The sequence below is a fragment of the Variovorax sp. Soil_C_26 genome, assembly GCF_057657075.1.
In genome coordinates this window covers 881,900-992,137 of sequence record NZ_JBDGJC010000001.1, presented here as the reverse complement: position 1 = coordinate 992,137, position 110,238 = coordinate 881,900, and the positions used below count along the sequence as shown (strand labels likewise).

Genomic DNA, 110,238 nt, shown 5'->3' with positions numbered 1-110,238 from the left:
CTCGCTCGAGGCCACCGCCAGATCGCACACCGCCACCAGCTGGCAGCCGGCGGCCGTCGCGATGCCATGCACGCGTGCGATCACGGGCACCGGAAGCCGCTGCAGCGACAGCATCATGGCGCCGCAGCGCGCGAAGAGCCGCTCGTAGTAGCCGAGCGAAGGTTCGGCGCGCATTTCCTTCAGGTCGTGGCCGGCACAGAAGGCCTTGCCGGTGGCCGCGATCACCACGGCGCGCACGGTGTCGTCGGCCGCGGTGGCGGCGATCGCCTGCTCGAGTGCTGCGAGCATATCTTCGGACAGCGCGTTGAACGCCGCCGGCCGGTTGAGCGTCAGCGTGACCACGCCGCGCGCATCGCGCACGCTGAGGACGCAGGGGTCGGAAGCGGTGATGTCGTTCATAGCCTCGTGCCTCGTCTCAATAGGTCAACTCGAGCACGGTCACATGCGCCTGCGCGGCGGGCCAGCTGAGGCCGGTGATGCGCTCGCCATTGAACTCGCCGGTCACGGCGCGCTGGGGCTCGGCCGCGGCGAGCCGCAGTCTCGACGACGACACGCCCGAACCTCGGGGCGGCACGCCCGGTGGCGGGCTCTGGCCGTCGAAGCGCATGGTGTCGCGCTGGGCGTCGAAATAGCCGCGAGGCCGCGTGAAGACCACGACCGCCTTGGCGTTGGAATCGGCCGGCGTGAGGCGCTCCGGGCGCAGGTTCACGACCTGGCTGCTGCGCGGGAACGGACTGCGGTAGATGTGCGTGGTGCCGTAGCCCGGTGCTGCGAGAACGAACTCGTAGGCCGTGTCGCCGCGCGCCCTGAAAGGGCCCCAGCGGCCGTCGGCGCCGATGTTCTTGCTGTGCACGGCCTCGCCGCGCCGTGCGCCCGTGGCCGGATCGACGGCATGCACCGTGACCTGTGCGCCGTTGAGCGGGATGTTCTCCGCCCCGATGGCGCGGCCGTCGAGCACGACCTGCGCCTCAGGCGCCACCGCCGCGCTGCGCGGCGCCTCGCCGGTAAGAAACTGCCAAGTGGCCGCGAAGGCCGCCGGCGAGAACGAGGTTTCGCGGTGATCCACGCGCGGCAGCACCACGTTGGTCGCGCCCTTGAGCGCGGGACCATCGAAGCCGATGTTCGTCGGCTGGCCCGGCGCGCCGATCCAGAGGCCATCGGGCTGCGCGTATTTGTCGTTGTTGTCGGAGCGCAGCGTGAGCCACTGGACGCCCGGCGTGACCTCTTCTCCGTTCGGCCCCTTCGGCGCATTGAGCTGCTGCATGAAGCCCGAGAGTCCCGAGAACTCGTTGTTCTCGCGCAGGCCCTTCACGGCCCAGATTCCGTGCGCGGGATTGCCGCCGAGCACCACGTGGCTCACCACGGCTGCGCCGCCGCCGTTCTGCACGTAATTGCGGATGGTGTTGCCGCCGCGCGAATTGCCGATCAGCACCACCTTGGCCGCGCCGGTGGCTTTCAGGACCCGCTCGACCTGGGCCTTGAGGAAGGTGGCCGAATCGGTGGTCGAACTGCGGCCCGGCTGCGCCACGGCATCGTCGTCGCGCGCGAGGGGGTAGGGCTGGTCGAGCGCAAAGAGGCGCTCGCGCGGCCAGCCGTTCGATTCGAAGCGCCAGAGGGTGGTCTGCCACAGCGCGGCCGAGTCGCCGTTGCCGTGCATGAAGACGATCGGTGGGCGTTCGGCATGCGAAGGCGAGGGCGTAGTGGCGCAGGCGGTCAGCATGGCAGTGGCGACGAGCCCGAGGGCAAGGAGGGTGCGGCGGGATGGCATGTTTTGCGTTCCTGGCAGGTCCAAGTGAAAACGCCCGCCGGCGCAGGGCGGGCGGGCGTCGATGCTATGAGAGAAATACCTTCAGGCGAAGACCCCGGCCGTGTCCTGCATGCGCGCGGAGACTTCGCCCAAGTGGTGCAGCGAGTCGCCGAAGGTCATCTCGAGCTGCGTGAGCTTGCGGAAGTAGTGGCTGCCGATGTATTCGTCGGTCACGCCGATACCGCCATGCAACTGCACCGCATTGGCCGCCACGAAGCGCATCGACACGCCGAGCTGGTACTTCGCGCGCGCCATCGCCTGCCGGCGCTCGTCGGCTGGGGCTTCGAGCTTGAGCGTGGCGTAGTAGCTCATGGAGCGTGCGAGCTCGAGCTGCATCTTCATGTCGGCCAGCCGGTGGCGCAGCGCCTGGAAGCTCGCGATGACGACGCCGAACTGCTTGCGCTGGTTCATGTATTCGACCGTGAGCGCCACGGTCTTGTCCATGATGCCAACCGCTTCCGCGCAGGTGGCGGCGATGCCGACATCGACCGCGTATTCGAGCACCGGAAGGCCATCGGCCGCGATCAGCGTGGCATCGGCCTTGTCGAACACCACTTCGGCGGCGCGGCTGCCGTCCTGCGTGCCGTAGCCGCGCGCTTCGACGCCGCTCGCGCTGCGCTCGACCAGGAACAGGGCGATGCGGCCGTCGGCCTGCGCCGGCACGATGTAGGCGTCGGCTTCGTCGCCCACGGGCACCACGCTCTTGGCGCCGCTCAGCGACCAGCCGTCACCGGCCTTCACGGCCTTGGCCTCGCACACGTCGAGGCGGTAGCGCGCCTTGCGCTCCTGGTAGGCCAGCACCACGATGGCCTGGCCGCCGGCGATGCGCGGCAGCCAGTTGTCCTTGAGCTCCGCTGGGGCGTGGCCGCCGAGCACGGCGCCGGCGATCAGCGTCTGCACGAAGGGCTCCAGCACGATGCCGCGGCCCAGTTCTTCCATCACCACCATGCCGGCCACCGGGCCCATGCCCAGGCCGCCGTCGTCTTCGGGGATGTAGAGGCCGCCGAGGCCCAGCTCGGCGAGTTCGTCCCAGGCCTCGCGCGAGAAGCCGCCCTTGGCCTCGATGCCGCGGCGGCGTTCGAAGTCGTAGCCCTTGTCGACCCACTTGCGAACGGCGTCGCGCAGTTGTTCCTGCTCGTCGGTGAAATTGAAGTCCATATTCTTGTCTCCTCAGCCCAGCACCGTCTGGGCGACGATGTTGCGCTGAACTTCGTTGGAACCGCCGTAGATGGTGGTCTTGCGCATGTTGAAGAAGGTCGATGCGAGCGGCGCCAGGGCCGGGTTGCCGCCGGGGAAGTCGCCCTGCCAGCCGGCCTCCATCGCCTCTCGGATCAGCGGCAGCGAGTAGGCGCCGCCCGCGAGCATCATCAATTCGCTGTAGCGCTGCTGGATCTCGCTGCCGCGGATCTTGAGCAGGCCCGCGACGTCGAGCGAGTTCTTGCCCGACGTGGCGGCCGACAGCACACGCAGCACCATCATCTCGAGCGCGACGATGTCCACTTCGAGCTTGGCGATCTCGTCGCGGAAGCGCATGTCGTCGTAGACGCCTTCGCTCTTGGCGATGCGCTTCAGGCGCTCGAGTTCGCGCTTGGCGCGGTTCACGTCGGCGATGTTGGTGCGCTCGTGCGAGAGCAGGTGCTTGGCATAGGTCCAGCCCTTGTTCTCCTCGCCGATCAGGTTCTCCGCGGGCACCTCGACGTTGTCGAAGAACACCTCGTTCACTTCGTGGCTGCCGTCGAGCAGCTTGATCGGCCGCACCGTCACGCCGGGCGACTTCATGTCGAGCAGCAGGAAGCTGATGCCGGTCTGGGGCTTGCCCTCGTTGCTGGTGCGCACGAGGTTGAACATCCAGTCGCCGTACTGGCCCAGCGTGGTCCAGGTCTTTTGTCCATTGACGATGTACTTGTCGCCCTGGCGCTCGGCCTTGGTCTTGACCGAGGCGAGGTCGGAACCCGAGCCCGGTTCGCTGTAGCCCTGGCTCCACCAGACCTCGCCGCTGGCGATGCCGGGCAGGAAGCGTTTCTGCTGCTCGGCATTGCCGAAAGCCATGATGACGGGCGCCACCATGACGGGGCCGAACGGGATGATGCGCGGCGCGCCGGCCAGCGCGGTTTCTTCCTCGAACAGGTGGCGCTGGATGGCGGTCCAGCCCGGGCCGCCGAATTCCTTCGGCCAGCCGTAGCCGAGCCAGCCCTTCTTGCCGAGGATCTTGGCCCAGCCCTGCAGATCGTCGCGCGTGAGTTCGAGCGCGTTGTGCACCTTGTGCGAAATCTCTTTGGGAAGGTTCTCTTTGACCCATGCGCGAATTTCTTCGCGGAACTTCTGTTCTTCGGGCGTGAAGCTCAAATCCATGCGTGCCTCGCTGTGTTGAACGGTCGGCGCCATCGCGGCGATGGCGGCCTGTCTCCGGAACCCGGAGTTTTAGCACGGTCGTGCTGTGAACTGGTGTCCGCGCGGCGACAAGTTGTGTGCCGCGGGCGGTGAGCGCCGAACACAGATAATCCCGCCCTCCCATGAAGAACATCGTGATCCTGATCTCCGGCGGCGGCTCCAACATGGCGGCCATCGCGCGCGCCGCGGAACGCGACCGCTGGACCGAACGCTTCGGCGCCCGCGTGGCGGCGGTCGTGAGCAACAAGGCCGATGCGGGCGGGCTCGCGCTTGCCCGGGCGCACGGCATCGCCACTGCCGTCGTGCCGCACCAGGCATTCGCCAGCCGCGAGGCTTTCGACGCGGCCCTGGCCAGTGAGGTCGATGCGCATTCGCCGGCGCTGGTGGTGCTCGCGGGCTTCATGCGCATCCTGACGCCGGGCTTCGTCGACCGCTATGCCGGCCGGCTGGTCAACATCCATCCCTCGCTGCTGCCGGCGTTTCCGGGGCTCGACACGCACCAGCGCGCGATCGATGCCGGCTGCAAGGTGGCGGGCGTGACGGTGCACCAGGTCACGAGCGAACTCGACCACGGCCCGATCCTGGCGCAGGCGGCGGTGCCGGTGTTGCCCGGCGACACCGCCGGCGATCTGGCAGACCGCGTTCTGGCCCAGGAGCATCAGTTGTATCCACGCGCCATTGCCGGGTGGCTGGCAGATACATCGAGACGCATTCGTTAAGAATTGTTTATATTCGCGGTTTTCGGGAGCCCCACTTGAAAACTCCATCGCTACTGCTGGCCGCCACGGGCGCCATTCTGCTCACCGCCTGCGCCGCGCCCGGCTCTGCGACGGCGCCTGCGTCCGCAGCACCGCCCGAGCCGGTCTTTCAATGCAACGCCGATGGGGCCCGCTTTGCGGTGGGCCAGCAGCTGTCGCCCCAATTGGAAGCCGCGGCCCGTGTGCGCGCCGGTGCCGGCACCTCGCGGGCGCTGAAGCCGGGTGAGGTGGTGACGATGGAACTCAACGGCGGACGCCTCAACCTCGATGTGGATGCGCGCGGCCGCGTGACCGACGTTCGCTGCGGCTGAAGCAGCGCAGCGCTCCGGGGCCGAGCCACTTAGGCGGGGGCGAAGCGGGGGCGGCGGACACCGTCGATTTCGACGGTCTCGCCGAACATCGCCGCGGGCCGGACCCAGAGCCCGCCGGCACCATAGAGTGCACGGTAGAGCGTCATCGGCTCCAGTGTCTCGCTGTGCCGGACGGTGCCCAGCACCTCGTATTCGCCGCCCTTGTAGTGGCGGTAGCGGCCCGGAGGCGTCTCGATCAGCGGGGGCAGGTTGTCGTCGTCGTGGGTCACTGCGTTGCTTTCTTTCTTCGGATGGTGGGCGATTCTCCATGGCACTCGGCCGGCTTTCGACGGCGCGGCTGAGACAATGGAGGCATGCACCCCAAAGCCCTGTTGGAGGCCGCCGCCGATCTGGTGGGCCTCGTCCTGAAATTCGATCACCCCGCCGACCAGGTCGTCTCGCGCTTCTTCCGCGACCACCGCGAACTCGGGCCGCGCGAACGCGCCACGCTCGCCGAGACCGTTTATACGGTGCTGCGCAAGAAGCTCCTGTTCGACCACCTCTCGCCTTCGGGCAGCGGCTCGAAGGAGCGCCGCATGGCGATCCTGGGTTTCCATGGCCCGCGCGATTTCGTGAAAAGCGCGCTCAACGACGTCGAGAAGCGCTGGCTCGACAACTGCGACGCCGTCAAGCCCGACGACCTGCTCGAGCGCCACCGCCACAACCTGCCCGAATGGCTGGTCGCGCCGCTGAAGGCCCAGGCCGGCGACGGCTTCTGGGCGTTGGCCGAAAGCCTGCAGCAGCCCGCGCCGCTCGACCTGCGGGTCAACGCCCTGACCGACAAGCGCGCGGAGGTGAAGGCGGAACTGGCCAAGGCCGGCGTTCCCTCGCAGGCTACGCCGTTCTCTCCCTGGGGGCTGCGCATCGACGGCAAGCCGGCCCTGACCAAGCTGGAGGCCTTTGCCCGCGGCGCCATCGAGGTGCAGGACGAAGGATCCCAGCTGCTGGCACTGCTGCTCGACGCCAAGCGCGGCGAGATGGTGGTCGACTTCTGCGCCGGCGCGGGCGGCAAGACGCTGGCGATCGGCGCCACGATGCGCAGCACCGGCCGGCTCTATGCTTTCGACACCTCGGCCCACCGGCTCGACGCACTCAAGCCCCGGCTGGCGCGCAGCAAGCTGTCCAACGTGCACCCCGCAGCCATCGCCCACGAGCGCGACGACCGTGTCAAGCGCTTGGCAGGCAAGATCGATCGCGTGCTGGTGGATGCGCCCTGCTCGGGGCTTGGCACGCTGCGCCGCAATCCCGACCTGAAATGGCGCCAGTCGCCAAAATCGGTCGAGGAACTGACGGCCAAGCAGACTGCCATCCTGCAGAGCGCCGCCCGCCTGGTGAAACCGGGCGGGCGGCTGGTCTACGCGACCTGCAGCGTGCTGCCCGAGGAAAACGAGGCCATTGCCGAGGCTTTCGGTGCCGCCAATCCCGATTTCGTGCCCCAGGACGCCGCCACGCTGCTGCAGGGATTGAAGGTCGAAGGGGCCGAGGGCCTCTGCGCCGGCGGGCCCGACGGCCATCGGTACCTTCGACTGTGGCCCCACCGCCACGCCACCGACGGTTTTTTTGCCGCCGTATGGAACCGTAAATAGGTGTTGCACTCCAAATCAGGGTAATTCTGCGCAATTGCAGAAGGACAAAAGGCCTCGTTTTGGCCTTGGCGCCTTAAAATTGCGTCTAACTGAATAGGCGGCACCTTCGTGCGGCCATGGAGCACCAAACTCAATGTGGATTCCTGACTCTGCCGTTGTGAGCGCGGCCATCGACTGGCTCGGACACGGCTTGTGGAACCTGACATGGTGGCAGATCGTGTTGTACACGCTCGTCACCACGCACATCACGATCGCCGCGGTCACGATCTTCCTGCACCGCACGCAGACCCACCGGGCCATGGACCTGGGGCCGATCCCTTCGCATTTCTTCCGCTTCTGGCTGTGGCTCGGCACCGGCATGGTGACCAAGCAGTGGGTGGCCATCCACCGCAAGCACCACGCCAAGTGCGAGACCGTGGACGATCCCCACAGCCCGCAGGTCAAGGGCATCGACGAAGTGCTCTGGCGCGGCGCCGAGCTGTACCGTGCCGAATCGAAGAACAAGGACACGGTCGAGCGCTACGGCCACGGCACGCCCGATGACTGGATCGAGCGCAACCTCTATACGCGCTACAGCTGGCAGGGTGTCGGCCTGATGCTCGTGCTCAACTTGGCGCTGTTCGGCGTGGTGGGTCTGTCCGTCTGGGCCGTCCAGATGCTCTGGATCCCGATCACTGCGGCCGGCATCATCAACGGCATCGGCCACTACTGGGGCTACCGCAACTTCGAGGCGCCCGACGCCAGCCGCAACGTGTTCCCGTGGGGCGTGATCATCGGCGGCGAAGAGCTGCACAACAATCACCACACCTATCCCACCGCGGCCAAGTTCTCGGTCAAGAAGTACGAGTTCGACATCGGCTGGGTCTACATCCAGATGATGCAGGCGATCGGCTGGGCCAAGGTCAAGAAGCTGCCGCCGAAAATGCAGCTCGGCGATATCCGCCCCGTGGCCGACGAGAAGACGCTCGAGGCGGTCATCGCCAACCGCTACGAAGTGATGGCCGGCTATGCGCGTGAAATGCGCCGTGTGACCAAGGCCGAACTCGCGGCGCTCAAGACCAAGGGCGGCGACATCTCGGTGCTCAAGGCGGCCAAGAACTGGCTCCATCGCGACGACGACAAGGTGCCGCCGTCAGCCCGCACCCACCTGGTCCAGGCGCGCGCCGCCCACCCGGTGATCGACAAGATGGTCACGATGCGCGAAGAGCTGCGCCAGCTGTGGCTCAACACCTCGCAGTCGCGCGAGCAACTGGCGGCCGACCTGGCAGCCTGGTGCCACAGGGCCGAAGCCAGCGGGATCGCGGGCCTGCGCGAGTTCTCGACCCGTCTGCGCTCTGCGCACGCCTGATCGCGCGGCACGGTTTTCGATACCGCCGTTGATCAAAGAAGCCGACCTTGGTCGGCTTTTTTTGCGCCCACAGCACACACAGGCAACAAAAAACCCGCTGGGTGAGCAGCGGGTTCTTCGTGAGGGGAGACCGGGCCGAATTACTTCAGCTTGATTTCCTTGTATTCGACGTGCTTGCGTGCCTTCGGGTCGAACTTCATGATCGACATCTTTTCAGGCATCGTCTTCTTGTTCTTGCTGGTCGTGTAGAAGTGGCCGGTACCCGCGGTGGATTCCAGCTTGATCTTTTCGCGTCCGCCTTTGCTCGTTGCCATGATTCAGCTCCTTAAGCTTGGCCGCGTGCACGCAGGTCTGCGAGCACGGCGTCGATGCCGTTCTTGTCGATCAGGCGCAGCGCGGCGCTCGAAACACGCAGGCGAACCCAGCGGTTTTCAGTCTCGACCCAGAAACGGCGGTATTGCAGGTTCGGCAGGAACCGGCGCTTGGTTTTGTTGTTGGCGTGGGAAACGTTGTTTCCGACCATCGGGCCCTTGCCCGTGATATCGCATACGCGTGCCATGAGGACACTCTTTCTTGAACAGCTGGCACCGGCGCAATCAGGGCGATTGCAGACTCAGGTGTTTTGCAGCTTGACCTCGCCAGAAACGGGTGGCGGTACCCCGGCTTGCCGTAAAAATCACTACAGGCCCACAACAGCCCCTTCCGGGAGACTGTGGGCCTGATTCGGCAAAGCCTTGGATTATAGCCCTTTTGGGCTCAGCGCCACCAGAGCGGCGCACGGCACCGCTCTCAGAGCGTGCCGTCCTGCTCCAGGAAGCGCTGGGCGTCGAGTGCGGCCATGCAGCCCGTGCCGGCGCTGGTGATGGCCTGGCGGTAGATGTTGTCCTGCACGTCGCCAGCGGCGAAGACGCCGGGGATGCTGGTCATCGTGGCAAAGCCCTGCAGGCCGGAGCGGGTCAGGATGTAGTTGTCCTTCATTTCCAGCTGGCCCTGGAAGATGTCGGTGTTGGGGTGGTGCCCGATCGCGATGAAGCAGCCCTTGAGGTCGATCTGCTCGGTCGCCCCGGTCTGCGTGTTCTTGATGCGGATGCCCGTCACGCCCGAGTCGTCGCCGAGCACCTGGTCGAGTTCGCTGTGCAGCTTGAGCACGATCTTGCCTTCGGCAACCTTTTCCTTGACCTTGTCGATCAGGATCGGCTCGGCGCGGAACTTGTCGCGGCGATGCACGAGCGTGACCTTGTTTGCGATGTTGGCGAGGTACAGCGCCTCTTCGACGGCCGTATTGCCGCCGCCGATCACGCAGACCTCCTGCTCGCGGTAGAAGAAGCCGTCGCAGGTGGCGCAGGCGGAAACCCCGCGGCCCATGAACTTCTGCTCTGATTCGAGGCCCAGGTACTTCGCCGAGGCGCCCGTGGCGATGATCAGCGAGTCGCAGGTGTAGGTGCCGCTGTCGCCCGTGAGGGTAAAGGGGCGCTTGCTCAGGTCGACCTTGTTGATGTGGTCGAAGACGATCTGCGTCTTGAAGCGTTCGGCATGCTCCAGGAAGCGCTGCATCAGCTCGGGGCCCTGCACGCCGTGCACGTCGGCCGGCCAGTTGTCGACCTCGGTGGTGGTCATCAGCTGGCCGCCCTGGGCGATGCCCGTGATGAGAAGGGGCTGCAGGTTCGCGCGTGCTGCGTAGACCGCGGCGGTGTAGCCGGCAGGGCCGGAGCCCAGGATCAGGACCTTGGCGTGTTGGGTGGCGGACATAGGGTGATGAGTAGAAAACCTAGGATTTGCGCTGCGTCAGCGTGTACATTTTCAGGGTGGTACCGTTAGGTAGGGAGTATCACCGCCCGGTTCAACACCGGGTGCACGGTGTTTTCAATGGGCGCGATTGTAGTAATCCATCAATCTCACAAATAGCGATGGGGCTGCAGGCGCCGTATCAGGGATCGATCGATGTCAATGCTGTCCAATCTTGAGCTGCTCAGACGCGTTCCGCTGTTCGCTTCGCTGACACCTTCACAGTCAGCGAGCATTGCGGACACGATCATCAAGAAGCGCTTCAAGCGCGCGGAGATGATCGTTGAGCAGGGCAAGAAGTCCGATGCGCTCTACATCATCCTGACGGGTCGCGCGCGCGTGACCAGCGCCGACAACCGCGGCCGGGAAGTCATTCTCGCGACGCTGCACACCGGCGACCACATCGGCGAGATGAGCCTGATCGACGACGAGCCGCATTCGGCCACGGTGCGTGCCGAGATCCAGTGCGACGTGCTCATGCTCGACCGGGAGGCCTTCGCACGCTGCCTGCCCGAGAACTCCTCGATGGCCTACAACATCATGCGCGGGCTGGTGCAGCGCCTGCGCCATGCCGACCGCAAGATCGAGTCGCTGGCGCTCATGGACGTCTACGGACGCGTGGCACGGTCGCTGCTCGAGTTCGCCACGGCAGACGGCGCCGGCAATCTCAAGGTGCGCGACAAGATCTCGCGCCAGGATCTCGCGAAAATGGTGGGTGCCTCGCGCGAGATGGTGAGCCGCGTGATGAAGGACCTGGAGGAGCGCGGCTTCGTCCAGACCCAGGACGACGGATCCATGATCGTCAAGGAGCGGCTGCTGTCGCTGGCGTGAGCCGCGGCCCGGCCGGGGCCTTTTGTTGTAGTGTTCAGCCATCCAGCTGCCGCTTGTCGGGCCGGGTGCCGCGTTTTTCATGACCTATTCGCTCAATACGCTTCAATCTTCTTCCGCCGACGAAGGGCAACCCGTGCGCATGCGCGCCCTGCGCTTCGCACACGAGATCACGCTGGTCGCGGGCTTCGCCGCGTTGCTGTTCTGGCTGCTGGCGATGCTGAGCTTCACGCCGTCCGATGCAGCCTGGTCCACATCGGGCACGGGGGGCGAGGTCAAGAACTGGGGCGGCCGCATCGGTGCCTGGCTGGCCGATGGCAGCTACTTCCTCGCGGGGTATTCGGTCTGGTGGTGTCTTGCGGCAGGCCTTCGCGCATGGCTGTCGTCGCTGGCCCATTGGCTGCGGGGCGGTGAACCCGCAGCCGGCGACCAGCCGGTGCGCGGCCGCTTCAACCGCAGCCGCATCGCGTTCTGGTTTGGCCTGCTGCTGCTGCTGTCCGCGAGCGCGGTGCTCGAATGGTCGCGGCTGTACCGGCTCGAATCCCATCTTCCGGGGTCGGGCGGCGGCGTGCTCGGCTACCTCGTCGGGCCCACCAGCGTGCGCTGGATGGGTTTCACCGGCTCGGCGCTGGTGGCCATCGCGGCGGGCGTGATCGGCTCGGCGCTGGTGTTCCGCTTCTCCTGGACCCAGATCGCCGAGCGCATCGGCGCGCGGGCCTATTCGCTTTTCGAGTGGCGCCGCGAGAAGCGCGAGCTCGCTGCCGACATCGCGATGGGCAAGCGGGCCGCGCGCGAACGCGAAGAGGCCGAAGACCTGCCGTTCTCGCGCACGGGCTCCGACGCGGACGAACCCGAGCCACTGGTCGGCGACGAAGAACTGCGCATCGAGCCGCGTCCGAAGCGCCGCGCGGCCTCGCCGCCGGTGCAGATCGAACCCGCGCTCGCCGAGGTGCCCAGGAGCGACCGCGTCGCCAAGGAGCGCCAGAAGCCGCTCTTCAAGGAACTGCCCGACAGCAAGCTGCCGCAGGTCGACCTGCTCGATGCCGCGCAGGTGCGCCAGGAAACGGTGTCCGCCGACACGCTCGAGATGACGTCGCGCATGATCGAGAAGAAGCTCAAGGACTTCGGCGTCGAGGTGCGCGTGGTGCTGGCCTCGCCGGGCCCCGTCATCACGCGCTACGAGATCGAGCCCGCCACGGGCGTCAAGGGCTCGCAGATCCTCGGCCTCGCCAAGGACCTTGCGCGTTCGCTCTCGCTGGTGTCGATCCGCGTGGTCGAAACGATCCCCGGCAAGAACTACATGGCGCTCGAGTTGCCCAACGCCAAGCGCCAGTCGATCAAGCTCAGCGAGATCCTCGGCTCGCAGGTCTACAACGAAGGCAAGTCGATGCTCACGATGGGCCTCGGCAAGGACATCATCGGCAACCCCGTGGTGGCCGACCTCGCGAAGATGCCGCACGTGCTCGTGGCCGGTACCACCGGTTCGGGCAAGTCGGTCGGCATCAACGCGATGATCCTGTCGCTGCTCTACAAGGCCGAGGCGCGCGACGTGCGCCTGCTCATGATCGACCCGAAGATGCTCGAGATGTCGGTCTATGAAGGCATTCCGCACCTGCTCGCGCCCGTGGTCACCGACATGCGCCAGGCCGCCCACGGCCTCAACTGGTGCGTGGCCGAGATGGAGCGCCGCTACAAGCTCATGAGCAAGCTCGGCGTGCGCAACCTGGCCGGCTACAACACCAAGATCGACGAGGCCAAGGCGCGCGAGGAGTTCATCTACAACCCGTTCAGCCTCACGCCCGACGATCCCGAGCCGCTCAAGCGCGAGCCGCACATCGTGGTCGTGATCGACGAGCTGGCCGACCTGATGATGGTCGTCGGCAAGAAGATCGAGGAGCTCATTGCCCGGCTGGCGCAAAAGGCACGCGCGGCGGGCATCCACCTGATCCTTGCCACGCAGCGGCCCAGCGTGGACGTTATCACCGGCCTCATCAAGGCGAACATTCCCACGCGCATCGCGTTTCAGGTGTCGAGCAAGATCGACAGCCGCACCATCCTCGACCAGATGGGGGCCGAGGCGCTGCTCGGCATGGGCGACATGCTCTACATGCCCAGCGGCACCGGCCTGCCGATTCGTGTGCATGGCGCCTTCGTGAGCGACGACGAAGTGCACCGCGTCGTGGCTTACCTGAAGAGCCAGGGCGAGCCCGACTACATCGAGGGTGTGCTCGAAGGCGGCACGGTGGACGGCGACGGCGACATGCTCGGCGACGGCGGCGATGCCGAGAAGGACCCGATGTACGACCAGGCGGTGGAGGTGGTGCTGAAGAACCGCAAGGCCAGCATCTCGCTCGTGCAACGCCACCTGAAGATCGGCTACAACCGCGCCGCGCGGCTCGTCGAGGACATGGAGAAAGCCGGCCTGGTGAGCGCAATGAGCGGCAGCGGGCAGCGCGAGATACTGGTGCCGGCGCGCGCCGAATAGCCAGCAAAGGCCTGCTCGTCCCGCCGTTACGCGCTGACATGCCGGTTGCAAACTCCGCGCTAGCGTTGCAAAACTTCATCGAACCCCGCACATGGCGCCACGCGCCGCGGGGTATGGTCATGCCAACGCGGTTCGCGTGCTGAGGAATCCCAAATGAAAATTCGTCACTGGCTGTTGATCGGCCTTCTCTGTTCCGCCAATGCCTGGGCCGGCGGCCTCGAAAGCCTCGAGACCTTCGTCAAGACGGTGAAATCGGGCCGCGCCGATTTCACCCAGACCGTCACCGCACCGCCGCGCGACGGCCAGCCGGGCCGCGCCAAGACCTCGAACGGCACCTTCGAATTCCAGCGTCCCGGCAAGTTCAAGTTCGACTACCAGAAGCCTTTCGCCCAGACCATCGTGGCCGACGGCAAGACGCTCTGGCTCTACGACGCCGACCTCAATCAGGTCACGCAGCGCGCGCAGTCGCAGGCGCTGGGCTCCACGCCCGCTGCGCTGATCGCCGCGGCGCCCGACCTGCGTGCACTGCAGGCCGACTTCACGCTCGAAGCCGCGCCCGAACGCGACGGCCTCCAGTGGGTCAAGGCCACGCCCAAGAACAAGGACGGCCAGCTGCAGCACGTGCAGGTCGGCTTCCTGGGCGATGCGCTTGCCGCGCTCGAAATTCTCGACAGCTTCGGCCAGCGTTCGGTGCTCAAGTTCAGCAAGGTCGAGGTGAACCCGGCGCTCGCCGCGAACGTGTTCGACTTCAAGGCGCCCGCGGGGGCCGACGTTCTCAAGCAGTAGCAGTCGAAGCGCAACCCACCGATCCAGCAAGCAGGTTTGGCCACCTCGTCGCACCAACCCCTCGCCGAGCGCCTGCGTCCGAAGACGCTCGGCGAAGTGATCGGCCAGCAGCACCTGCTCGGCCCAGGCATGTCGCTGCGCATTGCGTTCGAATCGGGCCAGCCGCACTCGTGCATCCTCTGGGGGCCGCCCGGCACCGGCAAGACGACGATCGCGCGGCTCATGGCCGACGCCTTCGATGCGCAGTTCCTCAGCATCAGTGCCGTGCTCGGCGGCGTCAAGGACATCCGCGAGGCTGTCGATCGCGCCACGGCGGTGCGCGACGGTCTCGAGCAGCGGCGCACCATCGTCTTCGTCGACGAGGTGCACCGCTTCAACAAGAGCCAGCAAGACGCCTTCCTGCCGCATGTGGAGTCGGGCCTTTTCACCTTCATCGGCGCCACCACCGAGAACCCGTCCTTCGAAGTCAACTCGGCACTGCTTTCGCGCGCCGCGGTGTACGTGCTGCAGCCGCTGACGGAGGCCGACCTCAAGCAGATCGTGGGCAAGGCACAGGCGATCGGGGCGGTGCCTGCGATCGAAGACGCCGCAGTCGACCGGCTGATCGCCTACGCCGACGGCGATGCGCGGCGCCTGCTCAACACGCTCGAGACGCTGGCTGTAGCGGCGCGCGCCGAGAAACTGGTCCAGATCAACGACGAATGGCTGTTGCGCGTGCTCGGCGAGCGCATGCGGCGTTACGACAAGGGCGGCGAGCAGTTCTACGACACCATCAGCGCGCTGCACAAGTCGGTGCGCGGCAGCGATCCCGATGCCTCGCTCTACTGGTTCGTGCGCATGCTCGACGGCGGCGCCGATCCGCGCTACATGGCGCGGCGGCTGATCCGCATGGCGAGCGAAGACATAGGCCTGGCCGACCCGCGCGCGCTCCGGCTGGCGCTCGACGCGGCCGAGGTCTACGAGCGGCTCGGCACGCCGGAGGGCGAACTCGCGCTGGCCGAATGCGTGGTCTATCTGGCGATCGCGCCCAAGTCGAACGCGGTCTACAGCGCGTACAACGCGGTGCGCGCGCTGGTCAAGAAAGACAGCACGCGCCCGGTGCCGATGCACCTGCGCAATGCGCCGACCAAGCTCATGAAAGAGCTCGACTATGGCAAGGGCTACCGCTATGCGCATGACGAGGAGGGTGGTTTCGCCGCCGGCGAGCGCTACCTGCCCGACGGCCTCGAGGGCCAGGTCTTCTACCAGCCCGTCGAGCGCGGCCTCGAGATCCGTATCGCAGAAAAGCTGCGCGAACTGCGCCGGCGCAACGCCGGGCGCGAAGGCTGATACGCGTTCGTCAACGGCGCGCCGCGCCATGCATGACTTCACACGCATATAGCATGGCGTGAGCGGGTAAACCCCGTACGGCGTGCACCAGAACGAAGCTGGTGGATGCTTACAATCCCGCCCACAAATCAGCCAGCGGCACATGCTGGCTGGTTTTTTGCTTATCAAGCCAAGGCGCCCAACCGGAGCCAAGGTGGGTGAATAGCGTCCGCAAGCGGATGCAACCAAAAGGGAACGCGTTATGGAAATATTGCTGCAGCAGATCATCAACGGTCTGGTCCTCGGCAGCATGTATGCCTTGATAGCCTTGGGCTACACCATGGTGTACGGCATCATCAACCTGATCAACTTTGCGCACGGCGAGGTGCTGATGGTGGGCGCGCTCACCAGCTGGACCATCATCGGCCTGATGCAGGAATCGATGCCCGGCGCGCCCGGCTGGCTCGTCCTGATCATCGCGCTGGTCATCGCCTGCGTGGTGGCCGCCACGCTGAATTTCGTGATCGAGAAGGTCGCCTACCGACCGCTTCGCAACAGTCCCAAGCTCGCGCCGCTGATCACCGCCATCGGCATGTCGATCCTGCTGCAGACGTTGGCCATGATCATCTGGAAGCCCACCAACAAGGCCTATCCCAACCTGCTGTCGACCGACCCCATCCATGTGGGCGGCGCGGTGATCTCGCCCACGCAGGTCATGATCCTCAGTGTCACGGCCTTCTCGCTCGTGGTGCTGATGTGGCTCGTCAACTACACCAAGCTCGGCCGCGCGATGCGCGCCACGGCCGAGAACCCGCGCGTCGCGGCGCTCATGGGCATCCGGCCCGACATGGTCATCTCGGCCACCTTCATCATCGGCGCGGTGCTCGCGGCCATCGCGGGCGTCATGTATGCGTCCAACTACGGCATTGCACAGCATTCGATGGGCTTCCTGCCCGGCCTCAAGGCCTTCACGGCGGCGGTGTTCGGAGGCATCGGCAACCTGGCCGGCGCGGTCGTCGGCGGCATCCTGCTGGGGCTGATCGAAGCCATCGGCTCGGGCTATATCGGTACGCTGACTGGCGGTGTGCTCGGCAGCCACTACAGCGACATCTTCGCCTTCATCGTGTTGATCGTCATGCTCACGCTGCGACCCTCGGGGCTGCTCGGCGAGCGCGTGGCGGACCGGGCCTGAGGAGCAGCACACCATGAAGAACAGCAAAAACCTCGCGCTCTACATCCTGGGCGTCGTCGCGGTGCTCGCACTGCCGATCCTCCTGCAAACCCAGGGCAATGCCTGGGTGCGCATCGCCGACATCGCGTTGCTCTACGTGCTGCTCGCGCTGGGCCTGAACATCGTGGTGGGCTATGCCGGCCTGCTCGACCTTGGCTACGTCGCCTTTTTTGCGGTCGGCGCGTACCTCTTCGCGCTGATGGGCTCGAGCCACCTGTCCGACACCTTCCCGTGGTTCAAGGCCATGTTCCCGAACGGGCTGCACACCTCGCTGCTCATCGTGATACCCCTGGCGCTGCTCGTGGCCGGCGTGCTCGGGGTGCTGCTCGGTGCGCCCACGCTGAAGCTGCGCGGCGACTACCTTGCCATCGTGACACTGGGTTTCGGCGAGATCATCCGGGTGTTCCTGAACAACCTGGACCACCCGGTCAACATCACCAACGGCCCGAAGGGCATCACCTCGATCGACTCGATCAAGTTCTGGGGGCTCGACCTCGGCAAGTCGTTGAAGTTCGAGGGCTTCACGATCTCGTCGGTCACGCTGTACTACTACTTGTTCCTGGCCCTGGTCGTCGCCACCGTGATCATTTCGCATCGGTTGCAGGTGTCGCGCATCGGGCGCGCCTGGATGGCCATCCGCGAGGACGAGATCGCGGCCAAGGCCATGGGCATCAACACCCGCAACATGAAACTGCTGGCCTTCGGCATGGGCGCGAGCTTCGGTGGCGTGTCGGGCGCGATGTTCGCGTCGTTCCAGAGCTTCGTTTCCCCCGAATCGTTCAGCCTCATGGAGTCGGTGATGATCGTCGCCATGGTGGTGCTGGGCGGCATCGGCCACCTGCCGGGCGTGATCCTCGGCGCGGTGCTGCTGGCGGCACTGCCCGAGGTGCTGCGCTACGTGGCCGGTCCGCTGCAGACGATGACCGACGGGCGGCTCGATGCCTCCATCCTGCGCCAGCTGTTCATCGCGCTCGCGATGATCGGCATCATGCTCGTGCGGCCGCGCGGCTTGTGGCCCTCGCCCGAGCACGGCAAGACGCTGAAGAAGAAGGGCGGCGTGCCGGTCGATCCGGCGCACGCCACAGTGGCCCCCGGCTCGCTGCAGACGCATGCGCCCGGCATCGACACGCCAGCCGACGAACTGCCTGGCGATGCTTCGCGTCCCATGTCGATCAATCCCTGACCAAGGAGAAAAAGACATGACGACAGACACCATCCTCGAAGTCCGCGGCATCTCCAAGCGCTTCGGCGGCCTGCAGGCGCTTTCGGACGTGGGCATCACGATCAAGCGCGGCCAGGTCTACGGCCTGATCGGTCCCAATGGCGCCGGCAAGACGACCTTCTTCAACGTGATCACCGGGCTCTACACGCCCGACAGCGGCAGCTTCGAGCTGGCCGGCAAGCCCTACCAGCCCACGGCGGTGCACGAGGTCGCCAAGGCCGGCATTGCGCGCACCTTCCAGAACATCCGCCTGTTCGCCGAGATGACGGCGATCGAGAACGTGATGGTCGGGCGCCATATCCGCACCCATTCGGGTGTGTTCGGCGCCATGCTGCGCACCCGCTCGTTCAAGGCCGAGGAAAAGGCCATCGCCGAACGCGCGCAGCAGCTGCTTGACTATGTCGGCATCGGCAAGTTCGCCGACTACAAGGCGCGTACGCTGTCGTACGGCGACCAGCGCCGGCTGGAAATTGCACGTGCGCTGGCCACCGATCCGCAGCTCATCGCGCTCGACGAACCGGCCGCCGGCATGAACTCGACCGAGAAGGTGCTGCTGCGCGAGCTGATCGACCGCATCCGCAAGGACGACCGGACCATCCTGATCATCGAACACGACGTGAAGCTCATCATGGGCCTGTGCGACCGCGTCACCGTGCTCGACTACGGAAAGCAGATCGCCGAAGGCACGCCCTACGAAGTGCAGAAGAACGAAAAGGTCATCGAGGCCTACCTCGGGACGGGAGCCCACTGACATGAGCACGACTGCAAGCATGAGCGACGCCACGACCACCACGCCCTCGACCACGAGCGCCGCGGCGCAAGCCAAGGCGGCGGGCAAGACCCTGCTGAAGGTCTCGGGCCTGCGCGTGGGCTACGGCGGCATCCAGGCCGTGAAGGGAGTCGATTTCGAAGTCCGCGAGGGCGAGCTGGTCTCGCTGATCGGCTCGAACGGCGCCGGCAAGACCACGACCATGAAGGCCATCACGGGCACGTTGCCCGCGGGCGCCGGCGACATCGAGTTCCTGGGCCGCAGCATCAAGGGGCGTGGCGCATGGGACCTCGTCGGCGAGGGCCTGGTGATGGTGCCCGAAGGCCGCGGCGTCTTCACGCGCATGACGATCACCGAGAACCTCCAGATCGGCGCCTACATCCGCAACGACAAGGCCGAGATCGCCGCCGACATGGAGCGCGTGTTCGTCACCTTTCCGCGCCTGCGCGAGCGCAAGGACCAGCTCGCGGGCACCATGTCGGGCGGCGAGCAGCAGATGCTCGCCATGGGCCGCGCGCTCATGGCCAGGCCCAAGGTGCTGCTGCTCGACGAGCCCACCATGGGCCTGTCGCCGATCATGTGCGACAAGATCTTCGAGGTGGTGCAGACCGTCTCGGCGCAGGGCGTGACCATCCTGCTGGTCGAGCAGAACGCCAATCGCGCGCTGCAACTGGCCGACCGAGGCTACGTGATGGAGTCGGGGCTCATCACCATGGACGGTGATGCCAAGGCGCTGCTGCGCGACCCGCGCGTGCGCGCCGCGTACCTGGGCGAATAGACCGGTTCCAGCGCCAGGCGGCCGCCTCCGGGCGGCCGTTTTCTTTGGGGCGTCAGTCCACCTTTGCGCCGGTTGCCTTCACGACGCCTTCGTATTTCGAGAGTTCGCTCTTCATGAACGCCCCGAACTGCTCGGGCGTGTTGGCGACCGGTTCGGCCAGCAGCGAGGCGAAGCGGGTTTTCGTCTCGGGCGAATTGAGCGCGGCCACGAATGCCTGGTTGAGCTTGGCGAGCACATCCTGCGGCGTGCCGGCCGGTGCGACCAGGCCCCACCAGGTGTCGATCGAGAAGCCCTTGAGCGTGTCCGACACCGGCGGCACATCGGGCATCGCGCTGCTGCGCTGCAGGCTCGTGACAGCGATGGCCTTGAGCTTGCCCGAGCGGATGTTCGGTGCCGCCGTCGCGAGGTTGTCGAAGTTGAAATCGACCTGTCCCGAGAGCAGCGCCAGCTGCGCCGGATTGCCGCCGTTGTAAGGGATGTGCAGCGCGAAGATGCCGGCCTGCTTCTTGAACAGCTCGCCCGCGAGGTGACCGGCGCTGCCGTTGCCGCCGCTGCCGTAGTTGAGCTTGGCAGGGTTGGCCTTGGCGTAGCGGATCAGGTCGGCCACGGAATTGATGTTCAGGCGCTTGGCGGTGTCGGCATTCATCACCAGCACGTTCGGCACCCGCACCATCTGCGTGACCGGTGCGAAATCGGTCGCCGCATTGAACGGCATCTTGCTGTAGAGCCACGGGTTGACCGCATGCGTGGCCGTGGCGGCGATGCCGATCGTGAGCCCGTCGGGCGCCGCCTTGGCCACCGCGTCGGCGCCGATGTTGCCGCCTGCACCCGGCTTGTTGTCGATGATGACCGTGCCCAGGCTGTCCTTCACGCGCTCGGCGAGCACGCGCGCCGTGATGTCGATCGGGCCGCCCGGTGCATAGGGCACCACGAGGCGGATGGGGCGCTGCTGTTGCGCCGTGGACTGGCCGGCGGCAAGGAGCGTGGCGGTTGCGCACAGCGCAAGGAGGAAGTGTCTCGTCTTCATTTTTTCTCGTTTCGGATGATTCGAATTCCCCGGCAGACCAGGGCAGGGCAAGCCGAAGACGCTCAGGGCAGGGCCTTGTCGGCTTCGGTGGTGAACGCGTCGGCGAAGAACTCGTCCTCGGGGAGGCCGGCCATCCCGACGTAGTCGTGCTTGGCCGATTCGACCACGATCGGTGCGCCGCAGGCATACACCTGGTGGCCCGACAGGTCGGAGAAATCTTCGAGCACCGCGCGGTGGACGAAGCCGGTGCGGCCGGTCCAGTTGTCGTCGGGGGTCGCATTGGACACCACGGGCACGTAGCGCAGGTTCGGCATCTCGGCCATCTGCGCGCGCATCCAGTCGTCCATGTAGAGGTCCTCGGGCCTGCGGCCGCCCCAATACAGCGTGGCGGGCCGCTCGATGCGCTTGAACTTCATGTGCTCGAGCAGCGCCTTGATCGGCGCGAAGCCCGTGCCGGAGGCCAGCAGCACGATCGGCTTGTCGGAGTCCTCGCGCAGGAAGAAGCTGCCGTAGGGGCCTTCGATGCGAAGGATCTCCTTCTCCTTCATCGTATTGAACACGTGGTCGGTGAACTTGCCGCCCGGCAGGTGCCGCAGGTGCAGCTCGATCCCCGTGCCGGGTTCGGCCAGCGTGTGCGGCGCATTCGCCATCGAATAGCTGCGGCGCACGCCGTCGCGCAGGATGAACTCGACGTACTGGCCGGCATGGAACTGCAGCGGCTCGCCAGCCGGCAATTGCAGGCGGAGCTTCATCACGTCGTGCGACAGCCGCGTGAGCGCGAGCACCCGCACCGGCATCTTGCGGATCGGCAGCGCGCCGGCTTCCGTGACCTGGCGCGACTCGAGCACCACGTCGCTCTTCGGATGGGCGCAGCAGGTCAGCACGTAACCCGCAAGCTGCTCCTCGGCGCTCAGCGCCTTGCTCTGGTGCGGACCGAGCTCGACCTCGCCCGAGAGCTTGCGGCACTTGCACGAGCCGCAGGCGCCGTCCTTGCAGCCATACGGCAGGCCGATGCCCTGGCGGATGCCCGCAGCGAGAATGGTTTCGTCGCCATGCACCACGAAGTGACGCCCACTAGGCTCGACGGTGATGGAAAAGCCCGCATCGTGCGGCGCTGCAACAGTCATCGGTATTCTTCGGCTTCTTTCAGCCTGGGTCTGAAAAAGGGAAAGGAACCCGGATTTTGCCTTCAATCAATAGCCCTTCCGGCGCGCTGCCGGCGCGCTTCCGGCGTGAGCGCCTGCTGATCGTCGGTTGCGGCGACGTGGGCCAGCGCGTGGCGGGCCGCCTTGCTGGCCGCCTGCAGCTGGTAGCGCTCACTTCATCGGCCGACCGGGTGCCCGCGCTGCGTGCCGCGGGCATTCGACCGCTGCAGGGCAACCTCGACGACCCGGCGAGCCTGCGCCGCCTGGCCGGCATCGCCACCCGCGTGCTGCACCTAGCCCCGCCCGCGCGCGACGGCGGCGCGGCCTGGTGGCGCGACCTGCGGACCACCGCGCTCGTGCGTGCGCTACGGCTGCGCATGGCGCCGGGGGCCCTCGTTTACGGCTCTACCAGCGGCGTGTATGGCGACTGCGGCGGCGCCCGCGTGAGCGAGACGCGCGCCGTGCAGCCCGACACGCCGCGCGCCCACCGTCGCGTGGACGCCGAACGCGCCGTGCGATGGCTCGGCCGCAGTGCGGGCGTGCGCGCGAGCATCCTGCGCATTCCCGGCATCTATGCGCCCGACCGCGTGGGCGGCACGCCGCGCCAGCGGCTCGAACGCGGCACGCCCGTGTTGCGGCGCGAGGATGACGTCTACACGAGCCACATCCACGCCGACGACCTGGCGCGCGCCTGTGTGGCGGCGCTCTATCGTGGCCGGCCGCAGCGCGTGGTGCACACCGCCGACGACACCGAGCTGCGCATGGGCGACTACATCGACCTCGCGGCCGATCTCTACGGCCTGCCGCGCCCGCCGCGCGTGGCGCGCGACGAGGCCGAGCGACAGCTGCCGGTGCAGCTCTTGAGCTTCATGGGGGAATCGCGCCGGCTCGACAACACGCGGCTCAAGCGCGAGCTGCGGGTGCGGCTTGCGCATCCGACGGTGCATACCGGGCTGATTGCACGGGCGTCCGGGTGTAGTTGACCTCCACGGCAAGCGCTTCGTCTCCCGCGGGCGTGATGTTGAACATGCGGATGTTCAGGTGCGCTGGGTCGGGCTGCGACAGCTCGGTGCGCCAGCCCCAGCGCGGGCCTCCAGGGCGCTCGCCGTAGCTGCCCAGCGCGCCGAACCTTCCGTGGTCGAAACGGCCGGTGCTGAACATGATCGATGTGCCGGTGCCGAAGCTTTCGCCCCAGGCGCACTCGAAGGCGTTGTCGTCGAGATGGTAGGCCCACAGTGCGACGCCCTCGAAAGGCGCGCCACTGCAATGGCCCTCGTATTCGTGCAACAGGAACCTGCCGCGGCCGACCAGCCGGATACGCCCGCGCTGCACCGATTCCTCGGCCAGCTTTTCGGGCTCGTACCACAACCGGAAACGGCCTTCCCACTCGCCGACCATCGCAGCGAGACGGTGGTGCACGCCGCCGGGGGCAGCGGAACGTTCGAACATTTCCTTGCTCACGGAACCTCGCTTGGTTGGTGCCCGGGGCCGGAATCGAACCGGCACACCTTTCGGTGGGGGATTTTGAGTCCCCTGCGTCTACCAATTTCACCACCCGGGCACATCCGGAAGGAAGCCCAAAATTATGGCACAGTGCCTGCCATGAACTATCCGACGATCGAAGACGCCATCGGCAAGACGCCGTTGGTGGCATTGCAGCGCATCGACGCGGCCGAGAACGCCAGGCGCGGCAATGTGATTCTCGCCAAGCTCGAAGGCAACAACCCCGCAGGGTCGGTCAAGGACCGTCCGGCCCTCTCGATGATCAAGCGCGCCGAGGAGCGCGGCGAGATCAAGCCCGGCGACACGCTGATCGAGGCCACGTCGGGCAACACGGGCATCGCGCTGGCCATGGCCGCGGCCATCAAGGGCTATCGCATGGTGCTGATCATGCCGGAAGACCTCTCCGTCGAGCGCGCCCAGACCATGAAGGCGTTCGGCGCCGAGCTGCTGCTCACGCCCAAGAGCGGTGGCATGGAATACGCGCGCGACCTCGCCGAGCAGATGGTCGCGCAGGGCAAGGGCCGGGTGCTCGACCAGTTCGCCAACCCCGACAACCCGCGCATCCACTACGAGACCACAGGCCCCGAGATCTGGGCCGACACCCAGGGCAAGGTCACCCATTTCGTGAGCGCAATGGGCACCACGGGCACCATCACCGGCGTCTCCCGTTTCCTGAAGGAAAAGAACCCCGCGGTGCGCATCGTCGGCGCGCAGCCGGCCGAGGGGTCGCGCATTCCGGGCATCCGCAAGTGGCCGACCGAATACCTGCCCAAGATCTACGACGCGAGCCGGGTCGACGAGGAAATCAGCGTGAGCCAGGACAACGCCGAAGAGTTGTGCCGGCGCCTCGCGCGCGAGGAGGGCATCTTCGGCGGCATCTCCGCGGCAGGCGCGCTATGGGTGGCGCTCGAGGTGGCCAAGACCGTCGAGAACGCCACCATCGTCTTCGTGGTGTGCGACCGCGGCGACCGCTATCTGTCCACCGGCGTGTTCCCGGCCTGAACCCGATGGTCCACCCCAAGTTCTGCCAGGCCTGCGCCACCCCGCTCGAATGGATCGCGCTGATGGAAGACGGCGGCCCGAAGGAGCGGCTGCGCTGCCCGTCGTGCGGCCACACGCACTGGAACAACCCGACGCCGGTGCTCGCGGCCATCGTCGAGTACCGCGGCCAGGTGCTGCTGGCTCGCAACGCCGCCTGGCCCGCGAAGATGTATGCGCTGATCACGGGCTTCATGGAAGCCGGCGAGACGCCTGAAGAAGGCATCTCGCGCGAGGTCAAGGAAGAAACCAACCTCGACGTCAGTGCGACGAAGCTCGTGGGCGCCTATGACTTCCAGCGCATGAACCAGATCATCATTGCCTACCACGTGGTGGCCGACGGCGAGGTGAAGCTCTCGCCCGAACTCGTGGACTACCGCCTCTACGACCTGCCGGCGCTCAAGTGCTGGCCTGCAGGCACCGGCTACGCGCTGGCCGACTGGCTGCGCACGCGCGGGCACGAGCCGGTGTTTTTTACCGCGGCCGAGAACGAAGAGCGGCGGCGCGGCCTCGTCCTGCCGCCCGAGGAGCCCAAGACCCATGCAGATTGATCGCGAACTCGACACGCGGGGCCTGAACTGCCCGCTGCCCATCCTCAAGGCCAAGAAGTCGCTCAACGACATGGCGAGCGGCCAGTTGCTCAAGGTCGTGTCGACCGACCCAGGTTCCCTGCGCGACTTCCAGGCCTTTGCGCGGCAGACCGGCAACGAGCTGGTCGAGCAGCAGACGGTCGGCAGCGACTTCATCCACGTGCTGAAGCGGCGCTGACCGCCAAAGAGAAGGGGCCCCGCGGGGCCCCTTTCCGTTTCAGAGCTCGAGGCTCTTGAGGTATTCGCGGAACTGGCCGCCGACCTCGGGGTGCGCGAGTGCCAGTTCCACCGAGGCCTGCAGGAAGCCTTCCTTGCTGCCGCAGTCGTAGCGCGTGCCCTTGTAGGCATAGGCGTAGACCGCTTCCTTCTTCATCAGCGCGGCGATGCCGTCGGTGAGCTGGATCTCGCCGCCCGCGCCCTTGGGCTGGTTGCGTATTTCGTCGAACACACCGGGCGTGAGGATGTAGCGCCCCGCCACGCCAAGGCGCGACGGCGCGTCCTCGGGCTTGGGCTTCTCGACCATGCGGTCGACCTTCACGAGGTCGTCGCCGATCGATTGGCCGGCCACGATGCCGTAGCGCTTGACGTGTTCCAGCGGCACTTCCTGCACGGCGAGCAGCGAAGCGCCGAGCTTTTCGAAGGCGGCCGTCATCTGCGCCAGCACCGGCTCGCCACCCGACGGGCCGACCATCAGGTCGTCGGCCAGCAGCACGGCGAAGGGCTCGTTGCCCACCAGGTGCTCGGCGCAGAGCACCGCATGGCCGAGGCCCAGCATGCGAGGCTGGCGCACGTAGGAGCAGGTCATGTCGTCGGGCATCACCGAGCGCGCGATGTCGAGCAGCGCGGTCTTGCCGCTGGCTTCTAGCTGGCTCTCCAGTTCGTAGGCCGTGTCGTAGTGGTCTTCGATGGCACGTTTGTTTCGGCCAGTTACGAAAATCATGTCGCGAATGCCCGCTGCGTAGGCTTCCTCAACCGCGTACTGGATGAGTGGCTTGTCGACAACCGGCAGCATTTCCTTTGGCTGCGCCTTGGTGGCGGGCAGGAAGCGGGTGCCGAACCCGGCAACGGGGAATACGGCCTTGCGGATGCGTGTCGAGGGTGTGGGCATGGACAGTTCGGGCGTTTGTTCGTTCGGTTGAAGAAGAAGGTTTACGGTCGAAAAGCGGCATCTAAATGCCGCCTTCTTATGCTAAACCCTGCCCGAATTGACATGTGTCAGCCGAGGCGCACAAGTTGGTCGCGCAAACGCTCCAATGTGGCGCTGAAATCGGCCAGCCGCTTGCGCTCCTGGTCGATCACCGCGGCCGGCGCCTTCGCCACGAAGGCCTCGTTGCCGAGCTTGCCGTTCACTTTCTGGACCTCGCCCTCGACGCGCGCGATCTCCTTGCCGATGCGCAGCTTCTCGGCGGCCTTGTCGATCTCCATGTGCAGGCACAGCCGCGCCGTGCCCACCACCGCCACGGGCGCAGCCTCGGCGGCCGCGGCCCACGAGTCCTCGTCGTCGAAGACCTTCACTTCCTTGAGCTTGGCGAGCGCCTGCAGCACTGGCGCCGCATCGCGCAGGAACGCCGCGCCCTCGGCATCGTCGGCCACCGCGTAGAGCGGCAGGCGCGTGGCGGGCGACACGTTCATCTCGCCGCGCAGCGTGCGGCAGGCGTCCACCAGCGCCTTGAGCCGCGCCACGTGCGCCTCGGCGGCCTCGTCGATCTTCGCGGGCTGGCTCTGCGGATAGGCCGCCACCATGATCGATTCGCCTTCGCGCCCGGCCACCGGCGCCACCTTCTGCCAGAGTTCCTCGGTGATGAACGGAATGATCGGATGCGCGAGCCGCAGCAGCGCCTCGAGCGTGCGGATCAGCGTGCGGCGCGTGGCGCGCTTCTGCGCATCGTCGCCGGTCTGGATCTGCACCTTCGCGATCTCGAGGTACCAGTCGCAGAACTCGTCCCAGGCGAACTGGTAGATCGCGTTGGCGACGTTGTCGAGCCGGTATTCCTCGAAGCCCTTGGCCACTTCGGCCTCGACGCGCTGCAGCTGCGACACGATCCAGAAGTCGGCGCGGCTGAACTTCAGGTAGCCGTGCGCCGGTCCGCCGACGGCGCATTCTTCCTTCGTGTGCTCGCGCAGGCCGCAGTCCTGGCCTTCGCAATTCATCAGCACGAAGCGCGTCGCGTTCCAGAGCTTGTTGCAGAAGTTGCGGTAGCCCTCGCAGCGCTTGCTGTCGAAGTTGATGTTGCGCCCGAGCGAGGCGAGCGAGGCAAAGGTGAAGCGCAGCGCGTCGGCGCCGAAGGCCGGAATGCCGTCGGGAAACTCCTTCTGCGTGTTCTTGCGGACCGCCGGTGCGGTCTCGGGGCGGCGCAGGCCCTGCGTGCGCTTGTCGAGCAGCTCGGGCAGCGCGATGCCGTCGATCAGGTCGACCGGGTCGAGCACGTTGCCCTCGGACTTGCTCATCTTCTTGCCCTGCGCGTCGCGCACCAGGCCATGCATGTACACGTCGCGGAACGGCACCCTGCCCGTGAAGTGCTTCGTCATCATGATCATCCGGGCGACCCAGAAGAAGATGATGTCGTAGCCCGTGACCAGCACGCTCGAAGGCAGGTACAGGTCGAGCTCCGGCGTCTTCTCGGGCCAGCCGAGCGACGAGAAGGGCACCATCGCCGACGAATACCAGGTGTCGAGCACGTCCTCGTCGCGGCGGAGTTGCTTGCCCGGCGCCTTGGCCTGCGCCTCGGCCTCGTCGTGCGCCACGTACACATTGCCGTCCTCGTCGTACCAGGCCGGAATCTGATGGCCCCACCAGAGCTGGCGCGAAATGGTCCAGTCCTGGATGTTCTCCATCCAGTGGTTGTAGGTGTTGACCCAGTTCTCGGGCACGAAGCGCACTTCGCCCGACTTCACCACGTCGATGGCCTTCTGCGCGATCGACTGGCCGTCGGCGCCGGGCCGCATCATCGCCACGTACCACTGGTCGGTGAGCATGGGCTCGACCACCGCACCCGAACGCGTGCAGCGCGGCACCATGAGCCGGTGCTTCTTGATCTCGACCATGAGCCCGAGCGCCTCGAGATCGGCCACCACGGCCTTGCGCGCCACGAAGCGGTCCATGCCGCGGTACTTCTCGGGCGCGTTCTCGTTGATGGTGGCGTCGAGCGTGAGGATGCCGATCACCTCGAGCTCGTGGCGCTGGCCGACGGCGTAGTCGTTGTAGTCGTGCGCGGGCGTGACCTTGACCACGCCGGTGCCGAATTCCTTGTCGACGTAGTCGTCGGCAATGACCGGAATGAGCCGCCCCACCAGCGGCAGCCGCACGCGCTGGCCGATCAGGTGCCGGTAGCGCTCGTCTTCCGGGTGCACCATCACGGCCGTGTCGCCGAGCATGGTCTCGGGCCGGGTGGTCGCCACGGTCAGCGTGCCGCTGCCGTCTTCGAGCGGGTAGGCGATGTGCCAGAGGAAGCCGTCTTCCTCTTCGCTTTCGACTTCGAGGTCGCTGACCGAGGTCTTGAGCACCGGGTCCCAGTTGCCCAGGCGCTTGCCGCGGTAGATCAGGCCTTCTTCATGGAGCGCGACGAAGGTCTGCGTGACCACCTTCGAGAGGTCGTCGTCCATCGTGAAGTACTCGCGGCTCCAGTCGACCGTGTCGCCCATCCGGCGCATCTGGCGGGTGATGGTGTTGCCGCTCTTTTCCTTCCACTCCCAGACCTTGGCGACGAAGTTTTTGCGCGCCTCGGCCGGCGTCGGGCCCATGTCGTGGCGGCTGATCTTCTGTTCCTGCAGCTGGCGCTCCACCACGATCTGCGTCGCGATGCCGGCATGGTCGGTGCCCGGCACCCAGAGCGTGTTGTCGCCCTTCATGCGGTGGTAGCGCGTCAGGCTGTCCATCACGGTCTGGTTGAAGGCATGGCCCATGTGCAGCGTGCCCGTCACGTTGGGCGGCGGCAGCTGGATCGCGAACGACTCGGCACCGTCCTTGGACTGCTGCGTGCCGCGGAAGCCGGCACGGGCGTAGCCGCGCTGCTCCCACTCCGGGCCCCAGTGCGCCTCGATGGCGGCGGGTTCGAAGGATTTGGACAGGCTCTCGAGGCCGGGCTGGGCAATGGGGGAGATGGGTTCGCTCATGGCAAATGCAAAACGGCACCCTCGGGTGCCGCTGGTGACAGGGTGGGATTGCCGGCGATTTTACCGGCGGCCTTCATGTCGCGGTCGCCACTGATAATTCCGGCATGCTGTTCCTGCTCTCCCCTGCGAAGTCGCTCGACTACGACACCCCCGTTCCCGCCGAGATCCCCGCCACCATTCCCCATTTCGAGGCCCCGCGCGGCCCCTCTGCCGAGCTGATCCGGCTGTTGCGCGAGAAGTCGCCGCAGCAGATCTCCGAACTGATGCACCTGTCCGACAAGCTCTCGGCCCTGAACGTGGCGCGCTACCAGGCCTGGGCCGGCAAGAGCACGCCGAAGAACGCGCGCCAGGCGGCCTTCGCCTTCGACGGCGACGTCTATGGCGGCCTCGATGCGCGTTCGTTCACTGCCGCGCAGCTGGCCTGGGCGCAGGCGCACGTCTGCATCCTCAGCGGCCTGTACGGCGTGCTGCGCCCGCTCGACCTGCTGCAGCCCTACCGCCTCGAAATGGGCACGCCGCTTGCCAACCGGCACGGCAAGGACCTGTATGCCTTCTGGGGTACGCGCATCGCGGAGCTTCTGAACGAGCGCCTTGTGGCGGACCGCACCCCGGTGGTGGTCAATGTGGCGTCGCAGGAGTACTTCCGCTCGGTCGACCTGAAGGCGCTCAAGGCGCGCGTGGTCGAATGCGTGTTCGAGGAATGGAAGACCGACCGCTACAAGATCGTGAGCTTCCATGCCAAGCGCGCACGCGGGCTGCTCGCGCGCTGGGCCGTGCTGCACAAGGCCGCTACGCCGCGGGCGCTGGAAAAATTCGACCTCGAGGGTTATGGTTTCGACGCGCAGGCATCCCGTGCCGAGCGGCTCGTTTTCAGGAGGAAGACTTGAGATGTCACAGGCGATCAGTCCCGAGCTGAAGGAATGGCTGGTGTCGCAGCTTGCGGCAGGGCACTCGGTGCCTGCGCTGCGCGCGTCGATGCGCGAGGCCGGGTGGCAGGACGCGGCCACCGACCTCGCACTCGCGCAGCTCGAGACGGGCTTTCCCTCGCTCGAAGCCGTGCAGCCGCCCCGGCGCACCGAAATGCCCGGCCCCGACCTCGAGGGCGCGCCGCTCTACATCGACGCGGGAGACCGCCGCGTGCAGGTGCTGCAGACACTGCAGCATCCGCGCGTCGTGGTCTTCGGCAACCTCGTGTCGCCCGAGGAGTGCGAGACCCTGATCGCCGCGGCGCGGGTGCGACTCGCGCGCTCGCTCACGGTCGAGACGCGCACCGGCGGCGAAGTGCTGAACATCGACCGCACCAGCGAGGGCATGTTCTTCGAGCGCGGCGAGAACGAATGCGTCGCGCGCCTCGAAGCGCGCATTGCCCGGCTGCTGCGCTGGCCGCTCGAATTCGGCGAGGGCCTGCAGATCCTGCGCTATGCGCCCGGCGCCCAGTACCGCCCGCATTTCGACTACTTCGACCCCGACGAGCCCGGCACGCCCACCATCCTCAAGCGCGGCGGCCAGCGCGTCGCCACGCTCGTCATGTACCTGCAGGAGCCCGAGCAGGGCGGCGCCACCACCTTCCCCGACGTGGGCCTCGAAGTGGCGCCCGTGCGCGGCACCGGCGTGTTCTTCAGCTACGACGCGCCCGACCCCGGCACGCGCACGCTGCATGGCGGCGCCCCGGTTCTCGCGGGCGAGAAATGGGTCGCGACCAAGTGGCTGCGCGAGCGCGAATTTCGGTAGGCGCATGAAAGTTCGCGCCAATGGCCTGCAGATCGAGGTCGACGACACCGGCGGCGAGGGCCGCCCCGTGGTGCTGCTCATCATGGGCCTGGGCATGCAGCTCATCGGCTGGCCGAACGAGTTCGTGCAGGGGCTCGTCGATGCGGGCTTTCGCGTGGTGCGCCACGACAACCGCGATGCCGGCCTGAGCGAGGGCTTCGACCATGCCGGCACCGGCAACGTGGTGTGGGAAACCATCCGCCACCGCCTCGGCCTGCAGGTGCGCTCGGCCTACACACTGCAGGACATGGCGCGCGATTCGCTCGGCGTGCTCGATGCACTCGGCATCCCGCAGGCGCATGTCGTCGGCGCCTCGATGGGCGGCATGATCGCCCAGCACCTTGCGGCCGAGTGGCCCGAGCGCGTGACCCGCCTCGTGAGCATCATGAGCTCCAGCGGCGCGCGCGGCCTGCCGGGGCCGCGCAGCGACGTCGCGGCCATGCTTCTCAGGCGTCCGCTCGGCGGCGGCGAGGCCGACCTCGTTGCGCACAGCGTCCGGCTGCTCAAGCTCATCCAGAGCCCGACCTATCCGCAGAGCACCGAGGCGCTTTCCGAGCGCCTCACCTTCAGCATGCGGCGCGCCTACCGGCCGTCCGGCATCTTCCGGCAGATGCTCGCGATCGGTGCCGATACCGGCCGGCCTCAGCTGCTTGCGCGCATCAAGTGCCCCACGCTGGTGCTGCACGGCGAGTCCGATGCGCTGGTGCCGACCGCCTGCGGCGTGGACACCGCCAAGCGCATCCCGGGTTCCCGGTTCATCGGCATTCCCGGCATGGGCCACGACCTGCCGCCCGAGGTGTGCGCCATCCTCGTCAACCATATCGCGCCGTTCCTGAATGCGGCGCTGGAGCACCCCACACCATGAGCCTCGACAACATCCCCCCCAACGCCGGTTCCGGCCCCAACACGCCCGAGCAGTCGCAGCTCGGCCGCGCCTCGGACTACGCCGACAAGTACGACCCCACGCTGCTGTTCCCGATTCCGCGGGCCACCCAGCGCGAAGCCATGGGCATCCAGGCCGGTGCGCTGCCGTTCTTCGGCGCCGACCTCTGGACCGCGTTCGAGGTCAGTTGGCTCAACCTGCGCGGCAAGCCGCAGCTCGCCATCGCGCACTTCACCATTCCCTGCGAGACGCCCAACATCATTGAGAGCAAATCGTTCAAGCTCTACCTGAACAGCTTCAACAGCAGCCCGTTCGCCAACCTCGAGGCGGTGCGCGACCGGCTGCGTGCCGATCTGTCCGAAGCGCTCTGGCGCGGCAGCGGCCAGGCCGCGGGCATCGGCGTGAAGCTGCTCGCGCCCGACATGTTCGACCGCGAGCCGGTGCACGAGCTCGACGGGCTCGACCTCGACCGCCTCGACATCGAGTGCACCCACTACCAGCCCGCGCCCGAGCTGCTGTCGAGCGACACCAGCCAGCCGCCCGTGAACGAGACGCTCACGAGCCGGCTGCTCAAGAGCAACTGTCTCGTCACCGGCCAGCCCGACTGGGGCAGTGTGCAGATCCGCTACAGCGGCCCCGCCATCGACCAGGCCGGGCTGCTCGCGTACATCGTGAGCTTTCGCAACCACAACGAGTTCCACGAGCCCTGCGTCGAGCGCATGTTCACCGACATCTGGAAGCGCTGCGGGCCGAACAAGCTCGCGGTGTACGCGCGCTACACGCGCCGCGGCGGGCTCGACATCAACCCATTCCGCACCAGCTCGCCGCAGGCATTGCCGGCGAACGTGCGCACCGCGCGGCAGTAAACCCCGCGCGCATCCCGAGAGCCCGCTCGCCTTGTCCGCCGACCTCAAGTCGCTGCGCCTCTTCGCCGCCGTGGCCGACCACGGCAGCATCAGCGAAGGTGCCAAGCGCTGCCATATCGCGCTCGCCGCCGCGAGCAAGCGCATTTCCGACCTCGAGGCGCGCGCGAAGCTGCCGCTCCTGGTGCGGCATGCGCGCGGCGTCACGCTCACTTCGGCCGGCCACGGCCTCTTGCTGCATGCGCGCGCCGTGCTGTCGGCGCTCGACCGGCTCGGCGCCGAGCTCGACGACTTCCAGAACGGCGTGGCGGGCGTGGTCAGCATCACCGCCAACGCATCGGCCATTGCGCAGTTCCTGCCGGCGCAGATCGGCTCGTTCCTGCGGCTGCACCCGGTGCTCAAGATTGACCTGCAGGAGCGTGCGAGCACCGAGGTAGTGAAGGCCGTGCAGGCCGGCCTGGCCGACATCGGCGTGATCGAGGGCCAGACGCCCGCCGAAGGCCTGGAGTGCCTGCCCTACCGCAGCGATGAGTTGGCGGTGGTGGTCGCACACGATCACCCGCTCGCGCGGCGCCGGCGCATCGGCGTGGACGAAATGCTGCGCCACGACCATATCGTGGTGCGCGAAGGCACGGCGCTGCACCGGGTGATGGTGGCCGCCGCGCTCGAGGCGCAGGTGCCGCTCAAGGTGCGCATGCAGGTGGGCAGCTTCGACATGGTCTGCCGCATGGTCGAGCAGGGCGTCGGCATCGGCCTGCTGCCCTATGCGGCGATCCTCCCGCAGCTGCAGATCCTCAAGCTGCGCTGCCTCAAGCTCGATGCGCCCTGGGCCGCGCGCCGGCACCTGCTGTGCGTGCGCCGGCTGAACGAGCTGACCGTGGCCGCGCGCTCGGTGCTCGACCACCTCGGCCGGCCCGACTGACGCCGCGCCGACGCCGAGCCTTCGCGCCGCACGAAGGCTCGCGCTCGCCAAAAAAGAATTGTTCTCCCGCGGCCGCCGCGCAAAGATGCGTGCAAACCAAAGGAGACATGCACTTGAAGATCGTTCGCGTCAGCGCCACGCCACTGAACATTCCCGTCACCATCGACGTGGTCGGCCTCAACAAGCAGACATCGCTGTCGCTGTGCCTCACCGAGATCGAGACCGACACCGGCCTCGTCGGCCACGGCATGACCGCCATTACCGAGGAAGAGATCATTGCCGCCGCCGTGCGCGACGTGGCCGGCCCGGCGCTCATCGGCGAAGACCCGATGGCCACCGAGCGGCTCTGGGAGAAGCTCTACTGGCTGCTCTCGCCGCGCGGGCAGACCGGCTATGCGAGCCACACCATCGCCGCGCTCGACATCGCACTGTGGGACCTGAAGGGCAAGGCGCTCGGCCAGCCGCTGTGGCGCCTGTTCGGCGGCGCGCGCGCCAAGGTGCCGGTGTATGCCACCTTCGGCTTCGGCTTCTTCGAGCGCGACCAGCTTGCCGCCGCCGCGAAGCTGTGGGTGTCGCAGGGCTTCCAGCGCCTGAAGATGACCGTCGGCAACCACGCGCTCGCGCGCCGCGACGAGCCGCGCCCGCTCGACGAGGTGATCGCCGAGGACGTGCGCCGCGTCGCCGCCGTGCGCGAGGCCGTCGGCCCCGACGTGAAGCTCTACGTCGACGCCAACTGCGGCCTCGACCTGTTCCATGCGAGCGAACTCGCGCAGCGCATCGAGCCCTACGGCATCAGCTTCTTCGAGGAGCCGCTGACGCAGAACGACGTGCGCCAGATGGCGACGCTGCGCAGCCGCACGCGCATTCCGCTTGCCTGCGGCCAGAACGAGGGCCTGGCCTTCCGCTTCCGCGACCTGCTGGTGAACCAGGCCGCCGACGTGCTGCAGCCCAATGTGACGATCTCGGGTGGCTATTCGCAGTGCCTGAAGATCGCCGGCATGGCCGCGGCCTTCAACGTGCCGATCGACAACGGCGGCGCCTGGCCGTTCCACAACATGCACCTGCATGCGGGCGTGTCGAACGGCGGGCTGGTCGAATACCACTATGTGGCGGTGGAGATGCTCAAGCAGATCTTCGACGGCCTCCCGGTGCCCGAAAACGGCTGGCTGACGCTGCCCGAGGCACCGGGGCTCGGCTTCTCGCCCAATGCCGACCGCGTGCGCGAACTCGCCAAGCTGCCCACCTCCGGCGGCAAGGGCAAGGCATAGGAAGGACGCCCCCCGTTGCGCCTTCGGCGCTTCCCCCCACTGGGGGGCGCACCCGGCGGCCGGGCAAAGCCCGTTCCGCGGGTGCACTTGAATAGAGCCGCGCAGACGGCATTGACAGAAAACCTGGAGACATGATGAAAGCTAGAGAAATCACTCGCCCCGCCCGTCGCCACGCCTTGCGCACGGCCACGGCCCTCGGCCTTGCGACCTTGCTCGCGGCTCCCGCCGCCTGGGCCCAGAAGTACCCCGACAAGCCGATCCGGCTCGTGGTCGGCTATTCGGCCGGCGGCGGGGTCGATGCGGTCGCGCGGCTGCTCGGCACCCGGCTTGCCACCGTGCTCGGGCAGCAGGTGCTGGTCGACAACCGCACCGGCGCCACCGGCATGATCGCGGCCGAATTCGTCGCCAAGTCGGCACCCGACGGCTACACGCTCATGATGGGCGACAGCGCGCTGCTGGCCGCCAAGCTGCTGCAGCCCAGGGCCTCGGTCGATCCGCTCACCAGCTTCAGGCCGGTGGCGGGCGCGTTCGTCTCGCCGCTGATGATCGTCACGGGCAACGACTTTCCGGCCAAGACGCCGGCCGAATTCGTCAAGGAGCTCAAGGCCCGCCCGGGACACTACTCCTATGCCACCTCGGGCGTCGGGACGGTGCATCACCTGGGCTTCGAGATGCTCAAGCAGACCAGTGGCAGCAAGGTGGTGCACGTGCCGTACCGCGGCGCCGCGCAGATCGTGCCCGACGTGGTCGGCGGCCAGGTGCCGATCGGCGTGGTCAGCGCCACGGCCGGCATGGCGCAGGCCAAGGCCGGCAAGCTGCGCGCCATCGGCCTGATGAACACCGCGAAGCTCGAGGGCGCCGAAAGCGTGCCCGCAATGGCCGACGCGCTGCCGGGCTTCGACGTGGCGCCGCGCATCTTCGTGCTCGCGCCGGCCGGCACGCCCGACGAGGTCGTCGAGAAGCTGTCGGCCGCGGTCAAGGCCGTGCTCGACACGCCCGAAGCCGCTGCCGCGGCGACCGCCCAGGGCACGCTGCGCGCCTATGCCACGCCAGCGCAGCTCGGCAAGGACATGGCCGAGGAGACCAAGCGCTGGCAGCGCATCATCGCCGAGCAGGGCATCGTGGCCGAAGGCAAGTGATGATGGCCGTGCCCCACCTCGGCCTCATCGTGCCACCGGCCGCCGGCGCCGTGCCGGTGGACGGCCCGCTGCTCTACGGCGAGCGCATCCGCTTCAGCGCGCTGGGCCTCGGCCTCGGCGAGATCTCCACGCGCGGCTACACCGAGGTGATCGACACCGTGGTCGAGAAGGCCGTTGCGCTCAAGGCCGAGGGCGCGAGCGCGGTTTCGCTCATGGGCACCTCGCTGAGCTTCTTTCGCGGCGCGGCCTTCAACCGCGAACTGCAGGCCGAGATGGCCCGCGCCACCGGGCTGCCCTGCACGACCATGAGCAACGCCATCACCGGCGGGCTGCGCCACCTGGGCGTGCGCCGCGTGGCGGTGGCCACGGCCTACATCGACGAGGTCAACGCGCAGTTGCGGCGCTACCTCGACGACAGCGGCTTCGAGCCGCTCGCGCTCGAAGGGCTGGCGATCTCCGACGTGCAGGCCGTGGGCCAGGTGCCCACGCAGGTGCTCGTCGACCTGTGCCTGCGCGTGTTCGATGCGCAGCCCGGCGCGGACGGCATCCTGATCTCGTGCGGCGGCCTCGTCACGCTCGACGCGGTGCGCGAAGTCGAGGCGCGGTTGTCGGTGCCCGCGGTGTCGAGCTCGCCCGCGGGCTTCTGGGACCTCGTGCGCACGGCGGGGCTCGATGCGCGTTCGCCGGGGCAGGGGCGGCTGTTCGCCTGAAAGTCAGCCCAGCCATCGCGCCATGCGCGGCGTGGTCTCCAGCGCCCACACGCGCCCGCACAGCGCCTTCGCCTCCTCGGCGGTCACGCCTTCGCCGTACTGCGCCAGCCGCTGCATCTTGTCCTCGATCTCGGCGCGGCTCAGGCTGTTGCCCGGGTCGCCCTTGGGCTCGTCCACGCGGCCGTGCAGCGTGCGGCCGTCGGTGGTGCGCACGCTGACCTTGCCGATCCAGCGCCCGGGATAGGCCGCATCGACCTCGGCGTCGAGTGCCATCGCCACCTTGTCGCGGAAGGCAGCCACCTCGTCGGCGAGAAAGTCGCGGTCGAACTCGCCGAGGCCTGCGCGGCCATGCACCGCGATCAGCCCGAGCACCGTGCCCATCGAGAACTTGGCCTGGTGCACCGTGGCAGGCACCGCCACGCGCCCGAGCACGTCGATGGCGCCCTGGTGTACGTGCGCGATCACGTGCGACACGTCGGCCGGGCGGAGCCCGTGCGCGGTCATCACCTGCAGCAGCGCGTCGGCTGCGGGATGCGTGTGGCGGCACGAGGCGTGGTACTTGAAAGAGGTCTCGGCCAGCGCCCAGCGCATGCCGAGCCGGTCGACGAGCCGCGCCGGATTGGCATCGCTCGACATGCCCGCCGCCAGGCCCTGTGCGCCTTCGAGGATCTTCGCGGCGCCCGTGAAGCCGTCCTGCGCCAGGTAGGCCGACATCAGCCCGCTCGCGGCCGCATGCGCGCAGTGCAGTTGCTTGGAGTCCGCCGCGTCGCGCAAGAACTCCCAGAGGCCGGCCGACTGCGTGCCGGCCGAGCCGAAGGCGTGGAGCATCTGCGCGGGCGTGAGCGCGAGCAGGTTACCCACGGCCGCCGCGGCAGCGAGCGTGCCGGCCGTCGCAGTGGTGTGGAAGGTCTTGTAGTGCGAGCGCCCAAGGAACTCGCCCACGCGGATGCCCACCTCGTAGCCCGCGACCACCGCCGTGAGCAATTGCGCGCCGCTCGCGCCGAGGCTCTGCGCCACCGCGAGCGCGGGCGCGATCACCACCGCCGCCGGATGGAACACCGAGCCGTTGTGCACGTCGTCCTGCTCCACGAAGTGCGAGGCCGCGGCATTGACCAGCGCCGCGAACACCGGCGACGTCGTGCGGCGCGAGGTCAGCAGCTCGCTCGGCCCTTCGGCCGGTCCCATGGCCAGCGCGAAGCGCTCGATGCTGCGCACCGGCCGCGCGGCGCGTGCCGCGAGCACCGAGCCGAGCCAGTCGAGCACCAGGTCCTCGGTACGGCGCAGCACGGGCGCGGGAATGTCGGCAAGCCTCAGCTCTACCGCGAAGGTCGCGAGCACCTGGCTGGGATGGTCGATGGTGGCGGAAGTCATGAAGGAGAGTCAAAAAGACCGCGGCAGCCCGAGCATGTGCTCGGCCACGTAGCTCAGGATCAGGTTGGTCGAGATCGGCGCCACCTGGTAGAGCCGGGTTTCGCGGAACTTGCGCTCGATGTCGTATTCGCAGGCGAAGCCGAAGCCGCCGTGGAACTGCAGGCAGGCGTTGGCCGCCTCCCAGCTCGCCTTGGCCGCGAGGTACTTCGCCATGTTGGCCTGGGCTCCGCAGGGCTCGCGCGCATCGAACAGTCGGCATGCTTCGTAGCGCATCAGGTTCGCGGCCTCGATCTCGATGAACGCCTCGGCGATCGGGAACTGAACGCCCTGGTTCTGGCCGATCGGGCGGCCGAACACCACGCGTTCCTTGGTGTAGGCGGTCACGCGGTCGATGAACCAATAGCCGTCGCCGATGCATTCGGCCGCGATCAGCGTGCGCTCGGCGTTGAGCCCGTCGAGGATGTACCTGAAACCCTGGCCTTCCTCGCCGATCAGATTCTCGACCGGGATCTCGAGGTTCTCGAAGAACAGCTCGTTGGTCTCGTGGTTCACCATGTTCGGGATCGGGCGCACCGTCATGCCCTTTCCGATCGCCTCGCGCAGGTCGACGATGAAGATCGACATGCCTTCCGATTTCTTCTTCACCTCGGCGAGCGGCGTGGTGCGCGCCAGCAGGATCATCAGGTCCGAATGCTGGATGCGCGAGATCCAGACCTTCTGGCCGTTGATGACGTAGCGGTCGCCCTTGCGTACGGCGGTGGTCTTGATCTTCGTCGTGTCGGTGCCGGTGGTGGGCTCGGTCACGCCCATCGACTGCAGCCGCAGGTCGCCGCTCGCGATGCGCGGCAGGTAGGCGCGCTTCTGGGTCTCGCTGCCGTGGCGCAGCAGCGTGCCCATGTTGTACATCTGGCCGTGGCAAGCGCCCGAGTTGCCGCCCGAGCGGTTGATCTCTTCCATGATGACCGACGCCTCGGTGAGCCCGAGGCCGGAGCCACCGTATTCCTGCGGGATCAGCGCGGCCATCCAGCCGGCCTTGGTGAGCGCATCGACGAACTCGGCGGGATAGCCGCGCGCCTCGTCGACCCGGCGGAAGTACGCGTCGGGAAATTGCGCGCACAGCCCGCGCACCGCATCGCGGATGTCGGGAAAGTTCTTTTGGTCGTTGGCGTGAGTCATCGGCTTCGGTGTGGGTGGATGCTCCGAATCTATGCCGCTGCGCCCCTTCGTGGTTCAGCGATTGCGGAACCCAGCCTTCGGAAATTGCGAATGCCGGCGGTCGATTCGGACCTGTCCTGCATGCGCCCGCGCCGCCGTCCTCCAGCGCGGCAGCGGCCGTCTGGCGCATCGTTCATCGGCACTAAATACAGCGAACGCTGGCTGAAAAAGGAAACAACACCATGGCAGACGACCTGAGCAAACGCGGCCCGCAGGACCGCAGCCGCATCAACGTGAACGAGCCGCACGAGGTGCGCTACTGGACCCAGACGCTGGGCGTGACCGAGGCGCAGCTGCGCTCGGCCGTGGCGGCGGCGGGGGTCGAAGTGAAGGACGTCCGGGTCTACCTCGGCAAACCATAACCGTAGGCACGCTCCTACACCTGGCGCCGGGAGCGGGCACGATACTGCTTGCCTCTTCTTCGCTTCAGGACGCGCAACGTGAACGTGCCCCTTGCCGCGCCTCGCACCCCGGTGCGGGCCCACCCGAACATCGGCGCGGAGCCTTCTTCGGCTCCCCACGCGCGATGAAGGCCTCGCCCGGGGCCCGTAGCTGGATCGCCGCCGGCGTGCGCCACGAACTGCTGACGCGCGCGCTGCCCGCCTTGCGCCACGACATGGCCGCCCCCGTGTCGGTGATGCGCATGGCCCTCTTGATGCTCAAGCGCCAGGTCGGCGCGCCCACGATCGACGCCGCGGCGTGCGAGGAGCGCGTCGCGCTCATCGACCACCAGATGTCCGAACTCGTCGAAGGCATCCGCTCGCTGCGCGACTGGGAACTCGCCACCGCCGACGACGGCATCACGCGCAGTGCGCTGGTCGCCCAATGCGTTGGCCTGATGCGCGCAGCCTTCGACATGCACGGCATCACGCTCGACGTCGATCCGGCGCTTGCTTCAGGCACCGACGAGACGCGCTGGCCGCAGGGCGCGGCGCTGCGCTATCTGTTCCTGGGCGCGCTCGGCTACCTGCACGACGGCGAAACCGAGACCGGCGCGATCCGCATCGAAGCCCGCGGTGACGATGCGCTGTGCCTGGTCGGCACGCCGCGCGCATCGGGCGCCACCAGCCCGGTGCTCGATGCGCACCGCGCCCCGCGCGCGCTCGCCATCGACGCCATCGCGCTGCAGAGCCTGGCCGACGACCTCGGCTACACCGTCGCGCTGGAACGCGACAGCGTCTGCTTCTCCCTCGCGGCCGGCTGAGTCTTTCTGCGCGCGGCGGCCTTGCCGTTGCTGCGACTCGCGCGAAGCCCCCGCGCCAAGCGCAGCCGGTTCAATCGCAGGAACGCGAGCAACCGCTGCTCCGGCGCATGGAGGCCGCGCGTGCGGCCGGCCGTCGCGGTGCGCGCGGACATCTGGCGCAGCACCTCGGCCGACGGATCGCCCTCGGCGCCCGCGAGCGCGCTGCCGAGTGCGAGCACGGCCGGATGCACGTACGCCTTCTTGCACACAGCCGGCGTGTTGCCGAGCTGCTTCGCGACCGCCGCCAGGATCTCCTTGGCCGTGTAGCGGCTGCCGTCGGCGGCCGCACGGCCGGGCTCGCAGGCGAGCCGCGTCAGCTCCAACGCCTGCACCGTGCCGTGCCAGGTGCGGAAGTCCTTGGCGGTGAAGCGCTCGCCGGGCGAGGCTTCGGCCAGGTAGTCGTTGACGTCGGTCGACGAGACGCTGTGCAGCGTGCCGTCCTCGTCCTGGTACTGGAACAGTGCCTGGCCGGGCAACTGCTGGCACTGGCGCACCACCTTCGCGACGCGCGGATCGTCGAGCTTCGCCTCATGCATCACGCCGCTCTTGCCGCGAAAGCGCAGATTCAGCGCTGCACCCTTCACCGCCACATGCCGGTTGCGCAGCGTGGTGAGCCCGTAGGAGCGGTTGCTTTGCGCGTATTCCTCGTTGCCCACGCGCAGCAACGTGGTGTCGAGCAGCCGCACCAGCGCCGCGAGCACGCGGTGCCGGCCCGGCGCACCACCGCCGCCGCCGTCCTGCAGGTCGCGTGCCACGCGCGCCCGGATGCGCGGCAGCGCGAGCGCGAAGGCTTCGAGCCGCTCGAACTTGGTCTCGTCCTTGTGGAGGCGCCAGTCGGGGTGGTAGCGATACTGCTTGCGCCCGCGCGCATCCATGCCGGTCGCCTGCAGATGGCCGTTCGGCAGCGGGCAGATCCACACGTCGGTGTAGGCCGGCGGAATCGCCAGCCGGCGGATGCGCGAGAGCTCGTCGGCGTCGCGCACCCAGCGACCTTCGGGATCGCGATAGCGGAAGTGGTCGCCATGCTTCAGGCGCTGGATGCCCGGCATGTCGGGGTTCACATAGACGAGGCCGTTGGCGATGGACGCGGCTGTGGGTGCCGGTTTCGAGGGCGGGGCGGTCGAGGAGGTCGGTTTGGAGCGGGCCGGCATGGGGGTTGCGTGGTGGCGTACCCAGCGCTTGTGCCTGCACCGACAATGGGCGCCTGTAGGACGCCGCAATCGCGACCGGTGCGATTGCGGCGCTTTCGTCTTCACTGGAGTTCCCGAAAAATGATGTCTGTTCCTCGACTGGCCGCCGTGTGCGCTGCGGCACTGTTCGCCGCCGGCTGCGCCGCACCCACCGCATCGACCGCGCCCGTGCCGCCCGCGCGCACGGCCGCGGCCGCACCGATCAAGGTGAAGGTTTTCGTGGCCGCCATGTTCGAGATCGGCCAGAACAGCGGCGACCGCGCGGGCGAGTTCCAGCACTGGTACGAGCGCTACTGGAAAGGCGCCGCGCCCATCGCCGTGCGTGGCGCGCTGCAGCCGGCCTACTGCAATGCCGACGGCGTCTGCGGTGCGGTGCTCGGCATGGGCAAGGTCAATTCATCGGCTTCGATGCAGGCCATCCTGCTCGATCCGCGCTTCGACTTCTCCGAGGCCTACTATGTGATCTCGGGCGTGGCCGGCACGCCGCCCGCGCGCGGCACCATCGGCGAAGTGAGCTGGGCCACCTGGCTCGTCGACTACGATCTCGGCCACCGCTGGGCGCCCGAGGAGAACAAGCCCGGCGAACCCACCTTCATGCCGCGCAAGGGCTACGAGGAATACCGCCGCTTCAAGCTCGATCCCGACCTGGTCGGCTGGGCCATGAAGCTCAGCGCGGACACACCGCTCAAGGATTCCGATAGCGCGCGCAAGTACCGCCTGCGCTACCCCGATGCCGCCGCGCGGCGTGCGCCCTTCGTGGGCACCGGCACCCACATGACCGGCGACACCTTCTTCCACGGCCCCGGCATGTCGAAGCAGGCGCAGTACATCGCCAAGCTCTACGGCGCCGACGACTACGTCATCACCGAAATGGAAGCTGCCGCGATCACGCTGGTGATCCAGCGCAGCCACGGCACCGGCCGCGTGATGAGCCTGCGCGGCGCCGTCAACTTCGACCAGGGCAATCCGAACGAGACCACGCTGCAGCACCTCGACCCGGCGCCCGGCGAGACGGCCGGCGGTTTCGCCGAGACGGTCGAGAACATCGCGCTCGTGGGCACGCGCGTGGTCGACCACATCGTCGCGAACTGGCCGCGGTGGCAGCGCGGCGTGCCGAAGCCCTGAGCGCGCTCAAGGCGGCTGCAACGGCTGCAGGTGCCAGGTCACGTTGAAGTCGAACGGCGTCCATCGGCTCACCGTGACGCCCGCCTGGCGCAGCGCGCGGCCGGTCCAGGTGTTGCAGGTCTCGAACAGGTGATAGCCGCCTTCGGCCTCGTAGAACGCGTCGTCGTTGCCGTAGTGCGCACCAGCGATGGGCGTGGCGCGGCCTTCGGCCAGCGTCGCGCGCACGTAGCCGACAAGCCGCGCGTACTGTGCCTGCGAAAGCGGCAGGTGCCAGGCATTGCCTCGTAGCTGGGCACGCGTGAGATAGGTCACGTGGAGCAGCGCGCGGTTGCCGCCGAGCAGGGCGCCGAAGGCGCGCGGCACGGTGAGATCGGCCCAGGTCGGCGTGTGCAGGTAGAACTCGCGGTCGCCCCAGCCGATGGCGACGAACTCGGCCTCGGGCGCCACGGCCTTGAAGTGCGCCGGCGGAAAGAGCTGATCCCAGTCGATGGTGGCCGAGCGGATTGGGAAGACCAGGTCGGTGTGCACGCCGTTGCTCAGCACCCAGGCCTCGACCGCGGGCGGCTGCGTCGGCACGCGCGCAGCCGGGTTGGCGGGCCAGAACATCAGCGCGCAGGCCGCGGCCACGTAGAGCCCTGCAACCATCACCAGGCCCGACAGCAAGAACGCGACGCGCCGGAGCCAGCGTGCCATTGCAGGTCCGCCTCTCAGAACAGCGACGCGGTGGCCGACACGGCGGCACCGGCGGCGGTAACGGCGCGTGGCGTGGCACTGCCCGGCGCCGCCAGCGCCTCGGCGCTCCCGGCCTTGGCCAGCGCGCCCACGCGCACGCCCAGCAGGCGCAGTGGCCGTTCGAGCGGCACGCGCTTCAGGCACAGGCCGCCCGTGTGGCGGATCGTCTTCGCATCGTTCGTGAAGCGGTCGATGGTCTGGTCGCGCGTGGCGATCTTGAAGTCGTCGTAGCGCAGCTTGATGCCGATGGTCTTGCCGACGTAGCCCTTGCGCTGCAGGTCCTCGGCCACCTTCTCGCACAGGTGGGTGAAGATCGCGCCGAGCTCCGCGCGGTCGCGCACCGCGTGCAGGTCGCGCTCGAAGGTGGTCTCGCGGCTCATCGAGACCGGCTCGCTCTCGGTCACCACTGGCCGGTTATCGCGGCCCCACGCGACCTCGTGCATCCAGGCACCGGTCGACTTGCCAAAGTTCTCGATCAGCCAGCCCCGCTCGCAGGCGGCGAGCTGGCCGATGGTCTCGATGCCCAGGCGCTTGAGCTTCTCATCGGCCTTGGGCCCGATGCCGTTCACCTTGCGGCAGGGCAGTGGCCAGATGCGCGTCTGCAAGTCGTCCTCGAACACCACCGAGATCCCGTTGGGCTTGTTGAACTCGCTCGCCATCTTGGCGATGAGCTTGTTGGGCGCCACGCCGATCGAGCAGGTCAGCCCGGTGGCGTCGAAGATGGCTTTCTGGATCAGCCGCGCGAGCGTGCGGCCGCCCTCGCGCTGGCCGCCGGGCACGTCGGTGAAGTCGATGTAGACCTCGTCGACACCGCGGTCCTCCATCAAGGGCGCGATCTCGGCGATGACCTTCTTGAAGGTGCGCGAGTACTTGCGGATCTCGTCGAAATCCACCGGCAGCAGGATCGCCTGCGGGCAGAGCTTGGCGGCCTTCATGAGGCCCATGGCCGAGCCCACGCCGAACTGCCGCGCCGGGTAGGTGGCGGTGGTGATCACGCCGCGGCCCACGTAGTTCTTGAGCCGCGCGAAGGCCCCCACCGGAATGTCGGCCAGCGTGCCGCCGGGCGGCAGGTTGCGCATCGCCTCGTCGACGCTGCGGCGGCCGCCGCCGATCACCACCGGCAGGCCCTTGAGCTGCGGATAGCGCAGCAGCTCGACCGACGCGAAGAAGGCGTCCATGTCGAGGTGGGCGATGCGGCGAAGTGGCGGTGTTGGCGCGGGCGAGGAACTCACGGCCCCGATTGTCTCGCGGCCGGGGTGTCCTTGCAGGCGCTGCCGCCCGGCTGGCCTGCATGCCAGAATGCGGCCGACAACGGTTTTGACCCGACCGTCCGATGGCATGAACACACCCATGGCAACGAAAGGAATCCCCGGCATGGATGACGAAGTCGAAGGTATGACGATCGCCCTGACACCGGTGCAGATGGCGGCGGTGCTGGGCGACCAGGAAGTGCCTGAATCCGCCAGCCTCAGCAACCGGCTCTGGGGCACGGTCGGTCTCGTGGGCGGCGTGGTCGAACTGGTCGGCGCCGGCGTGCTGTGCCTCGCGCCGGAGCCCACCATGGTGAGCAAGGCCGGCTGCGTGGTGCTCGGTGTGCACGGCTTCGACACGCTCGCCACCTCGGGCCGTCAGGTCTGGACCGGCGTGCCGCAGCGCACCGCCACCGCCGTCACCGCGACCTCGGCCGCCGAGGCGCTGGGCGCTTCGCGCGAGACGGCCGAGGGCATCGGCCTGGCGGTGGACGTGGCGATGCCGCTGGCGGTGACTGCCGGCCTCGGCGCCGCGCGCATCGTCTCGGTGATGCGTGGCGGCCGCATCCGGCTGGTCCAGCACGAGGCCGCCGCGGGCACTCGGCTCGGCGGCCACACCATGGCCCGCCATGTGGGCCAGACCGATGCCCAGCTCCTGGCCCGCGTGCGAACCCCTACGCGCCCAGGACCCAGGGCCGTGTCGACATTCAGCGATCTCGCCACGGCGGAGCGCGCCATCTCCGAGACGCTGCGCGCCAACTCGGCCGCCGTGAAGGCTTGGTCGCGCACCGCGGCCGCCGGCAGCAAGTCGCCGGAAATCGAGCATGTGGCGGGTTACGTGGTCGGGCGGGGCGTGCAGTTCGGCAGCACGGCGGTCAACGACCTCAGCGGCGTGCGGATCATCCTCAAGATGGAAAGCTACAACGGCAAGCCGTTCTACATCCTGACCGCTTATCCGATCTGAGGGCGGCCGTGGCTGTGCCGACGCGCTACAACCTGCTGGGCGACCTGACCGGCATCTACTTCGGCCAGGACGCCGATATCCTTTTCGGCGAAACGGCCGAGGAGATCATCGCGAGCCTGCGGGAGACCTGGACCGCTGACGAGGTGCATGCGTTGCGCACGCAAATCGTCGCGTTCATGAACGCGCACCGCGACCCGGTCGAGCTGGAGCAGGTGTTCTCTCGGGATTTCTGCCGCTCGTACCGGCCGCCGGAATTCGGGAACACCGCCGAAGAATTCCTCAGGTCCGTGCTGCTTGCGTTGCCGCTTCGCGGCTGAGCGCGTAACGGCCTGACCGTCGGAGTCGTGCGGCTACAGCAAGCCCGCGGCCTCGCCCGTGGTCCACACGTCGGCCCCGAGTTCCTTGGCGAGGGCCGCAATGAGCTGCTGGGTGCGCGCACGCAGCGGGACGATGCGGTCCCGAAGGCCTGCGCGCGGCAGCGTCACCGCGACACCAAAGTCGTCGGAGTCGGGATCGCTCTCGCGAATGTAGAGCGTGCCATTGCGTGCCCACACTTCAAGTTCCCAGCCTTGGTCCTGGTCGTCGTAGATCAGGCCTTCGTCCGTTCCGGCCAGCGCCTGCAGCACATGGTCCATGGCCGCAAAGGTGTCGTACCAGGGAAAGGACAGGCGCACGCCTGCCTCCTCGTTGTCGAAGCGCAGGTCGAGCCAGAAATACTGCCGCACCTGGTCCAGCTTCATGCCATGCCGGCGCGCGAGGTCGACGATGCGGCGGTAGTAGGCGGCGAGCTCCGCCTCGTGGCCGGGCAGCTCCGCGCTGCGCACCTGCAGCCGTTCCGCGCGCGGAAACGAAGGCAGCACTAGCGGCTCGGGCCGCTGGTAGGCCGCGGCCTGGAATTCTTCCGAAAGGTGAAAGGCGATCTCGGGCTCCAGCGCGGTGATCGGTTTGGCGTCGGCGAACCAGGATTCCACGTGCACGCTCCTGAAATGATCGAGCGGAGGATGTTAGCCGGACGGCGCCGTGGCATGCTGGCGTTCCCACCTCGAAAACTCTTCGACGAGCAGATGCCATGCACCGCTACGAACTCCTCGAGAACCTCACGAGCGTCTACTTCGGCCAGGATGCCGACGTGCTCTTCGGCGAGACCGGCGCCGAGATCATGGCCGAGTACAACCAGGACTCGACCCCCGGCGAGCGCAACGCGCTGCGCGCCGAGATCGCCGATTTCGTGCAGACCCATCCCGCGCTCGAAGCCGATTTCGCGCGGCTGTTCGAGCGCAACTGGTTGCCGCCCGACTTCGGTGCGACCGCACGCGAATTCCTCGACCACGTGCTCGCCGCGCTCGCGCCCTGAGAACGCTTGCCTCGGGCGCGCGCTCGCGCGATCATCCGTGGCATGCAAACCGTCGCATCCATCCTGTGGCGCCGGCTCGACGTACCGGGCCATGACGCCTGCCGTCTCGAGCGCAACGCCTCGGCATGGCAGCTCGACGGCGCCGCCGTGTTCCGCCTCGAGGACGGCCGCAACGGCCAGCTGCACTACCGCGTGCGCTGCGACCTGCACTGGCACACGCAGTGGGGCACCGTGCGCGGCTGGCTCGGTGGCGCGGCGGTCGACCTGGCGATCGCGCGCGATGCGCGCGGCCTCTGGAAGCTCAACGACGAGCCGGTGCCCGACCTGTCGCACTGCATCGACCTCGACCTCGGCTTCACGCCGGCCACCAACCTGCTGCAGCTGCGCCGGCTTCATCTGGCAGTGGGCGAAGGCGCCGACGCGCCGGCCGCCTGGGTCGACCTCGACGGCGGCGGCGTGCTCACCGAACTCATGCAGCGCTACGAGCGCACCGCCGACGATGCCTACGGCTACGAGGCGAAGCGCTTCGACTATGCGGCGACGCTGCAGGTGACCGGCGACGCCTTCGTGCGCGACTACCCCGGCCTCTGGATCGCAGAGGCCTGAGCGGTCGGTCAGTCGAACTGCGACCGGTCCCCAGCCACCAGTTCCCGGTTCCGCCGCCGGTCCGCCGCGATCTCGCGCGCAAAGTCGTCGCTGCTGCCCACGGCAGGGATGTTGTGCGCCTCGCGCAGCCGGCCTGCGAGCGGCGCGCCAACCAGCAGTCGATTGATCTCCGCATTGAGGCGCTGCACCACCGCCGCCGGGGTGCGCGCCGGCGCGAAGATGCCGAAGAGCGAATCGCGGTTCGCCCTCTCGAAGCCCAGTTCCGCTAGCGTGGGCACCTGCGGCAGCGCCTCGATGCGCGCGGGCGCGCCCACCGCGAGCGCGCGCAGCCGGCCGCTGTCGATGTACTGCAGCTGCTGCGCGGCGACGTTGGTCGACAGCACCTCGAAGTGCCCCGCGAGCGCATCGTTGAGCTGCGGTCCGCCGCCCTGGTAGGGGACGTGCGTGATGTCGAGGCGGCCCTGCAGGCGCACCTGCGCCAGCACCATGTGTCCGAGGGTGGCCACGCCCGAGGTGGCCCAGCGCAACGCGCCGGGATGGCTGCGCGCCAACCCGACCAGGTCGTCGAAGCTGCGGCCCGCGAAGGCCGGCGTGCCGACCACCAGCACCGGCGTGCGCATGACGCTGGCCACAGGCGCGAAGCCGCGCAGCGGGTCGTAGGCCACGCGTGCGAGCAGTGGATGCAGGGTGAGCGGGCTGATGGCCGAGAAGGCGAGCGTGCAGCCGTCGGGTGCGGCGCGCGCGAGCGCATCCATGCCGACACTGCCGCCCGCACCGGCGCGGTTTTCGACCCGCACCGGCACGCCGAGGGCGTCCGCGAGCGGCTCGGCCAGCGCACGTGCCATGCCGTCGCTGACACCGCCGGGCGGGTACACCACGATCAGCCGGAGGGGCCGCAGCGGCCACGCCGGCGCAGCGGCCAGCACCAGGCGCGGCGCGGCGCAGGCGGCTGCGAGCAGCGCGCCCGCCTGTCGCACGAAATGCCGGCGCGACGGCGCGGGCGTGTTCATCATGACCGCGGGGCCTCGGCGGCGAGCCGGCGCAGCAGCGCGGCGAAGTGCTGCGCGGGCAGGCTGTCTTCGTCGGCGCGCGACACCAGCGTGAGCGGCGCATCGAGCTGGCCGCCATCGGCGAGGCGCGCATAGGCGATCGCATGCGCGTGCACACCGGCCATCGAGGCCGGCACCACCGAGAGGCCGACGCCAGCGGCCACGAGGTTGAGGTTGGTCATCATGCGGTCGACTTCGGCCACCACGCGTGGACGCAGGCCCTTGGCAAGGCACAGCGCGAGCAGATCGGCATAGAGGCCGGGCGCGCCGGGGCGGCGCACCAGGATGATGCCTTCCTCGCAGAGCCTGGCGAGCGGCAGCGGGCGCGCACCCTTGCCGCGCGCCAGCCGATGGTCGCTCGGCATCGCGACGAGCACCGGCTCGCGCAGCAGCGTCTCGAACATCAGCCCCTCGGGCCGCGCCACCGGCACGCGCAGCAGGCCGCAATGCAGCCGACCGGCGGCCAGCGCCTCGGTGAGCGCGGCGGCGTGGTCCTCGCGCAGTTGCAAATCGATGTCGGGGTGCGCGCGCCGAAACGCGCGCAGCGCGCCGGGCATGAAGCGGTGCGCCGCGGCCGAACTCGTGAAGCCGACCGACAACGTGCCTGCCTGGCCGCTCGCCACGCGCGCCATGCGCTGCTTCATGGCCTCCATGTCCTGCAGCATGCGCAGCGCCTCGGCCTGGAACAGCCGGCCCGCATCGGTGAGCGCCACGCCGCGCGGATGGCGGCGGAACAGCAGCATGCCCAGCTCGCGCTCGAGCGCCTTGATCTGCAGGCTCAGCGGCGGCTGCTGGATGCCGAGCTGCTCGGCGGCGCGCGTCATGTGGCCCGTCTCGGCCACGGCGGTGAAGTACTTCAGCGCGCGGATGTCCATGGGTTGTCTCTCATATATTTTTTATATTGAACAGGCGGCTTTATCTTATTTGACCCGAAGTCATACGTCGACTTATCGTCCGGCCGCCTGATCAAACAACAAGCGGTCCATCGAGACTGCATGCCGGAGACGAACCCATGCGCCCACCGCGCCCGCCCGCGTCGATGCCCAAGACGATGTTTCGCGCCTGCCGCCCGTACGGCGCTGCGCTTGCCGTGTCGCTGGCGCTGGCCGCTTGCGGCGGCGGGGGAGGCGGCAGCAGCAGCGGCTTCTTCCTGCCACCGCCGGCCGCAGGTGGTCACCCATCCGGCGAAGACCCGCCTGACAATCCGCCGCCGCCGCCCGTGGTGCCGGTGCTCTCGTGCGCCGAACTGGCCGGCAGGAGTGTGCCGGCTTCGGCCATCGGGCTGCCGACGGGGGGCGCCACCGTGACCAGCGCCACGCCCGTTGCGGCCGGTGATCCGGGCAACACGCTCGGCGACCATTGCCGTGTGCGCGGCACCATCGAGCCCGTGGACCCTGCAGCGCAGGCGATCCAGTTCGCGCTCAACCTGCCCGAGCAGTGGAACCGCAAGACCATCCACTTCGGCGGCGGCGGGTTCAACGGCGTGCTGATCGACGGCACCGAGGCGATCCGCTTCGGGCCTGCGGCCAAGCCCGCGCCGCTTGCGCTCGGCTACGCCACCTACGGCGGCGACTCCGGCCACCAGTCGAGCAGCATCACCGACGCGCGCTTCGCAGCCAACGACGAGCAGCTCGCCAACTACGGCGGACTTGCACTCAAGAAAACGCGCGACGTGGCCCAGGCGCTGGTGCTCGCACGCTACGGCGTCGAGCCGGAGAAAGCCTATTTCCTCGGAACCTCCACGGGAGGGCGCGACGCGCTCAGCCACATCCAGCGCTGGCCGCTCGACTACGACGGCGTGATCGCCAACGAGCCCGCGCTCAACTACACCGGCACTCGGCTGTCGAACGTGGCCGTGGGCCGTGCGCTCTACGCAAATGGCGGTGCCGGCTGGATGAACGTGGCCAAGACGCTGCTGGTGCAGAAGACAGTGCTCGATGCGTGCGACAGGCTCGACGGCGCGGCCGACGCCATCGTGAGCAACGTCGAGAGCTGCCGCCAGCTCAATGCGCCGATCCTCGCCTCGCTGCGCTGCAGCGGCGGCACCGACAACGGCGACGGCTGCCTGTCGGACGCGCAGCTCGCGACGGTCCGCACCATCGAATCGCCGCTCGAGTTCGCCGGCTACAGCCTGGCCAACGGCGTGCGGCGTGCCGGCGGCTATAACCTGCTCGAAGGCGCCCTCGTGGCCGGCCCGTACACCTCGCGCGACCTCGGCACGCGCAAGGTGCCGGGGAACCCGGCCACATCGGCCGATGCGAACATGTACGTCACGGGCGATCAGTGGGTGAAGTACTTCGTCACCCGCGTAGCCGACTTCGACACGATGGCCTTCGATCCGCTCGACCCCGGCATGTACACCTCGCGCGTGGCCGAGGTGTCGCGGCTGTCCGACGCGACCGACCCGAACCTTGCGCCCTTCTTCGCGCGCGGCGGCAAGCTCATCATGCTGCACGGCCTGGCCGACGAGGTGATCAGCCCCAACTCTACGATCGACTACTACAAGCAGATGGTCGCCATGCTCGGGCAGGCCGCGGTGGACGAGAGCGTGCGCTTCTACACCGTGCCCGGCATGGGCCACGGCACCGGCGTGTTCATTCCCAACTGGGATTCGCTCGCCGCGCTCGAAGGCTGGGCCGAAAAAGGCCTGGCCCCCGAGACCGGCATCGCGGTGGATGCGGTGGCCGGCACCTACGGCCGCACCCGCCCGCTGTGCCGCTATCCGGCCTGGCCCAAGTACCGTGGCAGCGGCAGCCTCGATGCAGCCGTCAACTACAGCTGCGTCACCGAGGTGGGCGACCCGCTCGCCTGCCCGAACCTGCCCGCGGCACCCACCACCTACAAGGGCGGCAACAGCTTCGGTGAGGAACTCAGCGTGGCGATCGATCCTGCCACCATGGCCTACACCGTCACCGTCGATGCGAGCCTGCAGCGCGCGGCGGGCACCGTGCGCAGCGGCGCGCTGGTGTCGCAGGGGCAGTGCAGCTACACGAGCGGCGAAAGCGGCGCGGTGTTCTCGTTCGCGGCCGGCGGCGTGCTGCTGGGCGGCGTGAACGCGCCCGCTGGCGGCGGCTTCGCGCCGCTGCTTGCGTTCCGCGACACCTTCGAGAACGCGGCAACGCCCACGGTGTTCAATCCGGTCGCGAACATCTTCAATGCGGTGGGCGTGCAGCAGGGCGGTGCGGGCCCGGTGGCCTACGAAGGCGCGGTGCGCTTGCGCAATGCGGGCACTTTCCAGTACTGCCGCCATGCCGCCAGTTTCATCGTCTACGACGCTTCCTGCACCGACACAGAGAAGGGCTACATCAGCTACAACGCCGCACGCAACGCCTTCGACCTGCGCACCACCTCGCCCACGAGCGGCGCCACCACCACTGGCGGCACGCTCACGGGCTCGATGGTGATCGGCCTCGTCAACGGCGCCGCGCTGCCGCTGCATCTGGTGCGCGAATCGGCCGCGAATTTCGGCCTGCGCCTGTACGCGGCGCAGCAGAGCCTGGCCGCAGGCGCGGCCGATGGCAGCTACGCCATGGTCAGCGTGGCGGGGCAGGCCGGCGAAGCCACGCTGGCCGGCAGCAGTTTCAACCTGCGCGGGGCCGCAGCGGCGCTGCGCTACGACACGCCGGTGCCGGGCGTGGCCGAGGCCGATGCGGGCCGGCCCGGGCATCTCATCTTCAACAGCGGCGTCGTGGGATTCGTGACCGGTTCTGGCACGGATGCGGCGCTTGAACTCGGAGCAAGGCATTGATGAACACGAAACAGGCTTCCTCTCGGCGACATGCACGGCTGGCCTCGGCCGCCGGTCTCGCACTCGCGCTCATGAGCGGCGTGAGCTCCGCGCATGCCGCCCGCGCCACCGCGCCTGAGCCCGCTACGTGCCCGCAGCCCGTGCCCGAGGGCGCGCGCTGCTACACGGGCGCCGACGGCGCAGGCGCGTTCTACTGGATCGCGATCCCGAAGGACTGGAACCGCGGGGTGCTCGTGATGCATGCGCATGGCGGCCCCGAGACCGGCCCGCCCACCCTCGCGCGCAGCGAGAAGGACCTCCAGCGCTGGGCCGTCACGGTAAAGGCGGGCCACGCATGGGCCGGCTCCAGCTACCGCCGCGGCGGCTACGGCGTAACGATGGCCGCCGAGGACACCGAGCGGCTGCGCCGCATCGTCGTGCAGCACTTCGGTCCGCCGCGCCGCACGCTGCTGCACGGCCAGAGCTACGGCGCGGGCGTGGCCGCCAAGGCGGCCGAGCTCTATGCGCCCGCGGGCGGCGCCGTCAAGAGTCCGTACGACGGGTTGCTGCTGACCAGCGGCGTGCTCGGCGGCGGCAACAGCGCCTACGATTTCCGGCTCGACCTGCGCGTGGTCTACCAATACGTGTGCCGCAACCATCCGCGCCCCGACGAGCCGCAATACCCGCTCTGGCAAGGCCTGCCGATGGACGCGAAGCTCACGCGCAAGGACCTGGCCGAGCGCGTGCGCGAATGCACCGGCGTCGGCCTGCCGGCCGCACAGCGCACGCCCGAGCAGGCCGCGCGGCTCAAGACCATCCTGGCCGCGGTGAAGATTCCCGAGCGCGCGCTCGTCGGCCACCTGAACTGGGCGACCTGGCTGTTCCAGGACCTGGTGCAACTGCGGCTCGGTGGCCGCAACCCCTTCGGCAACGTCGGCGTGCGCTACGCCGCGCCGACCCCCGCCGAGGCCGACGCGCTGAACGCCGGCGTGATGCGTTATGCGGCCGATCCGCAGGCCAAGGGCGCGCTCGCGGCCGACAGCCAGCCGACGGGGCGCACTGGGCTGCCCACGCTGAGCCTGCATGCGATCGACGACCCGACCGCCTTCGTCGAGCTCGAAAGCGCCTACCGCCGCATCCGCGATGCCGCGGGCACCGGCGAGTTGCTGGTACAGAGCTTCAGCGCCGAGCGCGAGCACAGCTACCTGGCCGAGTCGCAGTACCCCGCGCTCTTCGATGCGCTGCTCGACTGGATCGACAAGGGCGAGAAGCCCACGCCCGAGCGGCTTGCCGCGCGCTGCACGGCACTCATGCCGCGTTACGACACCGACGGCAAGAACGGTTGCCGCATCCAGCCGGCATGGCAGCCGCCGCCGCTGGAAAGTCGGGTGCCGTCGCGCGCGCCCTGAATCTGCCGTCGTGCGCTCAATGGTCGTGATGCAGGTAGCTCGCCTGCCGCGGCAGGCGCAGGCTCACGAGAAAGGCCACCACCATCATCACGGTCACGTACCAGAAGAAGGCCGACTCGTGGCCCAGCGCCTTGAGGCCCAGCGCCACGTATTCGGCCGAGCCGCCGAAGATCGCATTGGCCACGGCATACGCCAGGCCGACGCCGAGGGCGCGCACTTCGGGCGGGAACATCTCGGCTTTCACGATGCCGCTGATCGAGGTGTAGAAGCTCACGATCGCGAGCGCGACGACGATCAGTACGAAGGCCACCACGGGGTTGGTGGTGTGCTGCAGCGCCGTGAGGATCGGCACCGTCGCGAGCGCGCCGAGGCCGCCGAACAGCAGCATGTTGTTGCGCCGCCCGATGCGATCGGACAGCGCGCCGAACACCGGCTGCATGCACATGTAGACGAACAGTGCGCCGGTCATTACGTAGCTTGCGGTCTTGATCGGCAGGTGCACCGTGTTCACCAGGTACTTCTGCATGTACGTGGTGAAGGTGTAGAAGATCAGCGAACCGCCGGCGGTGTAGCCCAGCACGGTCAAGAAGGCCGGCATGTGGTGCTTGAAGAGCCCGGCCATGGTGCCGGCCTCCTTGTTGGCCTTGGCCTCGGCGCTCTGCGTTTCGTGCAGCGTGCGGCGCAGCAGCAGAGCCACCACCGCGGCCACGGCGCCGATCACGAACGGAATGCGCCAGCCCCACGCCTTGAGCTCGGCCTCGGTGAGCAGCTGTTCGAGCACCACGATGACGAGCACCGCGAGCAGCTGCCCACCGATGAGCGTGACGTACTGGAACGACGAGAAGAAGCCGCGCTGGCCACGCAGCGCCACCTCGCTCATGTAGGTGGCGGTGGTGCCGTACTCGCCCCCGACCGACAGCCCCTGGAACAGGCGGCACACCAGCAGCAGGAACGGCGCCCAGGCGCCGATCTGCGCGTAGGTCGGCAGGAAGGCGATGACGAGCGAGCCGGCGCACATCATCGTGACCGAGATCAGCATCGATGTCTTGCGCCCGACCTTGTCGGCGATGCGGCCGAACAGCCAGCCGCCGATCGGCCGCATGAGGAAGCCGGCCGCGAACACGCCGGCCGTGTTGAGCAACTGAACGGTGGGATCCGACTGGGGGAAGAAGGCCGACGCGAAGTACAGCGCGGAGAAGGCGTAGACGTAGAAGTCGAACCACTCGACGAGGTTGCCCGACGAGGCCGCCATGATCGAGAAGATGCGGTGGCGCTTCTCTTCGGGCGTGTAGTGGGGTGGAGACAGGGTGGATGCGGCGGACGCCGAAAGGCCTCCGGCGCCGGGCTGAGCTACGGTCATGATGGTTTCTGCCGCCTCGAGGGCGATGTTGTTGGAACCGTCATTCTCGGCACGCCTTTTGGGGCGTGCTTGTCAGCCGTTGCCGCAAGCCTGCAGCCGATGGGGGCTTAGAACGTCCCCGGCAGCAGGATCCCCGAATCCACCGTGTCGATGTCGGTACGGCCGCAGAAGGCCATCGTGAGGTCGAGCTCGCGGTGGATGATCTGCAGCGCGCGCGTCACGCCCGCCTCGCCGTACGCGCCCAGGGCATAGAGAAAGCTGCGGCCGATCAGCGTGCCGCGAGCGCCCAGGGCGCGCGCCTTGAGCACGTCCTGGCCGCTGCGGATGCCGCCGTCCATCCAGACCTCGATTTCGCGGCCCACGGCATCGACGATGGCGGGCAGCGCGGCGATGGAAGACGGCGCGCCGTCGAGCTGGCGTCCGCCGTGGTTCGATACGATGAGCGCATCGGCGCCGCTCGCGGCCGCCAGGCGTGCGTCTTCCACGTCCATGATGCCCTTGAGGATCAGCTTGCCGCCCCAGCGCTTCTTGATCCATTCCACGTCGGCCCAGCTCAGCGCCGGGTCGAACTGCTCGGCGGTCCACGACGACAGCGACGACAGGTCCTTCACGCCCTTGGCATGGCCGGCGATGTTGCCGAAGGTGCGGCGCTTCGTGCCGAGCATGCCCATGCACCACCGCGGCTTGGTCGCAAGGTTGATCAGGTTCTTCAGCGTGGGCTTGGGCGGCGCGGTCAGGCCGTTCTTGATGTCCTTGTGGCGCTGGCCGAGGATCTGCAGGTCGAGCGTGAGCTGCAGCGCCGACACGTTGGCGGCGCGGGCGCGCTCGATCAGGCGCTCGATGAAGTCGCGGTCCTTCATCACGTAGAGCTGGAACCAGAACGGATGGCGCCCGGTGTGTTCGGCAATGTCCTCGAGCGAGCAGATGCTCATGGTCGACAGCGTGAACGGAACGCCGAAGGCCTTGGCCGCGCGCGCGCCGAGGATCTCGCCGTCGGCATGCTGCATGCCCGTGAGGCCGGTCGGCGCAATGGCCACGGGCATGGCGACGTCCTGGCCGACCATGGTGGTGCGCGTGCTGCGGCCTTCCATGTTCACCGCCACGCGCTGGCGCAACTTGATGCTCTGAAAGTCGCTTTCGTTGGCGCGGTAGGTGCCTTCGGTCCACGCGCCGGAGTCGGCGTAGTCGTAGAACATCTTCGGCACGCGTCGCTTGGCGATCACCCGCAGGTCTTCGATGGTGGTGATCTTGGAAAGGTCGGGCAAGGGGTGTCTCCTCGGTATCGCTTGTAGGGGTCGGCCGGTGCGGCGTTGGCGCGCCATTATGGACAGCAGGCAGGCTGCGCCCGCGCCGAGTGTGGCGCGCCGCGGCGCGGCCGATCTGAAAAATACCCGCGGCGGTGCTGAAAAGAATTCAGGGCTGTGCGCCGTCGCGCAGCGCCTGCCGCAGCCATTCGACGAACGTCGCGCACTCCCAGCGCTCCATCGCGCCCGGGCGCCAGCACAGGAAGTACGCATTGGGCGATGGCACGCTGCGCGCCGAAAGCCGCACCAGCCGCCCGCTCTCGAGCCAGGCGCGGCCGAGCCGCAGGTGCATCAGCACAACGCCGAAGTCCTCGGCGGCCGCGTCGAGGGCCAGGCCCAGGTCGTTGAACTGATGGCCCGTGGCCGGCTCGGGCAGTCCGATGTCGCAGGCCTTGAACCAGATGCGCCACGACTCGAGCGGCGTGCGCAGCAGCTGGGCCCGCGCGATCTCGGCCTCGCTCGCAAAGCCCTCTTCGAATGGCCCGTGGCGTGCCAGGTAGGCCGGGCTGCAGGCCGGCGACACATCGTCGGCCAGCAGTTGGCAGAACTCACGGTCATGAAAGGGTCCGCTACCGAAGCGCAGTTCGAGGTCGGCTTCCTCGGCAGTCTGGTTGCGCACCGGCATGGTGACCTGCAGCATCAGTTCGATGTTCGGATAGGCATCGCGAAACTGTGCCAGCCGCGGCAGCAGCATCTGGCGCGAGAAGGTGGGCGTGACGGCCACGCGCAGCCGCCGCAGCTGCGATGCGGGCTCGCGCCCGGGCACCTGCTGCAGCGCGGCGATGGCCTCGCGCACGCGGGCAAGGTAGGCGAGGCCGTCGGTGCTGAGGCCGAAATCGCCGCCGGAAAAGAACTTGAGTCCGAGCTGCAGTTCGAGCTGCCGGATGCGGTGGCTCACCGCGCTCGGCGTGACGCTGAGCTCCTCGGCGGCAAGGTTCACGCTGCGCAGCCGCGCGACGGCCTCGAAAGCGAGCAGACCCTGGGTCGACGGAAGGCGCGTGGTGGAAACCATGGGGCGATGTTAGCCAAGCCCCACGCGGGCCCCGCCGTGCTACGAACCGGTCAGCGCGAACGCCACGCCGTGCGTCAGCGCCGGGTCGATCTGGCCAGGGTTGCCGGCCGCATCGACTTTCAACGTGATGGCGCTCGGCCCTTCGCCGCGCGAGCGGCCGGGCTCGGCGTGCAGCGCGATCTCGAAACCCTGCAGGCGCACACGGCCATCACCGGCCATCGCATCGGGGCCGAGCAGCATGCGGTAGCGCGCCAGGCTTTCCTCGACGTCGTGCACGGCGACCTGCACCGCGGCAATGCCGCGCACACCGTTGGCATGGCGGCGCGCGTCGCCTTCGGGCACGCGCAGCGCCCGCGGCGTGATGTCGGCGCAGAGAAAAGGCAGGTCGTGCCGCACCTGCCGCGCCGAGCTCCAGGCGATGCGCACGCCGTCGGGCCGCTGCCGGGCACCGGGCACGGCGGTCAGTTCGGCCAGCCCGCGTTCGCGCGCGGCGGCCACGGCGGCATCGATGTCCTCTGGCCAGAGCGCGAAGTCGACCAGGCCCTCACCGGCCGCATCGAGCACGCGCCACCAGCGCTCTTCGGGCGAAGGCGCCGAGTAGGCGATCAGCTCGAGGTAGCTGCCGTCGTCGAACACCGCGAGCGCATTCGCGGTGTTGCGCCCCGGATGCCTGCCGCCGGCAATGACGTTGAAGCCGGCGCGCCGGTAGTCGGCCACCGCCTCGTCGAGCGATTCGACCGCGATCACCACATGGTCCAGCGCCATGGGCATCGTCATTCCTCCAGCTTCAGTTTGGTCTCGCGCACGAAGGCGGTCCAGCGCTCGAACTCGGCGCGCGCATGGCGGTCGACGCCTGGCCCATCGGTGGCCATCACTTCGAAGCCCGCCTGCGTGAGCCTGTTCTTCACCTCGGGCGCCTGCAGCGCGGCGCGGAAACCTTCGGTGAGCGGGCCCAGCTTGTCGGCCGGCGTGGCCGCGGGCGCGAAGATGCCGATCCACGAATAGGCCTGGAAGCCCGGAAAGCCCGACTCGGCCACGGTGGGCACGTCCGGCAGGTCGGGCAGGCGCTCGGTGCCCGTGACGGCCAGCGGCTTGATCTTGCCTGCGGCGATCTGGCCCTTGAGCGCGGCGTAGCTCAGCAGCGTGAGCTGCGAGACGTTGCCCACCACCGCCTGAACGGCCGGCCCGCCGCCGCCGTAGGGCACGTGCAGCACATAGACGCCGGCACGGCGCTTGATGTCTTCCATGACCAGGTGATTCATGGAGCCGACGCCGGTCGATGCGTAGCTGAAGCGCGACGGTTCTTTTTTCGCCGCGTCGATGAAGCCGCGCAGGTCCTTGGCGGGCACCGAGGCCGAGGCGCCGATCACCAGCGGGAAGCGCACCGCCAGCGTGACGCCGGTGAAGTCCTTGAAGGTGTCGTAGGGCAGGCGCGACTTGGCGATGGGGTTGATGGCGTGCGTGTCGAAGGCCACCAGCACGGTGTTGCCGTTGGGCGCCGACTTGGCCACGTGGCTGGTCGCCAGCTGGCTCGCGGCGCCGGGCCGGTTCTCGACCACCACCGGGCGGCCCAGGCGCTTTTCGAGCTCGGGCTGCATGATGCGCGCCGCGATGTCGGTGCTGCCGCCAGGCGGAAAGGTGACCACCATGTGCAGCGGCGCGTCGGACGGCTGGGCCGCGGCGGCGCCCGCCAGGCTCAGGGCGGCCGCGGCCAGCAGGGCGCGGCGGCGATGGATCGGGAACTGCATCTTGTTGGCCTTTCGATGTGAGTGACTGCTGTGGACGCTCGATTCTTGCTCAACCCATCCACTGGCTGACCGGCACTGCGGTGTCTTGCAACGGCTGCGAGAGCACGTCGACCAGCGCCGGACCGTCATGCGCCAGCGCCGCCTTGAGCGCGGCCTCCAGCTCGCTCGGGTCTTCCACGCGCCAGGCCTTCACGCCGAAGGCCTCGGCCACGCGCGCATGGTCGGTGCGGTTGAAGTCGACCGAGTAGTAGCGCTCGTCGTAGCCGGTCTTCTGGCTGGCCTTGATCCAGCCGAACACCGCGTTGGAGAACACGATCATCTTCAACGGCACGCCGCGCCGCACGATGGTTTCCATCTCGCCGCAGGTGAAGCCGAAGCTGCCGTCGCCCATCACGGAGACCACCATGGCGTCGGGCCGGCCGAACGCCGCGCCGACGCCTGCGGCCATCGAGAAGCCGAGCGCACCGTGGGCGCGGTTGGTGATGAAGTGGCGCCCGGCCTGCGGTGCGTCGAAGTAGGCGGCGAAATACGGGCACGGCGTGCCGGGGTCGGCCACCACCACGGCATTGGCGGGCAGCAGCCGGTTCAGTGCATCGACCACCCGCTCGGGCTTGATCGGGCGATCGGTCGATCGGGCCAGCCCGGCAAAGAAGGCCTGCTTCTGCGCGCGGCTGCGCGCCACGATCGCGCGGCCGTCGGCGGCATCGGCCGGCCGGTGCGCGATGCGCTCGCCCACCGCCGCGGCCAGCGCGGCCAGGCCCAGGCGTGCGTCGCCGACCAGTGCCACGTCGGTGCGGTAGTTGGTGGCGATGGTGCCGGGGTCGATGTCCAGGTGCAGGATCGCTACCTCGCGTGCCGGCATCTTCCAGTGTTCGGTGGTGGTCGAGCCCGCGCGCGCGCCGACGAACAGCACCAGGTCGGCCTCGGCGATGACATCGCGCGTGGCCTCGACGCCGCCGTTGGTGCCGATCACGCCCGCATTCAGCGGATGGCTGCTCGGCAGGCTGCCGCTGCCGCTGATGGTGATGCAGACGGGCGCGTTCAGCTGCGTGGCCAGCGCCTCCAGCGCGGCATGGCCGCCCGAGATGACCACGCCGCCGCCGCACACGATGACCGGGCAGCGCGCCGCCACCAGCTTGTCGGCCGCGCGTTCGACCTCGGCCGGGTCGGGCGCGAAGCGGTAGGCGGGGTAGCGGTCGTGCCCCGGCTGCGCCCAGACCTCAGCCGGATCGATGGCGTGCTTCTGCACGTCGTAGGGCAGGCAGATGTGCGTGGCGCCGGGCCGGCCGGTGACCATGGCGCGGAAGGCGCTGCGCACCGCGTGCGGGATCTGGTCGACGCGGTCGATCGTGGTGTTCCACTTGGTCAGCGGCTGGTAGAGCGCCTGCTGGTCGAGTTCGGTCAGCGGGAACTTGCCGCGCGCGCCGACCGACACGTCCGAGGTGATGCCCAGCACCGGAATGGCCGATTCGTTGGCTTCCACCAGTCCGGGCAGCAGGTAGGTCGCGCCGCCGCCGCTCGGACCTTCGCAGATGCCGGGCTTGCCGGTGACGCGGGCATAGGCGTCGGCCATGTAGGCGGCGCTGCGCTCGTCGCGCGTGAGCACGTGGTCCATGCCGTGGTCGAGGCGCGCCAGTGCGTCGTAGAAGGGCAGGCTGGTGTCGCCGCACAGTCCGAAGATGTGCTTGACGCCGTTGAGTTGCAGCATGCGCACCAGCGCGTCCGCGCCGTTCATGGATGACATTCGATAAGCTCCAGCGGGGTGGACCCTGTGGGGGTCCAGTTAAGAACGCATTTCAGTATACTTAAAAACATGCACAAGACAAGCGGCAGCCCGGTGGTCGCGCCCGGCCCCGTCACACCCATCTCCAAGCTGCGGCGCGAACGGGGCTCGGGCGTCTTCGAGGCGCTGCGCGACATGGCGATCTCCTACCAGCTCAAGCCGGGCGAGCGCCTCAGCGAGATCGAGCTGGCCGAGCGGCTGGGCGTAAGCCGAACGCCCGTGCGCGAGGCGCTGGCCCGGCTGGTGAACGACGGCTTCCTGCTGCCCGCCACGCGCGGCTTCGTGCGCCGTCCGCTCGATGTGCAGGAGACGCTCGACCTGTACGAGGCGCGGGTGGCCGTCGAAAGCGCCTGCCTGTCGCTGGCGATCCTGCGCGCCACCGACGAGGACATCGCCCAGGCCCGGACCTACCTGGCTGCGAGCCAGAAGGCGCCGCCCGATGCGCCGGTGGAGCAGTTGGTGGAGCTCGACGAGGGCTTCCATCTGCGCATTGCCGACATGGCACGCAACCAGGAGTTGCGCCGCATGCTGGGCGTGCTGAACGAGCGCATCCGCTTCATCCGCTGGATCGACATGGAGAACGTGGGGCGCAACGCCACGCAGAAGGAGCACCAGCAGATCCTGAAGGCGCTGGCCGCGCGCGACGAAACCGCGGCGCAGCGCGTGCTCAAGGAGCACATCGGGCTGCGCAAGGAGCAGATCGTCGACGCCATCGCCAAGGGCCTGACGCGGATCTACCTGCCCGCCGAGCCGCGGGCTTGAACGACGTCAGAGCGGCGTCAGAACGCGGCGTGCTCGGCCGGCCGCGGCCGCCATGCCGGGCGGCGTGGCGCGGCAATGCTGCCGCCTTCGATCGCGCCGGCGATCGAGCGCGCCACCGCCTCGGCGGGCACCGCGATGCGGCGCCGCGTGACCATGCGCTCGAACGCACTGCAGGCCGCGATGTGGTCGGCCAGCGTGATGTTCGCCGCACTCACGTCGGGGCGCACCACCGTCACGCGAATGCGCCCGGCATGCTCCTGCCGCAGGCCTTCGGAAACCGCGTCGATCGCGTACTGCGTGCCGCAGTAGACGGCCGAGTTCGGCGACACGCCCTCGGCCGGCACCGGCGCCACGTTGACGATGTGGCCCGCGCCCTGTTCCTGCATCGTCGGCAGCACCGCCGCCATGCCGAGCAGCACGCCGCGCAGGTTGACGTCGATCATCAGCTCCCACTCGTCGACCTTGCGCGTCCACAGCGGCGCGAGCGGCATCACGCCAGCGGCATTGACCAGCACGTCGATGCGCTCGTGCTGCTCGAGCGCGAATTCGGCAAAAGATTCGACGTCGGGGCGCCACGTCACGTCGAGCCGCTGCCAGCTCGCGGTGCCGCCTTCGGCCGCGATCTGCCCGGCCAGCGCCTCGAGCCGCTCGGTGCGGCGGGCGCCGAGCACCACCTTGGCGCCGCGGCGTGCCAGCAGGCGCGCAGTGGCTTCGCCGATGGCGCCGCTCGCGCCGGTGATGAGGACGACTTTCTCTCGGATTGCGCTCATGTGAAACTCCTCTGCGGTCTGTCTGAAGCATGGCGCAGGGGCTGCGCCGGCCATGCAGGGAAGTTTCGTGCCGACACTGCGGCGGGCGGTAGACGAATCGAACGGCGTTCTTGCCTGATCCTGCAATCCGCGCGGGAATAAGGGACCGGTTCAGCCCTTGCCGAGTGCGGGCCGCCCGAACAGGCTCGACGCATTGCTGACCGGCCCGAGCTCGGCGGTGGCCGCCAGCAGCGCGGGCGCGAGTTCGTGCATGCGGTCGCTGCCCAGGCGGGTGCGCGGCCCCGCGATGCTGATGACGCCGATCACTTCCTTGCGGCGGAACACCGGCGCGGCCATGGCCGACATGCCGGGCGCGAAGACCTCGTCGATCATTGCGTAGCCGCGCACCCGCGCCGCGTGCAGGTAGCCGAGCAGCGCACGGATCGTCGTGGGCGCCTTCGGACCGTATTCGGCCGGCGTGCCGAAGCCCTGGCGCGAGACCAGTTCGAGCGCGCGCTCGTCGCTCAGCGTCATCAGCCAGGCATGGCCCGACGAGGTGCACGACAGGCGCGCGTCCATGCCCATGTCGGGGTCGTAGCGCAGCCCCGCCTGGCGCAGGCCCTGCGACTTGGCGACCCAGGTGAGGCGATCCTCGTCGACGATCGACAGGCGGACCAGCTCGCCCGAAGCCTGCCCGAGCCGCTCCAGCAGCGGCTCGGCCACGTTCACGATGCCCGCGCCGCTCAGGAAACCGAGCCCGAGCGAGACCACCTTGGTGGTCAGCACATAGTCGCCCTGCTTGCGCGCCTGCCGAACGTAGCCGCGTCGCTGCAGCTCCGCGAGCAAGCGGTGGCAGGCGCTCGGCGGAATGTCGAGCTCGGACGCGAGCAGCGTCAGCGGCAGCCCCTGCGGATGGTGCGAGAGATGCTCCAGCACGGAGAGGCCACGGTCGAGGGAGATGCTCATGCGCCGCATTATGAAATAGGTTTCCAGTCTGGAAAGCCTTTGGCGGCCGGGCCGAAGAATCGGCCGCATGCGTCCCATCGTCTACATCCTCAACGGCCCCAACCTCAACCTGCTCGGCGTGCGCGAGCCGCACCTGTACGGCAGCACGACGCTGGCGCAGGTGGAGCAGCTCTGCCGCCGCGTGGCGGACGAACTGGGCCTCGGCTGCGAATTTCGCCAGAGCAACCACGAAGGCGTGCTCGTCGACTGGGTACAGGAAGCGCGCGAGCGTGCCGCGGCGGTCGTCATCAATCCGGCGGGGCTGTCGTTCCGCTCGATCCCGCTGCTCGATGCGCTCAAGACGCTGGACCAGCCGATCGCCGAAGTCCACGTGACCAACATCCATCGGCGCGACGCGCTCTATCAGAATTCGCTGGTCTCGCTGGCGGCCACCGGCGTGATCTGCGGCTTCGGGCCCTTCGGCTACGAGCTCGCGCTCCGGGCGCTGGCCCAGCGGCTGGCGCCGGAGCCCGCGGCGGCCACCGCGGCCTGAGCCCGCCTTCGCCTTCGTTCATCATTCCAATCGCCAAGAGAAAACAGGAGACAAAACCATGAACCGTTCCATCGACCGCCGCACGCTGCTGGGCGCGGGTGCCGCACTGGCCGCCGGTGCCGCCGTGCCGGCCTGGGCCCAGGGCCAGCCCACGCTGCGCTTCGCCGCCGTGTTCTCCGACAAGGACATCCGCGCCGACATGATGAAGCAGTTCGCCAAGGACATCGAGGCCGACTTCAAGGTCGAGATGTTCCTCAACTCGACGCTGTTCCGCCAGGGCACCGAACTCGTGGCGCTGCAGCGCGACAACCTCGAGATGGGCAACATCGCGCCGCAGGACATCTCCAAGCAGGTGCCCGCATGGTCGCTGCTCACCTCGGCCTACCTGTTCCGCGATGCCAACCACCTGAACAGCTTCTTCGCGAGCGACCTCGGCACGCAGATGAAGAAGATGGTCGAAGACCAGCTCAAGGTGAAGATCCTCGGGCCGACCTTCTTCGGCACGCGCCACGTCGGCATCAAGCCCAAGAAGCGCATCAACGCGCCCGCCGACCTGGCCGGCATCAAGCTGCGCATGCCGCCCGGCGACACCTGGCAGATGCTGGGCCGCTCGCTCGGTGCCAACCCCACGCCCATGGCCTACGCCGAGACCTACACCGGCCTGCAGACCGGCGCAATCGACGGCCAGGACAACCCGCTGCCGAACGTGCAGAACATGAAGTTCTACGAGGTCATGTCGCAGATCGTGCTGACCTCGCACCTCGTGGCTTTCGACGTGCTGGCCGTCAACATGAAGACCTGGCAGGGCATGGCGCCCGCGAAGCAGCAGGCCTTCCAGGCCGCCGCCGACAAGGCCATCGCCTGGAGCACCGCCGAGCACCAGAAGCGCGAGGCTGAACTGGCCGAGAGCTTCCGCAAGCAGGGGCTCGAGGTGTATGCGCCCGACATCGCCGCCTTCCGTGCACATGCGCAGAAGGCGTACCTCGCCTCGGCCGACGCCAAGAGCTGGCCGGCCGGCATGCTCGACAAGATCAACGCCATGAAGTGAAGGCGGCTGCTGCAATGCTCGGCCGCATCCTCCATCTGCTGCACCGCTTCGCCGAGGCGGTTGCGGCCACGCTTCTGGCGGTGATCTTCGTCGCCTTCATCGTGCAGATCGCTGCGCGCTACATCTTCGACTGGCCCGTGGGCTGGACCACCGAGCTCTCGCTCGCGGCCTGGCTCTGGCTGGTGCTGTGGGGCGCGGCCTTCGTGCTGAAGGACGAGGAAGAGATCCGCATCGACATCGTCGCCGGCATCGCCAGCCGGCGCGTGCGGCGCGTCGCCGGCGCCGTGGCCTCGCTCGGCGTGATCGTGCTGTTCGGCATGTCGCTGCCCGCGTCGTACGACTACGTGAGCTTCATGAAGGTCGAGAAGAGCTCGTACCTCGGCATTCGCATGGACTGGCTCTATGCGATCTACCTCGTCTTCGTCGTGGCCGTCATCGCCCGCAACCTTCGCCTGCTCGTGCGCGGACCCGCGCGCACCGCGCCTGCCGATCCATCCGCTTCTCCCTCCGCATTGTGAATTTCACCAGTCCCCTCTCGCTGGCGCTCTACGCGATCGTGGCGCTCAGCCTGCTCGGCGTGCCCGTCGGCCACGCGATGATCGCCGGCTCGGTGCTGTACCTGTACCTCAAGGGCATGGACATGGGCGCCGCGGCCGAGCAGCTGCTCAACGGCACCTACTCGAGCTTTCTGCTGCTCGCGATTCCCCTCTTCATCCTCGCGGCCACCATCATGAGCTCGGGCAGCATCCTCGACCGGCTGCTGCGCTTCTGCAATGCGCTCGTGGGCCGCTTTCCGGGCGGACTCGCGCAGGTCAACGTGCTGCAGAGCATTGTGTTCGCGAGCATGTCGGGCTCGGCGCTGGCCGATGCCGCGGGCTCCGGCAAGCTGATGCAGGCCATGATGACCCGCGACGGCAAGTACACGCCGGGCTTCGCCGCCGCGCTGAGCGCGGTTTCGGCGGTGATCGGCCCCATCCTGCCGCCCTCGATCCCGCTGGTGCTCTATGCGCTGGTGTCGGGCACCTCGATCGGCTATCTCTTCATCGGCGGCGTGCTGCCCGGCCTGCTGCTCGGCGCGGTGCAGATGGCACTGATCTACGTGCTCGCGCGGCGCCGCGGCTTTCCGGTGGAGCCGAGGGTGCCGCTGCGCGAGATGCCGCGCATCACGCGCGAAGCGCTGCCGGCGCTGATGCTGCCGGTGATCCTGCTCGGCTGCCTCTACAGCGGCGTGACCACGCCCACCGAGGCCGCCGGCATCGCCGCCGCCTATGCGCTGCTGATCTCCGTCGGGCTCTACCGCAGCATGCGCTGGGCCGACCTGTACCAGTCGCTGCTGTCGAGCGCGCGCATGAGCGTCTCGATCGGCATGCTGATCGCGGGTGCGCTGGTGTTCAACTACGTGATCACGTCGGAGAACATTCCCGCCACGCTGAGCACCGCGATGAAGGGCTTGAGCCTTTCGCCGATGGCCTTTCTGCTGCTCGTCAACCTGATCCTGCTGGTGCTCGGCGCCTTCCTCGAAGGCTCGACCATCATCCTGATCATCCTGCCCGTGCTGCTGCCGACCGCGGTGTCGCTGGGCATCGACCCGGTGCACTTCGGCGTGATGGCGGTGCTGAACATCATGATCGGCCTCGTCACGCCGCCTTACGGGCTGCTGCTGTTCATGATGAGCAAGATCGCCAATGTCTCGATGGCGGTGCTGGTGCGGGAAGCCTTTCCGTTCCTGCTGGTCATGTTCGGCGCACTGGCGCTGGTGACGGTGTGGCCCGACCTGGTGCTGTTCCTGCCGCGTCTGGCGGGGTATTCGGGCTAGCAGGCGACGGGGACGCCCTGCGTCCAACAGGGCACAGCGGTCGTCGACGTGACGCTCCGTTGCTCGGATACGATCCGTGCCGACGCGCTCTTTTCACAGCGCCACGGTTCGACGACATGATCACCGCCCTCTACTACTTTCTGATGCTCCTGCTTGGATTCGCCTGGTACAAATACGGGCAGAAACAGCTCCGCAAGGGGCGCTGGAACGAGAACGGCGAACGCAACGAAGGGGTCGCGGGGCCGGTGGGCTTGCTGATGGCCGCTGCGCTGGCCTGCTACTTCCTGTTCGAGTTCGCACGCGCGCTGGTCAGGGGTGAAGTGCCATGCGTCGGCAAGGCCTGCAAGATGCAGGTCTACACCTTGGCAACGAATGCTGGCGACTACTGGGCCAACATGTTCTTCCTTGCCTGGTTGGTGCTCGGTTTGGGCTATGCGGTGTACGTCACGCTCAAGATCTGGTTTCGGGACTAGGCGCCATGGACGTTCTCAAGACCTTCGGCCTCTTCATCGTCACCGCGCTGGCCGAAATCGTCGGCTGCTACCTGCCTTACCTTTGGCTCAAGCAAGGCCGCTCGGCCTGGCTGCTGGTGCCGGCGGCACTGAGCCTGGCGCTTTTCGCGTGGCTGCTGTCGCTCCATCCGACGGCCGCGGGCCGCGTGTATGCGGCGTACGGCGGGGTCTACATCGGCGTCGCCATCCTGTGGCTCTGGGCCGTGGACAAGGTAACGCCGTCCACGAGCGACTGGGTCGGCGTGGCGGTGTGCTTCATCGGCATGGCGATCATCATGTTCGGACCGCGCGGCGCGGGGCGCTGAGGCGGCGGATTCAGTCCATCCGCACCTCGCGCCTGAAGCGCGCCTGCCGTCGGGCGATGGCGTCGTGCGGCACCACGAGCACGTCGCTCGCGGCCCCGCGAAGCACGCGCTGCGCCACGCTGCCGCAGAGAAAGTCCACGAGCGCTGCACGCCTGCGCTTGCCGACCACCAGCAGGTCTGCGCGGGTGTACTGCTGCTGCACGGCCAACTGGCGCGCGGGGTCGCCGCGCCCGACAGACGAGACTACGCGGTTGCGGCGCGCACTCGACGCGTCCGACAGCCGCAGCAGCCGCTCGCGCGCATGGCGTGCGCAGGTCTCGCGGTAGTGCTCGATGATGCGCGTCGACACGTCGGCGTAGCGCAGCTTGCCTTCGTACGCGGGGCTGAAGGCGTGGAACATCTCGACCTCGGCCGCGCCATCGAAGGCGCAGGCCATGTCGACCAGCGCGCCCGCGTCTCGCCGCAGATCGACCGCGACGAGGATGCGCGCGTAGCCGCCCGCCGCCGCAGCAGCAGCGAGCCGGCTCACCAGCACGGGCTTGGCCGCGCTGCGCAGCAGGCGCTCCGCGGGCTGGCCGTGGAAGAACGACGCAGGTGAACGGTCGACCTCGTCGCCGATCACGATCAGGTCGCACCAGCGCGCCTCTTCCGCGGCGGCATCGAACCGTCCGCTGGCATCGTCGACCTTCTTCACGAGGATGCCGAAGCCCTCGGCCGTCTCGAGGCAGAGCGCGCCAAGGCGTTGGGCCGCGTCGGCATCGGCCGGCGCCGCGAAGGCCGCGGGCGCATACATGATCTTCAGCAGAGCGCCGTGCGCCTGCGCAAGGAAGGCCGCGCGCGCCACGGTGCGCAGGCCGCGCACGGACAGGTCCGTCAGCGCGAGGATGGATTGGATGTTCATCGGTGCTCTTTCCGCATGGCAAGGCCGCCGCGGCCGCACCCGCCTGCATGGAGGCGATGCGGCCGCGAACAGCGGGAGAAATCAGCTTGGAAAAAAGCGCGGCATGCCCGCAGAAAGGGGCGCGCCACCGCGCGGGGCGGGTGCCCGGCGGTCGATGTGAATGCTGAAAAAGGGAAGGGGGAGGCTGACCGCCGGGCTCAGGGATGTGCGAGGGTCTGGTGCGACCCCGCCATCATCCGCACGGTGAAGACCGTGCGCGATGTGTCGCGGATGGGAGCTTGGCGTTGCATGGCGCCGAGTGTAGGAAAGCCCGCGCGCAAAGGCAATGAGAGGCCTCACGTTCTCTGCCAGATTGCGCGGGCGATCCGCGCGTGCTCAGTAAGGCGGTGCCTTGCGCGAGCGCTGCGCGCGTGCCGCTTCGGTCCACCATGCGAGGTCGTCGGCAAAGCGGCCGAAGGCGCGGTCCAGCGACTCGCCCGCGCTGCCCGTGGGCTTGGCTGCCGCATCGAGCGTCTGCGAGATCGGCCCGACGGCGAGCGTGCTTGACACCACGACCATGCCCATTTCCGACAGGATCGAATGCCAGGCCGTGCCCGAGCGCACGCCCGAGAAACGCCCCGCCGAGTAGCTCGCGATGGCCGCGGGGCGCCAGAACCATTCCTCGAGGAAGTGGTCGGTGAGGTTCTTCAGGCCCGGTTGCGGTCCCCAGTTGTATTCGCCTGTGACGAAGACGAAGGCGTCGGCGGCCTTGATCTTCTGTGCCAGGGCTTCCATGGCCGGCGGTGCGCTGCCCTTGGGATATTCCTTGTACATGCGGTCGAGCATCGGCAGCCCGACGGCCTGGGCGTCGACGAGTTCGGCGTCGGCACCGCGCGCACGCAGCCCGGCGACCAGGTAGTCGGCCAGCCGGATGCCCATGCGGTCCGAGCGGTACGAGCCATAGAGAACCAGGATCCTGTCGGTCATGCGTCGTCGCTCCATGCGTTGCGGGCCACGGCGGCCCACGGCAAAGGCTACCCCATCGGTGCGGGCAGTGGGTAGCCTGGCATTATTTGGTAGCAGCATCTTTGCCATCGCGTCGCTACCATTGCCGGCGATGAACCAGCCGCCCGCCTTTCTCCCCGCTGCTGCTTCGGCGCTGCCGATGCTCCTTGCCTTGTCGATGGCCGCCGGCCCGGCGTTGGCGGCAACGCCATCGGCCCAGGTGTTCGTCGCGGTGCAGAAGCCCGAGGCGGTCGATCCGGACTGGCGCGTGCGCCTTTGCGCGCTGCTGCCCCAGCCCTGCGTCGCGCAGGCGCTGGGGCTGTACAAGCCGCGTGGCGGCGCCGCAGGCGACTATGCGGTGGTCTCGGTCGAGCCGCTTGCCATTGCGCGTGTGCAGCGCGGCGGCAGCGGCAAAGGCGCGGGCGGCTGGCAGCTGCAGCGGCTGCACGACTTCAGCGGCTATGCCGAAGCCATCCGCAAGGACTCTGGCAACCCGATGTCGGGGGCAGACCTGTCGCTCTCGCCCGCGCTCTATCCCGTGGCCGAGGGCCAGTGGGCCGTGGCCGTGGTGCAGACAGTGTCGGAGTCGTATTCGGGCGGCGGCGCCGCGTTCAGCAAGGCCGATTTCGTGCCGCTCGAAGGCACGCGCATGGTGGCCGAGGGCATTCCTTTTTCGTGCACGAAGATGGTCCGCGCCTGCTTCAGCGAGAAGGAATACAAGCAGTCGAAGCACTGCCACGACGAGAGCAGCGGCAGCCTTCGCATCACCTACGGCGAACCGGCGCGGCCCGGCGAGCCCTACCGCTGGCAATACACATGGCTGCAGAGCGACTGGCCGGCGCATGCGCCCGCGAACGCCGCCACCACCTCGCGCCTGCACTTTGCCGCCACCACGACCGAGCGGGTCGGGTTCTGCGGCGGGCCGCAGTAGCCGAGACTAGCGCCGCGGTACCGTCACCGCGCCCACGTAGAGCGTGCGGCCCGCGCCGAGGCCGGCCAGCACCAGCGCAATGCCGAGCCCGACGAAGAGCCAGGCCGACGCGCGGAAGCTGCCGGTCCAGCCGTGCAGCAGGCCTGCGACGAGCGGACCGAGCGCGGCCACCATGTAGCCCACGCCCTGCGCCATGCCCGAGAGATGGGCCGCGACGTGCGAATCACGCGAGCGCAGCACGATCATCGTGAGCGCGAGCGCGAAGGTGCCGCCTTGCGAGATGCCCAACAGCACGCCCCAGAACCACACGCCGCCGAGCGGCGCGATGAGCATTGCGAGCATGGCCGCCACGGTCAGCAGCGAGAGCACCGCCGCGAGCGCGCGCTGGTTGCGCAGCCGCACCGCGAGCGCGGGCACGACGAGGCAGGTCACCACCTGCGTCATGACCGAGAGCGACACCACGTAGCCGGCCACTTCGCTGCCGAGCCCGCGCTCGCGCAGGATCGGCGCGAGCCAGCCCATCACGATGTACGCGAGCGCCGACTGCAAGCCCATGAAGAAGGTGACCTGCCAGGCCAGCGGGTCGCGCCAGAGGCCGCGCACCGTGAAGCCCGATTCGCTCGCTACCGGTTCGAGCGGCAGTGCCTGCGGCGCCCAGAGCAGCGTGACCAGCAACGCGGGCACCGCCCACATCGCAAGCGCGCCGGTCCAGCCGCCGCCGAGCGCATGCTCGAGCGGCACCGTCAGGCCTGCGGCACTGGCCGCACCGCCGCAGACTGCCATGGTGTAGAGGCCCATCATCAGCGCCGCGTGCCGCGCGAAGTCGCGCTTGACCAGGCCCGACAGCAGCACGTTCGCCACCGCGATGCCGCTGCCCGCAATGGCCGATGCGACGAACAGCAGCGGGATGCTGCCGATGCCGCGCAGCGCGGTGCCCACCAAGATCAGCAGCATGCAGCCGAGCAGCGTGCGCTCGGTGCCGAAGCGCCGGCCGAGCCAGGGCGCGAGCGGCGCGAACGCGCCGAGGCAGACGATGGGCAGCGTGGTCAACAGGCTCGCGGCCGTGGCCGAAAGGCCCGTGGCCTGGATGATCTCGGGCAGCACCACCGAGAGGCTCGCAAACACCGGGCGCAAGTTGAAGGCGATCAGTACGACGCTGGCGCCGAGCAGGATGCGGCGCGCCAGGCTCGGCGCGGGCGTGGCGCGCGGTGCGGGCAGGCTGTCGGCCTCGGCGTCGATCAGCAACTCCCTCGTCGCCACCGGTTGCATGGGGGCCGCGCTCATGGATGCGGCGCTCATTCCGCCTCCCGCGCGAGCGCGTCGATCATCGGCGACAGGAAGGTGCGCACCGCCTCGGCCGCGCGGTCGGGATCGCGGCTCGCGATGGCATCGACGATCGCGCCGTGCGCCGCGCTGTCGGGCTCGGGCAGGGCGGTGTGCATCGTGCTGGCGATGGTCTCCTTGATGTAGCCGCCGATGAAGCGGCAGGTCTCGGCCAGCGCAAGATTGCCCGAGATGTCGACGATCGCGAGGTGGAAGGCGAGGTCGCGCTCGACGAACGCTGCGCCGCCGTCGCCGGCATCGGGCACGCCACGTTTGGCGAGCAGGGCCTTGAGGTTGCGCAGGTCCTTGGCGGTATGGCGCACGGCCGCGAGGCGCGCGGCCTCGACCTCGAGCGCTCGGCGCACCTCGAACTGGTCGCGCAGGCTCGCGCGACGCAGCTTCTGCAGGCTGGCCGACGGATCGAACCCCGAGCGCACGTAGGTGCCGGAGCCCTGCCGCACTTCGAGCAGGCCGCGCGAGACCAGCGTCTTGACCGCTTCGCGCACGGTGCCGCGGCTCACGCCGAGCAACTGCGCGAGCTGCGGTTCGATCGGGATGCGCGAGCCGACCGGCCAGCGGCCGGCCGCGATCTCGGCGCGGATGCTGTTGGCCGCGCTGTCGGCCAGGGAAGTGCGAGGTGCCTGCAGGAGCATGGATGCGAAGAAGAGAAAGGGGGCGAACGACCCGGTGGGTCATTGAATCATTGGATGAATTCTGGCCGAGCCGGAATGCCGCAGTCGGCGGCAGGGCAATTGTTAACGCCGGCTTGCGCTCTTGGCGAGCACGCCGGCGCCGCGCACCTCGAGTCGGCGCCGGTCGACCACCTTGCCCGTGGCGTCCACCAGTTCGATCACGTGGCGGCCCGGCCAGGGCAGCCATTGCGCACTGTTGCCGCGCGCGAACGGCTTGCCGTCGAGGTGCCACTGCACGCCGCGGCCTTCGGACTCGAAGCGCACGCGCTGGTGCAACGGCGGGATGTCGGGGTCGAGCGCGATGATGGTGCCGTCGGCCGGCGCGGTGATGCGCGCAGGCACTGCGCCCGCGGGTGCGCCGGTGCTGCCGGTGTCGAGTGCGAAGAGCGGCTGTTCGGTGCCCTGCACGAACCATTCGCTGCGTGCGGCTTCGAGCGCATTGCCGTCTTCGCCCGCGCCGAAAGCCACCTGCGCCGCGACCACGCCGGCCGGCGGGCGCGGCGCGCGGCTCGGTTCGCGCGCATGCAGGAAGCGCATCAGCTCGGCCCACACCGGCGCCGCGCCGGTGGTGCCGCTCACGTCCCACATCGCCGCGCCGCTCGCATTGCCGACCCACACGCCGACCGTGTAGCGCTCGGACCAGCCCACGGCCCAGTTGTCGCGCATGTCCTTGCTGGTGCCGGTCTTGACCGCGGTCCAGAAGCGTGTGGAAAGCAGGCTGTCGGGCCCGAAGGTGCGCATGCGTGCATTCGGATCGGACAGGATGTCGCCGACGATGAAGGCCGCACGCGGATCGAACACCGGCGCAACGGGCTTGCGCACGGCGGCAGGCGCGCGCGCGACCAGCGTCGTCGGCCCGTGGCGCCCGCCGTTGGCGAGTGCGCGGTAGGCATTGGCCAGCGACAGCAGCGACACCTCGGCGCTGCCGAGTGCGAGGCTGTAGCCGTAGTAGTCGCCGCTCTCGCGCAGCGGCAGGCCTGCGGCGCGCAGCTGGCGCGCGAAGGATTCGGGCGACACCATCACCAGGGTGCGCACGGCCGGCACGTTGAGCGATGCGGCCAGCGCGGTGCGCACCGACACCGGCCCCTTGAACCGGCGGTCGTAGTTCTGCGGAATGTAGAGCCCGCTGGCGGTGCCGATCTGCGCCGATGAATCGTCGATCAGCGACGCGGCCGTGATGCGCCGCTCGGCGATGGCCTGCGCATAGAGCAGCGGCTTGAGCGTGGAGCCCGGCTGGCGCAGCGCGGTGACCGCATCCACTTCGGCCGCCTGGCTCAGCGGCCCCGACGAGCCGACCCACGCCAGCACTTCGCCGCTCGCGTTGTCGAGCACCACGAGCGCGCCGTCTTCCACATGGCGGCCGCGCAGCTCCTTCAGGTGGCGCTGCAGCGTCTCGAGCGCAAAGCGCTGCAGCGGCGCGCGCAACGTGGTCCGCACGCTGGCGTCGTCCTCGCGCCCGGTCGCGGCGGACTCGCGCAAGTCCCTCAGCGCGCGGCGTGCGGCATGCGGCGCGATGCCCTCGCTCGCATCGAAGGCGCGCCGCTGCACCGCGGCGCTGGTGAACATGTCGAGCGCCTCGCAGTCGATCTTTTCGCCCGGCGCCATGGCTCGCATGACGTCGCAGGCGCGCTGCGCCACGACCGCCGGCTTGGCATTGGGCGCGCGCACCAGCGCGGCGGCCACGCTGGCCTCGCGCGCATCGAGCCCGCTCGGCGCCTTGCCGAACAGCGTGCGCGAGAGTGCATCGATGCCCACGATCTCGCCGCGGAACGGCACGCTGTTGAGGTAGGCCTCGAGGATCTGGTCTTTGCGCCAGCTGCGTTCCAGCTGCGCGGCTGCCACCGTCTGGCCGATCTTCTGCGACAGGGTGCGGCCGCTGTTGGCGCGGCGCAGGTCCTCGTCGAGCAGGCCGGCGAGCTGCATCGTGATGGTCGATGCGCCGCGCGTGCGCGTGTTCCAGAGATTGCCCCAGGCCGCCGACGAGACCGCGCGCCAGTCGACGCCGCTGTGCTCGTAGAAGCGCCGGTCCTCGCTCAGCACCATGGCCGTGCGCAGCGCGGGCGACACGTCGGCCAGCGCGATCCACTGGCCGCGCCGCACGCTGGCGTCGGTGCGCACGCGCTGCAGCAACTCGCCGTGGCGGTCGAGCACCGCCGTGTCCGACGGCCGGAAGCCGCGCTTCACCTCGTCGAAGCGCATCACCGCCGCGGCGGTGGGTACCGCGTGCGCGCATGCCACGGCAGCCACCAGCGCCATGGCGAGGCGGCGGTGTCGGGCGAGGAGGGGCGGGCGGTACGGCATGGAAAAAGAAGCGTGCGAGCAAGGCGCTGCGCGCCATTCTCGGCCAAACGCCCGACGATCCCGCCACGGGAACTGCACCTACCCCGAAACAGGCGCGCCGCTGCCTTCGCCTGGGCGGCCAAATGTCCAAAGTCGCAACACGCACCACATCCCGTAACGAACTTCACGTGCGAGCCTCACAGCGGATACCGCGTCGAGACGGAGGTGGACTTCAATGCGGATTCGGTTTGCCGTAGCGCAGGCCGGCTTCCCACAACGCCAAGGAGAAAATCATGAACAAGACATTGCCCCTTCTGCTGGTCGCATCGGCCGTGCTGGCCGGCTGCGTCGTCGCCCCCGCCTACGACCGTCCGCCGCCGCCGCGCCCGGCCCATGGCGATCGGGACCGCGACCGCGACGGTGTGCCCAACCGCTATGACCGCGACCGCGACAACGACGGCGTGCCGAACCGCTACGACCGCCGGCCGAACAATCCGAACCGCTGAGGCGGCTCAGGCGGGCCGGCGTGCCAACAATGCCCAGACGCCGGCCGCGCTCAGCAGCGAACCGCCCGCAAGGTTGAAGCGCCTCTGCGCACGCGGCGAGGCCAGCAACCTGCGCGCCGATCCCGCGAACACCGCATAGAGCGTGGCGTTCAGCGCCGCCATCGCCACGAAGGTGATCGCCAGCACCCACAGCTGGCGCGTCACGTCGGCTGCGGGGCTCAGGAACTGCGGCAGGAAGGCCACGAAGAACACGATGCCCTTGGGATTGAGTGCCGTCACGAGGTAGGTGTTGGCGAACAGCCGCCAACGCGAATCGGGCGCGGCCGGGGCCGCGATGTCAGTGTTGCCGGTGCCGGCGCGCAGCAGCTTGATGCCGAGATAGAGCAGGTACAACCCGCCCGCCCATTTCACCACCGTGAACCAGAACGCAGAGGCCGCCAGCAGGGCGCCGAGGCCGAGCAGCGACACCACCAGCGCAGTGGAGTCGCCCAGCGCCACCGCCGCGACCAGCGGCACGTTGGCGCGCCGGCCGTGCGACATGGAGTAGCTGATGACCGTGAGGATGGTTGGCCCCGGGATGACCAGCAGCACGGCCGAGGCGGCGACGAAGGCGAGCCAGAGTTCGATGGGCATGGGTGTTTTTCTCCAGTGAAGAACGTTCAGGTGCCGAAGCGCGCCGCCGACCTGGCCTTCGCGCGCTCGGCCTCGATGGCCCGGTCGCGCGGCTCGGCGCTCGTGACCAGCGCGCCGATCAGCCGTCCGGCGCTCGCGGCCACCTCGTCGACTGCGCGCTCGAAGGCCTGCTCGTTGGCCTTCGACGGCACGCTGAAGCCGCTGAGCTTGCGCACGAACTGCAGTGCGGCGGCGCGGATCTCCTGCTCGGTGGCGGGCGGCTCGAAGTTGTACAGGGTCTTGATGCTTCTACACATGGGTGATTCGCTCCAGTCCTGAAGGGGCGGCGGCGCTAGCCGAGGCGAAGGATCGCGTCGGCCACCGCCTCGATGCCCGCCTCCGTGAGATCGGGCGCCGCGACCTGCCGGCGCTGCGGCCATTGCGCGAAGTGCCGCGCCTGCGAGCGCTCGTAGTGCGGATCGTAGTGAAGCGCCATCAGTTCGGCAAACAGCGGCGCGAGCGCGCCTTCGAACGCCCATTGCTGCCAGCGCTCGACCACGGCCTTGCCCTGCATTTCCTTGAGCTTGCCCAATTGGGCGGCGAGCGCCTCGCGGTCGTCGCCGAGGTAGGCGTAGTCGCGCAGCAGGTAGTCCAGGCGCGCCGCGGCATCGGCCTGCACCTCGATGCAGGCGGCCGCGCGCATCTGGGCGACCAGCGGGATGGGCACCGACAGCCTGCCGATGCGCGCGCTCTCGCCTTCCACGTACACCGTGCGCGCGAGGTCGAGCGTCTCGAAGCAGGTGGCGATGCGCGTCTCGAACTGCTTCTGCGAAGGTTGCGGCACGCCGGGCAGCGCGCCGAGCAGCGAGCCCTTGTGGCTCGCATGGTGCTCCAGGTCGAGCACCTGCGCACCGCGCGCGGCCAGCGCCTGCAGCACGCGCGTCTTGGCGCTTCCGGTGGCGCCGCAGATCACCTGCAGCTGCAGTTGGGGCACGGCGGCCTCGATCTGCGCGAGCACGTGGTGGCGGTAGCTCTTGTAGCCGCCCGCGAGCTGCTGCGCGTCCCAGCCGACCAGGCGCAGCCAGGTGACCATCGAGCCGCTGCGCAGCCCGCCGCGCCAGCAATACACCAGCGGGCGCCAGCTGGGGGGCTGCTCGCCGAAGCGTTCGCGCAGGTGCCGCGCAAGGTTGGCCGCCACCATCGCGCCGCCCACGCGCCGCGCCTCGAAGGCGCCGGTCTGCTTGTAGATGGTGCCGACGATGCGGCGCTCCTCGTCGTCGAGCACCGGGCAATTGATGGCGCCGGGAATGTGGTCGAGCGCGAACTCCGAGGGCGAGCGCGCGTCGATGATGGTGTCGAAGCGCGGCAGGTCGGCCACGCGCGTCGGCTGGTGGCGGGGGTTGGGATGGTCAGGCATGGGCATGTCCCAGGGTAGCGCGCAACCGGCCGCTCGCGAGATCGACCAGCGCCACCAGCGCGAACATGGCGATCAATACCGTCATGGCCTGCTGCTGCTGAAAGATCGACAGGTGGAAATAGAGCAGCTGGCCGAGCCCGCCGCCGCCGACGAAGCCGAGCACGGCCGCCATCCGGATGTTCATTTCCCAACGATACAGCGCATAGGCCACCCACTGCGGCAGCACCAGCGGCAGGCTGCCGTAGCCGAAGGCGGCCACGGCGCCGGCGCCGCCGAGGGCGAGCGCCTGTTCGGGCTCGCGCGGCGCGTTCTCGAGGCTTTCGGCGAACAGGCGGCCGAGCACGCCCGCGGTGTGCAGCGCCAGCGCGAGCGCGCCCGCGAACGGCCCGATGCCCGCGGCCAGCACCATGAGCGCGGCCCACACGAGTTCGGGCACGCTGCGCAGCAGGTTGAGCACGAAGCGCGTTGCGTGGCGCAGCACCGCGCCCGCACGGCCCGCGGCCGCCAGCGCGAGCACCGCACCGGCCGCGGCCGCGAGCACCGTGCCGAGCGCCGAGACGGCCAGTGTCTGCAGCGCGCCCCAGCCGACCTTGGCGAGAAAGCCGCGCGACAGGTCGGGCGGAAAGAACTCGCGCACGAAGCGGCCCATGAAGCGCAGCGATTCGCCGCTCGCGAGCGCGCTGTAGTCGACGCCGAGGTAGACGAAGCTCGCGGCCACCGCCACGAGGATCGAGAGCGCGGCCACGCGGCAGCGCACGCACACCGGTGCCTTCATGCCAGCAGCCTCCGCAGCGCATGGCTCAGCGCATCGGCCAGCAGCACGAGAAGCAGGAACACCAGCAGGATGCTGCTGGCTTCGCCGCCGTTGAGCATCTTCATCGACTGGTCCATCAACTGGCCGAGCCCGCCGGCACCGACGAAACCCATCACCACCGAGGCGCGCACCGCGCATTCCCAGCGGTACACGGTGTACGACGCCAGCTCCTGCGCGGTGTTGGGCAGCAGGCCGTAGCACAGCGCCGCGATGCGCCCGCTGCCGCCTTCGAGCAGCGCGCGCGCGGGGCGCGTGTCGGTCGATTCGAGGATCTCTGCGTAGACCTTGCCGAGCATGCCGCCGTAGGTGATGGCGAGCGCGAGCACGCCCGCACCCGGGCCGAGGCCGAGCGCGCGCACGAAGAGCAGGGCCCAGACGATCTCGGGAATGGCGCGCAGCACCATCAGCACCAGCCGGCCCGATTGCCGCAGCACCGCGCCCAGCTTGCGGCCGGGCCCGGGGCCGATGCGCGAAACCGACAGCGCGCGCGTGGTCGCAAAGGCCAGCGGCACGGCGATGACGAACGCCAATGCGGTGCCGGCCGTGGCCATGGCCAGGGTCTCGAGCGTGGCGCGGCCCAGCAGCACCAGGAAAGAGGGCGCGGTTTCGGGCGGCAGGAAGCCCGCGAGAAAGCCGCCGACCACCGAGAGGTTGCCCGGCGCGAACAGCGCGGAGGGATTGAACTCGGCCAGTTGCAGCATGGGCCAGGCGATGGCGAGCGCGAGCAGCGTCCAGCCCAGGCGCGCGCGCGCCTGCGGATCGCGCGTGGGTAAAAACGCTGCGCTCACGGACAGTCCGGCGGCACGAAGGCCGGCTCGCGCAGCGCATTCACGGCCTGCGGCGCCTGCGCGGCGGCGCGCGCGGCCTGCAGCCCGCCTTCGCTCGCATAGAGCGCGTCGAGCATGGCGGCGTCGACGTCGCCCGCGGGCAGATCGAACATCACGCGGCCATCGCGCATGCCGACGATGCGCGGAAACCGGCGCAGCGCCAGGTCCACCGCATGCAGCGACGCGACCAGCGTGGCGCCGGTGGCCTCGGCCTGCGCGATCAGCTCATGCACGGTGGCCTCGGCCAGCGTCGGGTCGAGCGCGGAGACCGGCTCGTCGGCCAGCAACAGCGCGGGCCGCTGGTAGAGCACGCGGGCCACGCCCACGCGCTGCAACTGGCCGCCCGAGAGGCGATCGCAGCGTTCGAACAGCCGGTCTTCGAGCGCGAGGCGCGACAGCACCGCATGCGCGCCCGCGATGTCCGAAGGGCGCAGCAGCGAAGCGATCGCCCGCGCGGTCGACCACTGGCCGAGCCGGCCCGACAGCACGGCCGTGACCACGCGCAGCCGCGGCGCGATCGGCGGCGCCTGGTGCACGGTGCCGATGCGTGCGCGCAGTTTGCGCAGCGCGGCGGCGTCGAGCTGCCAGGGCGATGCGTCGAGCAGCCGCACGCTGCCTTCGGTCGGGCGCAGCGCGGCGCCGAGCACGCGCAGCAGCGTGGTCTTGCCGGCGCCCGACGGGCCGATCACGGCCATGCGCTCGCCGGCGCGTGCGGCGAGCGACACCCCGGCCAGCGCGCGCTGGCCATTCGGATGCACCATGCCGACGGCGTCTATCGAGAAGCTCACGCGAAGCGGCCTTCCGTGCGTTGGCTGCTGCCGCTTACTTGATCAGGCCCGCCGACTTGCCCGCTGCCTCGATGCCGTCGTAGTTCGACGACTTGGTGGGCACGAACTTGCTCGCGCGCTGCAGCGCCATGATCTCCTTGTGCGACGGGTTCGAGGGGTCGAGCTTGAGGAAGGCGTCGGTGATCTTCTGGGTGAGGGCGGGATCGAGCCCGGGGCGCACGGTCCAGTTGTAGTCGTAGTAGGTGGGGGTGGTGGCGAGCACGCGCACTTTGGCGGCGTTCGGGTTCTTCGTCTCGACCAGCTTGTCCCAGACCGAGGCGTTGAGCACGCCGGCCTCGGCGCGCGCGGCGGCCACGAAGGCGACGGTGGCGTCGTGCGCGCCCGAGAAGGCGACGGTCTTGAAGTCTTTCTCGGGGTTGATGCCGGCCTGCATCAGGAAGTAGCGCGGCATCAGGCTGCCCGAGGTCGAAGAGGGCGCACCGAACGCGAAGGTCTTGCCTTTCAGGTCGGCCAGCGTCTTGGCGGTGCTGTCGATCGGCACGATGAACTTGCTCGTGAACACCTCGTCCTCGGCGCGCTGCACGATCGGAACCGCGCCGCCCTGCGTGCGGATGCGCGCCTGCACGAAGGTGAAGCCGCCGAGCCAGGCGAGGTCGATCTTGTTCGTCGCGAGGCCCTCGACCACGGCGGCATAGTCCGTCACGGGCGTGAACTGCACCTCGAGCCCGGTTTCCTTCTTCAGGTAGTCGCCGAGCGGCGTGAACTTGCGCTGCAGTTCGGTCGGCGCTTCGTCTGGAATGGCGGACACGCGCAGCACCTTGCCCTGGGCCGAGGCACCGAGGGCGGTAACGGTGAGCGAAAGCGCAAGGGCAATGCGAAGAAAGGGCTTCATGGGGGAAATGGACGCAACAGGGCGCCTGGAGAACGCGGAGCCCTCGATTGTAGAAACCCGCAGGCGGCGCCCGGGGCGCGCCGCTTCGATAATGCGGCATGACCGACACACCGACGACGTCCCCTCTCAATCCGCTTGCGCCGCTGCGGCTCACGAGCTTCTCACACGGCGGCGGCTGCGGCTGCAAGATCGCGCCGGGCGTGCTCTCCGAGATCCTGAAGAACAGCGGCGCCGGGCTGATCCCGCAGGAGCTGATGGTGGGCATCGAGACCGCCGACGACGCGGCCGTCTACCGGCTCAACGATCGCCAGGCGCTGATTGCGACCACCGACTTCTTCATGCCCATCGTCGACGATCCCTACGAGTTCGGCCGCATCGCCGCGACCAACGCGATCAGCGACGTCTACGCCATGGGCGGCCGGCCGATCATGGCGCTGGCGCTGGTGGCCATGCCGGTCGACCAATTGCCGCTGGCGGTGATCGGCGAGATCGTGCGCGGCGGCCAGGACGTGTGCCGCGCGGCGGGCATCCCGATCGCGGGCGGCCACACCATCGATTCGGTCGAGCCGATCTACGGCCTCGTCGCGATGGGGCTGGTCGATCCGGCACACGTCAAGCGCAATGCCGCGGCCCGGGCGGGCGACGTGCTGGTGCTCGGCAAGCCGCTCGGTGTGGGCGTGCTGTCGGCGGCGCTCAAGAAGGAGCAGCTGCCGCTCGCGGGCTACCGCCAGCTCATCGACAACGCCACCCGGCTCAACACGCCGGGCATGGCGCTGGCACCGATGCCGGGCGTGCACGCAATGACCGATGTCACCGGCTTCGGCCTGGCCGGCCACACGCTCGAACTGGCGCGCGGCGCGGGGCTCACCGCCGTCATCGACTGGGCGCAGGTGCCGCTGCTCGACGGCGTGGCCGCGATGGTGGCCGAAGGCTTCGTGACCGGCGCCTCGGGCCGCAACTGGGACGGCTATGGCGCCGGGGTCGAACTGGCGCCCGGCCTGCCCGCCACCGCGCAGGCGCTGCTGACCGATCCGCAGACCTCGGGCGGGCTGCTCGTGAGCTGCGCGCCAGAGTCCGTCGACGCAGTGCTCGGCGTGTTCCGCGACGAAGGCTTCGCGCAGGCCGCGGTCATCGGACACATGGCGCAGGGGCCCGCCGGCCTGCGCGTTGCATGATGCGCACGCGGCGCTTGTTCCTCTTCATGGCGGCCGTCGCCGCGGCGCCCGCCTTCGGCCTGCAGGCGCAGGCGGCCGACGTGGTGCGCTGCACCGATGCGGGCGGACGCATCATCTACACCGATGGCCCGTGCCCGCCCGGCAGCCAGCTGTCGCGTCAGGTGCCGATCAGCGAGCCGCTCTCGGTCGTGCCTGCGCCCGGTTCGGCCGGCGAAGCACGCCGGCCGGCGGCCACGCCGCCAGCGCCACCACAAGCACCGTCGCCACCGCCGGCAAGCCCGCCGGCCGCTGCCGCACCACAGGGGCCGGCGATCATTCCGCGCTACGCCGACGAGCGCACCCCGCCGCCGCCGCCCGAGCCGCCGCTCTACGGCTGGGGGCCCGATCCGTACTACGACGGCGGGCGCCCGATCGTGCGTCCTCCGAGGCCGCCGCGGCCGGTGGATCCGGGCCCGCCGCCGGGCAAGCGGCCCTGCGCAAATCTCGCAGGCATCCAGCGCGGCAACTGCTGAAGAGCACGCAGCGTTGACGACGCCCGCCTGGACCGTCTACTGCGACGGCAGCGCCATGCCGAACCCGGGCCGCATGGGCGCCGGCGCCGTCATCACCGCGCCCGACGGCACCCGCCATGCGCTGTCGCAGGCGAGCCATGCGGTCGGCTGCAACAACGAGGCCGAACTGCGCGCGCTCACGCTCGCGCTGGGCGAACTGAAGGCGCTGGGCGCGACCGCCGTGCGGGCCTATACCGACAACAGCATCCTCGTGGAGCAACTCGGCGGCGCCGCAGCGCGCCCGATCGTGCGCCTGGCGGCGCTCTACGAAGCGGCCCGTGCACTGCTCGCCTCGTTCGAGGAAGCGAGCCTGCAGTGGGTGCCGAGACACCGCAACCACGAAGCCGATGCGCTGGCGCGCGCTTCGCTGGGGTTCGGCCCCAAGCCGCCGCCCAAGGCAGGCAAGAAGGCCAGGCGGCGCTAGACGCGGTGGGCGAGGGCCTATCATGCGCGTCCGTCGCCGCGCACTCGTTTGCCGCGGCCCTCGACTTGAAAGACGCATTCACCGATGACCGATACCGCCGCCCTGCCGCCCCTTCCCGACCACCTCTCCACCGATCCGCGCAGCCCGCACCATGTGCCGGCCGTGTTCGAGCACGACATCGGCATCCGCTTCAACGACAAGGAGCGTGGCGACGTGGAGGAATACTGCATCAGCGAAGGCTGGATCAAGGTGCCCGCGGGCAAGACGGTGGACCGCAAGGGCAAGCCGCTGCTGATCAAGCTCAAGGGCCGTGTCGAGGCGTTCTACCGCTGAGTGCCGTCGATCGCGTCCCGAGAGGGTTGTTTCGGAATTTCGGAAATATTTGCTCGTTGATTGCAATGAATGCCATTATTTCGGATTTTCAGAAATTCTCACCGTTCAGATCGCCAGGAACATAGAATTTCGGTTTTTCAGAAACCAGGCGTGCTGATCCGTCGCACGCCGCATGACTGGAAGACCAAATGACCGGAACGCGTGAAGAAGCGGTGCTTGTCGATGCAGCCGGAGCGCTTGGCCCGTACGTGAAGGCCGTGCGCAAGGGGCAGCGGTTGCGCATCGACGATGCTGCAGGCCTCGTTGGCGTCTCGGTGGACACGCTGTCGCGGCTGGAGAACGGCGTTGGCGCCGTTCGGCTCGACAAGCTGCTCGCCGTGCTCGATGGCCTGGGCCTGGCCATGCTCGTGGGCCCCAAGGAGGCGCTGGCCGGCATGGTGCCAGACCCCGAAGCGCTGCGCGATGAACGCGGCTGAGGGCGCGGTGCTTCGGCTGCTGGTCAGCCATGGCAATGAAGAGCGGGTGGGCGAACTCACCTTCACGCCTCGTGAGGACCGATGGAGCTTCTCTTACGACGAGACCTGGCGACGGAAGAAGCTTTTCCAGCTTTCGCCGGCCCTGCCGTGGCAAGCGCCCGAAGGCGGCTACGACTCGAACGCCATCCGGCGCTTCATCGTCAACCTGTTTCCCGAGGGGGCGCCGCTGCGCGCGGCCATCGAACAGCTGCACATCACCCCGGGGAATGCTTTCGCGCTGTTGCGCAGCATGGGCGGCGAGACCACGGGCGCGCTGGAGTTTCATGCCCCCGATCAAGCGCCGCCCGCGCGCGTGCAAGCCCGGGCGCTGCCGCGCGCGGAGCTCCATGAACGGATCGTCCAGGCGGAGCCAGGTGATCTCGCGGTCTGGGACGGCAGGCTGCGCATGTCCATCGCCGGCTACCAGGACAAGCTCGTCGTCTTCGCGGTCCACGATCCGGGACTGGACCCGGATGCGGCGATGTGGCTGCCCGAACCGCCGCTTGCATCGACCTACATCCTGAAGCCGCAGCCCCGCACCGATCGCACGCCCCACCTGGTGGTCAACGAGCACTACTGCATGCGCCTGGCCGCCAGCTACACGGATGCGGTGGCGCACGTCTCGGTCATGCGATTGCCCACCCCGGTCCTGGTCGTCGAACGCTTCGACCGCCGGCGCACGGCAGAAGGAAGCCGCGACGAAGTTCGCAAGCTGCACGTGATCGACGCGTGCCAGGCCTGCGACATGTCGGTGGATGCGAAGTACGAACGCCATCTCGGCCATGCCGGCGAACTGGCCAGCTACCGCGGCGGCATGAGCCTGCGCAGGCTCTTCGGCATCGAGAAGTTCCTGCGGCGGCCGGCGAGGGCGAAGCTGGAGATGCTGCGCTGGGTGCTCTTCCAATCGGTCATCGGCAACGCCGACGCCCACGGAAAGAACTTCTCCTTCTTCGTGCACGGCGAATTGCTCGAGCCATCGCCCTGGTACGACCTCGTCAGCGTCGAACGGTATCCCCACCTGGACCACAGCTATGCCATGGCCGTGGGCGATGCGTTCGGCTGGGACGAACTCACGCCTTTCAATCTGGCGTACTTCGCGCATCAGTGCGGCATCGGCAGGACGCTCCTGCAGCGCGAGGCCGCGCGGCTTGCCCGTGCGATGTCGAATGCGGGATCGGTGCTCGACGCGCAGGGCTACACCGACGAGGAAAGGGATTTCCTGCTGCCGATCTGCGAGATGGTGCAGGAACGCAGCCGAGCCCTGGTGGAGCGCGCGAAGGCGGCGGCCGTCTTCGCCGCCGGCCACTTCTAGGTACCTGCTACTTCACCGCCTCCACCTTCACCCGCGCATTCGGCGTCTCGCCGAACATCTCGGGCGCGTACATCGCCTCGACGCGGCTCGGCGGCAGCGCGAAGTCACCGACGTTGTTGAGGCGCACGGTGTACTCGACCTTGACCACGCCCTTGGGCAGGTACTCGTAGTAGCTGCGGAAGGCCTCGAAGCTGCGCTCCTCGAAAGCCGGCCAGCCGGCGCCCGACTTGCGCTCGCCCTGCGTGGCGATCTGCGAGTCGCGGCCCAAGCCCGAGCCGAGGATGGTGGCGCCGCCGGGGATCGGGTCGCTCACCACGACCCAGGTCATGTCGGCGCTGGCGTTCACTTCGAGCGTCACGCGCAGCACGTCGCCGCGCGTGTACTTGCCCGCCACGGCCTGCTCGACCGGCGTGATCGTCTTCTTGAGCGCGTAGCCCGCTGCGAACGGCGCCTTGAGCTGCACCGCCGCGATCGACTGCATCGTGAGCCACGGCTTGCCGCTGCCCTGCTGCATGACCAGCAGGGTGTCGCGCACCGGCGCACCGGACGGCGAGGCCGCCCACGGCAGGAACATGGTGTTGTTCTTCAGGTTGCCGGGCGATGCGGGCGCGCCGAAGAAGGTGGTCTGGTTCGGCGCGCCGGTCGGGTCGCTGGCCTTCACGCGCTCCACCTTGCCCCAGTCGACCTGGGCCTTCGCGTTGCCGAGCGTGGCGGCCGTGATGCCGGCCACCGGCGTGCTCTCGAACAGCTTCGAGAACTTCTCGAGCGCGAGACCGCCCCAGAGGTTGGCGGTGGTGGTGTGCCAGGCGCCGTTCTGCTGGCGGCCGATGAAGCCGTTGGCGAGCTTGCCGATATCGTCGCGCCACGCCGGATCGTCCATCACGCTGAGCAGCAGGCGCGCGGTGTTGACGTCGCCGTTGGTCATGAGCCACCACCAGTAGTCGTCGCGCTCGGTGCTGAAGACCAGCTTGGTGCCTTGATAAGACAGCCGCGCCTTGAGCACGTTGTTGGCCTCGTCGAGCCGCTGCTGGCGCTGCGGCGCATCGGGCATGCGCTTCAAGATGTCGAGCCAGTCGATCACCGCGCTCGTGGGCCATTGGTTCGGCGCGATCGTGATGCTGCCGAGCATGCTGGGCTTGGCCGCACCGTAGCGCGACAGCGCCTCGAGTGCTGCGAGCTTGCGCACGTCGAGGTCCTTGCGCGGGCTCCAGAACTCGCGCTGGATGCGGCCCTCGACGAAGGCGATGAGGCCGGCCTGCATCGGCGCACGCTGTTCGTCGGCGAGCGCGAAGGCGGGGTTCAGCGCCGCGGCCTCGTGCGTGGCCGCCAGCAGGTACGACGTGAGGATGTCGCTGCCGCGGTTCGATTCGCCGTCGCGCGGCGGAAAGTAGTTCGCGAGGCCGTCGCTGTCGAGATAGGTCGGAAGCTGCGCCAGCACGCCCTGCCACATCTTCGCGTCGCGCAGGCCGACGGCCTTGCTGGTCTTCTGCTCGAGGCAGGTGAAGGCATAGTTGGCGAACCAGTCGCGCACGCCCGGCAGGCCCTCGGCGAGCTTCGGCTGCAGTGCGAGCTTGAGCCCGCCGCGGCCCGCGAGTGCGTCGGCCGGCGGTGCCACGTCGATGGTGAACGGTCCGTCGAGCTGCACCAGCGTGGCCTGCTGCACCGTGAGCGGCACCGAGGGCACGATGCGCTGGCGCACCTTGAGCGCGTCGCGCGCATCGCCGAGCGTGTCTTTGGCCTCGATCTCCCACAGGATGGCCTCGGCTCGCGTCTGGGCGAGCTGTGCGGGCGCGGTCACGGTCCATGCCAGTTCGCGGGCTTCGCCGGCCGGGATGTCGACGGTCTGCGGCGCCAGCGTGAGCAACGTGGCGCGTGGCGTGGCCTCGACCTTCATCGGCTTTTGCGTGGTGTTGCGCAGCGTGACCTGAGCGCGGAACTCGTCGTCCTCGCGCACCAGCGGCGGCAGGCCGCTGATGATCTGCAGGTCTTGCGTGGCCTGGATGCTGGCCTGGCCGGTGCCGAAAAGCCCGGTGCCCGCATCGGCAACCGCGACGATCCTGAAGGTGGTGAGCGCATCGTTGAGCGGCACCGTCACCACGGCCTGGCCGTTGGCATCGAGCACCAGCTTCGGGTTCCACAGCAGCAGGGTGTCGAGCAGTTCGCGCGTCTGGCCCTTGCCGCCGCCGCCGCCCGCGGGCACCGCCTTGCGGCCGTAATGCCGCCGGCCGACGATCTCCATCTGCGCGGTCGACGTGGCGACGCCCCAGCTGCGCCGCTGCAGCATGGCATCGAGCAGGTTCCAGCTGTCGTTGGGCATCAGCTCGAGCAGCGCCTGGTCGACCGCGGCGAGCGCCACCTCGGCGCCGGCCGCGGGCTTGCCGTCGGGAAGCTTGGCGGTGATGGTGACCTGCGCCTTGCCGCGCACCGGGTAGGCCGGCTTGTCGCTCGCCACCGTCACCTCGATCTGGTGCGCGCGCGCGCCGACGCGGATCTCGGCCATGCCGAGTCGGTAGGCGGGCTTGCTGAGGTCGACCATCGCGGTCGGCGCGACGTATTCCTTGCCTTCGTACCAGAAGGCGGTCCACCACTCGCGCGGTGCCTTGAAGCCCCAGGTGAAGAAGCTGTACCACGGCACCTCGTGCAGCCGGCCGCGCAGCGCGAGCACGCTGACGTAGGCGTTCGGCCCCCATTCGGGCTTGACCTGCAGGCTCACGGTCGGGTCCTTGCCGTCGAGCTTGACCACGTGGGTCTCGATGATGCCTTCGCGCTCCACCGACACCAGCGCGGTGGCAAAGCGGAACGGGCTGCGTACCTGGAACTTGGCGGTCTCGCCGGGCTGGTAGCTCTTCTTCTCGGGCAGCACGTCGATGCGGTCGTTGTCCTCGCCGCCGAACCAGAGTTCGCCCTGCTTGGTCACGTAGACCGAGCTGGCGGCGCGCGCATCGCGGCCGTCGCTGTCGGTGGCGCTGGCGATCAGCTCGACCTCGCCGGTTTCCTTGAGCTCCGATTCGCACAGGAGCAGGCCGCGCGCGTCGCTCTTGCCGCTGCAGACGGTGCCGATCTCCTTGATGTCGGTCTTGTTGTCGTAGGTGTAGAAGCCGCCCACCATGCGCTTGCGGCTGGTGGTGGTGGTGCGCGCCACCGCGCGCACATTGAGCGTCACGCCGGCCTGGGGCTTGCCCGAGAGGTCGAGCGCGAGCGCCTGATACTTGAGCTTCTGGCCGGTCGAGACCCAGCCTTCGGTCTTGATGCCCGCAATCACCGAGGCGGGCCACAGCGTCTGCGTGCTGCGCAGGGTCTGCACCTCGCCGTTCGGGTCGGCGTAGGTGGCTTCGAGCAGCAGCTCGCGCGCGGCCCGTACCTTGGGCACCTTGTCGATCGTGACCTGGCCGGCGCCGTCCTTGTTGAGCGTGAGCGGCAGCTTGTCGGCGATCACGCGCGTGTCGCTGGCGGCGTTCGGGTCTTCCTCGCCCGATGCGCTGGTGTCGGCACCGGTGGCCGCCTGCGACCCCTCAGGCTGCACGCGCGGCGGCTGGAAGCTGAAGGCCTCGTGGTCGGCAAAGCCGAGGCTCTTGCCGCGCACCATGGCCGAGACACGCACCGGCAGGTTGGCGGCCGCGCCGCCGGCCACGTAGTTGATCTGCACTTCGGCCGGCACCGAGGTCGCGTTCACGAGCGGTTTCTTTTCGACCGGTGCGATGCGGCCTTCGAGCACCGGGAGGCGGAACTCCTCGACGCGGAACTGGCCGGTCGAGAAGCTGCGGCCATCGCCGTCGCTCTCGCCGTTGCCATCGCCTTTGCCGTCGCCGGCCTGCAGCGCGACCTGGTAGACGCCGAGCTTGGCGGCGGGCGGGATCGCGAAGGTGTTCTCGGCGCTCAGGCCGCCGGTCGGCGTCTTGCGCCAGGCCAGCGGCTGCGTGAAGCGTTGGCCGCTGCCGGTGTGGGTGACGACCAGCGTGGCGGGCTGGTCTGCATCTTTCTCAGGCAGACCGAAGCCCTTGCTGGTTTGCGTGCGCAGCAGGTGCTTCATCGACACCGTCTCGCCGGCGCGCAGCAGGGTGCGGTCAAAGATGGTGTGGGCCACGCGGTCGGGTTCGGCCTGCAGGCTCGTGGGCACGTTGAAGCGCCAGGGCTCGATGCCGCGCTGCCAGTCGCTCCAGGTGAAGGCGAGGTCCTCGACGCCCTTGTCGTCCTTGGCGCGGGCGCTGACGAACCAGGCGTCGCTGTTGTAGTCGCCGGGGCTGTTGCAGCTGGGCGCGTCGGGCGACACGCCCGCGAGCTTCACGATGCCGTTGATATCGGTGGTGCCCGAGGCGACCGCGACACCGCGGCAGTCGGACACGCGCACTTCGGCATTCGGCACCACCTTGCCCTTGTCGAGCGTGGTGACCCAGGCCATCGAATTCTCGCGGCCGAGCTTGAAGTGCACGGCCAGGTTGGTGGCCAGCGCAGTGGTGCGCACGTACATCGTGCGGCCGGCGCCGTAGCGCTCGTCGAGCAGCGAATCGCCGAGCTTCTGCGAGGCGATCTCGAGCACGTGGAAGCCCGGGGTCAGCGGGATGCCGATGACCTCGAAGGGGCGCGGGTCGCCGCTCTCGGCCTTGGGCATGTCGAGCGTCTTCACCCCCGACTGGCCGGCCAGCAGCGAGAGCATGCGCGTTTGCACGTGGCTGCGCTCGTTGCGCTCGATGACGGGCGGCAGCGTGCCCTTGACGTCCTTGCGTGCCTGCTCGCGGCTCACGGTGTAGTCGTCGTAGCGGCGCACCTTGCGGAACCACGCAATGATCTCGGCTTCGGTCTTCGGGTTGATGTCGCTCACCTTGCCGGGCGTGAGCGCCTGCACCATGAGCGCGGGCTCCACGCGCCGCACCGTCACCGGCATCATCGCGGGCATGTCGGGCTCGGCGAGCCGCTCGACCACGCCGAACGGCGAGGCCGCGAACTTGGCCAGCGGCGGCATTGCGCCGGTCGACACCTTCAGCGGAAAGCTGCCGGGCGATGCGAGTGCGCGGCCCGAGGCGTCCTCGAACTTGGCTGGCAGCTCGATCGTGAAGGCGGTGTCCTCGGGGAACGGCGCGCTGAAGCTCGCCGCGCTGACCACGTCGTCGTCGCTCGGCGAACCGCCCTCGTCCCCGAGCTTGGCCGGCGCCGGCTTGGCGCCGCCCTTGAGCTGGATCTGCGCGGCCATCTTGCGCGTGACCGGCGCGTTGAACTGCAACTGCATCGGTCGCAGCGGCAGGCAGGCGGCCTGGGCGTTCTCGCGCTCGCAGCTGAACGACACCGCGAACGGCTCGCGCACCTGGAAGCCCAGCCGGCGCTCCACGTTGTTGGCCACACCCGACGGCGTGGCCACGCCCTTGCCGTACACGAGCTGCACCTTGCTGCCCGGCGTGAGCGTGCGGTTGCACTGCAGCGCCACGAAACGCAGCGGCTCCTTCTCGGCCGCCTTGTCGCGGCCGAAGGCCTTGAGCAGGGCGGTGCGCTGTGCGCCCTCGAGCAGCCGCACGGGAATGCGCTCGCCGAGGTCTTCCGCCGCGCACCAGACGTTCTGGCGCACGCTCTCCACGGTGGCCGCGCCATTGAGTTCGAGCACGAACATCTGCTGCTCGTCGATGCGGCCATAGGTGCCCGGCATGACGTTGCGCACGAACGGCCCGCCGCTATTGAATTGATAGCGCTCCGGGCCGGTCAGCTCTCCGCCCGAGGCTGGCTTGAAGGTCGCGATGCGCGTCACCGTGCAGCGCACGCCCGGCGGCAGGTCGTTCTCGAAGTCGTAGACCCATTGCTTCGCATCGGTCCAGCGGCCGGTGCCCTTGCCGGCCTGCGCGTCGGTGCAGCTCACCGCGAGCGGCGCCGGCGCCTTGGGGTCGCCGAAATCGACAGCGGCCTGGTCGAACTTGGCGACCACCTGGCGCACCCGCGACACCTCGCCCTGGGGCGTGAGGCTGGTGATCTGGAGGGCGATGGCGGGACCGGCCCACAGGGCGGCGGTGGCCAGGAGCCATGCTGGAATGATTCTTTTCAATTGTTTCTCCACCTGAAGCAGCGCGCAGCGTAGCCGATTTGCGAGGCAGGCCGGCCGTGCCGGACGCGAGTGCGGTGTTGCGTTCAGGCGGTGCGCCGTGCCGCAGATTGCGGTCGATGCCTTGAAGCCCCGCCTCCAGGTAGCGCTCACGACAGCGAGCAACCTGCACGGGCTTGATGTCGAGCTGATCGGCGATTCTTCGTTCTGCAGCCCCTGCGCAGCCAGCAGCAAGATGCGCGCGAAGTAGAGCGCCGGAGGCGGCACGTCTCGCACCCCTGTGATATACAACGGAAGAGCGATCAGGTGACCAACGTACGTCTGAACTGGATAAGACCATGAATGCACTGACGAAGCCGCAGAAACTGCATTCGCAGATCAGCGCACAAGAGCGCGCACGTCGTCAGGCGAGTATCGACAACGCACGCGGCAGCGTGCGCTACGAGGGCTTCATCCTGTCGCCCGAGATCGAGGAGATCAACCGCCGATTCATCGACGGTGAATTGACTGGCGACCAGCACATCGAAGCCATCAAGGCCGCTGTGCTGCATGGATGATCGTCAGCGGGTAGAGCGGAACGAAGGCGCGCTCACTTTTGGGCGAATAGCGGAACTTGATCGCACGCCAGTAGAAGGCAAATTCGACGCGGCACACCTGAAAGAGATCCACCGCCGCATCTTCCAAGACCTGCCACACCATGCACCGGGTGAGTACCGCCCGGATGCCCCGGGTGGTTGGGTCAAGGGGCGTTCGCTTGAGGCTTCGCGCAGCCGCTATCCCGTCCACTATGCGCCGCGCAGCCAGGTTGATGCCGGTGTCGAAAAAGTGCTGGCCGAATTCGGCGGCCCTGACAGGCTGCGGGGCCTGAACGCAGAGCAGTTTTCCAGCCACATGGCCAAGCTGTACGGCGACCTTGACCACCTGCACCCGTTCAAGGAGGGCAATAGCCGCACGCTGCGCGCCTTCACGGCGCAGATCGCCCGCGAAGCTGGCGTCGAATTCAGTTGGAGAACCACCGACGTCGACGCGGCCAGCCGCGATCGGCTCTACATCGCCCGCGACAAGGAAGTGATGCAGCGTGCTTTTCCCGGCCTGGATCAAGATCGCGCACTGAGGACCAGCAATCCGGCCGAGACTCGGGCCTATGTAATGTTCGTAGCGCCGTTCAGGAAGTCCGACGGGCTGGAAAAGCTCATCAAGGAAGCGGCCTATAGGGCCGAGGACTTGGACGCGGCCAAGTCATTCCGCGAGGAATCGCAGGAGGACGCACAAAAAAAGAATCCTGCCTTGGCAGGCAGTTTCGCCAAGTTGGCCGCCATCGAGCGCAAGGCCGAAGCGGACGGAATCACCGTCCAGCAGCGCAGCGCCGTGGTGGCGCATGCGCGCGAGATCTTGGCCATCAACATTGAGCGCGGCGAGCGACCCGCGCAGACCATCAAAGAGGTTCAGGAAAGCGAGAAGGGCGTCGACCGCGGGGCGCCCGAGAGATAGACCTGTCCGGCTTGTTCGCGCCTGGATGGCTGCTCAATCGACCGGCTCGATGTACATCAGCGTGGTCACCGTTCTGGAAATCCAGCGGGGATCAGCCTGCTGGCCCTTCGCGGCGGCGAGCGGCAAGCAGCCATCTTGAATCGCTGGCTCGAGGAGATGGTTCCGCCCGCCTTCGATGGGCGCATTCTTTCGGTCGACCGCATGATTGCGCGCCGCGCGGCACAGCTGCCGTGGGCGCATGTTCGCAATTACCACGATCCTCCTATCGCGGCAACGGGCGTGGTGCACGGTGCTGCGATCGCGACGCGCAACGTCAAGCATTTCGCGGCCGCGGGCGCGAAGTTGATTGATCCTGGAAGTAGGGTGCTGACCACCGGCGATGCCGGCGGCCGAGGGGCGAGCATGATGTCTTCATACAATTGGCTACGTCGTGCGTGCGCCGCGCAGACCGCCACCGAGACCTCGCCGCCGACCGATGAAACGTTACTGGGAAATAGACGCCTTGCGCGGGCTGATGCTCGTGCTGATGACCGTCACGCACCTGCCCACGCGCGTGACCGATCCGCTGGGCCAGCCCTTCGGCTTCGTCTCGGCGGCCGAGGGCTTCGTGCTGCTGTCGGCTTTCGTCGCCGGCTTGGTCTACAGCCGGATCGGCCACGTGCGCGGCGTCGAGCCGATGCGCCAGGCCTTCTGGCGCCGCGTGCTCAAGGTGTACCTGTGCCAGGCGGCGATCCTGCTGTTCCTGTTCACCGTGATCACCGCGCTGGGGCTGCACATCGACCAGCCCGCGGTCAAGAACCTGGTGTCGTACTACCTCGCCGAGCCGGGCAAGGGCTTCGTCTTCGGGCTGCTGCTGATCTACGAGCCGGCGCTGCTCGACATCCTGCCGATGTACATCTTCTTCATGCTGCTGAGCCCCTGGGTGCTGGCGTTCGCGATGCGCCACGGCTGGACCGCGGTGATGGTGGTGAGCGTCGTGATCTGGTCGCTGGCGCAGTTCGGCCTCAGCGAGCGCATCTACGAACTGGCGGTGCGCTGGCTGGGGCTGCCGGTGCCGTTCCACGAGATGGGCGCCTTCAACAGCTATGCCTGGCAGTTCCTGTGGTTCGCGGGGCTGTGCATGGGCGCCAGCCGCAACATGCCCGATGCCCGGCCGCTGCATTTTCCGGCCTGGATCTGGGCGCCGGCGCTCGCGATCGCGCTCTACGGCTTCTGGTGGCGCCACCACGGCATCAACGGCCAGGCGCCGTTCGGCGGCGACGTCGAATTGAACCTGCTGTTCGACAAATGGCAGCTCGGGCCGCTGCGGCTCGTCAACCTGCTGGCGCTCGGCGTCCTGGCGGTGCGATTCGGGCCCTGGCTCATGCGCCGGATTCCGCGCCTGCATTGGCTCGAGGCCATGGGCTCGGCCTCGCTGCCGGTGTTCTGCGCGCACCTGGTGGCGGTGCTGCTGGTGCTGGCCTTCTATGGCGACAGCCAGACCGCGCGGCCCTGGTGGGGCGACGGGCTGCTGCTGCTGGCGGTGTTCGGGGGCATGTACGCGGTGGCGCGGGTCTCGCGCGGCGCCGACGTGCCGCCGCCGGCCGACGAGGTGGCTACAGAGCCCGCTCGGGCCTGACCCCCTTGCGCGGCGCTACGGCGCGACTCAAAGGTGCGCAGCGATGATCGAACGCCAGAGCCGGTAGCCCTCGTCCGTCAGGTGCAGCCGGTCGCCGAGGAACAGCTCGGGCCGCGGGCGGCCGTCGGTGCCGATCATCGGCGTGTAGATGTCGATGTATTCGCTGTTGGGCAGCCGGTTCAGGTAGGCCGCGATCACGTTGTTGGTCTCGCGCACCTGCGGCAGCAGGTGCTCGCGCGAAGGGCTCGGCTTGACCGAAATGAAGCTGATGCGTGTGTCGGGCAGCTCGGCGCGCACCGTGTTGGCAAAGTGCGCAAAGCTCTCGAGCACCTGCAGCGGCGTGCGGCCTTCGGCCAGGTCGTTGTCGCCGGCATACACCAGCACCTGGCGCGGGCGGTAGCGAACCACCAGGTCGCGCGCAAACAGGCTGCAGTCGGCCAGGGTCGAACCGCCGAAGCCGCGGTTGACGATCTGCGGCAGCTGGCTGAAGTCCTGCGACAGGTTCTTCCACATGCGCACGGTCGAGCTGCCCACGAACACCACGCCGCCGGGCGTGGGAAAGCGCTGCTGGTCGGCCCGCGCGAAGGCCGCGAGCTCGTTGTGCCAGCGGGCCTTGGCGGCCAGGTAGTCGGAGGCGTTCTCAACCGTGGTGGAACCGTCGGCTTCGTAGGGGAAGGCGGCCGACGCGGTCTGGGCCTGGGCGGCGAACACGGTGGCGGCGGCGAGCGCCAGGACCGCCAGCGCGGATTTCATCATCGAGGGCATGGCAAACACGGGGGCAGGGGAGTCGGTCAGGTCGTCTTTTCGATCAGCGCGCCCTTGAACAGCACGGGGCCGGTGGGGCCGCGCTCGCTCGGCACGCCGCCTTTGGGCTCGAGGCTGATCGCGAGCGCGGGCACGCGAACATCGGATTCTGACGCAGGCAGCCGCAGCGCCGGCGCATGGTCGAGCACGCCGAGCGAGCGCGGCGCGCCACCGGGCGGCAGCGCCCAGAGCTGCAGCGACTTGTCGGCGCCCTCGTCGTAGCTGCCCACGCGCTGCAGCACGAGCTGCCGCTTCTTCGGGTCGAAGGTGACGAGCATCGAAGCGGCGGCGTTGTCGTCGGACAGCACGGCGACGTACTGGATGGCCGGCGCATTCTGCAGCTGCTCGCGCAGGTTCACGCCGACCACCACCGCCATCACCGTGGCGAGCGCGCCGGCCGCAGCAGCGCCACGCCAGAGCGCAAGGCTGCGCAGCCATCCGCCCTGTGCGGGCGGCGGCGCCTGGCGCTGCCGCGCAAGGGCCTGCTGCGCCTGCTCGGCCTCGATCATGTTGCGGATGCGGGTCCAGACTGCGGCGTCGGGCACGACCGGGCGCTGCAGCTCGGTCATGCTCGCGAGCCGGCTTTGCCATACGAGCGCCGCGGCGCGCACTGGCGCCTGTTCGCGCGCCAGGGTCTCGAAGCGCCGGCGGGCGCCGCCGCGCAGGGTGCCGAGCGCATGGCTCGCGGCCAGCAGGTCGAGCAGTTCGGGGTGGGCGATGAGGTTCATGTCAGTGGCGCCCGGCCGCCCGAAGGCACTGACGCGCCCCCTCGGGGGGCAGCGGACCGCGAGAAGCGGGGGAGCGTGGGGGTAGTTTCATGGCGGGGCTGCTTTCGTGGCGGCTACGCGAAGCGCGCCATGCAGATGCGCAGCTTTTCCAGCCCGCGGCGGATCCAGGTCTTGACCGTGCCGAGCGGCAGCTTGAGCTGCTCGGCCAGCTCGCCATGGCTCAGCTCGCGCAGGTAGGCCAGGCTCACGACCTCGCGCTGGCGGGCCTCGAGCTGGCTCAGGCACTGGTGCAGCGCCCAGGCCTGTTCGCTCGCATCGGCGGTGTCGGCGGGGTTCGGCGCATCGGATTCGAGCGTCTCGGCCATCAGCTCGTCGAACTCCTGCGTCAGCTGGGCGCGGTCGGCAGTGCGGCGGCGCAGCAGGTCGAGCGAGCGGCTGCGCACGATCAGGCCCAGCCAGGCGAGCGGCGGGCTCAGCGTGCCGCGGTAGTCGGCAGCGGCGCGCCAGACCGTCATGAACGATTCCTGCAGCACGTCCTCGGCCCATTCGCGCTGCCGCACCACGCGCATTGCCAGACCCATGAGGCGCGGCGAGGTACGGTCGTAGAGCTCGCGCAGGGCGGCCTCGTCGCGGCGGCCGATGCGGTCGATCAATGCGATCAGCTCGGCGTCTGGGCTGGGTACTGTCATGCGCGGATTGTGGGGCATGGGCGTGCATCACCCAGGTACGGCGGCGGGGCGCGCGCGGATTCAGCTTGTCCATGTGAATCCAGTTGGCCGCGGCCTGCGTAGAGGCAGCGAGACCGCACGCGGCGCGCCGCGCCCGTGCTCGGTCTTCCGGGCGTTCATCACCCTGTCCAAACCTCCACACAAGGAACCGACCATGACCTTCCGCACCCTGACGGCCCTCGCTGCCGCCGCCGGCCTTGCCGCCTGTTCCGGCATGGGCCCCAGCCAGCCCACGATGATGTATTCGCAAGCCAGCCTGCCCGACGCGGTGAAGGTGCCGGCCGGTCACGCCGTGTTCATGGAGACCGTGGGCGCCGGCGACATTACCTACGAATGCCGCGCCAAGGCCAACATGCCCGGCCAGCACGAATGGGTGTTCGTCGGCCCCGACGCCCGCCTGATGGACCGTGCCGGCAAGCAGGTCGGCAAGTACTACGGCCCACCGGCCACCTGGGAAAGCATGGACGGCTCCAAGCTCACGGCCACCCAGGTGGCGGTGGCGCCCAACGGCACTGGCAACATCCCGCACCAGCTCGTGAAGGCGAACCCCGCCATGGGCGCGGGCGCGATGCAGGGCGTGAGCTACATCCAGCGCGTGGCAACCCGGGGCGGCGTGGCGCCGGCCATGGCCTGCGGCGCGTCGAACATGGGTCAGAAGCAGATCGTCAAGTACCAGGCGGACTACATCTTCTACCGCGCGGGCTGAAGCCCCCGCCGGGCCTCGCTTGCCGCGCTAGGAAACATTTCGGACACGTATACTCCGCCCCCAAACGAGGAGCGGGGCGCACCAGCGCGTGCGAACGAGGAATGAAGAAAATTGCGATCGTGCGCACGCCCTGCGTGGGCGCGCCGTAGCGGGCGGGCATCGTGCGCGCGACCGCCACCCACACCACCACTGCCGCCGGCGAATCGCCGGCGCTGCCGCCGCCTTTCTGGCATCGGCTCAACAGCTTCTTCGCGTTTCCGTTCCAGCTGCGGCCGCTGGGCTACGGGCTGCTCCTCGCGTTCAGCAGCATGCTTTTTCAGCTGGTTCCGATCCTGCCCTCCGCGCTGTCGCTGCTCGTCATCGAGCTTGGCATCGTGCTGGCGGCCAGCCGCTACGGCTTCAAGGTCACGGCGCTCGGCGCGCAGGGCATCTGGCGCTCGGCCGACTTTCCGCGCGCACTCGACCCCGACTGGACCCATCTGCCATGGAAGCTGTTCGCCATCTCGCTGGTGCAGGGCGCGGTGATCGGCTGGCTCGCCTGGTTCGAGCCGGTGCTCGGCACCGTGGCGCTGTTCGTCGTGTCGTTCACCTTTCCGGCCGCGGTGATCGTGCTGGTGCAGTCGGCCAGCTTCTTCCAGGCCATGAATCCCGGCCACATCATGGATGCGATGCGCATCATCGGCTGGCCGTACGCGCTGCTGTGCTTCTTCCTGTTCTTGCTGAGCTCGGGTGCGCAGATCGCGATCGGTTTGCTGCTGCCGGTGATCGATGGCTTGATCGTGCTGCCGATCGCCAATTTCGCGTTCATCTATTTCGGCTGGGTGATGGCGAGCCTGCTCGGCTACGTGATGTACCAGCACCACGATGCCTTCGGCATTGACCTGCTGCCCGGCGGTGGACGCGACGACGGCGCGCCGGCAGACCGCCGCACGCCCGAGCAGATCGCCGCGCAGCGCACCGACGCCGAGGTGGCGCAATTGGTGACCGATGGCGACCTGCCCGGCGCGCTCGGCGTGGCCTACGAAGCGCAGCGCACGGCAGCGGCCGACGACCTGGCGGCGCACCGGCGCTACCACCGCGTGCTGCTGCTCGTGCCCGACAAGGCGGCCACGCTGCTCGACCATGCGCGGCGCTTCATCGCGCTGCTGATGCGGCGCGACCTGGCCTCCGAGGCGCTGAAGGTCTTCAAGGCTTGCCGCGAGAAGGACAAGGGTTTTGCGCTCGACGACTCCGTCACGGTGATGACGCTGGCCCGCGCCGAATGGCGCAACGGCGATGCACACGGCGCGCTCGCGCTGCTGTCGGGTTTCGACCGGCGCTTCCGCGGCGACGCGGCGATCCCGCAGGCCTACGAACTCGCGGCGCGGGTGCTGGTGCAGGGGCTCGGCCGCACCGACATGGCGCAGCCGATCCTCGCGACGCTCGAATCGCGCTATCCGGAGAGTGCCGAGACGCAGGAAGTGCGCTGGCTGCTGCGGCCTGTCGCCTGAGGGTTCGGCGGCCGGGGTCTACGCGCGCTCGAGCGCGCGCGTCACCATGTCGTTGGGTGCCAGCCGCAGCAGGTGCGGCAGCCAGTCACGCGCCATCTCGCGCTCGCCCGCATGCAGCAGCCCGTTGGCGCAGACCGAAAGCGTGTCGGCCAGTTCGGGGTGTGCGGGCGCGGTCTTCAGCAGCACGCGGCACAGCGTGTCGGCATCCTCGAACTGCCCCGCACGCGTGAAGCGGCGCGCGAGCCGGGCCATGTCGTCGGGCCGCAGGCGCATCCCCGGCTTGGCCTGGTCGAGGTAGCTGCGGTAGCTGGCGTGCTGCAGCGCCAGCGTGTCGGGGTCGGTGGCGGGCAGGCGGAAGATGCGGCGCGCGGCCTGGTGGAAGTCGTCGCTCGCGGGCTGCAGCCGCGCCGTGTTGAACCAGGCGCGCAGCGTGTCGGCGTCGCGCGGGCGCAATTGTGCGGCGGCGCGCCATGCCGCGGTGGCGGCATCGAACTTCATCTCGGCGCCCAGCCGCCGCGCCGCGGCCACGTGGCGCGCGAAGTCCTTGCCGTCGTCGTCGCCATTCCGCGCCGTTTCGGCGGCCACCGCGTCGGGCGACTTGACGCGGCCGAGCGCCATGGCCCCGGCCATCAGCGCCGCCCCGGTCAGAAGGCCGCCGAGGTGCGCCATGTAGGCAATGCCCTGGCCGCCAACCCAATGCTGCAGCAGCTCGTTCGCGACCCAGGCCGGCAGCAGCAGCAGGGCCGGCGCGGTGACGTAGTTGAAATAGAAGAACAGCTGGTAGAAGAAGCGGATGCGCCGCAGCCGGTACATCACCGCGTACATGCCCATGAGCGCCGAGATCGCGCCCGAGGCGCCCACGCCGTGGTTGAGCTGCCCCGCATAGGCCCAGCCGGCCAGCGCGGAGGCGCCGACCGCGCCGAGCAGGTAGAAGGCCAGGTAGGTGCCGCGCCCCAGCGCCAGCTCGACCGAGAAGCCGAACAGGAAGAGGAACAGCATGTTGCCCAGCAGGTGCCCGGTGCTGCCGTGCAGGAACGCGGCCGTGAGCCAGGTCCAGGGCTTGGCGGCGGCGCCTTCGGCATAGTCCTGGGCCCAGCGCGTGGTGAACGGCGCGGGCCGCATCGCCTGGTACTGCGCGCGCTCGTGCTTCCATTCATCGAAGCGCGGGTTCGCGGGCGTGATGACCTCGTCGGCCCGCAGCTTGCGCAGGAACTCGCGGTCGTTTTGCAGGGCCGCGAGCAATTGCGCGTGGGCTTCGTCGTGCGGCAGCATGCGCCGGGCGAGCTTGCCGCGCTCAGGCTCGGTGTTTTCGAGCCATGCCACGAAGGGCGGCAGCTCCAGCGCGGGCAGCACGCTGTTCACGTAGTAGTGGGCCGCACGCTGCTCGGCTTTTTCCTCGCTGCGCTGCGGCCCCCAGAACACGGCCATGTTCACGAGGATCAGCAGCACCGTCATCCACGGCGGATGGCGCCAGCTCGGCCGGTTCTCGAGCGGGATGGCGTAGAACAAGCGCCGCCCCTGACGCTCAGGCCAGTCGTTTTCTGTGGCGCGCGATCTGCGCCTTGACCTGCGCCGGCGCGGTGCCGCCGAGGATGTTGCGCGCATTGAGCGAGCCGCGCAGGCTCAGCACGTCGTACACGTCCTTCTCGATTGCCGGGTTGAACTGCTGCAGCACGGCCAGCGGCAGTTCCGCCAGATCGACCTTGTGCGAGGTGGCGGCCTTGACCGCATGGGCCACGATCTCGTGCGCGTCGCGAAAGGGCAGGCCCTTCTTCACGAGGTAGTCGGCCAGGTCGGTGGCGGTGGCGTAGCCGCGCAGCGCGGCGGCCTCCATGGCCTCGGGCTTCACGGTGATGCCGCCGATCATCTCGGCAAAGATGCGCAGCGTGTCCTTGAGCGTGTCGACGGTGTCGAACAGCGGCTCCTTGTCTTCCTGGTTGTCCTTGTTGTAGGCGAGCGGCTGGCCCTTCATGAGCGTGATCAGCGCCATCAGGTGGCCGACCACGCGGCCGGTCTTGCCGCGCGCGAGCTCGGGCACGTCGGGGTTCTTCTTCTGCGGCATGATCGAACTGCCGGTCGTGAAGCGGTCGGCGATCTGGATGAAGCCGAAGTTCTGGCTCATCCAGAGGATGAGTTCCTCGCTCATGCGGCTGATGTGCACCATGCACAGGCTGGCCGCGGCGGTGAACTCGATCGCGAAGTCGCGGTCGCTCACGGCGTCCAGGCTGTTCTGGCACACGCCGTCCATCTGGAGCGTGCGGGCGACCAGCTCGCGGTCGAGCGGGTAGCTGGTGCCGGCCAGGGCGGCGGCGCCCAGCGGCAGGCGGTTCACGCGCTTGCGCACGTCCTGCAGCCGCTCGGCGTCGCGGCTGAACATTTCCACGTAGGCCAGCATGTGGTGGCCGAAGCTCACGGGCTGGGCCACCTGCAGGTGGGTGAAGCCCGGCAGGATCACCTCGACGTTCTTCTCGGCGATGTCGACCAGCGCCAGCTGCAGCGCCACCAGCAGTTCGGCGATCAGGTCGATCTCGCCGCGCAGCCACAGGCGCACGTCGGTCGCGACCTGGTCGTTGCGGCTGCGGCCGGTGTGCAGGCGCTTGCCGGCGTCGCCCACCAGCTGGGTCAGGCGGGCCTCGATGTTGAGGTGCACGTCCTCGAGGTCGAGTTTCCACTCGAAGGCGCCCGATTCGATTTCATCGCGGATCTGCGCCATCCCACGCGCGATCTCGGCGTGGTCCTGCTTGCTGATGATGTCCTGGGCAGCGAGCATGCCGGCGTGCGCCAGCGAACCTTCGATGTCGGCCTGCCACAGCCGCTTGTCGAAGAACACGCTGGCGGTATAGCGCTTCACGAGGTCGCTCATGGGTTCGGAGAACAGGGCCGACCAGGCTTCGGATTTCTTGTCGAGTTGGTTTTGAGTCATGGGAGGCCTGCCAGAGGCAATAATGGTTGGTTACCCAACGTATCAGTGATGCGCAACCCGGCGATTTTATCGGCCACCTCCGCGTCCAAGCCGCCGGCTTCGCCGGAAAGAGGGCGTTCGACCTCGCGCAGCGGCCGCGGGCTCTTCGACGCCTGCCAGATCGGCGTGGTGCTGCGCACGGTGCTTTTCGTCGAGGCGCTGGTGGCGACGGCCGCGCTTTTCGTGTCGTCGTCGCCGTCCGAATGGCTGGTGCAGACCGCCACCAGCACGGGTGGCGCGCTGCCGGCCACGCTGCTCTGGCTGGTGGCGGCCTGCGGGCTCAAGTCGCCGCTCGGGCGGTTGCCGGAACAGGCCCAATATGTGGCGGGCGCCGCGCTCGGCGCCGTCTCCGCGCTTTACGGGTGCGGCCTGCTGCGGCTCACCGGCGTGCTCGGCGCCGCGCCATGGCTCGCGAGCGCGGTGGCGGGTGCCTTCATCGCCGTGCTCGTCATGGCGGCGATGGTGCTGCGTGCGCGCGGCCAGACGCCGGCCGCCACCACCGCACGGCTCGAGGAGCTGCAGTCGCGCATCCGGCCGCACTTCCTGTTCAACACGCTCAACAGCGCCATCGCGCTGGTGCGCGAGGAACCTGCCAAGGCCGAGGCCATGCTCGAGGACCTGGCCGAGCTGTTTCGCCAGGCGCTGGCCGATCCGGGCGAATCGGGCACGCTGGCCGACGAGATCGCGCTGGCCGAGCGCTACCTGGCGATCGAGCAGGTGCGTTTCGGCGACCGGCTGCGCATCCGCTGGGACCTCGATGCCGCCGCCAGCAGCGCGCGCCTGCCGCCCCTGCTGCTGCAGCCACTGGTCGAAAACGCCATCAAGCACGGCGTGGAGCCCAGCCCCGATGGCGCCAGGCTGCGCATCCGCACCGAGCGCCGCGGCGACGTGGTGGTGATCGAGGTGGTCAACAGCCTGCCGCCGCTGCGCTGGGCCGACGAGCCGCTGCCGCGCGGGCATGGCATTGCGCTGGCCAACGTGCGCGACCGGCTGCGCCTGCTGCACGACATGCAGATGCAGTTCAGCGCCGGCATGGACCAGAAGAACTACCGCGTGCGCATTGCCATTCCTGCCGAACCATGACCCTCAAGACCCTGATCGTCGACGACGAAGCCCTGGCGCGATCGCGCCTTCGCACCCTGTTGCGCGACTGCCGCTCGCCCGCGGCCGAGGTGGTGGCCGAGGCGGCGCAGGGCGCCGAGGCGCAGCAGCACCTGGCGCAACTGCCGCTCGACCTGGTGCTGCTCGACGTGCACATGCCCGGTATCGACGGCATCGAGGTGGCGCGCGCGTTGCGCCAGCGTGACGACGCGCCGGCCGTGGTGTTCGTCACAGCGCATGCGGCGCATGCGGTCACGGCCTTCGATCTCGATGCGGTCGACTACCTGACCAAGCCGGTGCGCGCCGAGCGCCTGCAGCAGGCGCTGCAGAAGGCCGAGCGCTTTCTGAAGGAGCGGGGTGCGTTGCGGGCCAGCGCGTTGCAGGAGAGCCTGCTGATCCAGGACCGCGGCCGCACCGAGCGGGTGCCGCTCGCCGAGGTGCTCTATTTGAAGTCGGAACACAAGTACCTCACGGTGCGCACCGCCACGCGCAGCCACATCCTCGACGGCTCGCTCAACGAGTTCGAGGAGCGCTACCCCGAGCGCTTCCTGCGCGTGCACCGCAATGCGCTGGTGGCCCGCGCGGCCATCCGCGCGCTCGAGAAATACGACGACGGCGAAGACGCCGAAGGCTGGGCGCTGCGGCTCGAGGCCGTTCCCGAGCCGGTCGCCGTGTCGCGGCGGCAACTGCCTGCCGTGCGCGATGTCCTGAAGGAAAAAACACGATGACCGACAACCACAACCCGGCCGCCGACGCGTTGCCGAAAGCCCCGTCTCGGCCGCAGCCCGCCGAACAGCCGCCCGAGCTGCCGCCCGACCCCGAGGCGAAGCCTCCGGCCGGCGCGCTGCCGCCCGAACTGCTGCCCGAGCCGGAACCCAACCGGCTGATGCTGCACATGCCGGTCGACGTGCGCAGTGCCTCGCTGGTCGTGCTCGCGGTGCTTGCCAGCGTGTTCGCGCTGCGCTGGGCCGCGGCGGTGTTCATTCCGCTGATGCTGAGCCTGCTGCTGAGCTATGCGCTGTCGCCGCTGGTCGACCGGCTCGAGCACTGGAAGCTGCCGCGCTGGATCGGCGCCACCGTGATCCTGCTGGGGCTCTTCGGGGGGCTGGGCTGGACCGGCTATTCGCTTTCGGGCAGCGCCTCGCAGCTGGTCGATTCGCTGCCGGTCGCGGCGCAGAAGCTGCGCCAGGTCGCACGCACCTCCAACAGGAGCGCCAACACCAACCCGCTCGACAACGTGCAGCAGGCGGCGTCGCAGCTCGAGCGCGCCGCCGAGGAGAACTCGCGCGCGCTGGCCCGGCGCGGCGTGGCGCGCGTGGTGGTCGAGCGGCCGCCCTTCAACGTGCGCGACTACCTCTGGAGCGGCACCGTGGGGCTGCTCTCGGCCGCGGGGCAGTTCACGCTCGTGGCCTTCCTGACCTTCTTCGCGCTGTGCTCGGGCAACACCTTCCGGCGCAAGCTGATCAAGATCACCGGACCGAGCCTGCAGAAGAAGAAGATCACGGTGCACGTGCTGGACGACATCACGCGCAACATCGAGCGCTACCTGCTGGTTCAGATTGCCACGAGCGCGCTCGTGGGCGTGGCAACCGGGCTCTCTTTCTGGGCGCTGGGGCTCGAGAACGCGGCCGTCTGGGGCATCGTGGCCGCGGTGACGAACCTCATCCCCTACATCGGCTCGGTGATCGTCATGGGCGCGGCCGGCCTGGTCGCGTTTCTGCAGTTCAACACCATCGAGATGGCGCTCGCGGTGGCCGGCACCTCGCTGTTGATCCACACCGTCGTCGGCAACCTGCTGGTGCCCTGGCTCACGAGCCGCACCAGCCGCATGAACCCGGTGGCCGTGTTCGTCGGCGTGATCTTCTGGGGCTGGCTCTGGGGCATCTGGGGCCTGCTGCTGGGGATTCCGATCACGATGGTGATCAAGTCGATCTGCGACCGGGTCGAGGACCTGCAGCCGATCGGGGAGCTGCTCGGCGACTAGGACCTCATTCCGGCATCACGCCCATCGGCACGCCGCCGCGCGCACGCCCCAGGGTGGCCACGACCAGCGCCGCCACCAGCACCAGCACCCCGCTGAGCACCATCGCGCTCGCGATGCCGTAGCCGTCGACCATCACGCCGCCCATCAGCGCGCCCGCGGCGATCGCCACCTGGAAGCCCGTCACCAGCAGGGCCTGGCCGGCTTCCTGCGCGTCGGGCACCGCTTCCATCATCCAGCCGGTGAGCGCCACCGGGATCAGGCCGAAGGCCACGCCCCAGATCACCACCACGACCGCGCCGGCCACCATGCCGGTGCCGATCTGGGTCGACAACAGCAGCGCCGTGGCGAGCATCAGTGCCGCCAGCAGGGTGGTGCCGCGCACGCTGCGCGCCACCAGGCTGCCGCCGAGGAAGGTGCCGACGAAGCCGACCGCGCCGTAGACCAGCAGCAGCGTCGAGACGGCATGCGCGGGCAGGCCGAACACCTGCTGCAGCAGCGGCTTCAGGTAGGTGTAGGCCGCGAAGTGGCCGGCGATGAAGAACAGCACCGTGAGCAGCCCGACCTGCGCCATGCGGCGCGTGAGCGGCGTGAGCAGGTCGCGCGCGCCGATGGCACGCTGCGGCGGAATGGCCGGCAGCAGCCACAGCTGCACCAGCAGCACGGCGGCGGCCAGCGCGCCGGTCACGGCGAACGAGGCGCGCCAGCCGAACATCGTGCCGAGCCACGAGCCCGCGGGCACGCCGAGCACCGTGGCCGCCGACACGCCGGCCAGCACCAGCGACATGGCGCGCGCCTTCGAGGCCGCGGGCACCAGCTGCGTGGCGGCCGCGGGCGCAAAGGTCCAGAAGCCGCCCACCGCCAGGCCGAGCATCAGCCGCGCGACCAGCATGGTCGCGAAGTTGGGCGCGAACGCGGCAAGCAGGTTCGACGCGATCAGCAGGACCGTGAGCGCGATCAGCACGGTACGCCGGTCGAGCCGACCCGAGGCCACGATCAGCGCCGGACCGGCCAGCGCGGCAAGCACGCCGGGCATGGTGATCATCAGGCCCGCCGTGCCGTCGGACACGCCGAGTCCGCGCCCGATGTCCGTCAGCAGGCCGATCGGCATGAACTCGGTCGACACCATCGCGAAGGTGCCGACGGCAATGGAGCCGACCGCGAGCCACGCGGAGCGGCTCGTCGTCGCGGGCTCGGGCGCGAGGTCGTCGATGCAGGGATTGCTGCTGGGTGGATTCATCATGAAGGGCGGTCCTCGAATCGCATCGGCCGGGCGCGTGCCGGGCCGATGGCGTGTTCTTGTGAAGGGCCGCCCAGTGTCGGAGTTGGCAGGCCTTGCACAAAGGGGCCTGCCGGCAGTAGTCAGTTTCCTGTGGACGAACAATGGGCCTTTTTCATCCCTCGCGCTCCACCGGCTCCGCTGGCTCCGACAGCATGGTCCCGCGGCAGAGGGGCGAGCCGCAGCGGCAGGGGTACTGGTCGGGCGTCGAGCCGTCGTCGGCGCTCAATGCGTAGTCGATGAAGAGTTCTTCGCCTTCGTCCACCGGCACCAGCGTCTGGAACTTCAGCAGCAGTTCGCCGGCCTCGTCGTATTCCTCGACGGCCTCGCAATTGGGATCGCAGGCATGGTTCAGGTGGCGCGTGCCGTTGCCGCCCTTGGCGCCGTCGATGGTTTCGTCGTTGGAGAGCTTGAAGAGGTAGGTGAGCTGGTCGTCCCACTTTCTTGCGGCGATGTCCTGCGGCGAGTAGCGCCGGCCTTCGTAGAGGCCGAGGAACGCTTGGGCGGGCAGGTCGCAGGCCGCGAAGGCACCGAGCCCGTGCACGCCGCTGGGCCCGACGCGGATATAGGGCGTGGAAGAGGTCTGCTTGCGCGATTTCATGCCGACGATTGTGCCGGCGCCTCGGCCGCCTGCGCCTGGAACATGCGCGTGAAGTCGCAGCATTCCTGCGCCAGCATGACGATCGACGAGGTCAGCGCGCTGCGGTGCTCGCCCTTGTGCATCGCGACGTAGCGCACCAGGGGCAGGGCGGGCACCACGTCGATCACCGCGAGCATGCCGGCCGACACCAGCGGCTCGAGGCTCTGGCGCGGCAGGTAGCTCACGCCGAGCCCGGACACCGTGAGGCCCGTGAGGGCGACGAGGTTGCTCACCACGATGCTTTCGGCCGGCTGCACGCCCTGTTCCTTCATCCAGGCGTCGTAGGCGCGGCCGGTGCCCGAGTTGCTGCCCTGCACCAGCATGCGATGGCGCGCGAGCTCGTGCAGGCGGACCGGGCCGGTGGCCGGCACCACGCCGGGCTTGCACATCCAGGCACTCCGCACCTGGCCGATGACCTTGGTCTGCATGCGTGAATCGGCAAAGGTGTGGGGCACGATCGCGAGGTCGAGCTCGTCGGCCAGCAGCTTGTCGCGCAACTGCAGGCTGTCGTCCACGTCGGGCGCGAGGATCACCTTGGGGTAGTGGCGCTGGATCAGCCCCACGAGCCGCGGCAGCCAGGTCATCGCGGTGAGCTCGGTGACGCCGATGCGCAGCCGGCGCTGCACCACGCCGGGCTTGCCGAACTGCTCGACGGCGGCGTCGCGCTGCTCGAGCAGGCGGCCCGCGAGCACGAACATCTCCTCGCCCTTCTCGGTGAGCCGCGCGCTGCGCTGGCTGCGGTCGAACAGCGCCGTGTCGAACAGCTGCTCTAGTTCGTGCACCCGCTTGGAAACGGCCGACTGCGTGGTGTGCAGCTGGTTGGCCGCCTGCGCGAAGCCGCCGAGCTTGGCGATCCAGTAGAGGGCTTCGAGCTGCTTGAATGTCATCACGGTGTGTAAGTCCTCGACTGAGTCGCTTTATTCATGTGATTCGATCACAAAAAATCGCTTTTGGAAATTTGAAGCGGCGCCGAAGATGGGCTTGCCTCATCCTCCAAGGAGACTTTCGAATGAACCTCAAACTGTCCCTCGCGCTGGCGGCCTCCGCTGCATTGCTCTGCGGCGCCGCGGCGGCCCAGGAGAGCCCCACGCTGCGCAAGATCAAGGAAAGCGGCGTGGTGCAGATCGGCAGCCGTGACACGCAGCTCCCGTTCTCGTACAAAGCCGGCTCCGAGAGCGCGCCGATGGGCTTCACGAACGACATCTGCCTGCAGGTGGTCGAGGCGATCAAGGCGAAGCTCGGCCTGCCGAAGATCGAGGTGCGCTACACGATGCTCACTTCGACCAACCGCATCCCGCTGGTGCAGAACGGCACGGTCGACCTCGACTGCGCGACCACCACCAACACGGTGCAGCGCCAGCAGCAGGTCGACTTCGCGCCGAGCCACTTCGTGACCAACATCACGGCCGTGGTCAAGAAGAGCTCGGGCATCGACTCCATCGCCGACCTGCAGGGCAAGACCGTGGCCACCGTGGCCGGCAGCACCTCGATGCAGCTGCTGCGCGGCTTCCGCAAGACCGAGAACATCGAGGTGCAGGAGATCGCGGGCAAGGACACGGCGGACGGCTTCCTGCTGCTGTCGAGCGACCGCGCGGTGGCCTACGTGCTCGACGACGTGCAGCTCGCGGGCCTGGTCGCCAACCAGCCCAATCCGGCCGACTACAAGCTGCTGAAGGACGTGCTGCGCCAGGAGCCCTACGGCATCATGATGCGCAAGGGCGACCCCGAGTTCAAGGCCATCGTCGACGAGGCCATGACCGCGATGATGAAGTCGGGCGCGATCGAGAAGCTCTATGCCAAGTGGTTCATGTCGCCGATTCCGCCGCGCAACGTGAACCTGAACTTCCCGATGTCCGATGCCGTGCGCGAGGTCTACCGCAACCCGAACAACAAGGGCGTGTGAGGATGCCGTCCGATGCCATCCGCCCGAACGGGTTCGCGTTTTCGGATGCGCTGATGCGCGAGGTGAAGGCGCGCTTCCTGCACGTCGACCGCGACCACCACGGCCGCGAGCGGCTGTACTTCGACAACGCGGGCGGCTCGTTCCGCCTGAAGGCCGCGGCCGAACGCTTCGCCGCCATCGATGCGGTGCCCGACAACACCGAGCGCATGCACGCCACGGCGATCGAGCTGCAGCAGGTCCAGGCCCGCGGCGCGGACGACCTGCGCACCGTGCTCAATGCCGAAGGCGGCAGCGTCTATGCGTCGCTGACCGCGTCGGGCGCGATGTTCGACATGGTGCGCGCCGTGGCCGAGAACGTGCCGGGCACGAACATGGTCACCACGGTGCTCGAGCATCCGTCGGCCTTCGATGCGATGAGCCTCTATGCGCAGAAGTGCGGCCGCGAACTGCGCGTGGCCCGCAGCAACCGCGAGACCGGCGGCGTCGACGTCGACGAGATCGTGCGGCACATCGACAAGGACACGAGCCTGCTCAACGTGATCCATGCATCGAACATCTCGGGGGCCAAGCTCGATCTCGAACGGATCGTGCAGCGCGCCCGCGAGATCAAGCCCGACCTCTACATCCTGGTCGACGCCGTGCAGCACGCGCCGCACGGGCTCATCGACCTGCAGAAGACGCCGGTGGACGGCATCAACATCGCGCCCTACAAGTTCTTCGGCTGCCGTGGCTCGGGCCTGTCGTGGGTGTCGGACCGTGCGGCGCGGCTGCCGCACCACAAGCTCGCGGGCAAGAAGCCCGATTTCTGGGACCTCGGCAGCTCCGCGCCCTGGCAGTTCGCCGTGCTAACCGAGGTCGTCGACTACGTCTGCTGGCTCGGTGGCCATTTCTCGCAGGCCAATGAGCGGCGGGCGTTGTTTGCCGCCGGCATCGCGCACATCGAGCTGCACGAGCGGGCGCTGCTCGCTGCGCTGCTCGACGGGACAGAGGCCACACCGGGGCTGCGCCGCATGGTCGGCGTCAAGGTCTTCCTCGACCATCCGGACCTCACGAAGCGCGACCTGATCATCGGCATCGGCTTTGACCGCATCGACTGCGCGCAGGCCGTGGTCGAGTATGGTCAGCGCGGCGTCACGGTGTACGAGCGCGTGGCGAGCAGCATCTACTCGAAGCGCATGCTCGACGCCTTCGGCCTCGAGGGCACGGTGCGCGTCTCGCCGCTGCACTGCCACTCGGTCGCGGACATGGAGAAATTCCTGCGCGTCACGCAGGAGATCGCCAAGTCGGCTGCGGCTTAGGGCCTGTTCACCCTATTTACGGGGATCGCGTTGGCCCGCATTGGGGCTGGCTGCAAGGCGCCCGCGCGCAGCAATGCTGAAGCATTGCAAGCGCGGGCAACGCCGCAGACGGCCCCAATGCGGGCCAACCCGGAGGGAAGGCATGCCAAAGCGGCCAACTCCGCGTTGCACGCCTTGTGTATGCCGACGCACACACTGCGTCGTGCGCCTTGATTTGTCCGCTTTGGCATGACTTCGCGACCCCGTAAATAGGGTGAACAGGCCCTAGCCGAGCGCCGAGAGAAAGCGCCGCACCACCGGCGCCACCTGTTGGAGATGCGTCTCGAGCAGCCAATGCCCGCCGTCGGTCATCACGAGTTCGGCCTTCGGCAGGTCGCGCAGGTAGGCGCGCCCCGAGGCCTCGGGCATGTAGCCGTCGTTCGGCCCCCAGACGATCAGCGTCGGCGGCTGGTGATCGCGCAGGTAGGCCTGGTAGCGCGGGAACCATTCGAGGTTTTCTTTCAGGCCTTCCATGAGCCGGCGCGCGAGCTCGCGGCGCTCGGGCGTGTCCATCAGCGGCCAGTGCAGCTTCCACAGGTCGGGCGGGATCTGCGCCGCCTGCGCCTCGGGCACCTCGCCGACGAACTCGGCGCGGAAACCTTCCTCGCTCACGGCCTCCTCGAGCACCGCGCGGTG

The 110,238-nt window shown here is 68.6% G+C and carries 110 protein-coding genes and 1 tRNA gene (2 of these 111 only partly in view); 58 read left to right on the top strand and 53 right to left on the bottom strand.

All coding sequences use genetic code 11. From position 1 onward, the window contains the following. The 4 genes from AC3A6G_RS04780 to AC3A6G_RS04765 form a co-directional block, all read right to left on the bottom strand. Positions 1–399: the 5' portion of an enoyl-CoA hydratase gene (locus AC3A6G_RS04780; protein WP_487873181.1), read on the bottom strand. 396 nt of this gene lie to the left of the window's left edge; only the first 399 of its 795 coding nucleotides appear in the window; its start codon is at positions 397–399; the stop codon falls past the left edge of the window. Between the two features lie 16 nt (positions 400–415). Further along, positions 416–1,768 (bottom strand): alpha/beta fold hydrolase, encoded by a 1,353-nt coding sequence (locus tag AC3A6G_RS04775; protein WP_487873180.1) that lies wholly within the window; start codon positions 1,766–1,768, stop codon positions 416–418. An 81-nt stretch (positions 1,769–1,849) separates the two neighbouring features. Then, complete coding sequence (locus AC3A6G_RS04770; protein ID WP_487873179.1) at positions 1,850–2,965, bottom strand: acyl-CoA dehydrogenase family protein; 1,116 nt, start codon at positions 2,963–2,965, stop codon at positions 1,850–1,852. Positions 2,966–2,977: 12 nt separating this feature from the next. After that, entirely contained in the window at positions 2,978–4,159 is a 1,182-nt protein-coding gene (locus tag AC3A6G_RS04765; RefSeq protein WP_487858482.1) for an acyl-CoA dehydrogenase family protein, read from the bottom strand. Positions 4,160–4,320: 161 nt separating this feature from the next. Here AC3A6G_RS04765 and purN point away from each other — a divergent pair, with 161 nt between their 5' ends. Both purN and AC3A6G_RS04755 read left to right on the top strand, forming a co-directional pair. Further along, positions 4,321–4,917, top strand: a complete 597-nt coding sequence (gene purN / locus AC3A6G_RS04760) for a phosphoribosylglycinamide formyltransferase (protein ID WP_487858481.1) — start codon at positions 4,321–4,323, stop codon at positions 4,915–4,917. Positions 4,918–4,952: 35 nt separating this feature from the next. Further along, positions 4,953–5,267: an I78 family peptidase inhibitor gene (locus AC3A6G_RS04755; RefSeq protein ID WP_487858480.1), complete on the top strand. Its 315-nt coding sequence runs from the start codon at positions 4,953–4,955 to the stop codon at positions 5,265–5,267. Positions 5,268–5,296: 29 nt separating this feature from the next. Here AC3A6G_RS04755 and AC3A6G_RS04750 read toward each other — a convergent pair whose 3' ends face one another. Next, positions 5,297–5,536 (bottom strand): DUF1653 domain-containing protein, encoded by a 240-nt coding sequence (locus AC3A6G_RS04750; protein ID WP_487858632.1) that lies wholly within the window; start codon positions 5,534–5,536, stop codon positions 5,297–5,299. 84 nt (positions 5,537–5,620) lie between these two features. Here AC3A6G_RS04750 and AC3A6G_RS04745 point away from each other — a divergent pair, with 84 nt between their 5' ends. Together AC3A6G_RS04745 and AC3A6G_RS04740 are read left to right on the top strand one after the other, a co-directional pair. Further along, complete coding sequence (locus tag AC3A6G_RS04745; RefSeq protein WP_487873178.1) at positions 5,621–6,892, top strand: RsmB/NOP family class I SAM-dependent RNA methyltransferase; 1,272 nt, start codon at positions 5,621–5,623, stop codon at positions 6,890–6,892. Between the two features lie 133 nt (positions 6,893–7,025). Further along, complete coding sequence (locus AC3A6G_RS04740; protein WP_487858478.1) at positions 7,026–8,240, top strand: DesA family fatty acid desaturase; 1,215 nt, start codon at positions 7,026–7,028, stop codon at positions 8,238–8,240. A gap of 140 nt (positions 8,241–8,380) precedes the next feature. Here AC3A6G_RS04740 and rpmG read toward each other — a convergent pair whose 3' ends face one another. The 3 genes from rpmG to trxB form a co-directional block, all read right to left on the bottom strand. Next, the gene (gene rpmG / locus AC3A6G_RS04735; RefSeq protein WP_007830291.1) at positions 8,381–8,554 is read right to left on the bottom strand and encodes a 50S ribosomal protein L33; all 174 of its coding nucleotides are present in this window, start codon (positions 8,552–8,554) and stop codon (positions 8,381–8,383) included. An 11-nt stretch (positions 8,555–8,565) separates the two neighbouring features. Beyond that, a complete protein-coding gene (rpmB, locus tag AC3A6G_RS04730; RefSeq protein WP_487858477.1) occupies positions 8,566–8,799 on the bottom strand; it encodes a large ribosomal subunit protein bL28 in 234 nt (77 codons plus the stop codon). 230 nt (positions 8,800–9,029) lie between these two features. Further along, the gene (gene trxB / locus AC3A6G_RS04725; RefSeq protein ID WP_487858476.1) at positions 9,030–9,989 is read right to left on the bottom strand and encodes a thioredoxin-disulfide reductase; all 960 of its coding nucleotides are present in this window, start codon (positions 9,987–9,989) and stop codon (positions 9,030–9,032) included. A 192-nt stretch (positions 9,990–10,181) separates the two neighbouring features. On the opposite strand from trxB, the gene AC3A6G_RS04720 reads away from it, so the two are divergent. The 8 genes from AC3A6G_RS04720 to AC3A6G_RS04685 all read left to right on the top strand — a co-directional run bounded on the left by AC3A6G_RS04720 (position 10,182) and on the right by AC3A6G_RS04685 (position 19,432). Beyond that, complete coding sequence (locus tag AC3A6G_RS04720; protein ID WP_487865385.1) at positions 10,182–10,856, top strand: Crp/Fnr family transcriptional regulator; 675 nt, start codon at positions 10,182–10,184, stop codon at positions 10,854–10,856. A gap of 79 nt (positions 10,857–10,935) precedes the next feature. Then, complete coding sequence (locus tag AC3A6G_RS04715) at positions 10,936–13,338, top strand: DNA translocase FtsK (protein ID WP_487858474.1); 2,403 nt, start codon at positions 10,936–10,938, stop codon at positions 13,336–13,338. A 153-nt stretch (positions 13,339–13,491) separates the two neighbouring features. Then, positions 13,492–14,124: an outer membrane lipoprotein periplasmic chaperone LolA gene (lolA, locus tag AC3A6G_RS04710; protein WP_487865384.1), complete on the top strand. Its 633-nt coding sequence runs from the start codon at positions 13,492–13,494 to the stop codon at positions 14,122–14,124. 36 nt (positions 14,125–14,160) lie between these two features. After that, positions 14,161–15,453: a replication-associated recombination protein A gene (locus tag AC3A6G_RS04705; protein WP_487873177.1), complete on the top strand. Its 1,293-nt coding sequence runs from the start codon at positions 14,161–14,163 to the stop codon at positions 15,451–15,453. Between the two features lie 241 nt (positions 15,454–15,694). Next, positions 15,695–16,624 carry a branched-chain amino acid ABC transporter permease gene (locus AC3A6G_RS04700; RefSeq protein WP_487858471.1) on the top strand — a complete coding sequence of 310 codons (930 nt, stop codon included), beginning with the start codon at positions 15,695–15,697 and terminating at the stop codon, positions 16,622–16,624. Positions 16,625–16,637: 13 nt separating this feature from the next. Further along, a complete protein-coding gene (locus AC3A6G_RS04695) occupies positions 16,638–17,846 on the top strand; it encodes a branched-chain amino acid ABC transporter permease (protein ID WP_487858470.1) in 1,209 nt (402 codons plus the stop codon). A gap of 16 nt (positions 17,847–17,862) precedes the next feature. Continuing rightward, positions 17,863–18,636 (top strand): ABC transporter ATP-binding protein, encoded by a 774-nt coding sequence (locus AC3A6G_RS04690; protein WP_487858469.1) that lies wholly within the window; start codon positions 17,863–17,865, stop codon positions 18,634–18,636. Positions 18,637–18,655: 19 nt separating this feature from the next. Continuing rightward, complete coding sequence (locus AC3A6G_RS04685; RefSeq protein ID WP_487873259.1) at positions 18,656–19,432, top strand: ABC transporter ATP-binding protein; 777 nt, start codon at positions 18,656–18,658, stop codon at positions 19,430–19,432. A 52-nt stretch (positions 19,433–19,484) separates the two neighbouring features. Here the strand turns inward: AC3A6G_RS04685 and AC3A6G_RS04680 are convergent, their stop codons facing one another. Together AC3A6G_RS04680 and AC3A6G_RS04675 are read right to left on the bottom strand one after the other, a co-directional pair. Continuing rightward, positions 19,485–20,459, bottom strand: coding sequence for a Bug family tripartite tricarboxylate transporter substrate binding protein (locus tag AC3A6G_RS04680; protein ID WP_487858468.1), 975 nt, complete (start codon positions 20,457–20,459; stop codon positions 19,485–19,487). Between the two features lie 62 nt (positions 20,460–20,521). Further along, complete coding sequence (locus AC3A6G_RS04675; protein WP_487873176.1) at positions 20,522–21,586, bottom strand: CDP-6-deoxy-delta-3,4-glucoseen reductase; 1,065 nt, start codon at positions 21,584–21,586, stop codon at positions 20,522–20,524. A gap of 56 nt (positions 21,587–21,642) precedes the next feature. On the opposite strand from AC3A6G_RS04675, the gene AC3A6G_RS04670 reads away from it, so the two are divergent. Beyond that, the gene (locus tag AC3A6G_RS04670) at positions 21,643–22,587 is read left to right on the top strand and encodes an NAD-dependent epimerase/dehydratase family protein (RefSeq protein WP_487873175.1); all 945 of its coding nucleotides are present in this window, start codon (positions 21,643–21,645) and stop codon (positions 22,585–22,587) included. On the opposite strand, the gene AC3A6G_RS04665 is transcribed toward AC3A6G_RS04670, so the two are convergent. Then, positions 22,508–23,053, bottom strand: coding sequence for a DUF1579 family protein (locus tag AC3A6G_RS04665; protein WP_487873174.1), 546 nt, complete (start codon positions 23,051–23,053; stop codon positions 22,508–22,510). The two genes, AC3A6G_RS04670 and AC3A6G_RS04665, sit on opposite strands and share 80 nt — an antisense overlap. Positions 23,054–23,080: 27 nt before the next feature. Then, positions 23,081–23,165: transfer RNA gene (locus AC3A6G_RS04660), tRNA-Leu, on the bottom strand. A 41-nt stretch (positions 23,166–23,206) separates the two neighbouring features. Between AC3A6G_RS04660 and cysM the strand changes: the two genes are divergently transcribed. Genes cysM through AC3A6G_RS04645 form a run of 3 tightly spaced genes read left to right on the top strand, consistent with a single transcriptional unit; the run spans position 23,207 to position 24,913 of the window. Continuing rightward, positions 23,207–24,109: a cysteine synthase CysM gene (gene cysM / locus AC3A6G_RS04655; RefSeq protein WP_487873173.1), complete on the top strand. Its 903-nt coding sequence runs from the start codon at positions 23,207–23,209 to the stop codon at positions 24,107–24,109. A 5-nt stretch (positions 24,110–24,114) separates the two neighbouring features. Next, positions 24,115–24,696: an NUDIX hydrolase gene (locus AC3A6G_RS04650; protein ID WP_487858463.1), complete on the top strand. Its 582-nt coding sequence runs from the start codon at positions 24,115–24,117 to the stop codon at positions 24,694–24,696. Continuing rightward, complete coding sequence (locus AC3A6G_RS04645) at positions 24,686–24,913, top strand: sulfurtransferase TusA family protein (protein ID WP_487858462.1); 228 nt, start codon at positions 24,686–24,688, stop codon at positions 24,911–24,913. Before AC3A6G_RS04650 ends, AC3A6G_RS04645 begins: the two co-directional genes overlap by 11 nt. Before the next feature lie 39 nt (positions 24,914–24,952). Here the strand turns inward: AC3A6G_RS04645 and galU are convergent, their stop codons facing one another. Together galU and AC3A6G_RS04635 are read right to left on the bottom strand one after the other, a co-directional pair. Continuing rightward, the gene (galU, locus tag AC3A6G_RS04640) at positions 24,953–25,843 is read right to left on the bottom strand and encodes a UTP--glucose-1-phosphate uridylyltransferase GalU (RefSeq protein WP_487858461.1); all 891 of its coding nucleotides are present in this window, start codon (positions 25,841–25,843) and stop codon (positions 24,953–24,955) included. Positions 25,844–25,950: 107 nt separating this feature from the next. After that, complete coding sequence (locus AC3A6G_RS04635) at positions 25,951–28,848, bottom strand: valine--tRNA ligase (protein ID WP_487865828.1); 2,898 nt, start codon at positions 28,846–28,848, stop codon at positions 25,951–25,953. 104 nt (positions 28,849–28,952) lie between these two features. Here AC3A6G_RS04635 and yaaA point away from each other — a divergent pair, with 104 nt between their 5' ends. The 8 genes from yaaA (at position 28,953) to AC3A6G_RS04595 (ending at position 36,403) form a co-directional block, all read left to right on the top strand. Continuing rightward, positions 28,953–29,735, top strand: coding sequence for a peroxide stress protein YaaA (yaaA, locus tag AC3A6G_RS04630; RefSeq protein WP_487865829.1), 783 nt, complete (start codon positions 28,953–28,955; stop codon positions 29,733–29,735). A 1-nt stretch (position 29,736) separates the two neighbouring features. After that, positions 29,737–30,579 carry a 2OG-Fe(II) oxygenase gene (locus AC3A6G_RS04625; protein ID WP_487865830.1) on the top strand — a complete coding sequence of 281 codons (843 nt, stop codon included), beginning with the start codon at positions 29,737–29,739 and terminating at the stop codon, positions 30,577–30,579. Positions 30,580–30,583: 4 nt separating this feature from the next. Further along, on the top strand, positions 30,584–31,483 hold the full coding sequence (locus AC3A6G_RS04620) for an alpha/beta fold hydrolase (protein ID WP_487865831.1): 900 nt from the start codon (positions 30,584–30,586) through the stop codon (positions 31,481–31,483). Next, positions 31,480–32,367, top strand: coding sequence for an NADPH-dependent 7-cyano-7-deazaguanine reductase QueF (queF, locus tag AC3A6G_RS04615; protein ID WP_487858456.1), 888 nt, complete (start codon positions 31,480–31,482; stop codon positions 32,365–32,367). Before AC3A6G_RS04620 ends, queF begins: the two co-directional genes overlap by 4 nt. Before the next feature lie 31 nt (positions 32,368–32,398). Next, positions 32,399–33,286, top strand: a complete 888-nt coding sequence (locus AC3A6G_RS04610; protein WP_487873172.1) for a LysR family transcriptional regulator — start codon at positions 32,399–32,401, stop codon at positions 33,284–33,286. A 113-nt stretch (positions 33,287–33,399) separates the two neighbouring features. Beyond that, on the top strand, positions 33,400–34,554 hold the full coding sequence (locus tag AC3A6G_RS04605) for a mandelate racemase/muconate lactonizing enzyme family protein (RefSeq protein WP_487858454.1): 1,155 nt from the start codon (positions 33,400–33,402) through the stop codon (positions 34,552–34,554). 134 nt (positions 34,555–34,688) lie between these two features. Then, entirely contained in the window at positions 34,689–35,693 is a 1,005-nt protein-coding gene (locus AC3A6G_RS04600; protein ID WP_487858453.1) for a Bug family tripartite tricarboxylate transporter substrate binding protein, read from the top strand. Then, positions 35,693–36,403, top strand: coding sequence for an arylmalonate decarboxylase (locus AC3A6G_RS04595; protein ID WP_487873171.1), 711 nt, complete (start codon positions 35,693–35,695; stop codon positions 36,401–36,403). Before AC3A6G_RS04600 ends, AC3A6G_RS04595 begins: the two co-directional genes overlap by 1 nt. 3 nt (positions 36,404–36,406) lie before the next feature. On the opposite strand, the gene AC3A6G_RS04590 is transcribed toward AC3A6G_RS04595, so the two are convergent. Next, the gene (locus AC3A6G_RS04590; protein ID WP_487873170.1) at positions 36,407–37,774 is read right to left on the bottom strand and encodes an MmgE/PrpD family protein; all 1,368 of its coding nucleotides are present in this window, start codon (positions 37,772–37,774) and stop codon (positions 36,407–36,409) included. 9 nt (positions 37,775–37,783) lie between these two features. After that, positions 37,784–38,950, bottom strand: a complete 1,167-nt coding sequence (locus AC3A6G_RS04585; protein ID WP_487858450.1) for an acyl-CoA dehydrogenase family protein — start codon at positions 38,948–38,950, stop codon at positions 37,784–37,786. A 221-nt stretch (positions 38,951–39,171) separates the two neighbouring features. On the opposite strand from AC3A6G_RS04585, the gene AC3A6G_RS04580 reads away from it, so the two are divergent. Both AC3A6G_RS04580 and AC3A6G_RS04575 read left to right on the top strand, forming a co-directional pair. Next, positions 39,172–39,351: a DUF3606 domain-containing protein gene (locus AC3A6G_RS04580; RefSeq protein WP_337295628.1), complete on the top strand. Its 180-nt coding sequence runs from the start codon at positions 39,172–39,174 to the stop codon at positions 39,349–39,351. Positions 39,352–39,515: 164 nt separating this feature from the next. After that, positions 39,516–40,193 (top strand): hypothetical protein, encoded by a 678-nt coding sequence (locus AC3A6G_RS04575; RefSeq protein WP_487865836.1) that lies wholly within the window; start codon positions 39,516–39,518, stop codon positions 40,191–40,193. Here AC3A6G_RS04575 and AC3A6G_RS04570 read toward each other — a convergent pair. Then, positions 40,139–41,383, bottom strand: a complete 1,245-nt coding sequence (locus AC3A6G_RS04570) for a DNA topoisomerase IB (RefSeq protein ID WP_487865837.1) — start codon at positions 41,381–41,383, stop codon at positions 40,139–40,141. The two genes, AC3A6G_RS04575 and AC3A6G_RS04570, sit on opposite strands and share 55 nt — an antisense overlap. Before the next feature lie 120 nt (positions 41,384–41,503). Here AC3A6G_RS04570 and AC3A6G_RS04565 point away from each other — a divergent pair, with 120 nt between their 5' ends. Then, positions 41,504–42,547 (top strand): purine-nucleoside phosphorylase, encoded by a 1,044-nt coding sequence (locus tag AC3A6G_RS04565; RefSeq protein WP_487873169.1) that lies wholly within the window; start codon positions 41,504–41,506, stop codon positions 42,545–42,547. Between the two features lie 6 nt (positions 42,548–42,553). Here the strand turns inward: AC3A6G_RS04565 and AC3A6G_RS04560 are convergent, their stop codons facing one another. After that, complete coding sequence (locus AC3A6G_RS04560) at positions 42,554–43,240, bottom strand: TIGR02117 family protein (RefSeq protein WP_487873168.1); 687 nt, start codon at positions 43,238–43,240, stop codon at positions 42,554–42,556. 14 nt (positions 43,241–43,254) lie between these two features. Further along, a complete protein-coding gene (locus AC3A6G_RS04555; protein ID WP_487873167.1) occupies positions 43,255–44,511 on the bottom strand; it encodes a Y-family DNA polymerase in 1,257 nt (418 codons plus the stop codon). Positions 44,512–44,653: 142 nt separating this feature from the next. Between AC3A6G_RS04555 and AC3A6G_RS04550 the strand changes: the two genes are divergently transcribed. Beyond that, the gene (locus tag AC3A6G_RS04550) at positions 44,654–45,493 is read left to right on the top strand and encodes an RNase A-like domain-containing protein (protein ID WP_487873166.1); all 840 of its coding nucleotides are present in this window, start codon (positions 44,654–44,656) and stop codon (positions 45,491–45,493) included. Positions 45,494–45,501: 8 nt separating this feature from the next. After that, positions 45,502–45,810 carry a contact-dependent growth inhibition system immunity protein gene (locus AC3A6G_RS04545; RefSeq protein WP_487873165.1) on the top strand — a complete coding sequence of 103 codons (309 nt, stop codon included), beginning with the start codon at positions 45,502–45,504 and terminating at the stop codon, positions 45,808–45,810. Positions 45,811–45,843: 33 nt separating this feature from the next. On the opposite strand, the gene AC3A6G_RS04540 is transcribed toward AC3A6G_RS04545, so the two are convergent. Beyond that, positions 45,844–46,464: a hypothetical protein gene (locus tag AC3A6G_RS04540; protein WP_487873164.1), complete on the bottom strand. Its 621-nt coding sequence runs from the start codon at positions 46,462–46,464 to the stop codon at positions 45,844–45,846. Positions 46,465–46,562: 98 nt separating this feature from the next. Here AC3A6G_RS04540 and AC3A6G_RS04535 point away from each other — a divergent pair, with 98 nt between their 5' ends. Further along, on the top strand, positions 46,563–46,847 hold the full coding sequence (locus tag AC3A6G_RS04535) for a contact-dependent growth inhibition system immunity protein (RefSeq protein WP_487858441.1): 285 nt from the start codon (positions 46,563–46,565) through the stop codon (positions 46,845–46,847). Between the two features lie 42 nt (positions 46,848–46,889). Next, on the top strand, positions 46,890–47,453 hold the full coding sequence (locus AC3A6G_RS04530; protein WP_487865845.1) for a putative glycolipid-binding domain-containing protein: 564 nt from the start codon (positions 46,890–46,892) through the stop codon (positions 47,451–47,453). A gap of 8 nt (positions 47,454–47,461) precedes the next feature. Here the strand turns inward: AC3A6G_RS04530 and AC3A6G_RS04525 are convergent, their stop codons facing one another. Both AC3A6G_RS04525 and AC3A6G_RS04520 read right to left on the bottom strand, forming a co-directional pair. Continuing rightward, the gene (locus tag AC3A6G_RS04525; RefSeq protein WP_487873163.1) at positions 47,462–48,466 is read right to left on the bottom strand and encodes a Bug family tripartite tricarboxylate transporter substrate binding protein; all 1,005 of its coding nucleotides are present in this window, start codon (positions 48,464–48,466) and stop codon (positions 47,462–47,464) included. Then, on the bottom strand, positions 48,463–49,377 hold the full coding sequence (locus AC3A6G_RS04520) for a LysR family transcriptional regulator (RefSeq protein WP_487858438.1): 915 nt from the start codon (positions 49,375–49,377) through the stop codon (positions 48,463–48,465). Before AC3A6G_RS04520 ends, AC3A6G_RS04525 begins: the two co-directional genes overlap by 4 nt. Before the next feature lie 137 nt (positions 49,378–49,514). Between AC3A6G_RS04520 and AC3A6G_RS04515 the strand changes: the two genes are divergently transcribed. Then, on the top strand, positions 49,515–52,250 hold the full coding sequence (locus AC3A6G_RS04515; protein WP_487873162.1) for a tannase/feruloyl esterase family alpha/beta hydrolase: 2,736 nt from the start codon (positions 49,515–49,517) through the stop codon (positions 52,248–52,250). Beyond that, complete coding sequence (locus AC3A6G_RS04510; protein ID WP_487873161.1) at positions 52,250–53,638, top strand: alpha/beta hydrolase; 1,389 nt, start codon at positions 52,250–52,252, stop codon at positions 53,636–53,638. Before AC3A6G_RS04515 ends, AC3A6G_RS04510 begins: the two co-directional genes overlap by 1 nt. A gap of 16 nt (positions 53,639–53,654) precedes the next feature. On the opposite strand, the gene AC3A6G_RS04505 is transcribed toward AC3A6G_RS04510, so the two are convergent. The 6 genes from AC3A6G_RS04505 to AC3A6G_RS04480 form a co-directional block, all read right to left on the bottom strand. Continuing rightward, a complete protein-coding gene (locus AC3A6G_RS04505; RefSeq protein ID WP_487858435.1) occupies positions 53,655–54,998 on the bottom strand; it encodes an MFS family transporter in 1,344 nt (447 codons plus the stop codon). 107 nt (positions 54,999–55,105) lie between these two features. Beyond that, entirely contained in the window at positions 55,106–56,263 is a 1,158-nt protein-coding gene (locus tag AC3A6G_RS04500) for an alpha-hydroxy acid oxidase (protein ID WP_487858434.1), read from the bottom strand. A gap of 148 nt (positions 56,264–56,411) precedes the next feature. Beyond that, positions 56,412–57,314: a LysR substrate-binding domain-containing protein gene (locus AC3A6G_RS04495; RefSeq protein WP_487858433.1), complete on the bottom strand. Its 903-nt coding sequence runs from the start codon at positions 57,312–57,314 to the stop codon at positions 56,412–56,414. Between the two features lie 39 nt (positions 57,315–57,353). Then, positions 57,354–58,085 (bottom strand): VOC family protein, encoded by a 732-nt coding sequence (locus tag AC3A6G_RS04490; RefSeq protein ID WP_487873160.1) that lies wholly within the window; start codon positions 58,083–58,085, stop codon positions 57,354–57,356. A 2-nt stretch (positions 58,086–58,087) separates the two neighbouring features. Further along, on the bottom strand, positions 58,088–59,062 hold the full coding sequence (locus AC3A6G_RS04485) for a tripartite tricarboxylate transporter substrate binding protein (RefSeq protein ID WP_487858431.1): 975 nt from the start codon (positions 59,060–59,062) through the stop codon (positions 58,088–58,090). A 49-nt stretch (positions 59,063–59,111) separates the two neighbouring features. Continuing rightward, positions 59,112–60,806 (bottom strand): thiamine pyrophosphate-binding protein, encoded by a 1,695-nt coding sequence (locus tag AC3A6G_RS04480; protein ID WP_487858430.1) that lies wholly within the window; start codon positions 60,804–60,806, stop codon positions 59,112–59,114. 69 nt (positions 60,807–60,875) lie between these two features. Here AC3A6G_RS04480 and AC3A6G_RS04475 point away from each other — a divergent pair, with 69 nt between their 5' ends. After that, positions 60,876–61,607, top strand: coding sequence for a GntR family transcriptional regulator (locus AC3A6G_RS04475; protein ID WP_487858429.1), 732 nt, complete (start codon positions 60,876–60,878; stop codon positions 61,605–61,607). A gap of 17 nt (positions 61,608–61,624) precedes the next feature. On the opposite strand, the gene AC3A6G_RS04470 is transcribed toward AC3A6G_RS04475, so the two are convergent. Both AC3A6G_RS04470 and AC3A6G_RS04465 read right to left on the bottom strand, forming a co-directional pair. Next, on the bottom strand, positions 61,625–62,377 hold the full coding sequence (locus AC3A6G_RS04470; RefSeq protein WP_487873159.1) for an SDR family oxidoreductase: 753 nt from the start codon (positions 62,375–62,377) through the stop codon (positions 61,625–61,627). 150 nt (positions 62,378–62,527) lie between these two features. Then, positions 62,528–63,322, bottom strand: coding sequence for an IclR family transcriptional regulator (locus AC3A6G_RS04465; RefSeq protein WP_487858427.1), 795 nt, complete (start codon positions 63,320–63,322; stop codon positions 62,528–62,530). Between the two features lie 67 nt (positions 63,323–63,389). On the opposite strand from AC3A6G_RS04465, the gene AC3A6G_RS04460 reads away from it, so the two are divergent. The 6 genes from AC3A6G_RS04460 (at position 63,390) to AC3A6G_RS04435 (ending at position 67,535) form a co-directional block, all read left to right on the top strand. Next, positions 63,390–63,854 carry a type II 3-dehydroquinate dehydratase gene (locus AC3A6G_RS04460; protein ID WP_487858426.1) on the top strand — a complete coding sequence of 155 codons (465 nt, stop codon included), beginning with the start codon at positions 63,390–63,392 and terminating at the stop codon, positions 63,852–63,854. 58 nt (positions 63,855–63,912) lie between these two features. Then, positions 63,913–64,902: a TRAP transporter substrate-binding protein DctP gene (gene dctP, locus AC3A6G_RS04455; RefSeq protein ID WP_487858425.1), complete on the top strand. Its 990-nt coding sequence runs from the start codon at positions 63,913–63,915 to the stop codon at positions 64,900–64,902. After that, positions 64,899–65,420, top strand: coding sequence for a TRAP transporter small permease (locus AC3A6G_RS04450; RefSeq protein WP_487873158.1), 522 nt, complete (start codon positions 64,899–64,901; stop codon positions 65,418–65,420). Before dctP ends, AC3A6G_RS04450 begins: the two co-directional genes overlap by 4 nt. Then, positions 65,417–66,718: a TRAP transporter large permease gene (locus tag AC3A6G_RS04445; RefSeq protein ID WP_487858423.1), complete on the top strand. Its 1,302-nt coding sequence runs from the start codon at positions 65,417–65,419 to the stop codon at positions 66,716–66,718. The genes AC3A6G_RS04450 and AC3A6G_RS04445 overlap by 4 nt, the downstream gene beginning before the upstream one ends. Before the next feature lie 116 nt (positions 66,719–66,834). Next, positions 66,835–67,191: a hypothetical protein gene (locus AC3A6G_RS04440; RefSeq protein ID WP_487858422.1), complete on the top strand. Its 357-nt coding sequence runs from the start codon at positions 66,835–66,837 to the stop codon at positions 67,189–67,191. A gap of 5 nt (positions 67,192–67,196) precedes the next feature. After that, on the top strand, positions 67,197–67,535 hold the full coding sequence (locus AC3A6G_RS04435; protein WP_487858421.1) for a YnfA family protein: 339 nt from the start codon (positions 67,197–67,199) through the stop codon (positions 67,533–67,535). Between the two features lie 10 nt (positions 67,536–67,545). On the opposite strand, the gene AC3A6G_RS04430 is transcribed toward AC3A6G_RS04435, so the two are convergent. Together AC3A6G_RS04430 and AC3A6G_RS04425 are read right to left on the bottom strand one after the other, a co-directional pair. Beyond that, a complete protein-coding gene (locus AC3A6G_RS04430; RefSeq protein ID WP_487858420.1) occupies positions 67,546–68,436 on the bottom strand; it encodes a universal stress protein in 891 nt (296 codons plus the stop codon). Positions 68,437–68,811: 375 nt separating this feature from the next. Next, positions 68,812–69,402: an NADPH-dependent FMN reductase gene (locus AC3A6G_RS04425; protein WP_487858419.1), complete on the bottom strand. Its 591-nt coding sequence runs from the start codon at positions 69,400–69,402 to the stop codon at positions 68,812–68,814. A gap of 130 nt (positions 69,403–69,532) precedes the next feature. On the opposite strand from AC3A6G_RS04425, the gene AC3A6G_RS04420 reads away from it, so the two are divergent. Beyond that, positions 69,533–70,351, top strand: a complete 819-nt coding sequence (locus AC3A6G_RS04420; protein WP_487873157.1) for a hypothetical protein — start codon at positions 69,533–69,535, stop codon at positions 70,349–70,351. Positions 70,352–70,357: 6 nt separating this feature from the next. Here the strand turns inward: AC3A6G_RS04420 and AC3A6G_RS04415 are convergent, their stop codons facing one another. From AC3A6G_RS04415 to pbpC, 3 genes are all read right to left on the bottom strand, one after another. Then, positions 70,358–71,635 (bottom strand): CynX/NimT family MFS transporter, encoded by a 1,278-nt coding sequence (locus AC3A6G_RS04415; protein WP_487873156.1) that lies wholly within the window; start codon positions 71,633–71,635, stop codon positions 70,358–70,360. 11 nt (positions 71,636–71,646) lie between these two features. Next, the gene (locus tag AC3A6G_RS04410; protein ID WP_487858416.1) at positions 71,647–72,327 is read right to left on the bottom strand and encodes a FadR/GntR family transcriptional regulator; all 681 of its coding nucleotides are present in this window, start codon (positions 72,325–72,327) and stop codon (positions 71,647–71,649) included. A gap of 102 nt (positions 72,328–72,429) precedes the next feature. Further along, positions 72,430–74,622: a penicillin-binding protein 1C gene (pbpC, locus tag AC3A6G_RS04405; protein ID WP_487858415.1), complete on the bottom strand. Its 2,193-nt coding sequence runs from the start codon at positions 74,620–74,622 to the stop codon at positions 72,430–72,432. Positions 74,623–74,939: 317 nt separating this feature from the next. Between pbpC and AC3A6G_RS04400 the strand changes: the two genes are divergently transcribed. Next, positions 74,940–75,152: a thrombospondin type 3 repeat-containing protein gene (locus AC3A6G_RS04400; protein ID WP_487858414.1), complete on the top strand. Its 213-nt coding sequence runs from the start codon at positions 74,940–74,942 to the stop codon at positions 75,150–75,152. Between the two features lie 6 nt (positions 75,153–75,158). Here the strand turns inward: AC3A6G_RS04400 and AC3A6G_RS04395 are convergent, their stop codons facing one another. Genes AC3A6G_RS04395 through AC3A6G_RS04365 form a run of 7 tightly spaced genes read right to left on the bottom strand, consistent with a single transcriptional unit; the run spans position 75,159 to position 80,502 of the window. Continuing rightward, positions 75,159–75,785, bottom strand: coding sequence for a LysE family translocator (locus tag AC3A6G_RS04395; RefSeq protein ID WP_487873155.1), 627 nt, complete (start codon positions 75,783–75,785; stop codon positions 75,159–75,161). A gap of 26 nt (positions 75,786–75,811) precedes the next feature. Beyond that, on the bottom strand, positions 75,812–76,081 hold the full coding sequence (locus AC3A6G_RS04390; protein ID WP_487858412.1) for a DUF2277 domain-containing protein: 270 nt from the start codon (positions 76,079–76,081) through the stop codon (positions 75,812–75,814). A gap of 35 nt (positions 76,082–76,116) precedes the next feature. Beyond that, entirely contained in the window at positions 76,117–77,181 is a 1,065-nt protein-coding gene (mnmH, locus tag AC3A6G_RS04385; protein ID WP_487858411.1) for a tRNA 2-selenouridine(34) synthase MnmH, read from the bottom strand. Then, a complete protein-coding gene (phnE, locus tag AC3A6G_RS04380; protein ID WP_487865861.1) occupies positions 77,174–77,956 on the bottom strand; it encodes a phosphonate ABC transporter, permease protein PhnE in 783 nt (260 codons plus the stop codon). The genes mnmH and phnE overlap by 8 nt, the downstream gene beginning before the upstream one ends. Next, positions 77,953–78,783 (bottom strand): PhnE/PtxC family ABC transporter permease, encoded by an 831-nt coding sequence (locus AC3A6G_RS04375; RefSeq protein WP_487858409.1) that lies wholly within the window; start codon positions 78,781–78,783, stop codon positions 77,953–77,955. Before AC3A6G_RS04375 ends, phnE begins: the two co-directional genes overlap by 4 nt. Further along, a complete protein-coding gene (locus AC3A6G_RS04370) occupies positions 78,780–79,610 on the bottom strand; it encodes a phosphonate ABC transporter ATP-binding protein (protein WP_487873154.1) in 831 nt (276 codons plus the stop codon). The genes AC3A6G_RS04375 and AC3A6G_RS04370 overlap by 4 nt, the downstream gene beginning before the upstream one ends. A 34-nt stretch (positions 79,611–79,644) precedes the next feature. Next, entirely contained in the window at positions 79,645–80,502 is an 858-nt protein-coding gene (locus AC3A6G_RS04365; protein WP_487873153.1) for a putative selenate ABC transporter substrate-binding protein, read from the bottom strand. A gap of 98 nt (positions 80,503–80,600) precedes the next feature. On the opposite strand from AC3A6G_RS04365, the gene selD reads away from it, so the two are divergent. The 6 genes from selD (at position 80,601) to AC3A6G_RS04335 (ending at position 84,812) form a co-directional block, all read left to right on the top strand. Continuing rightward, complete coding sequence (gene selD, locus AC3A6G_RS04360) at positions 80,601–81,677, top strand: selenide, water dikinase SelD (RefSeq protein ID WP_487873152.1); 1,077 nt, start codon at positions 80,601–80,603, stop codon at positions 81,675–81,677. After that, on the top strand, positions 81,674–82,189 hold the full coding sequence (locus AC3A6G_RS04355; protein ID WP_487873151.1) for a DUF4124 domain-containing protein: 516 nt from the start codon (positions 81,674–81,676) through the stop codon (positions 82,187–82,189). The genes selD and AC3A6G_RS04355 overlap by 4 nt, the downstream gene beginning before the upstream one ends. 13 nt (positions 82,190–82,202) lie before the next feature. Next, complete coding sequence (locus AC3A6G_RS04350) at positions 82,203–82,652, top strand: ribonuclease HI family protein (RefSeq protein ID WP_487858404.1); 450 nt, start codon at positions 82,203–82,205, stop codon at positions 82,650–82,652. Between the two features lie 84 nt (positions 82,653–82,736). Continuing rightward, positions 82,737–82,985, top strand: coding sequence for a DUF3297 family protein (locus AC3A6G_RS04345; RefSeq protein ID WP_487858403.1), 249 nt, complete (start codon positions 82,737–82,739; stop codon positions 82,983–82,985). Positions 82,986–83,173: 188 nt separating this feature from the next. Further along, the gene (locus AC3A6G_RS04340) at positions 83,174–83,461 is read left to right on the top strand and encodes a helix-turn-helix domain-containing protein (protein WP_487865866.1); all 288 of its coding nucleotides are present in this window, start codon (positions 83,174–83,176) and stop codon (positions 83,459–83,461) included. After that, positions 83,448–84,812 (top strand): HipA domain-containing protein, encoded by a 1,365-nt coding sequence (locus tag AC3A6G_RS04335; RefSeq protein WP_487873150.1) that lies wholly within the window; start codon positions 83,448–83,450, stop codon positions 84,810–84,812. Before AC3A6G_RS04340 ends, AC3A6G_RS04335 begins: the two co-directional genes overlap by 14 nt. Positions 84,813–84,819: 7 nt before the next feature. On the opposite strand, the gene AC3A6G_RS04330 is transcribed toward AC3A6G_RS04335, so the two are convergent. Beyond that, complete coding sequence (locus AC3A6G_RS04330) at positions 84,820–90,837, bottom strand: alpha-2-macroglobulin family protein (protein WP_487873149.1); 6,018 nt, start codon at positions 90,835–90,837, stop codon at positions 84,820–84,822. Positions 90,838–91,172: 335 nt separating this feature from the next. Between AC3A6G_RS04330 and AC3A6G_RS04325 the strand changes: the two genes are divergently transcribed. Continuing rightward, a complete protein-coding gene (locus AC3A6G_RS04325; protein WP_487858399.1) occupies positions 91,173–91,391 on the top strand; it encodes an antitoxin VbhA family protein in 219 nt (72 codons plus the stop codon). Then, a complete protein-coding gene (locus AC3A6G_RS04320) occupies positions 91,384–92,325 on the top strand; it encodes a Fic family protein (RefSeq protein ID WP_487865869.1) in 942 nt (313 codons plus the stop codon). Before AC3A6G_RS04325 ends, AC3A6G_RS04320 begins: the two co-directional genes overlap by 8 nt. Before the next feature lie 33 nt (positions 92,326–92,358). On the opposite strand, the gene AC3A6G_RS04315 is transcribed toward AC3A6G_RS04320, so the two are convergent. Further along, on the bottom strand, positions 92,359–92,646 hold the full coding sequence (locus AC3A6G_RS04315; RefSeq protein WP_487873148.1) for a hypothetical protein: 288 nt from the start codon (positions 92,644–92,646) through the stop codon (positions 92,359–92,361). Positions 92,647–92,800: 154 nt separating this feature from the next. On the opposite strand from AC3A6G_RS04315, the gene opgC reads away from it, so the two are divergent. After that, on the top strand, positions 92,801–93,943 hold the full coding sequence (gene opgC / locus AC3A6G_RS04310) for an OpgC domain-containing protein (protein ID WP_487858396.1): 1,143 nt from the start codon (positions 92,801–92,803) through the stop codon (positions 93,941–93,943). 27 nt (positions 93,944–93,970) lie between these two features. Here opgC and AC3A6G_RS04305 read toward each other — a convergent pair whose 3' ends face one another. The 3 genes from AC3A6G_RS04305 to AC3A6G_RS04295 form a co-directional block, all read right to left on the bottom strand. Next, positions 93,971–94,708: an SGNH/GDSL hydrolase family protein gene (locus AC3A6G_RS04305; protein ID WP_487873258.1), complete on the bottom strand. Its 738-nt coding sequence runs from the start codon at positions 94,706–94,708 to the stop codon at positions 93,971–93,973. A 26-nt stretch (positions 94,709–94,734) separates the two neighbouring features. Next, on the bottom strand, positions 94,735–95,475 hold the full coding sequence (locus tag AC3A6G_RS04300; protein ID WP_487858395.1) for an anti-sigma factor: 741 nt from the start codon (positions 95,473–95,475) through the stop codon (positions 94,735–94,737). A 113-nt stretch (positions 95,476–95,588) separates the two neighbouring features. After that, positions 95,589–96,164: an RNA polymerase sigma factor gene (locus AC3A6G_RS04295; RefSeq protein ID WP_487858394.1), complete on the bottom strand. Its 576-nt coding sequence runs from the start codon at positions 96,162–96,164 to the stop codon at positions 95,589–95,591. Positions 96,165–96,357: 193 nt separating this feature from the next. On the opposite strand from AC3A6G_RS04295, the gene AC3A6G_RS04290 reads away from it, so the two are divergent. After that, entirely contained in the window at positions 96,358–96,909 is a 552-nt protein-coding gene (locus tag AC3A6G_RS04290) for a DUF3455 domain-containing protein (RefSeq protein ID WP_487858393.1), read from the top strand. Between the two features lie 161 nt (positions 96,910–97,070). Continuing rightward, positions 97,071–98,399 (top strand): tetratricopeptide repeat protein, encoded by a 1,329-nt coding sequence (locus tag AC3A6G_RS04285; protein ID WP_487858392.1) that lies wholly within the window; start codon positions 97,071–97,073, stop codon positions 98,397–98,399. Between the two features lie 18 nt (positions 98,400–98,417). Here AC3A6G_RS04285 and AC3A6G_RS04280 read toward each other — a convergent pair whose 3' ends face one another. Both AC3A6G_RS04280 and argH read right to left on the bottom strand, forming a co-directional pair. After that, positions 98,418–99,908 (bottom strand): rhomboid family intramembrane serine protease, encoded by a 1,491-nt coding sequence (locus tag AC3A6G_RS04280; RefSeq protein ID WP_487858391.1) that lies wholly within the window; start codon positions 99,906–99,908, stop codon positions 98,418–98,420. A 16-nt stretch (positions 99,909–99,924) separates the two neighbouring features. Then, complete coding sequence (gene argH, locus AC3A6G_RS04275) at positions 99,925–101,322, bottom strand: argininosuccinate lyase (RefSeq protein ID WP_487858390.1); 1,398 nt, start codon at positions 101,320–101,322, stop codon at positions 99,925–99,927. Positions 101,323–101,370: 48 nt separating this feature from the next. Between argH and AC3A6G_RS04270 the strand changes: the two genes are divergently transcribed. Genes AC3A6G_RS04270 through AC3A6G_RS04260 form a run of 3 tightly spaced genes read left to right on the top strand, consistent with a single transcriptional unit; the run spans position 101,371 to position 104,446 of the window. Then, complete coding sequence (locus tag AC3A6G_RS04270; protein ID WP_487858389.1) at positions 101,371–102,444, top strand: sensor histidine kinase; 1,074 nt, start codon at positions 101,371–101,373, stop codon at positions 102,442–102,444. Next, positions 102,441–103,190 (top strand): LytR/AlgR family response regulator transcription factor, encoded by a 750-nt coding sequence (locus AC3A6G_RS04265; RefSeq protein WP_487858388.1) that lies wholly within the window; start codon positions 102,441–102,443, stop codon positions 103,188–103,190. Before AC3A6G_RS04270 ends, AC3A6G_RS04265 begins: the two co-directional genes overlap by 4 nt. Further along, positions 103,187–104,446 (top strand): AI-2E family transporter, encoded by a 1,260-nt coding sequence (locus AC3A6G_RS04260; RefSeq protein ID WP_487858387.1) that lies wholly within the window; start codon positions 103,187–103,189, stop codon positions 104,444–104,446. Before AC3A6G_RS04265 ends, AC3A6G_RS04260 begins: the two co-directional genes overlap by 4 nt. 4 nt (positions 104,447–104,450) lie before the next feature. Here AC3A6G_RS04260 and AC3A6G_RS04255 read toward each other — a convergent pair whose 3' ends face one another. The 3 genes from AC3A6G_RS04255 to AC3A6G_RS04245 all read right to left on the bottom strand — a co-directional run bounded on the left by AC3A6G_RS04255 (position 104,451) and on the right by AC3A6G_RS04245 (position 107,249). Then, entirely contained in the window at positions 104,451–105,686 is a 1,236-nt protein-coding gene (locus AC3A6G_RS04255; RefSeq protein ID WP_487873147.1) for an MFS transporter, read from the bottom strand. 151 nt (positions 105,687–105,837) lie between these two features. Beyond that, complete coding sequence (locus AC3A6G_RS04250; RefSeq protein WP_487858385.1) at positions 105,838–106,323, bottom strand: SET domain-containing protein; 486 nt, start codon at positions 106,321–106,323, stop codon at positions 105,838–105,840. Continuing rightward, positions 106,320–107,249 (bottom strand): LysR family transcriptional regulator, encoded by a 930-nt coding sequence (locus tag AC3A6G_RS04245; RefSeq protein WP_487873257.1) that lies wholly within the window; start codon positions 107,247–107,249, stop codon positions 106,320–106,322. Before AC3A6G_RS04245 ends, AC3A6G_RS04250 begins: the two co-directional genes overlap by 4 nt. A gap of 122 nt (positions 107,250–107,371) precedes the next feature. Here AC3A6G_RS04245 and AC3A6G_RS04240 point away from each other — a divergent pair, with 122 nt between their 5' ends. Continuing rightward, positions 107,372–108,265 (top strand): amino acid ABC transporter substrate-binding protein, encoded by an 894-nt coding sequence (locus AC3A6G_RS04240; RefSeq protein WP_487873146.1) that lies wholly within the window; start codon positions 107,372–107,374, stop codon positions 108,263–108,265. A 2-nt stretch (positions 108,266–108,267) separates the two neighbouring features. Further along, positions 108,268–109,563 (top strand): aminotransferase class V-fold PLP-dependent enzyme, encoded by a 1,296-nt coding sequence (locus AC3A6G_RS04235; protein ID WP_487873145.1) that lies wholly within the window; start codon positions 108,268–108,270, stop codon positions 109,561–109,563. 264 nt (positions 109,564–109,827) lie between these two features. Here the strand turns inward: AC3A6G_RS04235 and AC3A6G_RS04230 are convergent, their stop codons facing one another. Then, positions 109,828–110,238 carry the end of an alpha/beta fold hydrolase gene (locus AC3A6G_RS04230; RefSeq protein WP_487858381.1) on the bottom strand. The gene runs 474 nt beyond the window's last position, so 411 of the gene's 885 nt are visible here — the last part of the coding sequence; the start codon falls outside the window, past its right edge; the stop codon is at positions 109,828–109,830.

Excerpts from the sequence above, each read along its gene's own strand:
- AC3A6G_RS04295 (WP_487858394.1), bottom strand. The coding sequence starts at position 96,164 with ATGACAGTACCCAGCCCAGACGCCGAGCTGATCGCATTGATCGACCGC.
- AC3A6G_RS04270 (WP_487858389.1), top strand. The coding sequence starts at position 101,371 with ATGCGCAACCCGGCGATTTTATCGGCCACCTCCGCGTCCAAGCCGCCG.
- phnE (WP_487865861.1), bottom strand. The coding sequence starts at position 77,956 with ATGAAGGCACCGGTGTGCGTGCGCTGCCGCGTGGCCGCGCTCTCGATC.
- AC3A6G_RS04530 (WP_487865845.1), top strand. The coding sequence starts at position 46,890 with ATGCAAACCGTCGCATCCATCCTGTGGCGCCGGCTCGACGTACCGGGC.
- AC3A6G_RS04765 (WP_487858482.1), bottom strand. The coding sequence starts at position 4,159 with ATGGATTTGAGCTTCACGCCCGAAGAACAGAAGTTCCGCGAAGAAATT.
- dctP (WP_487858425.1), top strand. The coding sequence starts at position 63,913 with ATGAACCGTTCCATCGACCGCCGCACGCTGCTGGGCGCGGGTGCCGCA.
- AC3A6G_RS04420 (WP_487873157.1), top strand. The coding sequence starts at position 69,533 with ATGAACCAGCCGCCCGCCTTTCTCCCCGCTGCTGCTTCGGCGCTGCCG.
- AC3A6G_RS04590 (WP_487873170.1), bottom strand. The coding sequence starts at position 37,774 with ATGACTTCCGCCACCATCGACCATCCCAGCCAGGTGCTCGCGACCTTC.
- AC3A6G_RS04435 (WP_487858421.1), top strand. The coding sequence starts at position 67,197 with ATGGACGTTCTCAAGACCTTCGGCCTCTTCATCGTCACCGCGCTGGCC.
- AC3A6G_RS04245 (WP_487873257.1), bottom strand. The coding sequence starts at position 107,249 with ATGACATTCAAGCAGCTCGAAGCCCTCTACTGGATCGCCAAGCTCGGC.
- AC3A6G_RS04675 (WP_487873176.1), bottom strand. The coding sequence starts at position 21,586 with ATGACTGTTGCAGCGCCGCACGATGCGGGCTTTTCCATCACCGTCGAG.
- galU (WP_487858461.1), bottom strand. The coding sequence starts at position 25,843 with ATGCCCACACCCTCGACACGCATCCGCAAGGCCGTATTCCCCGTTGCC.
- AC3A6G_RS04390 (WP_487858412.1), bottom strand. The coding sequence starts at position 76,081 with ATGTGTAGAAGCATCAAGACCCTGTACAACTTCGAGCCGCCCGCCACC.
- AC3A6G_RS04575 (WP_487865836.1), top strand. The coding sequence starts at position 39,516 with ATGAAGGCCTCGCCCGGGGCCCGTAGCTGGATCGCCGCCGGCGTGCGC.
- AC3A6G_RS04595 (WP_487873171.1), top strand. The coding sequence starts at position 35,693 with ATGATGGCCGTGCCCCACCTCGGCCTCATCGTGCCACCGGCCGCCGGC.
- AC3A6G_RS04315 (WP_487873148.1), bottom strand. The coding sequence starts at position 92,646 with ATGCTTGACGTTGCGCGTCGCGATCGCAGCACCGTGCACCACGCCCGT.
- rpmG (WP_007830291.1), bottom strand. The coding sequence starts at position 8,554 with ATGGCAACGAGCAAAGGCGGACGCGAAAAGATCAAGCTGGAATCCACC.
- AC3A6G_RS04460 (WP_487858426.1), top strand. The coding sequence starts at position 63,390 with ATGCGTCCCATCGTCTACATCCTCAACGGCCCCAACCTCAACCTGCTC.
- AC3A6G_RS04745 (WP_487873178.1), top strand. The coding sequence starts at position 5,621 with ATGCACCCCAAAGCCCTGTTGGAGGCCGCCGCCGATCTGGTGGGCCTC.
- purN (WP_487858481.1), top strand. The coding sequence starts at position 4,321 with ATGAAGAACATCGTGATCCTGATCTCCGGCGGCGGCTCCAACATGGCG.
- AC3A6G_RS04520 (WP_487858438.1), bottom strand. The coding sequence starts at position 49,377 with ATGGACATCCGCGCGCTGAAGTACTTCACCGCCGTGGCCGAGACGGGC.
- AC3A6G_RS04290 (WP_487858393.1), top strand. The coding sequence starts at position 96,358 with ATGACCTTCCGCACCCTGACGGCCCTCGCTGCCGCCGCCGGCCTTGCC.
- AC3A6G_RS04265 (WP_487858388.1), top strand. The coding sequence starts at position 102,441 with ATGACCCTCAAGACCCTGATCGTCGACGACGAAGCCCTGGCGCGATCG.
- AC3A6G_RS04775 (WP_487873180.1), bottom strand. The coding sequence starts at position 1,768 with ATGCCATCCCGCCGCACCCTCCTTGCCCTCGGGCTCGTCGCCACTGCC.
- opgC (WP_487858396.1), top strand. The coding sequence starts at position 92,801 with ATGAAACGTTACTGGGAAATAGACGCCTTGCGCGGGCTGATGCTCGTG.
- AC3A6G_RS04425 (WP_487858419.1), bottom strand. The coding sequence starts at position 69,402 with ATGACCGACAGGATCCTGGTTCTCTATGGCTCGTACCGCTCGGACCGC.
- AC3A6G_RS04495 (WP_487858433.1), bottom strand. The coding sequence starts at position 57,314 with ATGGTTTCCACCACGCGCCTTCCGTCGACCCAGGGTCTGCTCGCTTTC.
- AC3A6G_RS04620 (WP_487865831.1), top strand. The coding sequence starts at position 30,584 with ATGAAAGTTCGCGCCAATGGCCTGCAGATCGAGGTCGACGACACCGGC.
- AC3A6G_RS04470 (WP_487873159.1), bottom strand. The coding sequence starts at position 62,377 with ATGAGCGCAATCCGAGAGAAAGTCGTCCTCATCACCGGCGCGAGCGGC.
- AC3A6G_RS04635 (WP_487865828.1), bottom strand. The coding sequence starts at position 28,848 with ATGAGCGAACCCATCTCCCCCATTGCCCAGCCCGGCCTCGAGAGCCTG.
- AC3A6G_RS04480 (WP_487858430.1), bottom strand. The coding sequence starts at position 60,806 with ATGTCATCCATGAACGGCGCGGACGCGCTGGTGCGCATGCTGCAACTC.
- AC3A6G_RS04305 (WP_487873258.1), bottom strand. The coding sequence starts at position 94,708 with ATGCCCTCGATGATGAAATCCGCGCTGGCGGTCCTGGCGCTCGCCGCC.
- argH (WP_487858390.1), bottom strand. The coding sequence starts at position 101,322 with ATGACTCAAAACCAACTCGACAAGAAATCCGAAGCCTGGTCGGCCCTG.
- AC3A6G_RS04685 (WP_487873259.1), top strand. The coding sequence starts at position 18,656 with ATGAGCGACGCCACGACCACCACGCCCTCGACCACGAGCGCCGCGGCG.
- AC3A6G_RS04570 (WP_487865837.1), bottom strand. The coding sequence starts at position 41,383 with ATGCCGGCCCGCTCCAAACCGACCTCCTCGACCGCCCCGCCCTCGAAA.
- AC3A6G_RS04485 (WP_487858431.1), bottom strand. The coding sequence starts at position 59,062 with ATGCAGTTCCCGATCCATCGCCGCCGCGCCCTGCTGGCCGCGGCCGCC.
- AC3A6G_RS04255 (WP_487873147.1), bottom strand. The coding sequence starts at position 105,686 with ATGATGAATCCACCCAGCAGCAATCCCTGCATCGACGACCTCGCGCCC.
- AC3A6G_RS04665 (WP_487873174.1), bottom strand. The coding sequence starts at position 23,053 with ATGTTCGAACGTTCCGCTGCCCCCGGCGGCGTGCACCACCGTCTCGCT.
- AC3A6G_RS04625 (WP_487865830.1), top strand. The coding sequence starts at position 29,737 with ATGTCACAGGCGATCAGTCCCGAGCTGAAGGAATGGCTGGTGTCGCAG.
- AC3A6G_RS04440 (WP_487858422.1), top strand. The coding sequence starts at position 66,835 with ATGATCACCGCCCTCTACTACTTTCTGATGCTCCTGCTTGGATTCGCC.
- AC3A6G_RS04715 (WP_487858474.1), top strand. The coding sequence starts at position 10,936 with ATGACCTATTCGCTCAATACGCTTCAATCTTCTTCCGCCGACGAAGGG.
- AC3A6G_RS04585 (WP_487858450.1), bottom strand. The coding sequence starts at position 38,950 with ATGACTCACGCCAACGACCAAAAGAACTTTCCCGACATCCGCGATGCG.
- lolA (WP_487865384.1), top strand. The coding sequence starts at position 13,492 with ATGAAAATTCGTCACTGGCTGTTGATCGGCCTTCTCTGTTCCGCCAAT.
- AC3A6G_RS04400 (WP_487858414.1), top strand. The coding sequence starts at position 74,940 with ATGAACAAGACATTGCCCCTTCTGCTGGTCGCATCGGCCGTGCTGGCC.
- AC3A6G_RS04235 (WP_487873145.1), top strand. The coding sequence starts at position 108,268 with ATGCCGTCCGATGCCATCCGCCCGAACGGGTTCGCGTTTTCGGATGCG.
- AC3A6G_RS04465 (WP_487858427.1), bottom strand. The coding sequence starts at position 63,322 with ATGAGCATCTCCCTCGACCGTGGCCTCTCCGTGCTGGAGCATCTCTCG.
- AC3A6G_RS04320 (WP_487865869.1), top strand. The coding sequence starts at position 91,384 with ATGGATGATCGTCAGCGGGTAGAGCGGAACGAAGGCGCGCTCACTTTT.
- AC3A6G_RS04410 (WP_487858416.1), bottom strand. The coding sequence starts at position 72,327 with ATGCTCCTGCAGGCACCTCGCACTTCCCTGGCCGACAGCGCGGCCAAC.
- yaaA (WP_487865829.1), top strand. The coding sequence starts at position 28,953 with ATGCTGTTCCTGCTCTCCCCTGCGAAGTCGCTCGACTACGACACCCCC.
- pbpC (WP_487858415.1), bottom strand. The coding sequence starts at position 74,622 with ATGGCGCTGGTGGCTGCCGTGGCATGCGCGCACGCGGTACCCACCGCC.
- AC3A6G_RS04700 (WP_487858471.1), top strand. The coding sequence starts at position 15,695 with ATGGAAATATTGCTGCAGCAGATCATCAACGGTCTGGTCCTCGGCAGC.
- AC3A6G_RS04580 (WP_337295628.1), top strand. The coding sequence starts at position 39,172 with ATGGCAGACGACCTGAGCAAACGCGGCCCGCAGGACCGCAGCCGCATC.
- AC3A6G_RS04300 (WP_487858395.1), bottom strand. The coding sequence starts at position 95,475 with ATGAACCTCATCGCCCACCCCGAACTGCTCGACCTGCTGGCCGCGAGC.
- AC3A6G_RS04505 (WP_487858435.1), bottom strand. The coding sequence starts at position 54,998 with ATGACCGTAGCTCAGCCCGGCGCCGGAGGCCTTTCGGCGTCCGCCGCA.
- AC3A6G_RS04740 (WP_487858478.1), top strand. The coding sequence starts at position 7,026 with ATGTGGATTCCTGACTCTGCCGTTGTGAGCGCGGCCATCGACTGGCTC.
- AC3A6G_RS04695 (WP_487858470.1), top strand. The coding sequence starts at position 16,638 with ATGAAGAACAGCAAAAACCTCGCGCTCTACATCCTGGGCGTCGTCGCG.
- rpmB (WP_487858477.1), bottom strand. The coding sequence starts at position 8,799 with ATGGCACGCGTATGCGATATCACGGGCAAGGGCCCGATGGTCGGAAAC.
- AC3A6G_RS04645 (WP_487858462.1), top strand. The coding sequence starts at position 24,686 with ATGCAGATTGATCGCGAACTCGACACGCGGGGCCTGAACTGCCCGCTG.
- AC3A6G_RS04430 (WP_487858420.1), bottom strand. The coding sequence starts at position 68,436 with ATGAACATCCAATCCATCCTCGCGCTGACGGACCTGTCCGTGCGCGGC.
- AC3A6G_RS04650 (WP_487858463.1), top strand. The coding sequence starts at position 24,115 with ATGGTCCACCCCAAGTTCTGCCAGGCCTGCGCCACCCCGCTCGAATGG.
- AC3A6G_RS04525 (WP_487873163.1), bottom strand. The coding sequence starts at position 48,466 with ATGATGAACACGCCCGCGCCGTCGCGCCGGCATTTCGTGCGACAGGCG.
- queF (WP_487858456.1), top strand. The coding sequence starts at position 31,480 with ATGAGCCTCGACAACATCCCCCCCAACGCCGGTTCCGGCCCCAACACG.
- AC3A6G_RS04510 (WP_487873161.1), top strand. The coding sequence starts at position 52,250 with ATGAACACGAAACAGGCTTCCTCTCGGCGACATGCACGGCTGGCCTCG.
- AC3A6G_RS04680 (WP_487858468.1), bottom strand. The coding sequence starts at position 20,459 with ATGAAGACGAGACACTTCCTCCTTGCGCTGTGCGCAACCGCCACGCTC.
- AC3A6G_RS04355 (WP_487873151.1), top strand. The coding sequence starts at position 81,674 with ATGATGCGCACGCGGCGCTTGTTCCTCTTCATGGCGGCCGTCGCCGCG.
- cysM (WP_487873173.1), top strand. The coding sequence starts at position 23,207 with ATGAACTATCCGACGATCGAAGACGCCATCGGCAAGACGCCGTTGGTG.
- AC3A6G_RS04335 (WP_487873150.1), top strand. The coding sequence starts at position 83,448 with ATGAACGCGGCTGAGGGCGCGGTGCTTCGGCTGCTGGTCAGCCATGGC.
- selD (WP_487873152.1), top strand. The coding sequence starts at position 80,601 with ATGACCGACACACCGACGACGTCCCCTCTCAATCCGCTTGCGCCGCTG.
- AC3A6G_RS04535 (WP_487858441.1), top strand. The coding sequence starts at position 46,563 with ATGCACCGCTACGAACTCCTCGAGAACCTCACGAGCGTCTACTTCGGC.
- AC3A6G_RS04550 (WP_487873166.1), top strand. The coding sequence starts at position 44,654 with ATGGATGACGAAGTCGAAGGTATGACGATCGCCCTGACACCGGTGCAG.
- AC3A6G_RS04365 (WP_487873153.1), bottom strand. The coding sequence starts at position 80,502 with ATGAAGCCCTTTCTTCGCATTGCCCTTGCGCTTTCGCTCACCGTTACC.
- AC3A6G_RS04240 (WP_487873146.1), top strand. The coding sequence starts at position 107,372 with ATGAACCTCAAACTGTCCCTCGCGCTGGCGGCCTCCGCTGCATTGCTC.
- AC3A6G_RS04515 (WP_487873162.1), top strand. The coding sequence starts at position 49,515 with ATGCGCCCACCGCGCCCGCCCGCGTCGATGCCCAAGACGATGTTTCGC.
- AC3A6G_RS04690 (WP_487858469.1), top strand. The coding sequence starts at position 17,863 with ATGACGACAGACACCATCCTCGAAGTCCGCGGCATCTCCAAGCGCTTC.
- AC3A6G_RS04770 (WP_487873179.1), bottom strand. The coding sequence starts at position 2,965 with ATGGACTTCAATTTCACCGACGAGCAGGAACAACTGCGCGACGCCGTT.
- mnmH (WP_487858411.1), bottom strand. The coding sequence starts at position 77,181 with ATGCCTGACCATCCCAACCCCCGCCACCAGCCGACGCGCGTGGCCGAC.
- AC3A6G_RS04260 (WP_487858387.1), top strand. The coding sequence starts at position 103,187 with ATGACCGACAACCACAACCCGGCCGCCGACGCGTTGCCGAAAGCCCCG.
- AC3A6G_RS04600 (WP_487858453.1), top strand. The coding sequence starts at position 34,689 with ATGAAAGCTAGAGAAATCACTCGCCCCGCCCGTCGCCACGCCTTGCGC.
- AC3A6G_RS04490 (WP_487873160.1), bottom strand. The coding sequence starts at position 58,085 with ATGCCCATGGCGCTGGACCATGTGGTGATCGCGGTCGAATCGCTCGAC.
- AC3A6G_RS04325 (WP_487858399.1), top strand. The coding sequence starts at position 91,173 with ATGAATGCACTGACGAAGCCGCAGAAACTGCATTCGCAGATCAGCGCA.
- AC3A6G_RS04475 (WP_487858429.1), top strand. The coding sequence starts at position 60,876 with ATGCACAAGACAAGCGGCAGCCCGGTGGTCGCGCCCGGCCCCGTCACA.
- AC3A6G_RS04395 (WP_487873155.1), bottom strand. The coding sequence starts at position 75,785 with ATGCCCATCGAACTCTGGCTCGCCTTCGTCGCCGCCTCGGCCGTGCTG.
- AC3A6G_RS04565 (WP_487873169.1), top strand. The coding sequence starts at position 41,504 with ATGATGTCTGTTCCTCGACTGGCCGCCGTGTGCGCTGCGGCACTGTTC.
- AC3A6G_RS04250 (WP_487858385.1), bottom strand. The coding sequence starts at position 106,323 with ATGAAATCGCGCAAGCAGACCTCTTCCACGCCCTATATCCGCGTCGGG.
- AC3A6G_RS04345 (WP_487858403.1), top strand. The coding sequence starts at position 82,737 with ATGACCGATACCGCCGCCCTGCCGCCCCTTCCCGACCACCTCTCCACC.
- trxB (WP_487858476.1), bottom strand. The coding sequence starts at position 9,989 with ATGTCCGCCACCCAACACGCCAAGGTCCTGATCCTGGGCTCCGGCCCT.
- AC3A6G_RS04340 (WP_487865866.1), top strand. The coding sequence starts at position 83,174 with ATGACCGGAACGCGTGAAGAAGCGGTGCTTGTCGATGCAGCCGGAGCG.
- AC3A6G_RS04720 (WP_487865385.1), top strand. The coding sequence starts at position 10,182 with ATGTCAATGCTGTCCAATCTTGAGCTGCTCAGACGCGTTCCGCTGTTC.
- AC3A6G_RS04415 (WP_487873156.1), bottom strand. The coding sequence starts at position 71,635 with ATGAGCGCGGCCCCCATGCAACCGGTGGCGACGAGGGAGTTGCTGATC.
- AC3A6G_RS04560 (WP_487873168.1), bottom strand. The coding sequence starts at position 43,240 with ATGGCACGCTGGCTCCGGCGCGTCGCGTTCTTGCTGTCGGGCCTGGTG.